Consider the following 115343-nt stretch of genomic DNA (forward strand, 5'->3'; position numbering starts at 1 on the left):
ATGATGCGCTGGGTGTCGGCCTGCACCGTGGTCTTGGAGAACGGCGCCCGCGCCTTGGACTGCACCTCGCCGGCGAGTTGCTCGTCCTTCACCTTCTTGTTGCCCTCGAAGGCGACGCGGTTGATGACCTCGTTCTCCTCGACGCTCACCACCAGGCGACCGCCGCGGTTGGAGATCCGCACATCCGAGAACAGGCCCGTCGCGTACAGCGCCTTCAGGCCCTCGTCGATCTTCGCCGGCGTCAGCGGCGGCGTCCCGAAATACGAACGCACCGTCTCCGCATCTACGCGGCGGTTGCCCTCGACAATGATCGAATTCGCTGATGAGGTCGCCGCATTGCCGGCGCTCAATTGTGCCGATTGGGCATCCCATACGGCAATGATGGACATGAGGACCAGGGCGACGACAGCTTTATTCAAGATCGAAGGGATCACGCTCATCAACCACAATAAGAGCTCGTAAATGCGATAAATTACTATCGATTACCTATGCTCTACATGATCAAATACACACACATAGCCGCACCAACATGGACGACGACCATATTGGACATGCGACAGAAAAGGGTGGGCCGAGCAGTTCGACGGTTGTGCCACGCAGAACACTCGACCCCGATTTTAGTCGCGCTATGTGACGAATGACTCGGCACACCAAACATCTATGTATTTGAAATGTATATGTCGAGTTTCATAGTATTTCTGATTGTTTCTGAGTGTGTGCATCTTGTAATTATTGACGCATCGCAAGCTCTTTCACTTGGGCGAGATTGTCCTGAGCGCCTCGATATGCATCGATGGCGCCGCCTGATTTGCGCCTGATGGAGAAGCCGATGACGCCGCATCCAAACGCCGCCGCCCCCGCGCCGGCCCACCGTACTTCCCGGCCTGTTGCCTCCCGCCTGATCGCCTCCGCCGTGCTCGCCGCCGCCGCCTTCCTCGCCATGCCGGCCTCGGCCGCCCCGATCGCCGCGACGCTGCCCGCCCCCGACGCCCTCGTCACCAAGGTCGCCCAGGGCTGCGGCCCCGGCGCCTGGCGCGGCCCGTGGGGCGGCTGCCGCGACACGCCCTATACCGGCCCGCTGCCCGGCGGCGGCTATGCGGTGCCCCCCGGCGCCCCGGTCTATTACGGCAATGGCTGCCCTCCCGGCTGGTGGCGCGGACCCTGGGGCCACTGCCGCGACACGCCCTACCATGGCCGCCTGCCCGATGGCGGCTGGCAGTGAACCCGGCCTGAGCGGAGACCCATCATGACACGTATCCTTGCCCGCCTTTCCGGCCTCGCCCCGATGGCCGCCCTCGCCGTCACCGCCCTGCTGGCCGGCCCCGTCCTGGCGCAGACCACCCCGGCCGCCGACGCGCCGCCGCCGGTGGTCGACCTCTATACCGAGGCCGATGCCCAGGCGGTGCTCGACGCCCGGCTGATCGCATTGAAGACGGTGATCGGCCTCACCCCCGACCAGGCCAGGCTCTGGGACCCGGTGGAGGCCGCCATCCGCCAGGCGGCGAAGAACGGCGCCGCCCGCGCCGCCGCGCGCGCCACCGCCGAGCCGGCGACCGACTTCCTCGTGGTGCTGGAGCGTCTCGCCGACGCCGAAGCGGCGCGGGCGCAGGACCTCAAGACGGTGATCGCCGCCGCCAAGCCCCTGGTGGCCGCGCTGACGCCGGAGCAGAAGCGCCGCGTGCCGGGCTTCCTCGGCATGTCCGACCGCGCCGGCCAGCCGCAGCCGACACTGGAGCTGTGGATCTTCGAGGACGAGCAGGAGTGAAGCCAAGGGTCGAGCCCCGGCCCGACCCGCGCCCTGCCCCCAGAACCTTCCCTAGAGGCCGGCGGCATCCCCTGCCCCCGGCCTTGCATGATCGGACCTGCAAGCGCCTCTTTGGTCAAGTAAGAGGCTATCGGCCAGACAGGTAAATCGGAATAGTCACTCAAGCGGTCCTATTTCGAGGACCAAGCCGCCTCGCCACACAGAACAACATTGATACGCCCCACGGATCGCCGGAGACCGCAGATTATGGGGGAACAGGCAGAACCTGCGTTCCATACAATGCTTACGCATACGGAAGATCCGACAAGCCCGTGCCGCCGATAGCTTCGGACATACAAGGAAACGCGACCCCAATAACTCGTAACACTACTTCCGGCCAGGTCGCGGTAACCTACACCAGCCTGATGAGAGCGCAACCTCATCGGGTTTGGCTGGGACGCCGTACCCAAGACTCCAGCACCGGCGTCCCAGCTACCGCCTTGCCTGTCATCAGGAGCCACACCTACGCCCGGTGAAGGGTTGCCGCGCAGCATCCCAGAGGCTGCACGCGCCGTGGCCGGTGGCGGCAAAGCCGCGCTCGCTCATCCGCCGCCGCCTCCCTATCAGCCGGGATCTTGTGGCCGCGACCGCAACCAGCTCGCCCCTTCACCTCTCTCCGGCAGCAACGGGAGAGAGCGCTTCGATCGCAACTGTTGGTCCGCCCGACCAAGAATGGCTGTGCCGAGGCCTTCTCTTCCGCACACGATCCAGGGCGCATGAACGGAGGCAGAACTGCGGCCCGAGCCAGCATCGTCGAGCCGCAGCACAGAGACACGCACCTGCCGGGCCGGAGCGGAAGCTGCGCACGCCCACTTTAGATATCATCTAAACTATTGAATTTGCACAATTATTCATAGCCGCGCTACATATGGACCGAATGTCGTTGTCCATAGGGGCGAGCGCGCCGGCGAATGAGCACCATCTCCTTGCACAAGCTGCATCTGGCGGAGGAAGGCCGGCTGCGACGGTTTTTCCAACGCCGGCTGCGCAATCGCGAGGATGCCGCCGACGCGACGCAGGAGACCTTCCTGCGGATGCTGGATGTTCCCCCGACCACCATCATCGAGAATCCGCAGGCCTATCTCTTCCAGGTGGCGAAGTCGGTGGCGCGCACCGCGTCGGCCCGCCGGTCGGCGGAAGCCTCGCTCTTCGTGTCAGAGGACGCCGCCGCGACGGCGGCCGACGACACGCCGGGACAGGAGCGCATCCTCCTCGGCCGGCAGCAGCTGCTGCTGATGGCCAAGGCGATCGAGCAGTTGCCGAACCGCTGCCAGCAAGTGTTCATCCTCAGCCGCCTGCACGGTCTCGCCAATGGCGAGATCGCCGAGCTTCTGGGCATCTCACGCAACATGGTGGAGAAACATATCATCCGTGCCCTGCTGCATTGCCGGAAGGTTCGCGCCGAGATTTTCTCGTGAGCGACGTCAGGTCATAAGCTCCGGTCGACTCTAACTGAGTGAGAGCCGCGCGAGACCGTCGATGACAGGGCAGATCGGAGCGAGTGAAGACGATCACCGGGTGGAAGAGGCGGCCGGCTGGGTGGCGCGCCTGCAATCGCGCGATGCCACCGAGGAGGATCAGCGCGGTTTCCAGGACTGGTTGAAGCGCGACCCGGCCAATCAAGCCGCCTTCGAGGAGTTGCGTCTTCTCTGGGGCGAGCTTCAGGCGGTGCCGGTCCCGTCGGACCGGCTGAAGAAACTCCGCCGGCCGCGCGCGGCAATCATCGGCAACATCGTCGCGCTGGCGCTGATCGCCACGCTGGCGACCATCCTCTACCAGATGGGCGTCGTCGACCGGTTGCGGGCCGATCATTACACCTCCGTGGGAGAGGTAGCTCACTTTACCCTCGACGACGGCACACGCATCGATCTCAACACCGATAGCGCGGTGCGCGTGCTCTATTCGGCGACCGAGCGGCGCATCGAATTGCTGCGCGGCGAAGCTTTCTTCGAGGTGACCCACAATCCGGCGCGCCCGTTCGTCGTCGACGACGGCAGCCTTAGCGCCACTGCGCTAGGCACCCGCTATGGCGTCCGGCGGGACGAGAGCTTCGGTGGCGCCGCGCAGGTTGAGGAAGGCCGGGTCGAGGTCGCATCCGCTCATGCGCGGGTCGTGCTCGGGCCCGGCGAGATGGCGCGCCTTACCCGGGACGGCAAGCTGGATGTGGAAACCGGCGACGTGTCCGGCCGCTCCGCCTGGCGTGACGGCAAGCTGGTTTTCTCCGGCCAGCCGCTGCGCGACGTGCTGGAAATCCTCGAGCGCTACCGTCATGGCCGCATCGTCGTTCTCGATGACGCCGCCGCCAGCCTGAAGGTTTCCGGCATCTTCGACCTCCACGACACCGACGAGGCGCTGCATGTCCTCGAAACCAGCCTGCCGGTCGCGATCACCCACCTCACCGGGATGATCGTGATGGTGCGCTCCCGCTGAGCAAGATTTTTTTTCGCGAGGCGACGTCAGGAGGCATCCCCCGTTTCGACTCTAGCTCATCAGGAGGGCGCCGACGGGTGGCGGCGTTCGTTGTGCAACGGGTCTGGCAGGGGTCGACATGCGGGGGGAATTGGTGAGGGGCGTGCAGCGCACGCTCATGGGTGCGGGATTGGCCGGCGTGTCATGGCTGGCTTGCCTGTCGGCCTTGCAGGCGCAGAGCGCCACACCCGCAACGGCTGCCGCCATGGCGACGGTGTCCGTTCCCGCCGGTCCGCTGGAGGCCGGCCTGCTCAGCCTTGGGCGCCAGGCTAATCTCCGTCTGCTTTATCCGAGCACCCTCACGGTCGGCCGGCGGACAGCGGGGGTAAGCGGCCAGTTGACACCGGAGCAGGCGCTGGCGCGCCTGCTGGAAGGCACCGGGCTGAACTACAGCTTCACCGGTGCGACCACGGTGCGGATCTTCGATCCCTCGGCGCCCGAGGGCAGCGATGCGAGCGGGGCCGCAGCAGCCGGCATCGCCCTCGACACCATCACGGTCGACGGCCAGGGCGAACTTCCCCCGCCCTATGCCGGCGGACAGGTCGCCGTGGCCGGCCAGCTGGGCATACTCGGCAATCGCGACGTCATGGACACCCCGTTCAACGTCGTCACCTACACCTCCAAGACCATCGAGGACCAGCAGTCGCGCAGCGTCGCCGATGTGACGAAGAACGACCCCTCGGTGCGCACCACCTGGGCGGATGGCAGCTATTCCAACCAGTTCTTCATCCGCGGCTTTCCGCTCGCCAATGCCGACATTTCCATCAACGGGCTCTACGGCCTCGTGCCCTACCAGATGGCCGGGACGGCCTGGGTGGAACGGCTGGAAATCCTGAAGGGGCCGGGCTCGATGCTGACCGGCATGCCGCCGCAGGGCAGCATAGGCGGCACCATCAACCTCACCACCAAGCGGGCCAGCGACGACCCGCTGACGCAGTTCACCCTGGGCTACATCTCCGACAGCCAGTTCGGCGGCAAGATCGACGTATCCCGCCGCTTCGGCGACGAGAAGCAGCTCGGCGTGCGCATCAACGGCGCCTACACCAATGGCGACGCACCGGTCGACGGCCAGTCGAACGAACTCGGCGAGGCAGCTCTGGGGCTCGATTATCGCGGCGAGCGCGTGCGGCTCTCGGCCGACCTGATCTACCAGAAGAACTATGCCGACAACCCGGCCCGGCCGGTCTATCTACGGGCGGGCGCAGTCCCGGTGCCTGCGGCGCCGGACGCCTCCGCCAATCTCGGCCAGGACTGGTTCTATGCCGATGGCGAAGACCTGCTCGGCATCGTGCGCGGCGAAGTCGACATCACCGACAACGTCACCGCCTATGCCACGGTCGGCGCCCGGCGCAACGACTTCCTCGGCCTCTACAATTTCATCTACCTGACCAATCCGAAAGGCGACTTCGCCGCCAATGTCTATCTGCAGCCGAACTATGTCGACACGCTCACCGGCGAGGCCGGCGTGCGGACGAAATTCGACACCGGTCCGATCCGCCACGAGCTGAACGTCAGCGCCAGCGGCCTGCACAACGAGATGGGCGTGGTGGCTCCGGTGGTCGCGACCTATTCGTCGAACATCTATGCGCCCAGCTCCGTCGCCGAGCCCAATCTCAGCGGCTACGCGACCAGCGCGCCCAAGACCAGCGCCTCGACCCTGACCAGCTTCGCCGTAGCCGACAGCCTGTATGCGTTCGACGACCGCGTGCAGCTCATCCTCGGCGCCCGCTACCAGAATGTGGAGCAGCAGGGCTGGAGCGCGGCGACCGGGCTGCAAACCGCCGACTATGAGGAGAGCGCCGTCACGCCGGCGGTCGGCATCGTGCTGAAGCCGTGGCAGAACACCTCGCTCTACGCCAACTACATCGAGGGGCTGAGCCAGGGACCGGTGGCGCCGGCCGGCTCGGTCAATGTCGGACAGGCCTTCGCGCCCATCAAGTCGAAGCAGATGGAGGCCGGCGTAAAGGTCGATTTCGGCCAGATCACCACCACGGTGAGCGTCTTCCAGATCGAGCAGCCGAGTGGCGTTCTCGACGCGGCGAGCAACGTCTACGGCATTGACGGCGAGACCCGAAACCGCGGCGTCGAGATCAACGTGTTCGGCGAGATCACGCCGGCACTGCGGCTGCTGGGCGGCGTGGCCTTCATGGACGGCGTGCAGACCAAGACCGCCAACGGCACCTATGACGGCAAGGCCGCCGTCGGCGTGCCCGACGTACAGCTCAATCTCGGGGCGGAATGGGACACCCCCTTCATCGACGGGCTGACGCTGACCGGCCGGGTGATCTACACCTCCTCGCAATATGCCAGCGTCGACAACATCCAGAGTATCCCCGACTGGACCCGCGTCGACCTCGGCGGGCGCTACACCTTCGAGGGCGCCAATGGCAAGCCGGTGACGGTCCGCGCCATGCTGGAGAACGCTTTCGACGAGAGTTACTGGGCGGCGGCCTCGTCCTCCTTCGGTCTCGCTCGCGGCGCGCCGCGCACTTTCCTGCTGTCGACCACCTTCAATTTCTGACGCATGGCCCTCCCGCGGATGCACGCGCGCATGCCCTGGCGGATGGATCGTCGGCGCTTCCTCGCCGGCGCCGCCCTGTCCTGCGTACTCCGGTCACCAGCCCAGTCCGCTGGCGCGCCGCGCATCGCGTCGGCGGATTGGGCCGCGGCCGAATGCCTGCTGGCGCTCGACATCATCCCGGTCGCGGTGGCCGAAACCGCCCTCTACCGCCGCTGGCTTCCCCAACTCGCACTGCCGGCGACCGTGACCGATCTCGGCTCGCGGGCCGAACCCAATCTTGAGCTTCTCGCCGCGCTGGCTCCCGAGCGCATCTTCATCTCCAACTGGCAGATCGGCCTGACGCCGCTGCTCGAACGCATCGCGCCGGTGGAGAAAGTGGCGATCATCGACGGTCGCGGCGACGCGCTGGACAATGCCCGCGAGGCGCTGGTGCGGATCGGCGCGACGACCGGCCGGCAATCCCAGGCACGTGTCTATCTCGACGCCTTCGATGTCGCGCTCGCCGGTTCCGCCGGCCGGCTCGCCTCCGGCATCACACGGCCGGTCTATATCGGCGTGCTGCACGAGAACGGGACTCAGCTCTTCCTCTACGGGCAGGGCAGCTGGGTGCATGCGTTGATGCTGCGCCTCGGGCTTCGCAATGCGTTGAAGCGCCCGACATCCGCCTTCGGAAACGCATTGGTCGATCTGGCCCAGCTGGCCGAGAGCCCGGACGCCATCCTGCTCTATCTCGACCAGGGCGCGCGCACGCGGCGTGCCGAACGGGCACTCGCGGGCAGCACCCTCTGGCGGGAGTTGCCGATGGTGAAACAGCGGCGAACCCGTGCCATTCCACCCTTCTATGCCCTAGGCGGCCTGCCTTCCGTCCTGCGGACCCTCCATGTCATCGATGCCGCCCTCGGGGGCGAGCCAGGCCGCAGGCTCGATGGCTGACACCATCGCCGATCCGACACCACGCGGCTTCCCCATGTTGCCCGCCCTCGTGCTTGGGGGCGCACTGGCGGCAGGCGCACTGAGTTTCCATCACCTCTCCGCTATCCTGCCAGTCCATCTGTGGTGGCAGGCCCTCAGCGATCCCGGTGACAATGTGTCGATGCTGGTCTTCGCCGAGACGGCGGTCCCGCGGCTCGTCGTCTGCGGGCTCGTCGGTGCCCTGCTGGCTCTGGCCGGCACCCTGCTCCAAAGCGCGCTGCACAACCCGATGGCCGACACGACAACGCTCGGCACCGCGTCTGGGGCGTACCTCGCGCTGGCGACCGCAGAGATCTACGCGCCGGTACTGCTCGCCCATGGCCAGCAGTGGGTGGCGCTGGGTGGGGCCGCGATCGCCGGGATGCTGGTGCTCGCCATCGCCCGCGGGGCCGGCTTCGCGCCGGTGACCGTCATCCTCGCAGGTCTCACCCTGAACCTGCTGTGCGGCGCGCTGGGTGCGAGCCTCGCCATCCTGAACCATGAAACCCTCACCGCGCTCTTCGTCTGGCAGAGCGGCTCGCTCGCGCAGAATGGCTGGGGCAACGTCACGACCCTGACGCCCTGGCTCGCGCTGGCGGCGGTGCTCGGCGCCGTCATCCGGCGCCCCTTGGCGAGCCTGCAGTTGGGCGACCCGCATGCGCGCGCCGTCGGCATCCTTCCCTGGCGTGTCCGGCTGGTCGCGGGCGGCGTGGCGATCTCGCTCGGCGCCGTCGCGGTAAGTGCGGTGGGCGTGATCGGCTTCATCGGCCTCGCGGCTCCCCATCTCGCCCGCCTGCTCGGCGCGCGCACGCTCGGCAGGCGGATGATCTGGGCGTCCCTCATCGGCGCCGTGCTGCTCTGGTTGGTGGACGAAGCCGTACAGTCGTCGGGAGCGTTTCGCGGGACCATGCCGACCGGAAGCGCGGCGGCGCTGCTCGGCGCACCGCTGCTGCTCTGGATCATCCTGCGCCGGCGCGAGGCGACGGCCCCCCATCGATCCTTCAACGCGCCGGTCGACTGGCGGACGCACCGGCCGCGTCTCGTCATCATCCTGCTGGTTGCCGGCGTTTCGCTTTGCGGCTTACTCGCCCTCGGATTCGGGAAGGGAATGACGGGATGGGGGTTCATCGGCTGGAGCAGCGCCGGTGAGATCCTGCCCTGGCGCGCGCCGCGTGTGCTGGCGGCGCTGGGAGCCGGCGTGCTGCTGGCCATCGCCGGGGCGCTGATGCAGAGGATGACCGGCAATGTGATGGCAAGTCCAGAAGTGCTCGGCGTCTCCTCCGGTGCCGCGCTCGGCGTCATCGCCCTGCTGTTCATCGTTCCGGGCTTCGATCGCGTCACCCTGGTGCCGGCCGCCTTTCTCGGAGCGGTAGGCAGCCTGGCTCTGGTCGTCGCCTTCAACTGGCGTTCCGGCTTCGCGTCCAACCGCCTGCTGCTGACCGGAATGTCGCTCGCGACGCTGTTCAACAGCGTCGCGGCGCTGGTGCTGACGAGCGGCGATCCCCGCGCGGCGGCGCTGCTCGCCTGGATGTCCGGCTCCACCTATCGGGTGACGGTGGTGGACGCTCAGATCGTGCTTCTGCTCGCGGTCGCCTTGTTCGCGGCAGCCAGCCTGACCGTGCGATGGCTCGATCTGCTGCCGCTCGGTGGTGTGGCGCACGCGCTGGGGCTCGGCGTGACGTCGAGCCGGCTGACGCTGCTCGCCATCGCGGCGGCGGCGGCAGGCACGGCGACGCTGATCGTCGGCCCGTTGAGCTTCGTCGGCCTGATGGCACCGCAAATGGCGCGGCTCGCCGGCCTGCAGCGCCCGCTCGTCCATCTCGCCGGATCGGCGGTCATCGGCGGCGGCCTGCTGGTGATGGCCGACTGGCTCGGGCGCACGCTCCTGTTTCCCTGGCAGATTCCGGCCGGCCTCGTCAGTGCCGTGCTTGGAGCGCCGCTTTTCCTCCTCCTGTTGTGGATGCGTCGATGATGGTCTCGGATCGCCGGCTGATCAGCGAGGTCGTCCGGCTGCTGCGACCGTTCTGGCCGATCGCGGTGGGGGCCACGCTCGCCGGCCTTGCCAGCGGTCTTGCCACGGCATGGTTGCTGGCGACCATCAACGATGCCTTGCACGCGCCGGAAGGGGCGACACCGTCGCTGCTGACCGCCTTCGCCGGCCTGTGCCTGGTGGCGGTGCTCGGGGAGGTCGTCTCCGATCTCGGCAACAGCTTCGTCGGCCAGCAGGTGGTCGCCGGGCTGCGCAAGGACCTGACCGACCGCATCCTGACGGCACCGATCGCGCAGATCGAACGCTTCCGCTCCCATCGACTGGTCGCGACGCTCAATCACGACGTCGAAGTGGTCAGCGGCTTCACCTTCGCCTTCTCCAGCCTTGCGATCGCGCTGGCGATCACGGTGGGCGGCCTTTGCTATCTCGTCGTCCTATCGCCGGCCACGGCCCTGATCGCCGGCGGCGCGCTGGCGAGCGGCATCGCGCTGCATGCCCGGGCGCGCGGGCGGGGCCGGGCCGGTTTCGAAGCCGCGCGCGAACTGCAGGACGAACTCCAGCAGCACTATCGGGCGATCTCCGAGGGGGCGAAGGAACTGCGTATTCATCGCGGACGCCGCCTCCATATGCGCGATGTGCGGCTGGCGGGGACGATCGACCGCATCCGCGATCTGCGCGTCCAGGCCATGCGCATCTACATGTCCGCCAATGCCCTCGGCTCGGGACTGTTCTTCCTGGTCATCGGCCTGCTGCTTACCCTGCAGGCTGGCTTCCCCATGCCGGCCGAGACGCTGTCCGGCTTCGTGCTGGTGCTGCTCTATATAAAGGGCCCCTTGCAGCAACTGGTCGGCGCCTTGCCGGCGATCGGGCAGGCCCAGGTGGCGCTGCACAAGCTCGCGGCCCTCCGGGAGGCCTTCACCGATGCGGAAGGCGGGCTGCTCACGGGCGGCATCCCTCCCGTCCCGGCACCGCGCCGGATCGAACTGCACGGCGTCACCTATGCCTTCCGGCCCTTGGCGGATGAAGTCCCGGCCTTTGCGGTCGGCCCGCTGGATCTGACGATCCGTGCCGGCGACGTGGTTTTCATCGTGGGGGACAATGGCTCGGGCAAGACCACGCTGGTCAAGCTGCTGCTCGGCCTCTACGAGCCGCATGCCGGGACCATCCGGGTCAATGGAGTTGCCGTCACATCAGCGACGCGCGATGCCTATCGGCAGTTCTTCACCCCGGTATTCGTCGATTATTTCCTGTTCGAGGACCTCTCGCCGCGAACCGTACCGCCCGGGGAGGTGGATCGCCATCTCCAGCGATTGGAACTGGCCGACAAAGTGGCCGTCCATGACGGCCGCTTCACCACGACGGACCTGTCCACCGGTCAGCGCAAACGGCTGGCGCTGATCCAGGCCTATCTGGAAGAGCGCCCGGTCGTCGTCTTCGACGAATGGGCCGCCGACCAGGATCCGGCCTTTCGCCGGATCTTCTATGCGGAGATCCTTGCCGAACTGAAGGCCCAGGGAAAAACGCTGATCGTTATCAGCCACGACGACAGATATTTTCAGTACGCCGATCACGTGATCCGCATGGAAAATGGCGGGATTGTCGAGATCATCGATCCTCGACATCTCCCGCAAATGCCGCCCATGGATGACACGGCTGTCCGCCAACGGTGCCTGTAACCGTCTCGCGCCCGCATGAAGATCACAACGTCACCGCCATGCGCAGGCCGATCACACTGGCGTTCTTGATGGCGGACACCGGATTATCGGGATCGGCGGCATGGCCGCCCGGATGGAAGATGTACTGGAAGAAGGGCTGCACCGACAGCCAGGGCATGACCGCCGCCTGATAGGTGACCTCCAGCACCGCCTCATAGTCGGGCACGGGGCCGACCACGCCGGAATAGGCGTCGGTCGCCCTCGCGAGATCCGCAACGCTGCCACTCACATGCGCGTAGGCGAAGCCAACGCCGAGAATGTCGCTGTCCCGACCGGGCAACAGCCCGGTATAGGCGAGGCCGAAATCCACGTACCAGTTGATCTGGTTGCGGTCTGCCTGGGGAGTCACGGTTGCCCGCGCGAAGCCCGAGAGCCCCTGACCGTCCGCACCCGGCTCCGACCAGAGAGACTGATCGACCACAACATAGAAGGCGTAGTTGCCCTCCTCGCTCATCGGCGTTCCCGAAGATAGCGGGCTCGCGAGCGACACGCCGTTGCTGGCCATCGCGAGATCGTCGAAGCTTTCCGAATTGTACCAGGCGCCGATCTTGTAGGTTCCTGCAAGCGCATGGCGGTTCTTGCCCGGCGTGTAGGCATAGGTAAGTTCGGCGATGGCGAACACACCGCTGGCGGAAAAGGTCTTCGCGTCGGGATCGCCCTCGAAGATCGCCGCCTGCATCGTCCAGGCGGTGTCCGGCTTGACGATGATCTGGACGCCGGGGATGGCATTGGGATAGGCGGGCCCACCTCCGGGCATGTCCACCGCGAAACTGCCGGGAAAGCCGAAGGTCGAATTCACGAACACGCCGGCGGTCTCGCTGATGACGAAGTTCTGATCCGCAAGGATGCGTCCGACTTTCACGGCCAGTGCGTCGTCCAGCAGGCTCTGCTGGAACCACAGTTCGCCAAGATAGCCGCCGTCCGACGCCTCGACCGAGGTCACGGTGAGCAGATTGCCGATGTCGTATTGCGACAATCCGTGCCCCTGTATGGCATAGGCCGCGACATGGAAGCTGCCGCCCTTCCAGCCCATGAGCTTTTCGAGGTCGACATCGAGCTCCGGCATGAAAACGCCGTCATAGGCGGCGCCCTGCCGGATGCCCCCTGAAGGATTGCCAAGAAAATCGCTGGTCTGGGTCAGAGTGATCGTCACGCCCCTCTCCTCGAGCGTCTTCCTCGCGCCACCCCAATCGCCGGTGAGCGTTGAACGCGTGAGGATGTCATCCCAGTAGCTCCCTCCCGCCGCATCTGCCGCCAGACCTGCAACCGGGCCACCCAGGGCGAAGGCGATCAGCACCACGGCAGCGCCGGACACACCGATCAGTCCGTCGACAATGCGCGCACCCAGCCCTTGCGACCGAAAGCCTCGCCGAGATCGAAGCACCATGACCTGCCTTCCAATACGGGATGCGTACCGTCTCATAGCATCGCAGGGATCGTCCGCACACGCCGCCTCGCCGATGCGAGAATATAAATCTCATGTTAAAATGAGACATCGGCAATAAAATTGACAACAATCAAGTCTAATATTTCGAACAATGTAATTATTACAATTCATATAACGAACAGATCGTAGGTTATTATTTGATTTTATGTCTTGACCATGCTTCTATGCTGTTGCCTGCCGCAAACAACCCTTGCTGCGCGACCCACCCGCTCTGCAATCATACGATGCATCCTTCGATCCCAGGCGGGATCGAATACTGGGTCATGAGGAACGCAATGGTCAGCGACAAGCTGAAGGCCAAGCTCAACGAGCTGCTCAACGGCGAGATGGAGGCTCATCACATCTACACCCAGGCCGCCGCACGGTCTTCGGCAAACGCGTTCGAGGGAGCGACGAAATTCCTTCTCGGTCATGCCAAGGAAGAACTGAGCCACATGCTCAAATTCTTCGGCTTCCTTGACGACCTCGGCGCTGAAATCAGCCTGCACCGACCCGTTGGCCACCGACTAGGGTGACTGGAAGAGAATGCCAACAAGACGAGCGAGCTGATTTGCGGGCGATGCGAACCCTGGCAGAACTCGCACGCGAGGAACCGGCGGGTTGAGGGATATGAAGAGCGCGCAAGGCCGCAGCCTCTGGCGCGGCATCCTGTTCATGCTGATCGCCTCGGCCTGCGCGGCCTTGCTAGCAATTCTCACCGCCTACACCCGGTTCGTGCCTCCGGCGGTGGTCGCAAGCGCCCATATCGTGCTGCCGGTGCTGATTGTTTCCGTCATCGCCGACCGATCGGTCTGGACGGGGGTCCTGGCAGCCCTCGCTGCGCTTGGCCTTCATCCGCGCCTGCTGTGTGGCAGGAGGGCAAATCCTGCACGTGCTCGCCCTTTTCGAAGGCCAGCTCGCCAAGGTGGTCCTGCTGCACCACATCTCGCCGCTGCTCTTTCCGCTGCTGGCGTGGGTGTTGCTCGGCGAGAGGATGGGCCGGCTGACCATCGTCGGCCTCCTCTTCGGCTTCGCCGGCCTGCTCGTCGTCCTGCAGCCATGGGAGGGGGCCTCGCTGTCCCTAAGCTTCGCCACGATCGCCCCCCTGGCTTCCGGCGTGGCCGCGACGATCTCGAAGCTGCTGCTCTACAAGATCGCCCGCACCTACGATCAGAGCGCACGGACGACCTTTATCCAGACGTTCGGTCTCGCAGCGCTCCTGTCGCTCCCGCTCGCGGCCTACGCGATCCTCAATCCGGGAGAGACGCACCCGGCCCATGCCGCGCCGGATATGAGCGGCGAGCGATTGGTTACCGTCGCGCTCGTCGCCTTCGTCGCCATGGCGGTCGTCGCCATCGTCGACCAGCTCCTCACCGACCGCGCCTACCGGCTACTGCCGAATGCGGAACTGATCGGCCCCTTCATGTACATGGCCGTACTGTTCTCGATGCTGTTCGACTGGGTTTTCCTCGGGGCGTCCCGGGCACGCCGCTCCTCATCGGCGCCGCGCTGGTGGTCGTCGGCGCGACGCTCGCCATCACGTCCGCACGGGAGAGCTGGCAGGGTCGGCGCAACGCAGTGGCGCTCGTCGACTGACGCCCCAGCGGGCGGCATCGGCGGGGCAGATGGCCGCGCACAGGCCCGGATCGAGGCAACCCGAGGACCGATGCAACGGCTCCGCCTAGGTGATGCCCCGCAGCCGCTCGCTCCGCCGTCGGAGCAACTCGGCGGTCAGCAGCAGCGCCACCGCGAACACAATCAGCAGCGTCGCGGCGGCAAGGATGGTCGGGCTGATGTTTTCACGGATGCCGTCGAACATCTGGCGCGGCAGGGTGCGCTGCAACGGGCCGGTGAGAAACAGCGCCACCACCACTTCGTCGAAGGAGGTGACGAACGCGAACAGCGCGCCGGAGATGACGCCCGGCGCGATGACCGGCAGCGTCACGCGGCGAAACACGGTGAGCGGCGGGGCCCCGAGGCTCGCCGCCGCCCGCGCCAGATTGGCGTCGAAGCCCGTCAGCGTGGCGCCGACCGTGATCAGCACGAAGGGCGCACCAAGCGCCGCATGGGCGAGCCCAAGGCCGAGCAACGAGCTCGACAGGCCGAGCGGAGCGTAGAAGAAGTAGCTGCCCAGCGCGACGATGACGATCGGCACGATCATCGGCGAGATCAGCACGCCCATCAGCAACGCCTTGCCACGGAACGCGCTGCGGTGCAGCCCGACCGCCGCCAGCGTGCCGAGCACCACCGCGATCGAGGTGGCGATGACGCCGACGATGAGGCTGTTCAGTATCGCCCGTCCCCAGGCGGGGCTGGTCAACAGCGTCTCGTACCATTGCAGCGACACGCCGGGGATCGGCAGGCTGAGAAAGCTCGCCGAGGAGAAGGAGATCGGCACGATCACCAAAAGCGGCAATACGAGAAAGGCGAGCACCGCGATGCTCACGCTCCAGAGGACGATGCCGCGGATGCGCTCTCCCATGGCGTCACCCGAGCTTCATGCCGTCGGTGCCGACGACACGCGTATAGACGAAGTAGAGCGCGACGGTGATCACCAGCAGCACCGCACCGAGCGCCGCCGCCAGCCCCCAGTTCAGCGTCTGCAAGGTGAGGAAGGCGATCAGCGACGAGACCATCTGATCGTTGGCTCCGCCGATCAGCAGCGGCGTGATGTAGTAGCCGATGGCCAGGATGAAGACGAGCAGGCAGCCGGCGGTGACGCCCGGCAGCGACAGCGGGAAATAGACCCGTCGGAAGGCGGTCAGGAAGGGCGCGCCGAGCGAGGTCGCCGCCCGCATATAGTTGGACGGAATGCCCTTCATCACCGAATAGATCGGCAGCACCATGAAGGGCAGCAGCACATGCGTCATGGCGATGATCACCCCCGGCCGGTTGAACACCAGCTCCAGCGGCTGGTCGATCAACCCGAGCCATTGCAGTGTCTGGTTGATCGGCCCTTCGCGCTGCAGGATCACCAGCCAGCTTGCGGTGCGCACCAGGAGCGAGGTCCAGAACGGCAGCAGGACGAGGATCATCATGAGGTTGGCGGTGGATTCGGGCAGCGTCGCCAACCGGTAGGCCAGCGGATAGGCCAGCACCAGGCAGATCAGCGTGACGATGGCGCTGATCTCCAGCGTACGCAGCAGCGAGGCGACATAGACCGCCCGGTTCGGGTCGGTGGCCTGTATATGGTCGTTATCGTCGCGCCGGTGGTCGAGGGCGGCGAGCAGATAGCCGTCGGTCAGCCGTGTCGAGGCGCGCCCCAGCGCCGCCCAGATGGCGAGCTCTCCCCACTGCGGGTTGAGGCCGACCAGCGTATCGCGCCAGCTGCCGGCCGGTGCTTCGGGCAGCCGGCGGGCTGTGGCCATCAGTAGCGAACGATAGCCGGCATTCTCGAAGTTCAGCCGGGTGGCGAGCTCCGGCAAGGTGCGGTTCTGCGAAGCGGCGCGCAGCTCCCCGGCGAGAGCGGCGAACGCCGCCTCGTCGGGAAGATCGCGGGCGTCGCTTGCGCGCCAGGGCTGCAGCAGCGCGGAGGTCTGAGGCAGGATGTCCGGCATCGGGCCGTTCTGCACGCTCTTCACCAGCATGCCGGCGATGGGCAGCAGGAAGAAGACGAGCGTGAAGAGGATGAGCGGCAGGGTAAGCCCCAGCCCGCGCAACGTGCGCCGACGCTCCGTGCGCCGCAAAGCGGCACGCAGATCCCGGGTTTCGTCCGCCGCCATCGTGGTCATCCCGACTTCGACCCCGCCGATCGGCTCACTGCGCCGCCCAGGCGTTGAACCGCTCGTTCAGCGCTTCGATGTTGTCGACCCAGAAGGTGGTGTCGAAGGCAAAGCCCTGCTCGATCACGCCCGGCGCGGTCGGCAGGTAGGGGAGCACATTCGGCGCGATCTGGCTGGTCGAATCCTTCAGCGTCGGGCCATAAGCGAGCACGTTGGCCACGTCCTGCTGGCGCGCCGAGGTCTGGATGAACTTCAGGAAGCCCTCAGCCTGATCCTTGTTCGGCGAATTGGCAAGGATCGCCCAGCTGTCGACCTGGTAGATGAAGCCGGCCGACCAAGCGAGGGCGAAGTTGGTCTTGTCGGCATTGTTCACGGCGAAGATGCGCCCGTTATAGACGCTGGTCATCACCACTTCGCCGGACTGCAGCAGTTGCACCGGCTGCGAGCCGGCCTCCCACCAGACGATGTCCTTCTTGATGGTGTCCAGCTTCTTGAACGCCCGGTCGACGCCTTCCTTGGTCGCCAGCAGCTTGTAGATGTCGCCCGCCGGCACGCCGTCGGCCAACAGCGCGAATTCCAGCGACTGGCGCGGGCCACGGCGCAGCGAGCGCTTGCCGGGGAACTTCTTGGTATCGAAGAAATCCGCCCAGCTCTTCGGGCCGTTCTCGCCAAGCTTCGCCTTGTCATAGGCGAGCGCGGTCGACCAGACGAAAGTGCCGGTACCGCATTCATTGGTCATGCCGGGAAGATACTGCTCCTGGCCACCGAGCTTCGACCAGTCGAGCTTGGCATAGATGCCTTCCTCGCAGCCGAGCACGAGTTCGTCCGCCTCGACCTGCACCACGTCCCAGGTGGAATCGCCCTGCGCCTTGGTACGCAGCACGCCGATGCCGCCGTTCCAGCTGTCCTGCACCAGCTTGTTGCCGGTGTCCTTCACATAGGGCTGGAACATCGCCTTGTCCTGCGCCGCCTGGGCGGTACCGCCCCAGCCCACCACGGTGAGGTCGCGCGCCATTGCCGCGCCGGCCGCCATGGTGAGGCCGACGCTGAGGCCGGCGGCAAGGATCAGTCGTCCCATCGTCTTGGTCATCGTCGTTCCCTCTCTTGTTCTCGGAAGGGCGAACAGCGCTTCCGTTGGTCGTTCAGCGCTTGGGCGCGTCGAGCGCCAGGCAATCGGCGGCGTTGAAGCCGATCCGCAGTTCCTGGCCGGCGGCGAAACTTCGGCCGCCTTCGGCGTTCGGCACCTTGGCGATGAAGTCGCTGGCATTCATGGTCGACAGCCGGAGCCGGAGATGATCGCCATGATAGATCACCTCCTCCACGCGGGCCGGCATCACATTCGGGTAAGCCGCGTCGCCCTCGACGATCCGCACCCGCTCAGGACGGATGGAGACGAGCTTGCGTGCGCCCACCCCCTGCTCGCCGATCGCCTCGCAGCGCAGTGTGCCGCCGGCGGTCTCGATCTCGCAGATGCCGCCCGACAGGCTTTTCAGCGTGCCGCCTATGGCGTTGTTCTCGCCGATGAAGCTGGCGACGAAGGCGTTCTGCGGACGCTCATAGAGCTCCTTGGGCGTCGAGAGCTGCTGGATGCGCCCCTCGTTGAACACCGCCACCCGGTCGGACATGGTCAGCGCCTCGCCCTGGTCATGGGTGACATAGACGATGGTCACGCCAAGGCGCTCGTGCAGGTGCTTGATCTCGTACTGCATGGCTTCGCGCAGCTGCTTGTCGAGGGCGCCGAGCGGCTCATCCATGAGGATGAGCACCGGCTCGAACACCAGCGCGCGGGCGAGCGCCACGCGCTGCTGCTGTCCGCCCGAGAGCTGGCCCGGCTTGCGGTCGGCGAGATGGGCGAGATGCACCATGCCGAGCGCCGCCCGCGCCCGCCGGTCGGCGTCTGCTGCGGAGACCTGCCGCACGCTGAGCGGAAAGGCGACATTCTCCAGCACCGTCATGTGCGGGAACAGCGCGTAGTTCTGGAAAACCACGCCGATGTCGCGCTTGTGCGGGGGCACCCCGTCGATCGGCCGACCGCCGAGAGTGATGCGGCCGGAGGTCGGGTGCTCGAAGCCGGCCAGCATCATCAGGCAGGTGGTCTTGCCCGAGCCGGAGGGGCCGAGCATGGTGAGGAACTCGCCCTTGGCAATGTTGAGGTCGAGGTCCGAGACGACGAGCGTGCGCCCGTCATAGGTCTTGCGGACCTTCTCGAAGGTAACGAAGGCGTCTTGCGTCGCGGTCATGCACTCCCGCCGATCTTGCGATCTCGTTCACCGGCCACGGTAGCGGAAGTGAGCACCGCTGGGCAGTCCTTTTTGGCCGGCTTCCCCGGATGGAATCGGCAGCCCGGGGCGACGGGGCCGAGCGGGGTTTCCGGCGGCCTCGAAAGCGCGACACAACAGGCCCCCCGCATGGAAGCGCCGAATCTGGGCCCAATGGAGCAACATCGACGTTTGGACGCCGATTGCCAGATCCGGCGCAGCCCATGAACGATACCGGTCGTCCCGGGCGCGGGCGCGGAGAGGATCAGCGCGGCTCTATGCCGGCCGCCTGCACGACGTTGCGACCCGTCTCCAGCTCCTGCTTGATAAAGCTGCCGAACTCCTCCGGCGTGGAGGGCGTCACCTCGAAGCCCGCATTGTCGAAGGCCTCCCGCACCTTTGCCTGAGCCAGATGCTTGTTGAGCGCGGTATTGAGGGTCTTCACGACCTCCGGCGGCAGACCGGCCGGTGCAGACACGCCGAACCAGCCTTCGACCACGAAGTTGGGGTAGCCCAGCTCCTTGAACGTGGGCACATCCGGCAGCAATTTGGCCCGTTCCGCGCTGGTCGCGGCGATCGGGCGGATCTTGCCGAGATGCGGCACCGCCGTATAGGCGGCGGTGACGATCAGATCGACCCGGCCGGAGATGACGTCCGGCAAGGCGAGATTGGTGGCGTTGTACGGCACGTGGGTCAGCTTGATGCCGGCTTCCTTCTGGAAAAGCTCGCCCGCGAGCTGGTGGCTGGTCGAGCCGGTGGCATAGGTCAGCCTGCCGCCCTTCTCCTTGGCGAGGGCGATGAGCTCGTCCAGCGTGTGGACCGGCAATCCGGCGCTGACGGCGATGACATAGGGCTGGCGGGCGACGAGACCGATCGGGGTGAAGTCCTTGGCCGGATCATAGGTCGCCGCCTTGTAGAGCAGCGGATTGACCGAGAAGGTGGCGCCGTTCGCCTGCAGCAGCGTGTAGCCATCCGGCGCGGCCTTCGCCCCCTGCACGGTGCCGATGATGCCGTTGGCACCGGGACGGTTCTCGACGACGAAGGGTTGGCCGAGCGCCTCCGTGAAGCCTTCCGTCACCACCCGCGAGGCGAGCTCTGCCGCGCCGCCGGCGCCGAAGGGGACGATGTACTGCACCGGACGGGAGGGATAGTCGGCCGCGTGCACGGCGCCGATGAGAAAGGCGGAGGCTGCCAGGGTCGCCAGCACCAGATGTCGCGGAAACATGGATTTCTCGTTGTTGCGGGTGGAATCGGGGGGAAAGCTCAGGCGGCTGCGGCCTCGGCACGCAGGCGCTTGCGCGGCGTCATCAGCAGGACGATGAGAACCGACAGGACGAGGAAGAGCAGGCTGAGCCAACTGGTGACGAAGACGCTCGGGTCGCCCTGGGAAATCACCATCGCGCGACGGAAATGCTCTTCGAGCATCGGCCCGAGAATGATGCCGATGATGAACGGCACCGGCTCGCAGCGCAGCCGCGCCAGCAGATAGCCGCCCACGCCGAAGCCGAGCATGAGATACAGGTCGAAGGCCCGCAGGTTGAGGCTGTAGAGTCCGAGCGCCGAGAAGACGAGGATCGCCGGGAACAGCCAGCGATACGGCACGCGGAGGATCTTCACCCACATGCCGATCAATGGCAGGTTGAGGATCAGCAGCATGAGATTGCCGATCCACATGCTGGCGATCAGCCCCCAGAACAGTTCCGGACGCTGGGCGATCATGTTCGGCCCCGGATTGACGCCGTTCATCATCAGCGCCCCGAGCAGCATGGCCATGGTGGCACTGCCGGGAATGCCCATCGTCATGGTGGGGATGAAGCCGGTCTGCGCCGCGGCGTTGTTCGCGGATTCCGCCGCGGCGACGCCTTCGATGGCGCCATGCCCGAAACGAGAGGGATCGCGGGCGATGCGGCGCTCGAAGAAATAGGCGGCGATCGAGCTGATCGTCGGACCGGTGCCCGGCAATACGCCGAACAGCGCGCCGATGCCGGTGCCGCGCAGGATGGGAAGACAGGAGGCCTTGAGGTCGGCGAGGCTTGGCCAGATGCTGCCCGTCGCGGCCACCTCACCCGGGCGGCTCTCCTTCTCGTCGAGCGTCTGCACGATCTCGGCAACGGCGAAGACGCCGATGGCGACCACCACGAAATCGATGCCTTCCATCAAATCGAGCGAGCCGAAGGTGAAGCGGCTCGCCCCTGTCATCGGGTCCATGCCGACAAGGCCGATCAGCACGCCCAGCAGCGCCATGCCGATGCCGTTGAGAACCGATCCCTGCACCAGCGTGGCGGTCGCTATTAGTGCCATGAAGATGAGCGAGGCATAGTCCGCCGGCGAGAAGTTGATCACCCATTGTTGCAGGATCGGCGCGCACAGCACGATGAGCGCCGTGCCGATGCTGCCGGCGACGAAGGAGCCGATGGCCGCGATGGCCAGCGCCACCCCTCCCCGCCCCTGTCGCGCCATCTGGTGGCCGTCGATGCAGGTCACGACCGACGACGGCTCACCGGGAAGATTGACGAGAATGGCGGCGGTCGAGCCGCCATAGGACGCACCATAATAGATGCCGGCTAGCATGATCACGCTGCTTTCCGGCGGCATGCCGAAGGTCAGCGGAATGAGCATGGCGATGGTCAGCAGTGGCCCGACGCCAGGCAATATGCCGATCAGCGTGCCGAGCGAGACGCCGATCAGGCAATAGAACAGGTTGAGCGGCGACGAGGCGACCTGGAAGCCCAGTGCCAGCGAGTGGAGGGCATCCATCACGATACGACCAGCGGGACCTGAAGCCCGAGAAGGAAATGGAAAATCGACAGGCAGATGATCTCCACCACCACGATCAGCAGCAGCGTCTCGCGCAGGGATGGAATACCGGTGGCAAACAGGCTCACCACCACCAGGCCGGCAATGGCCGCAATCAGCCCGGCCGCGGTGACAAGCACCGAGAAGACCAGCACGGCGGCCGCAATCACCAGAAGCGGCCGCCAGGCGATATGACGCAGTCCCTCGCGCTCGCTCGCACGAAAAGCCGACCCGATATTTACGAGGCCGATGAGCACGAGCAGCACGGCGACGAGCGAGGGAAAGTAGCCCGGCCCCATTTGAAGGGCCGATCCCCCCTCATAGCCTTGGGCGGTGACAAGAAAAGCCGTACCGCTCGCCGCGAAGATCGCGCCGACGATCACGGGCCTCGGGTTGCGCAGCGGACCAGCGACGAGCGACATGTGGAACTCAGAACTTCTTGAACTTGCTTATGGAATCGACCAGCGACACGCCATCTCGCACGCTCGCCTGGATCGCGGCCTCGGCTTCCCGCAAGCCCGCCGCGGCCGCCAGGATCGCCTCGGCCCGTTCGGGGGCGACCACGATGACCCCGTCGCGGTCGCCAACGACGAGATCGCCGGGCCGAATACGCACGCCGTTGAGAATGACGGGCACGTCGATGGCGACCGTCGCCAGCCTTCCGATGGAGCGGCGGGGGTTCAGGCCGGTGCCGAAGACGGGAAGGCCGATTTCCTCGGCCTCGTCGATATCGCGCAACGGTCCGTCGGTGACGGCTCCGACAACGCCGAGCAGCGCCGCCCGCAGCCCCATATTGCCGCCCCAGGTGGAGTTGCGATCAGCCCCGCCTGAGGCGAGCACGATCACCGTGCCCGGTCTGGCGGCGTCGATCGCCTTCTGCACACCCAGCGCGAGGCTCGGCTCGATCTCGGCCTGCGTCGCGTTCACCGGCAGGACGATGCGCTGGATCGTATAGGCCCGGCCAATCAACCGGCGGCCGACGATCGGCTTCACGTCGTCGATCAGCGTGTTGGGCAGGCGCAGATTGTCCAGCGCGTCGGAAATGACCGCGACGGAGATGTCGGCAAAGGCTTCGACAAGTGCGTCGGGCCCGGCGGGCGATGCGGGGGCAGCCATGTGGTCGGCCTCTCAATAATAGACGACGCCGGGCTGGCCACCGCCGACGGCGATGGCGTCGCCATTGATGGCCGCACTGCGCGGCGAGGCAAGGAAGGTGATGACATCGGCGACTTCGCTCGCATCGACGATGCGGCCGATGGAGTTCTTGAATTTCGTGCGCTCCAGTTCGGCGACGTCCACGCCTTGCAGGTCGGCCTGCGCCTGCAGGCGCTGGCGCAGGGTCTCGGTGCGCGTGGTCCCGGGATGAACGACCGTGACGTTGACGCCATGCGGCCCCAGTTCATCGGCGAGATTCTTGGTCAGGGCGGACACGCTGACATTGCGGATCGTCCGCACGATGGACTGCGCCTGCCGGGCGCCGAGGCCGCTGATGTTGATGATGCGTCCCCAACCCTGCTTGACGAGATGCGGCGCCACGGCGCGGGCGGTGCGGAGATAGCCGACCACCTTGATGTTCACATCGTCCCAGAACACTTGGTCGGACGTATCCGCCAGCCGCTGATAGCCGCGCCCGACCTGCTGGTTCGATGCGCTGTTGACGAGAATGTCGATCCCGCCCAGCTCCTCCACCGCACGCGCGACCAGCGCCTGTACGGACGCGTCGTCTCCGGTATCGGTCGCGATGGCCACGACCCGGCGTCCGCTGCGCGCCGCGACATCGGCGGCGGCGGCTTTGGCGACGTCCTGGTTGCGGGAGGCTATGACGATATCGACGCCTTCGGCCGCCAGCGCATGTGCGGCGGCGAGCCCCAGCCCCTTGCTGCCACCGGTGATGATGGCGCGCTTGCCGGTCAATTGGAGGTCCATTGGATCATTCCTGCTGTCGATCGGGATTGGGGGGCGCTCACGCGCGGGACGAACGGCCTTCAACCGGGTGGCTGGGGTCGGTGAAACCGTGCGTCGAGGGATGGCCGGCCAGCACCAGCCCATCGATCAGTTGCTCGTCTTCGCGCGAGAACGGGTATTCGAGGGCGCGGGCGTAGCTCTGCCATTGCTCAAGCGTGCGCGGACCGGCGATGGCCGACACGACGACGGGATTGTTGAGCACCCAGGCAAGGGCCAGGTCGGCGGCATTGAACCCCTTGGACTCGGCCTGGAGCTTCACCTGCTGGGCAATGCGCAGGGATTCCGGCCGGAACTCCACCTCGTGGATCCGCTTGTCCTCGCGGCCGGCACGGCTTTCGGCCGGCGGCGGCGCGTCGGCGGCGTATTTGCCCGTGAGGACGCCCCGCGCCAGCGGGCTGTAGGGCACCACGCCTAGCCCGTAATAGCGCGCGGCCGGCAGTTCCTCCTGCTCGGCCGAGCGGTTGACGAGATTGTACAAGGGCTGGCTGGCGATGGGCCGATCGATGCCGTTGGCATCGGCGAGGCGCGCGACTTCCGCAATCCGCCAGCCCCTGAAGTTCGACACGCCATAGTAGCGGATCTTGCCCGCCGAGATCAGGTCGCCCAGCGCGCGTACGGATTCTTCCAGCGGGGAATCAAAGATGGCACGGTGGAAGTAGATGAGGTCGATATAGTCGGTGCCCAACCGCTTGAGACTCGCCTCGACCGCCTGCACAATCCACTTGCGGGAGATTCCTCCCTCATTGGGACCCTCGCCGATCTTGCTGCCGAATTTGGTCGCCACCACCCAGCGGTCGCGATCGCCCGCAATGTGCCGGCCGACGATCTCCTCCGAGCGCCCCTTGCCATAGCTGTTGGCGGTATCGATGAAATTGACGCCGCTGGCGCGGGCGGACGCGATGATCTCGCCCGCCACGGCCTCGTCGGTCGCCGTGCCGAACATCATGGCGCCAAGGCAGAGCGGCGAGACTTTCACGCCACTCCGCCCGAGATAACGATACGTCATAAAGCAAGGCTCCTGGGGATTGCCGCGTGCGTCGCGCCGGCAAGAGGGAAGGTCAGGCCACGGCCTGGTCGGCCGGAACGTCGGCAAAGGTGCGAAGCCCGGCTTGCGCCAGGAGCGGCAGCACGCGGCGGCCGAAATGGTCGAGATCGGGCTCGAAATCGAAGAAGCTCACCTGGATGCCGTCGCACCCCGCCTGTCGCAGCCGCAAGATGCCTTCCGCCACCTGCTCGGGTGAGCCGATGAGCTGGACGTTGCCGCCGACGATGCGTTGCTCCAGCGTGTGCTTAGCCCATGACTTGGTGTCGCCGCGGGCCAGCGAGCGCTGCGCCGCCTCAACGTCGCCATGGGCGAGAATGGCGTCATAGGCGGCGCGCGCCTCACGCTCGGTGTCCTGGCAGATGATGAGCGGGTTGATGATGGGACGCACCCGGCGCCCCTGCGCGGCGGCCTGTGCATGGATCGCCCCGGTCAGCGCCGGCAGGGCCGCCACCGCCGCGTCGATCTCCGCGCCGCCAGGGCTGGTGATGAACATCAGGTCAGCGTGCCGGGCGGCATAGGCGATGCTCGCCGGCGAGGTGCCGGCCGTCACGAGAATGGGACGCCCGTCCACCGGACGCGGCGTGATGTAGGCATCGGCGGCGGACCAGAAGCGGCCGGCGCGGTTCAGATTCTCGTCGCGCAGCCAGAGCGCCTCCAGGAATTCGGTGAACTCGCCCAGCATGTCGTAGCGCAGGTCGTGCTCGATCTCCTGCTTGCCGAAGATGCCCCATTCGGAGGTGCGGTGACCGGTGATGAGATTGGCGCCCCAGCGCCCGCCGGTGATGTGGTCGAGCGTGGCGCCATATTTCGCCAGCTGGACCGGATGCAGGCCATACAGCGTGTGCACGGTCGAGATGAGGGCGATGCGCTGCGTCGCGCTCGCCAGCGCAGCGGTGGTGATGAACGGATCGAGCGAGGTGCCGCGATAGGCGAGGTCGCCGCCGTAACCGTCCTTCTTCAGCCACTGGGCAAGCCCGAACACCAGATCGAAATCCAGCGTTTCCGCTCTCTGCACCAGCTTCCGGATGTAGTCGAAGCGCCACGTCGTGCTCCTCGGAAGGCTCGAAAAGCTCCATCCGCTGCTCTGGACAGGCAGGAACAGGCCGACCAGGAAGCTCCGCCGCGCCAGCCTCTCGCGCGGCGCCAGTTCGTCCGCCGTGCCTGCGGGGCCGGCGGACGCCTGTGATTGCGGATCACGGGACATGAAGCACCTTTGGACGTCATGGGAGGTCGCCGCACACGCGCCGATGCCTCGAATTAATCTATTTTTTCCATAGACTTTTAGAATCTCTGGTGTCAATAGTCCGTCACGCGTCACCAAGCACTTCAATCAGCCTGAGGCACAGATCATGTCAGACGTTCTCGCTCCCGATTCAACTATTGCGCGAAATGCGCGGGTTGTCGGGGAGACTTCGAGTGCCGTCGGGGGAACCAATTCGGGCAAATACGACGCTATTTCCGTACCGGATCTTCACAACCTTCTGACCTCCGAAAATGAAGTCGCTCTTCTGGATGTACGCGAAGAAGGAGTACATTCCACGGAAGGGCACATCTTCCTTTCGGCTTCCGCGCCGCTCAGCCGGCTGGAGGTGCGCATCGGCATTCTGGTGCCGCGCCGCGCGACGCCGGTAGTGGTGTTCGACGCCGGCGACGGCGCTCTCGCGGCCCGCGCGGCGATCCGGCTGCGCGAACTCGGCTACGCCGATGTTCGCCGGCTCGAAGGCGGCCTCGCCGCCTGGGGTCGGGCCGGGCACGAGGTGTTCACCGACATCAGCTCGGTCAGCAAGAGCTTCGGCGAATTCGTCGAACGCGAATACGGCACGCCGCACATCTCCGTCGCCGAGCTGAAGGCGAAGCTCGATGCCGGCGAGGATCTCGTGGTGCTCGACAGCCGGACATTGTCGGAGTTCGAGGAGAAGAGCATTCCCGGCGCCTTCGCCGCGCCGGGCGCCGAGTTGGTGCAGCGCGCCTTCCAGTTCGCCGACCAGCCGGAAAAGCTCATCGTGGTGAACTGCGCCGCGCGCACCCGCAGCATCATCGGCGCGCAGGCGCTGATCAATGCCGGCGTGCCCAATCGCGTCGTCTCGCTCGCCAACGGTACCATGGCCTGGCTGCTGGAGGGCCATCAGCTCGCGCATGGCGAACGGCGCGAACTGCCGACCCCGGGACCGCGCGATCTCGAGCGGGCGCAGCAATCCGTCACCACGCTGACCGAACGCTTCGGCGTGCGGCGCATCGATGGGGAAACCTATCGGCGGTTCGTCGCCGAAGCCGGCGAGCGCAGCCTCTATCGCCTCGATGTCCGGCGGCAGGAGGAATATGAGGCCGGCCATCTTCCCGGCTCGTACTCGACGCCGGGCGGGCAGCTCGTGCAGGGGCTGGACCGCTGGGTCGCGACGCGCAACGCCCGCCTGGTGCTGATCGACGGTCCCGACGCAATCCGCGCCACCATCACCGCCTCCTGGCTGATCCAGATCGGCTGGGGCGAGGTCTATGTCTATGCCGACGGCCTCGACGGCGCGTTGGAGACCGGACCGGAACCCGTATCCGTGCTGGGAACGGTGCCGGACGTCGCGACCATCGACGTCGCCGCGCTGTCGGCGCTGCTGGAGCGCGACGCGGCGACGGTGATCGACCTCGACACCAGCCGAGCCTATCGCTTCGGGCACATCCCCGGCGCCTTTTTCGCCATCCGCGCCCGCTTCGCCGACAGCTTGAAAAAGCTGGGCGGATCCGGACCCGTCGTCATCGCCGGACCGGATCGTGCGCTGGCCGCGCTGGCGGCGGCGGAAGCGGCGGCCATCATCGGCCGCCCCGTCAAGGTGCTGACGGGTGGCACCGCCGCGTGGAAGGCCGCAGGTCTTCCGCTCGAAGCCGGCGCCGCGCGGGCGCTCGACGCCATCAACGAAGACATCCGCCTCAACGCCTATCAGGCCGACACCGAGGATCGGCACGCGCTGTTCCGGGAGCACCTCGCCTGGGAAGTGCAACTCGCCGACCAGGTCGAGCGCGACGACACCACGCCCTTCCGGCGCTTTCCGCTTGCCGGCGCGCGCTTGGCGGCCACGGATGGAGGGGCGCGGTGACGGACGCCCTCGCAACGCTCGCGGAAGGCACCGGCGTCGCCCGGTCGCGGGCCCCTGCCGGCGGCCGCGTTTCGCGTTCGCCGCAGCTTCAGGATCTGAGCCCCGGCGAAGCGAGGAGCACACGCTGGCGGCAGGCCTCGCCCTGGCAACGGCGCGCCACCCGGCTGCTGGTCCCGGTTCTCATTCTCGCGGCCTGGCAGTTCGTGTCGGAAGCCGGCCTCGTCTCGACCTATGTATTGCCGCCGCCGACCGCGATCCTCGCGGCGTTTCATGAGCTGATCGTCACCGGCGAATTGCAGAGCGCCATCGTCACCTCCAGTGCCCGCGCCCTGTCCGGTCTGGTGATCGGCGGCTCGCTCGGGCTCGCCCTCGGCCTGTTCGCCGGCCTGTGGAAGCTTGGCGACGACGTGTTCGACGGGCCGATGCAGATGCTGCGCATGGTGCCGTCCATCGCGCTCATCCCGCTGTTCATCGTGTGGTTCGGCATCAACGAGACGGCGAAGATCGCGCTGATCATCACCGCCACCGCCTTCCCGATCTATCTGAACACCTATGCCGGCGTGCGCGGCATCGACAACAAGCTGATCGAGGCCGGCATCATCTTCGGGCTGGACCACAAGAAGCTGGCCCGGCGCATCATCCTGCCGACCGCGCTGCCTTCGATCCTCGTCGGGCTGCGCTATTCGGCCGGCTCGTCGCTGCTGGCGCTGGTCGCCGCCGAGCAGATCAACGCCCGCTCCGGCATCGGCTACATCCTGACCATCGCCAACCAGAACCAGCGCGTCGACATCATCATCGCCGGCATCATCGTCTACGCCCTGCTCGGGCTGGCGCTGGCCGCGTTCATGACCTTCGTCGAGCGCCTGTTCCTGCCCTGGAGGACCGACATTGTCCTCGGCTAGCCCTGCCCTTCACCCGCTCGACCCGCAGTCGGCGAGCGCCCCCACCGACACGGCCGTCCATCTGCGCGACGTGCGCCGGGTCTTCTCCGGCCGCGAGGTGCTCGGCGGCATCGACCTGTCGATCCCGCCGGGGGAATTCGTCGCGCTGCTCGGCCATTCCGGCACCGGCAAGACCACGATCCTGCGCATCCTCTCGGGCCTCGACCGCGCGGATGCCGGCACGGTGCAGGTGCCCACGGCGCGCTCCGTGGTGTTCCAGGAGCCCCGGCTCGTCCCCGCCAAGCGGGTCTGGCAGAACGTGGTCATCGGCCACGACCAGAACCGCGCGGCACGCGAGACCGCCATCGCCGCCCTGCGCGAGGTCGGACTCGGCCAGCATGTCGATGCCTGGCCCAAGACGCTGTCGGGCGGCGAAGCCCAGCGCGTGGCGCTCGCCCGCGCGCTGGCGGTGGAACCGGACCTGCTCCTTCTGGACGAGCCCTTCGCCTCGCTCGACGCGCTGACCCGCATGCGCATGCATGATCTCGTCGCCCAGCTCTGGGAGCGTCACCACCCGGCGGTGGTGCTGGTCACCCACGACGTGGACGAGGCCATCGCGCTCGCCGACCGCATCATCGTGCTGAATGCCGGACGCATCACGCTCGATGTCCGCGTGAACCTGTCCAAGCCCCGGCTGCGCACCGATGCCCGCTTCGGCACGTTGCGTCAGCGGCTGCTCGACGAATTGGGCGTCATCTCGCAGCCCGCGCGGCACGAGTGACCCGCGGCCCGCAACGGACCGCCCGCCCGGATATTTCCAAGGAACCTTCCCATGACCATCACCCGCCGCAACCTGCTGGCGACAGGCCTCTCCCTTCCTCTCGCCAGCGCGCTCCTCGCCATGCCCGGTGTCGCGGCCGCGCAGGACGCCAAGCCGAAGTCCAAGCTGATCGTCGGCACCCAGGACGCCGGCTTTCCGCACATCGCCGAAGCGTCCGGCGCCTACAGGGACGCTCCTTACGAGGTGGAATGGGCGGTGCTGCCGGGACCGGCAGCGCAGTTCCCCGCGCTCTATTCCAAGTCAGTCGACATCGGCTGGCTCGGCGACACCTCGCTCATCCTCGAGCAGGCCAAGAGCACCACGCCCTGGACACCTGACACCGCCCCGCTGCGCATCGTCGCCGGCTGGCGCAACTTCGATCCGCAATTCCGCCAGCTCGTCACCGTGGTGCGCAACAGCGCCGATGTGAAGTCGCTGGCCGATCTGCGCGGCAAGAAGTGGGCGTTCAACTATGGCGGCATCAACCACCTGCAATATGTGCTGTCGCTGGTGAAGGCCGGCCTTCAGGAGAGCGACATCGAGCCCGTTCAGCTCGGCGACGGCTTCCAGGCGGCGGCCGCCTTCAATGCCGGGCGCACCGACGTCTATTCCGGCGACTTCGTGCGGGTGAAGGACCTGGTCGACAAGGGCGAGGCGCGCATCCTGCTCAATGGCGACGATCTCGGCATCCCCGGCCTGACCGTCTACGCCACCCGCCAGGACGTTCTGCAGGATCCCGAGCGCAAGAAGCAGCTGGCCGATTTCCTCGAGCGCGGCCGCAAGCTCTGGGCCTGGTACGACGCCAATCTTCCCGTCGTAGCCAAGATCTACGTCGACAAGGTCAAGTACACGCCCGAGAAGGCGGAGGCGCAGGCCGGCCGCAACAAGAGCCAGTTCGTGCCGATCGACGCCAAGCTGCTCAAGGAGGAGCAGAACATCGCCGATGTGCTGTTCGAACGCGGCTTCATCAAGAACAAGGTCGACGTGAACGCCGGTTTCTCCGGCGACTACAACGTCTTCACCATCGGCGGCGCGGCGGCGCAGTAGCGCTGCCTTTGCCTGCCCTTTTGCCTCTGGAGTTCCAACATGTCCCTCACGCGTCGTCGCGCGTTTCACCGGCTGGGCCGGTTCGTTCTGGGTGGCGCGCTGGCGCTGGCGGTTGCCGGCACGGCCACCGCGCAGACGCCTCGCCCCCGGCTGGTGGTCGGCACCCAGGATCCCGGCTTTCCCGCGATCGTCGAAGCGTCGGGCACCCTCAAGGATGCGCCCTTCGACCTGGAATGGGCGGTGCTGGTCGGCCCCACCCCCGAACTCGCGGCGCTGCATGCCGGCTCGCTGGATGTCGCCTGGCTGGGTGATACCTCGCTGATCCTCGAACAGGCGCGCAGCCCCAAGGAGTGGACGGCCGAGACCGCGCCGTTCCGCATCGTCGCGGCGTGGCGCAACACCGACCCGGCCTATCGCAAGACGTCCGACGTCACGGCGGTGCGCAACAGCGCCAACATCAACAGCCTTGCCGATCTGCGCGGCAAGAGCTGGGCCTTCAATGTCGGCGGCGTCAACCACCTCGTCTACGCGCTCTCCGTGCTGAAGGCCGGCTTGACCGAAAAGGACGTCGAGCCGGTCATCCTCGGCGACGGCCATCAGGCCGCCGCCGCCTTCAATTCCGGGCAGGTCGACGTCTATTCCGGCGACTATGTCCGGGTGAAGGAATCGCTCGACAAGGGCGAAGCCCATGTCCTGCTCGACAGCGACGAGTTGAACATTCCCGGCCTCACCGTGTTCGCCACCCGTGGCGACGTGCTGGCCAACCCCGCCAAGAGCGCCGCGCTCGGCGATTTCCTCTCGCGCATCCGCGACACCTGGGGCTGGTATCGCCAGAACCTGCCGGTGGTGGAGACTATCTACGCCGAGAAGGTGAAGTTCACGCCCGAGAAGGCCAAGGCGCAGGCCGGCCGCAACCAGGGCGAATTCCAGCCGCTCGACGCCAAACTGCTGGGTCGTCAGCAGGAAATCGCCGACATTCTCTTCGCCAACGGCATCATCAAGAAGAAGATCGACGCCGCCGCGGGCTACACCGACCAGTTCGCCCGGCAGACCGCCCCGCGCGACTGATCCGTCACGCCTCTCGCACAGGGCCCTGCCCGCTTCAGCCAGAAAGTGTCCAAAATGCTCGATAAACCGGTTGCCGCGCAGCGGCGGGGCGAGGCCGCGGAAGAGCCTGCCGTCCACCTTATCCGCAGCGACGACGAGGCGCTGGCGATCGCCGCCGCGCTGGCGACCGATTTCGCGCAGGACGCCGGCAAGCGCGACCGCGAACGCATTCTGCCGTGGGAGGAACTCAAGCGTCTGTCGGCGTCCGGTCTGCTCGGCATCACCGTTCCCAAGGCCCATGGCGGCGCCGGCGCCTCCTATGTCACGCTCGGGCGCGTCGTCGCGCTGATCGCGGCAGCGGATCCCTCGATCGCGCAGATCCCGCAAAGCCACTTCTCGGCCGTCGACAAGCTGCGTGTCCTGGCGGAAGAGGACCTCAGGTCGTTCATTCTTGGCGAGTTCCTGCAGGGTCGCCTGTTCGGCAACGCGACCGCCGAGCCCGGCGGCAAGACAAGCAAGGAGCACAAGACGCGGTTTACCCGCCTCGGCGACCATTTCCGCATCGACGGCACCAAGGTCTATGCCACCGGTGCGCTGTTCGCCCGCTGGGTGTCGCTGACCGGCACCGACGAGGATGGCAACGACTGGAACGCCTATGTGCCGCGCGAGACGCCGGGGCTCGAGGTGGTCGACGATTGGGACGGTTTCGGCCAGCGCATCACCGCCAGCGGCACGGTGAAGCTCGACGGCGTTCTGGTCGATGCCCGTTTCGTCTATCCGCGCAGCGCCCGCGACGAGCGTATCCATACGGCGAGTGCCGTGGCGCAGTTCATTCATGTCGCCATCGATCTCGGCATCGCGAAGGCCGCGCTCGACGACACGATCCGCTTCGTCTCGACGCTCGCTCATCCCGCCCGTGGCAGCGGCATCGCCCGTGCGGCCGACGACCCCATCGCCGTGCGCGACATCGGCGAGGTGACGGTTCAATATCATGCGGCCGAAGCGCTTCAGGACCGTGCCGGCCGCCTGATCGACGAGGCCATCGTCTCCGGCAGCGAAGCGGATGCCGCAAAGTCCCTGGTGGCGGTGGCGGAGGCGAAGATCCTCACCACCGCCGTCGCGCTCACCGCCAGCAGCAAGCTGTTCGAGCTCGCCGGCACCCAGGCGACCCACGCCCGTCACAATCTCGACCGCCACTGGCGCAACGCCCGCACCCACACGCTGCATGACGGCATCCGCTGGAAATACCACGCGGTCGGCAATTTCTACCTGAACGGCCAGCTGGCCGACCCCTGGACGATGGGCCACCCCTATCGCCCCGCGCCGGCGGAGTGAGGCCGCCGTGTCGATCGTCAATCTGCAACCGCGCCGGCCGGACGCGCAGGAGAGCGGCCTTGGTCTCCTGGAAGACCGCATCCGCGAAGAACTGGCCTATATCAACTATCCGCCGAAGAACTGGGTGCCGGAGACCGTCCATCCTGTTCACGGCAAGGTCAGCGACGTCGTCATCGTCGGCGCCGGCATGTGCGGCCTCGCGGCCGCCTTCGCCATGCGCCAGATCGGCCTGCTGAATTTCCGCATGCTCGACGGCAAGGCGCGCGGCACGGAAGGCCCGTGGATCGACTATGCGCGCATGGAGACGCTGCGCTCGGAGAAGACTCTGATCGGCCCCTCGCTGCGCATGGCGAGCCTGACCTTCCGCGCCTGGTACACCGCCCAGCACGGTGTCGCCGGCTGGGAGGCCCTCGGGCGCATCCCGCGCCCTCTATGGATGGACTACCTGACCTGGTACCGCACTGTGCTCGACCTGCCGGTCGAAAACGGCGTGCGGCTGACGCGCATCGAGCCGTTCGAGGGCGTGCTGAAGCTCCATGTGGAAGGCGCGGCGCAGCCCTTCATCCTCACGCGCAAGCTGGTGCTGGCGACCGGCCGCAACGGGCTCGGCGGCGTGCGAACCCCGGATGTGGTGGCGGGGCTGCCGCGGCATCTATGGGCGCATTCGGTGGACCCCGTCGATTTCACCCGGCTGGCCGGAAAGCGCGTCGTCGTGGTCGGCGCCAGCGCCTCGGCCATGGACAATGCCGCCACCGCGCTGGAGAACGGCGCTTCAGAGGCTCGCATCCTAGCCCGCCGCCCGAAGATGCTGGGCATCAACAAGATGCGGGCGGTGGGCGTCGATGGCTTCACCTATGGCTATCCGGCGCTGTCGCCGGAATGGCAGTGGAAGATCAAGCGCTATACCGAATCCTACCGGTCGCCGGCCCCGCGCCCTTCTGTGCTGCGCGTCAGCCGGCATCCGAACGCCTATTTCCACTTCAGCTTCCATATCGAGCGGATCGAGGATCACGGCGACACCGCCGTCGTCGTGGCGAAGGACGGCCGGCGCATCGCCGCCGACCTCGTCATCACGGCGACCGGCTTCGACGTCGACGTCACCCGGCAGGCGGAGATCGCCGACTTTGCCGAGCACATCGCGCTCTGGCGCGACCGGCTGCCGCCGGCGATCGGGGATGAGGACGAGGAGCTCGAGCGCTACCCCTTCCTTGGCCCTTCGTTCGAGTTTCTGGAGAAGACCCCGGGCGCGGCCCCCTTCCTGAAGGACATCCACTGCTTCAATCACGGGGCGACCATGAGCCTGGGCCGCGTGAGCAGCGACATTCCGCAGGTGAGCGACGGCGCGATCTGGCTCGCCCACCAGCTCGCCTCGACGCTCTTCGTCAGCGACGTCGAACGGCACTGGCAGGCCATCCTCGCCTATGAGGACAAGGAACTCTACGGTGACGAATATCGCGACGCCGACGCGGCGGACGACCTCCAAGGATCCATCGGAGCTTCAACGTGAAGTACAATAATGTCGGCTCGAGCGGGCTCAAGGTTTCCGAACTCTGCCTGGGAACCATGACTTTCGGTCGCGAGACGGGAGCCGAGGAGGCGCGCGCCATTCTCGATGCGGCGCTGGCGGCCGGCGTCAATTTCATCGACACCGCCAACACCTACGCCAAGGGCGCCTCCGAAACGCTGATCGGGGACTTGCTGCGCGACCGGCGGCACGAGGTGGTGATCGCGACCAAGTTCGGCAATCCGGTCACCCCGGCCCCGAACAATGGCGGCACGTCCCGCGCGCATATCCTGCGGGCGGTCGAGGACAGCCTGTCGCGCCTGCGCACCGACTATCTCGACATCTACTACGTCCACCACATCGATCCCGATACGCCGCTCGAGGAGACGCTTCGCGCGCTGGACGATCTCGTGAGGCAGGGCAAGGTCCGGTATATCGGCTGCTCGAACTTCGAGGCGTGGCGGCTGCTGGAATCGATCTGGATCAGCGAGACGCGCAACCTCGCGCGCTTCGTCATCTACCAGCCCCAATACAATCTGCTGGTGCGCGACATCGAGGACGAGATCATTCCCGTCGCGGAACGCAAGCAGGTCGGCGTCGTGCCGTGGGGACCGCTGGCCGGCGGGCTGCTCACCGGCAAGTATCGCGGCATCGGCGAAACGCTTGCGGGCACGCGCTCGCAGGATGGGCAGGGCTTCAGCAACCGCATTCCCTTCCTGTCCCCCAACAGCGAGGCGACCCTTGGCACCCTGCTGGACGTGGCGGCGGAGCTCGACCGTTCCCCGGCGAGTGTCGCCATACGCTGGCTGCTGGAGCAGCCCGCCGTGCCGAGCGTGATCCTCGGCGCCCGCACGCTCGAGCAGTTCAGCACCAACCTGGCCGCCAGCGGCTGGCGTCTGCCGGCCGAGGCCCTGGCCCGGCTCGACGAGGTGTCGGCCCCGACTCCCCGCTATCCGAAGGATTCCGAGTTGTCGCGCAAGCACCGGCCCGCATGAGCTACCGCCCAGCATGAGGCCCGCCGCCGGTTCGGCCGGCGGCGACCATCGCATGAGAGCGCGACGATACGCGCGAAAAGCGCTCGCTTTATATCTCTACAAATCTAGTAGATATATATATGAAATCATGCGAAGGATTATGACGCGAACCGGTTGGCCCGCGCCCTGACAGAATGGAGGCCCATGTGAGCAGATTGAAGATCGTCGGCCTGAGCGGAGGGCTCTCCGCGCCGTCGCGCACGCTGTCGCTCGTCGAACTCGTCGTGGAGCGCATCGCGAACGCCGCTTCGGCCGCCGGGCTCTCCAACGAGACCAACGTGATCGACATTGCGGCGCTGGAGGATATCGGCCATCTGCGCGCCCGCCCCGGCAGCCCGGACGTCGAGGCGGCACTGCTCGCGGTGGAAGGGGCGGATTTCCTCATCGCCGGCTCCCCGGTCTACAAGGGATCCTATTCCGGCCTGTTCAAGCACTTCGTCGATTTCCTCGACTATCGCGGCCTCATCGGCCTGCCGGTGGCGCTGCTGGCGACCGGCGGCAGCGACCGGCACGCATTGGCGATCGAGCACCAGTTGCGGCCGCTCTTCGCCTTCTTCCAGGCCCAGCCGCTCGGCACCGGCATCTTCTTCACCGAGCGTGACTTTGCCGATGGCGTCGTCGCGGCGGGGGCGTCGGAACAGCGCCTGGATCAGCTCGTTTCCGAAGCCGTGCACGCTCTCGCGGCACGCGGCCGCCAGCAGATCTCCACGGCAACGGCGGCCTGAGATGGCCCTGGCCGAACCCCATGCCGAGTCCGATGCCGGCGTTGTCGAAACGCGGAAGGCGAGGCCCCTCGCTTTGCCTGTGGCGGCGGTCGAGGCGCGCCTTGCCGGCTGGGTTCTGCCCGTGCTTCTGCTCGCCTTGTGGGAATATCTCTCCCGCATCGGCGTGATCGCGCCGAATGTGCTTCCGGCCCCCTCGGCGATCGCGCAGGCCGGCTGGGTGGCGCTGAAATCCGGTGAGCTTCTGCGGAATATGGGGGTGAGCACGCTGCGCGCCCTCGCCGGCCTTGTCGTGGGCGGCGTCATCGGCCTCGCCTTCGGCATCGCCAACGGCCTGTCCGGCCTGTCGCGCCGCTACACCGACACGACGCTGCAGATGATCCGCAACGTGCCGCACCTGGCGCTGATCCCGCTGGTGATCCTGTGGTTCGGCATCGACGAGGAGGCCAAGCTCTTCCTCGTGGCGCTCGGCGTGTTCTTCCCGATCTACATCAACACGCTGCACGGTGTGCTCACCGTCGATCCGCAACTGGTCGAGATGGGGCGGGCCTACGGGATGTCGCCCCTCACCCTGTTCCGGCGGGTGATCCTGCCCGGCGCGCTGCCGTCGATCTTCGTCGGGCTGCGCTTTGCGCTCGGCATCATGTGGCTGACGCTGATCGTCGCCGAGACCATCGCCGCCGATGCCGGCCTCGGCTACATGGCGATGCAGGCCCGTGAATTCCTGCTGGTCGACGTAGTGGTGCTGGCGATCCTCATCTACGCGCTGCTCGGCAAGCTCGCCGACGTGCTGACGCGCTGGCTCGAACGGCTTTGCCTGCAATGGCATCCCGCTTTCCAGACGCCGCGGGAGTGAGCCCGATGACCATCGCTCCCGCTCCCAGCAGCTTCAAGCTCCCCGATACGCCGCGCGGCCTCGGCCTGCGGCTGGAGCGGGTCGGACGCAGCTTCGGCACCAAGCGGGTCCTGGAGCAGATCGACCTTGCCATCCCCGCCGGGCAGTTCGTTGCCGTCGTCGGCAAGAGCGGATGCGGCAAGTCCACCTTGCTGCGCCTGATCGCCGGACTTGACCGGCCGAGCGCCGGCCGCCTGCTGTTCGACGGACCGCAGGAAGGCGCGGCAACGCGCATCATGTTCCAGGAGCCGCGTCTGCTGCCTTGGGAGCGTGTGCTGGCCAATGTCGAGGTGGGGTTGCCGGCCTCCGTGAAGGGCGAGGAGCGTCACGACCGCGCTCGCGCCATCCTGGCCGAAGTCGGTCTCGCCGACCGCGCCGGGGAATGGCCCGCAGTACTGTCCGGCGGCCAGAAGCAGCGCGTGGCGTTGGCGCGCGCGCTCGCCTCCGGCCCACGACTTCTCGCCTTCGACGAGCCGCTCGGCGCGCTCGACGCCCTCACCCGCATCGAGATGCAAACCCTCCTCGAGCGCCTCTGGCGGGAGCAGGGCTTCACCGCGCTCCTCGTCACCCATGACGTCGCGGAGGCGCTCGCCTTGGCCGACAGGATCGTGCTGATCGACCGGGGCCGGATCGCGCTCGATCTCGATATCGACCTGCCGCGCCCGCGCCGACGCGGCTCGGCCGAGCTCGCCGCCCTCGAAGGGCGTATACTCGACACGCTGTTTTCATCCTGACGTCCGAACGCCAACACCGAGAGACACAGATGACCGCCGCCCTCACCCGCCGCACCGTTCTCGCCGGCACCGCCGGCCTTGCCGCCGTGCTCGCGGCGTCCGGACGACACTCCGCATTCGCCGCCGGGACGGAAGTTCGCGTCGGCTTCCAGAAATACGGCACGTTGGTGCTGCTGAAGGGCCGCGGCATCCTCGAGAAGAAGCTGGAACCGCTCGGCGTCTCGGTGAAATGGGCGGAATTTGCCGCCGGCCCGCAGATGCTCGAGGCGCTGAACGCCGGCGCCATCGACATCGCCCAGACCGGCGAAGCCCCGCCGATCTTCGCGCAGGCCGCCAGCGAGAATCTCGCCTATATCGCCAACGAGCCTCCGGCACCGAAGGGCGAGGCGATCCTCGTGCCGCATGACAGCCCGATCCAGTCGGTGAAGGACCTCAAGGGCAAGACGGTCGGGCTCAACAAGGGCTCGAACGTGCACTTCCTGCTGGTGAAGGCGCTGGAGAAGAACGGCCTCGCCTATTCGGACATCACCGTGAAGTTCCTGCCGCCGGCCGACGCCCGCGCCGCCTTCGAGAAGGGCGCCATCGATGCCTGGGCGATCTGGGACCCGTTCCAGGCGGCGGCCGAGGTCGCGATCAAGGCGCGTACCCTGACCACCGCGGAAGGGATCGTGCCGAATTACCAGTTCTATCTCGGCGCGCGCAAATTTGCCGAGGCCAATCCCAAGGTGATCGGCCAGCTCATCGAAGCGATCCGCGAAACCGATGACTGGATCCAGAAGGATCCCGGAGCGGCCGTCGCCGAGCTCGCACCCTCTACCGGGATACCGGCGCCGGTGCTGGCCGTCGCGGTCGCCCGGCAGAGCTTCGGCGTCGCCCCGCTCACCGACAAGGTGATCGCCGACCAGCAGGCCGTCGCCGACACCTTCTTCGCCCTCGGTCTGCTGCCGAAGAAGATCGTCATCGCCGACGCGGTGCTTCGCAACGGGCTGTAGTACCGGGCGGCCCAGCTCGACATTTCTGCCGCCGCCGAGAGGCCAACGACCAGCGCCGCCTCGGCGGCCACGGTCGACGTGCCGCCGCGCCGCTTCCGAAGCGCCGACATCACCGGCATACGAGACGCGGCAGGCTGGATCCGTGCTGATCCTCGAAGGGCTCCGGTGAGGAGAACCCGCCCCGCTGACCGATGAAGACGGGCGCGCGCTCCGCCGTCGCGGAACGCCGGCCTCGCGATCCGGAAGCAGCCGAGCAGCAGCGAGCGGGCGGGCGGCCTTGCCGCCCCTTCGACCCAGCGGCGCGCGCGACGCATCCTTCCACAGGTCCGACCGGCCGCCGACGCCTCGAAGCGGCGCGCGCGGGAGCGCCGTGTCAGCAGGATGAGAGAGGCGGCACGTCGCCCGCATCGGCTCATCCGCAACAGGAACGCCCGCAACCGGCGCACCGACACCGCGTCATGCACCGGCTGGCGTGCCGGCAGCCTGGCCAAGGCGATTGCGAAGGCCAGCCTGCCGGCACGAAGCCCGTGGTCATGAGGCCGCGACGATCTTCTCCGCGTCCGCCGCCGCCCGCGCCGGAGGTTCGAGGCCGAGGCGCTCCCTCAACGTCGCCTCCTCGTAATGCGAACGGAAGATGCCCTTGCGGCGCAGCAGCGGCACCACATGATCGACGAAGATTTCGAGGCCGTCGGTCACCACGTCCGGCATGAGATTGAAGCCATCGGCCGCACCGGCCAGGAACCAGTGCTCGATATCGTCGGCGAGCTGCTCCGGCGTGCCGACAAAAAGACGATGCCCCGTACTGCCCCCGAGAATGCGCACGAGATCGCGCACGGTCAGCCGGTCCCGGCGCGCAAGCGCGAGCGTGGCCGCCGCAAAGGTCTGCATGCCGTCGGGCGGCGGTGCGAGATCATCCGGCAGCGGCGCGTCGAGCGAGAGCCGGTCCGGATCGACCTGCAACAGCCCGGCGACGCGGGCGACCGCGTAGACCGGATCGATCAGCTCGAGCAGTTCCCGCTGCCGACGCAACGCCTCGGCCTCGGTGGAGGCGAGCGTGGTCCCGAGCCCCGGCAGGAAGACGATGGGATCCCGCCGCCCCAGCGCATGGGCGCGCGCCCGCACGTCGTCGGCGAAGGCGATGGCCTCCTCCGGCGTGTGGGCTACCGAGAAGATGGCGTCGGCATGCAGCGCCGCCAGATGACGGCCGTCCCCTGAGCCGCCGGCCTGCACGATCACCGGCCGTCCCTGCGCCGAGCCCGGCACTGAAAGCGGGCCGCGCACCCGAAAATGCCGGCCGCGATGTTCGATGGGATGCACCCGCGACACGTCGACGAAGCGTCCGCTCGCCTTGTCGCCGATGAAGGCGTCCGGTTCCCAGCTGCCCCACAGGGCCTTCACCACCTCGGTGAATTCGGCGGCGCGTTCGTAGCGGTCGGCATGCGCCGCCGCGCCGTCGAAGCCGAAATTGCGCGAGGCGCCGGAATCCGCCGTCGTCACCACGTTCCAACCCGCGCGCCCGCCGCTCACCAGGTCGAGCGAGGCGAAGCGGCGCGCCAGGTTGTAGGGATCGTTATAGCTGGTCGAGGCGGTGCCGATCAGCCCGATATGCGAGGTCGAGGCCGCGATGGCGGTCAGGATGACCGTCGGCTCCAGCGCGTTGAAGGGCCGGTATTCCGGTCGGTCGGAGAAGCTCGGCGTGTCGGCGAGGAACACCGCGTCGAAGGTGCCGCGCTCGGCGGTGCGGGCGGCGCGGATATAGTGGCCGATGTCGAGGAAGTCCCGCGCATCGGCCGCCGGTGCGCGCCAGGCTCCGCTGTGGAAGCCCGAATTGAGGATGTTGATGTTGAGGTGAAGCGTGCGTGCGCTCATCGCCGTGCTCCCGTTCTCAAAAGAAGCCCAGCGACGGCAGGCGCGTGCCGTTGATCTCATAGCCTCCGACCGCAAGCGCCTTGTAGCTGGCGGGATTGTGCGAGGCGAGCGTGCGCGCGTTGCGCCAGTGGCGGTCCAATCCGCGCTCGCGCAACGCCGCCGAGGCGCCGCCGACATCGAACAGCGCCGTGGTCGAACGCAGTGCCAGTTCGTCCACCACGATCTTGGCCTTGGCGGCGATCAGCGACGCCTCGTGCGCGCGCTCCTCGAGATCGGTGCGTCCCTCCGCGCGCGCGATCGAAACCCGTTCGAGCGCGTCGGCCGCGGCGAGCACCGCGAGTTCGGCCGCGAAGGCGTCGCTGGAGATACGCCCGATGGCCTGCAGCAGGATCGGATCCTCGACGGTCCGCTCGCTCGGTGCGAAATAGAAATTGCGCCCGCGCCCCTTCAGCAGCGTGGCGGCATCGCGCTCGGCCGCCTTCAGGATGCCGACGATGATCGCGGTGACATAGACCTGTGCGAGCGTCGAGGTGAACGGCAGCAGATAGGGCGGATTGCCGCCATCCGGCAGCACCTCGCGCGGCTGAACGGCGACGTTGTCGAACACCGTGGTGCCGCTGCCGGTGACGCGCTGGCCGATGCCGTCCCAATCGTCGATCCGCTCGATGCCGTCACGATCGGTCGGCACCACGATGGAGGCCCCGCCCTCCCCCGGAATGGTGGCCCGCACCAGCACGAAATCGGCGTAGAACGTTCCGGTGCTGTAATATTTGCGGCCGGTCAGCCGATACCCGTCGCCATCGGGCGTGAGCAGCGTGCTGAAGTCCGAGGCGCCGCCGGTCTGCTTGCGATCGAGCTCGGTGCTGGCGAGGCCGAAGATCGCGCCGTCCAGCACGGCGCGGCGCCATTCAGCCCCGCGCTCGTCGGGTCCGGCAACGAGGAACCTCTCCACGAACAGGAAATGATTGCGGAAGATATGCGCCACATTGGCGTCGGCCGTGGCGAGCCGGATCGCCTGCTCGATCACCCCGCGCAACCCGGCGCCGCCGCCACCCTCGTCGCGTGGAAGGCTCAGCGCGCCGAAACGCGCATTCTTCAGCTCCCGCAAGGCCTCGACGGGGTGAAGCCGGCTCCGGTCGCGCTCCACCGCACCTTCGGCGATTCGCTGGAGAATGCCCTCGAACGGATCCGCGCCGTCACCGGTTATGGGAGCGGCAGACTTGATGGAAGCAGGGGAAACGGGACTGGTCATGCGATGCGATCCTCGAAGCGGCGATGTGCAGCGGACATTTTTATAGTCTATATAATTTATATTTTTAATTGACAATCAAGACAAACCGGCTCCCCATACACCGGCCTCAGGCATCAGCCAGGCTGGAGTGTTTTTTCCCATGACGGCGACTTTCGATTTTGACCGCCCGCTGCTGCTGGACGGCGGCACGGGCATTGAACTGCTCAAGCGACGCGTCCCGATTCTTACCGATCTCTGGTCGGCGACCGCGCTTCTGCTGGCGCCCACCACCGTCCAGGCCGTGCATGCCGACTTCATCCGCGCCGGCGCCGATGTCGTGACCACCAACACCTATGGCGTGGTCCGCGACCGGCTGACGGAGGGCGGGCTCGGCGAGCGCTATGCCGAACTGAACCGCCTGGCCGGCGAATTGGCCAATCGCGCCCGCGACGAGGCGGGGCGAGAGGTTGCCATCGCCGGCAGCCTGCCGCCGCTTTCGCGCAGCTATCGTCCCGAGCTAGTGCTGTCCTTCGAGGAGTTGCTGCCGCGCTACCGCGAGCAGGCCGAACTGCTGGCGCCCTATGTCGATGTCTACATCTGCGAAACGATGTCGAGCTCGGCGGAAGCGCTGGCGGCCGCCACCGCCGCCGTGGAGATCGGCAAGCCGGTCTGGGTTGCCTTCTCGCTGCACGAGGATCATTCGGGCCGCCTGTGGAGCGGGGAGACGGTGACCGAAGCGGTGGAGGCGCTGGCGCATCTGCCGATCGCCGCCTTCCTCGCCAATTGCTGCCAGCCGGAAAGCATCGATGCCGCGCTCGGCGAATTCGGTGCGCTCGGCAAGCCGTTCGGCGCCTATGCCAACGCGTTCAAGCCGGGCCTCAACAAGCGCACCGGCTACAAGGACCGCACGCTCGATCCCGGCAACTGGGATGATTACGAGAGCCAGTCGGCACCGCTGCGCGACGATCTTCCGCCGCAGATCTTCGCCGACCATGCCCGCCACTGGCACGCCGGCGGCGCACGCATCTTCGGCGGCTGTTGCGGCGCCAGCCCGGACCACATCGCCAAGCTGCGCTGGGTCGTCGACGAGATCGCTTCCTGACCCCCTTTCATCACGGATTTCCTCTATGTCTGCTTTCGATTTCTTCCGGCCGACGCGCCGCACGGTACTTGCGGGTGCCGCGGCGCTCGGCGGCACCCTCGCGCTCGGCACGCCGGCGGTACGCGCGGCCGGCGACACCAAGACGCTGCGCATCGCGGGCGGCGCCGCCGACGGCCCCAACTCGACCCTCGATCCGGCGCTCACCGTCGGCAGCGGCGCCAACCAGGCCCGCCTCACCCTCGTCTATGAGCGGCTGGTCACGCTCGACGAGAGCTTCTCGCCCAAGCCACAGCTCGCCGAATCCTGGTCCACCAACGACGTCGGCGACGTCTGGACCTTCAAGCTGCGCCCGAACGTGACGTTCCACGACGGCAGCCCCTTCACCGCCAAGGACGTTCTGTTCACCTTCAACCGCATTCTCGATCCGGCGCTGGGCTCGCGCGCGGTCACCGTGCTCGCAGCGATCGATCCGGCGAAGATCCGCGCCGTCGACGATCACACGGTCGAATTCACCCTGCGCCAGCCGGTGGTCGAATTCCCGCTGCAGCTCACCCATCGCATCGCCAGCATCGTCCGGCAGGGCCAGACCACCGAGCAGCTCAAGACGGCCGGCATCGGCACCGGCCCCTTCAAGGTGGAGCGCTTCGTGCCGGGCGAGGATCCCAGCATCTTCCTCCGGCATCCCGGCTACTGGCAGCCGGGCAAGCCGGGCGTCGACCGGGTGGAGGTGCGCACCATTCCCGAGGAGGCCGCCCGCATCGCCGCGCTCAGCTATGGGCAGGTCGACATCGTGCTGGAGCTGCCGCTGGTGGGGCTGCAGCGTCTCGAAAGCGATGCCAACGTCAATGTCGACACCACTCGATCCTCGCGCTGGTTCGGCTTCGCGGCGTTTTCCGACACGCCCCCCTTCGACGATGTGCGCGTGCGTCAGGCGCTGAAGCTTGCCGCCAATCGCGAGCAGTTGCTGCGGGCCGTCACCGGCGGGCGCGGCGTGGTGGCGAACGATCTGCCGGTCGGGCCCTGGCAGAAGTTCGCCCTGCAGACCGAGCAGCGCAAATACGACATCGCGGCGGCGAAGAAGCTGCTGGCCGAGGCCGGTCATCCCAACGGCATCGACGTCGACCTTCACACCTTCCAGGGCACCGGCCTTTCGGAGCTCGCCGCCGCTTACAAGGCGCAGGCGGAACCGGCCGGCATCCGCATCAACATCGTCACCTCGCCCGCCGCCGACTTCTGGACCAATGTGTGGCTCAAGAAGCCCTTCGTCACCACCTCGTGGGACGCCACCACGGTCGATGACGCGCTGACCCTCTCCTTCCTGTCGAATTCGAAGTGGAACGAATCCCACTGGTACAACAAGGCCTATGACGCGCTCATCGCGGAAGCGCGCCTGACGGTGAACGAGGAGAAGCGCGCCGAGATTCTGGCGCGGGCGCAGGCCCTGCTGCGCGACGACAGCGGCACGGTCATCCCGTTCTTCGTCGACACGATCAGCGGCAGCCGCAAGGCGGTGAAGGGCTGGAAGCGCCACCCCAAGCTCGAGTCGCAGGACTTCACGGGAATCACCATTGATGGCTGAGGCCGTGCGGCGCCTTGACGAGATGAACCCGCTCCTGTGGCTGGTCCTGCGGCGGGTTCTCCTGTCGTTCGTCTCGTTCCTCGTGGTGTCGGTGATCATCTTCACCGCCGTCGACATCCTTCCCGGCGACACCGCTCAGCGGGCGCTCGGACGGGAGGCGACGGCGGAGTCGGTGGCGATCCTGCGCAGCGAGATGCGCCTTTCCGATCCGGCCATCGTCCGCTACGGGCGGTGGCTGGGCGACTTCGTGAGCGGCGATCTCGGCACGTCGATGGTGTCGAAGCGGCCGGTGGCCGATTATCTCGTCCCACCGCTGCGGCACACGCTGCTGCTCGGCGCCATCGTGCTCGCCGTCCACATCCCGCTCAGCCTGTTCCTCGGCCTGGTCTGCGCGCTCACGCGCGACACTCCCCTCGATCTCGGACTTTCGGCGCTGGTGCTGGTGGCGATGTCGGTGCCCGATTTCGTGGTCGGCATCTTCCTGATCGTCGTCTTCTCCGTCGAGCTCGGCTGGTTTCCGCCCCTGGCGCTGATCGATCAGGCCACGTCCTGGACCGACATGCTGTACATGCTCACTTTGCCGATCCTCGCCCTCAACGCGGCGATGACCGCCTATGTGGTGCGTCAGACCCGCGATTCGATGATCGAGGTGCTGAACTCCGACTTCGTGCGCGTGGCACGGCTGAGAGGCCTGCCTCCCCTGCAGATCGTGCTCGCCCATGCGCTGCCGAGCGCGCTCGGTCCGGCGATCAACGCCATCGCGCTCAATGCAGCCTGGCTCGTGGGCGGCATCGTGGTGATCGAGGCCGTGTTCAACTATCCCGGCCTCGGGCGACTTCTCGTCGAGGGTGTGCGCTTCCACGACGTCCCGATCATCCAGGCCATCGCGCTGATCCTGTCGGGCACGCATATCGCGCTCAATCTGGCGGCCGACATCGGCACGACCCTGCTCAATCCCAAGCTGCGGACCCGGTCGTCATGAGCGACAGCAAGATCTTCGCCGAGTGGATCGCGGCGGCGTCCGTTCCGCCCGCCCGGCCGCGCCGCAGCGGCACGCGCGCTTTCCTCGCGCGTCTGCCGCGCGCCGCGCGCGTCGCGGCGCTGGTCCTGCTCGTCTATGCCCTCGTCAGTGCGCTGGCCCCGTGGCTGGCGCCCTTCTCGCCGGCCGAGATCTTCGTCGGCGCCCCCTTCGAGCCGCCATCGGCCACCCATTTTCTCGGCACCGACGCGCTCGGCCGCGATGTGTTCAGCCGCGTCCTTTACGGAGGCCGCACGGCGCTGCTGATGGCGGGGGGCGCGGCGCTGCTCACCACCGCCGTCGGCGGTGCGCTCGGCCTCGTGCTCAGCTATTGCGGAGGCCTCGCCGACGAGATCGGCATGCGCTTCCTCGAAGTGCTGGCGAGCATCCCCTCGGTCATCCTCGCGTTGCTGGTGGTGGGCGCGCTCGGGCCCAGCATCGCGGTGGTGGTCGTCACCGTCGGACTGCTCGCCGTGCCGAGCTCGACCCGCGTGGTACGGGCGGCGGCACTGGCCTTCGTGGCGGAGGATTTCGTGCTCGCGGCGCGAGCGCGGGGCGAAGGTCGCCTCGCCATCGCGCTGCGCGAGATCCTGCCCAATGTCGCGGGCACGCTGCTCGTGGAATTCTCCATCCGCACCGGCTGGGCCGTCATCCTCATCGGCGCGCTGGCCTTTCTCGGCTTCGGCGCCCCGCCCCCCACCCCGGACTGGGGCGCGATGATCAATGAGGGGCGCGGCGGCCTCGACGCCTCCATCTGGCCGGTGGTCGCACCGGCGGCCGCCATCGCGGCGCTGGTGCTCACCGTCAATCTGCTGACCGACGGCATCGCCCGCGCCCTCGGGCCGGCACGTTAGGGAGCTCGCCATCGTGACCTCATCCATTCCGTCGCGCCGTGCACCACTGGTGCATGTCGAGCGCCTTACCGTCGAATACCGCCAGGGCGGCACGTGGCGTCCGGTCATCCGGGAATTGGACCTCACCATCGGCCGCGGCGAGGCGGTGGGTCTTGCCGGGGAGTCCGGGTGCGGAAAATCGACGCTGGTGTCGCTGCTGCTCGGCGAGACCCGACCGGGCCGGCGCATCGCGGCCGGCGCGCTGCGCGTCGACGGACATGACCTCTCCACCCTCTCGCCGGCACAGCTGCGCGGCCTGCGCGGCAGGCGGATCGGCTTCGTGCCGCAGAACGGCGGCACCAGCCTCACGCCGACCCGCCGGGTCGCCACCCTGTTGGAGGATGTGCTGCGCGCGCATCGCCCGGAGCTTGCCGCGCCGGCACGGCGAGCGCGCGCGCGCGAGCAGCTCGCCGCCGTCGGCTTTCCCGATCCGGATGGCGCGCTGCAAAGGTTTCCGCACCAGTTCAGCGGCGGCCAGCAACAGCGCATCGCCCTCGCCCTCGCCCTTGTGAGCGAACCGGAGCTCCTGCTGCTGGACGAGCCTACCACCGGGCAGGATGCGCAGATCCGCCGCGCGCTGATCGATCTTCTGGTCGAGATCCGCCGGCAGTCGGAGGTGACGATCGTCTTCGTGTCGCACGACCTGCTCACCCTCTCCGACCTCTGCGACCGCATCGACATCATGTCGGAGGGCCGCATCGTCGAGAGCAATGCGACGGCGGCCGTGCTCGCGCGGCCCGTTCATCCCTATGCGCGCCGGCTGGTGGCGGCGGTGCCGCGACTGGACGCGCCGCCGCCATGGCGAAACGGAGCCGAGCGTGGCGACGGTCTCTTGCCCGGGGTGGCCACGCTGTGAGACCTGCCTTCTATTCCCCCAATGCCGGCGCGCCGGCTCCCCTGCCCCTGCTGACGCTCGAGGGCGTGAGCGCGCGCTACGGCCAGACACGGGGCCTGCTGGGAAGACCCGGCGCCTCGGCGGATGTGCTGCGACAGGTCTCGCTGTCACTGCATCCCGGCGAGACCCTGGCTCTCGTCGGCGAGAGCGGCAGCGGCAAGTCGACGCTCGCGCGCATCGTCGCCGGGCTCCAGCCGGCGAGCGGCGGGCGCATCTGCTACCGCGGCGGCGAGCTGCCGGCCGACGCCCACAAGCGTTCCGCCGACTTGCGCCGAGAGATCCAGATCATCTTCCAGAATCCCGATTCGTCGCTCAACCGCCGGCACCGCATCGGCAGAACGATCGGGCGCCCACTCGAACTGTTCTTCGGCCTGTCCGCACGGGAACGCGAAAAGCGGGTGATCGACCTGCTGCACGCCGTCCGCCTGCCGGAAGACTATGCCTGGCGCTATCCGGAGGAGGTCAGCGGCGGCGAGCGCCAGCGCGTGGCACTGGCCCGTGCCCTCGCCGCCCAGCCCCGGCTGCTGCTGTGCGACGAGATCGTCTCGGCGCTCGACGTGTCGGTTCAGGCCTCCGTGCTGGCGCTTCTCGGCACGATCAAGGCGCAGACCGGGCTCTCGCTATTGTTCATCACCCACGATCTCGCCGTGGCCCGCTGGTTCGCCGACCGCATCGCCGTCCTGTATCGCGGCGAACTGTGCGAGGTGGCCCCGGTCGAGGAGCTCTTCGCGGCGCCCCGTCATCCCTATACGCAGGCGCTGCTCGCCGCCCACCGCCCCTCGACGCGCCCATTTTGACGCGGCAAACGCGCCAGTGACCGGCAATCGAGCCCTCAGTTCCGACGTTCCCGGCTGAGGCGCCGCTCCAGCCACAGGCTGTAGCGCGAGCCGCCATAGCCGAAGATGAAATAGATCGCCGCGACGAACAGATAGGCTTCGTCATAGAATCCGAGCCACGCCGGATCGGCCGCCGAGGCTTTGGCGGCGTTGAGCAGGTCGAAGATGCCGATCACCGCCAGCAGCGAGGTGGCGAGCAGAAAGCCGATGGCCTGGTTGACCAGGCCGGGAATGACGACGCGAAGCGCCTGCGGCAGCACGATCAGCTGCATGATCCGCCAATAGCCGAGGCCGAGCGTCGCCGCCGCTTCCCGCTGCCCATCCGGTACCGCCTGCAGCCCGCCGCGCACCACTTCCGCGAGATAGGCGGCCCAGAACAGCGCGATCATGATCATCGCCCGCAGGATCTTGTCCATCGACTGGCCGGCGGGCAGCGCCAGAGGCAGGATCAACATGGCGACGTACAGGACGGCCACCATGGGAATGCCGCGCATCAGCTCGATATAGCCGATGCTGAGCAGGCGCAGCCCGCCCATGTCGGAGCGTCGCGCCAGTGCCAGCAGCACCGCCAGCGGCAGGGCGCTGGCAAAGCACGCCGCCCAGATGATGAGCGTCACCGGCAGGCCGCCCCACTGGTTGGACGCCACCGGCTCCAACAGGCCGGGCAGGCCGGCCATCAGCACCCAGCACAGCGCGATCACCCCCGGCCAGGCGATCGCAAGCTCGCGCCGCCAGAAGCGCGGCATGGCGGTCGCCGCCAGCAGGCCGAGCATGAGAAGGCAGGCAAGTACCGGCCGCCATTGCAGTTCCGCCGGATAGAACGCCAGCAGGATGAAGCGGAGCTTGGCCGCGATGAAGGCCCAGCAGGCGCCGTCATGGGCGCGGCATTGGGCGGCGGTGCCGCTCCAGGTGGCGTCGATCACCAGCCAGCGCAGCAGCGGCGGCACGATCCAGACGAGCCCCGCCACGGTCGCCAGCGTCACGACCCCGTTGCGCCAGGAGCCGAACAGGCCGAGCCGGAACGCCGTCCACGTACCTGCGGCGGGCAGACGCGGCGGATCGAGATCGAGCGCGGTCATGTCGCCGCCTCTCCGCGCAGCGCGACGCGGCGGTTGTAGAGATTCATCAACGCCGACACGCCGAGATTGATCGCGAGATAGACGAGGATCAGGATGAGCAGCGCCTCGAATGCCTGCCCCGTCGTATTGGCGGTGGTGTTCACGATGCTCACCAGATCCGGATAGCCGATGGCGACGGCAAGGCTCGAATCCTTGATGAGATCGAGATAGTTCGAGGTGGTGAGCGGGGTGATGACCCGCAGCGCCTGCGGCAGCACCACCCGCCACATGATCTGCCCGTCGCGCAGGCCGAGCGCCCGCCCCGCCTCCCACTGGCCGGCGCGCACCGACAGGATGCCGGCGCGCACGACCTCGGAGATGGCGGCGGAGAATTTCACGGTCAGGCCGGCGAGCAGCGCCGCGAATTCGGGGGTCAGGCTGGCGCCACCGCGAATATTGAAGCCGGAGAGCGCCGGCGCGTCGATGGCGAATTGCGCGCCCGACGCCAGCACGATCACCGCGAGGCCGATAAGCATGGCCGCGCCGGACAGGAGGATGGTGCGCCGCATGCCGGGCGCCCGCCGGCGGCCGCGCCACAGATGGACGATCCCCACGGCCAGGACGACGAGGGCGGCAAGCCAGCCCCAGACCGGCATCCCCTCCACCACGAGACGGGGCACGAACACCCCGCGATTGGTCAGGAACACCGTGTCGAACAGCACCAGCGCCTGCCGCGGCCCGGGCAAAGCATGGGCGAGCGCGATCCACAGGAACAGCTGCAGCAGCAGCGGCGTGTTGCGCACGATCTCCACATAGCCGCGCACCAGCCCGGCGAGCAGCAGATTACCGGACAGCCGCGCGACGCCGAGCGCGACGCCCAGCACGGTCGCCAGCACGCAGCCGAGGATCGCCACCTTGAAGGTGTTCAGCAGGCCCGCGAAAATGGCGCGGGCATAGGTGTCGCCGGCGCTGAAGGCGATCGGGCTCTCGCCGATCTCGAAATTGGCCGCGCGGTCGAGGAAGCCGAATCCGGGGCTGATGCCGATGCGGGCCATGCTCGCCAGCGTGTTGGAAGCGAACCCGTAGAACAGCAGCACCACGGCAATGAGGACCGCGACCTGCCCGAGCGGTCGCGGCCCCCACCATGTCGCGAAGTCCCTCAGCGCCCCGGCCTTCGCGAAGGCCGGGGCTGTCTTGACGTCGTCGGTCACCGGACGATCAGCGGAACGGCGGCGAATAGAGCAGGCCGCCCTGCGTCCACAGATTGTTGTAGCCGCGCTCCCAGCCGAGCGGCTTCAGGTGGCGGTCGAAGATCTCGCCGTAGTTCCCCACCGTCTTGATGATGGTGTAGGCCCATTTCGGATCGAGGCCGATGGTCTCCGCCAGCGAGGGATCGACACCGAGGAAGCGCTTGATCGCCGGATCGTCCGACTTCAGGAACTCGTCGACGTTCTTGGAGGTGATGCCCCATTCCTCGGCCTGGATGGTCACGTTGACGGTCCAGTTGACCAGTTCCAGCCAGCGGTCGTCGCCGCCGGCGATGGCGGGGGCGAGCGGCTCCTTGGACAGGCGCTCGGGCAGCAGGATGTAGTCGTCCGGCTTCTTCAGCTGGGTGAGCTTGCCCACGAGGTCGGAGGAATCCTGGGTGATGGCGTCGACGCGCCCGGCCTCCAGCGCCGCGATGAACTCGCTGGTGTCCTCGATGGTGACCGGAGTGAACTTGTGGCCGCTCTTGCGGAAGAAATCGGCGATGTTGAGTTCGCCGGTGGTGCCGCTCTGCACGCCGATGGTGGCGCCGTCGAGTTCGGCGGCGGTCTTCACGCCGGTTTCCTTGCGGGCGAGGATCGCCTGGCCGTCATAGAAGATGGTCGGGCCGAAATGGAAGCCGAGCTTCAGCGCGCGGCTGATGGTCACCGTGACGCCCGACAAAAGCACGTCGAACTCGCCGGATTGCAGGGCCGGCAGGCGCTGCTGCGGCGAGGAGGAGGTGAACTGCACCTTGTCCGGATTGCCGAACACGGTGATCGCCAGCGCGCGGCCATAGTCGATGAAGAAGCCCTGCCACTTGCCATTGCTGTCCGGGGCGAAGAAGCCCGGCGTGGTGCCGACACCGACGCGGATGGTGCCGCGCTCCTTGATCTTGTCGAGCGTCGGACCGGCGAAGGCGGCGCCCGAGGCGAGGCTGGTGGCGGCGATGAGCGTGGTGGCGACGAGCGCGCGCCAGCCGCGTGGAGAGGAATGCACTGCCATTGATCGCCCCTTTGGGGTTGGAGGTCGGCCCGCCGGCACTCGTCCGGAATCGGACGGGCCGGCAGCCATGCGGGTTGCAGGAGAAGCGTTGGGATTGCAGTCAGGCGGCCCGCTCGGTGCGCGTCCGATCCGGGAACGGCAGGTCGTAGTGGTCGCGCAGCGTCGTGCCTTCATAGTCGCGGCGGAACAGCCCGCGCCGCTGCAGGATCGGGATGACGCCGTCGACGAAATCCTCCAGCCCGCCCGGCAGATAGGCCGGCATGAAGTTGAAGCCGTCGGCGGCGCCGGCCTTGAACCATTCCTCGATGCGGTCGGCGAGCTGGTCGGTGCTGCCGACGAAGGTCTGGTGGCCGCGCGCGCCGGCCAACCGGTGCAGCAGCTGGCGGATGGTCAGCTTCTCGCGCTTGGCCAGCTCGATCACCAGCGCGGTGCGGCTGCGATGGGTCTCCACCGTGTCGGCATCCGGGAAGGCATCAAGCGGCACCGGCGCGTCGAGCGGATAGGAGGAGAGATCGACGCCGCTGAACTGCTTGAGCTGCCGCAGGCCGTATTCCGGCACGGTGAGCTCGTTCAGCTCCTGCGCCAGCTTCTTCGCCTCCGCCTCGGTGCCACCGATGATCGGGCTGATGCCGACAACGATCTTCACGTCGTCCGGGTTGCGGCGGTTCTCGGCCACCTGCCGCTTCAGCTCGCGATAGAAGGCCTGCCCATCCTCCAGCGTGCGCTGGGCGGTGAACACGACTTCCGCATGGCGGGCGGCGAAGGCGACGCCGGTCTCCGACGAGCCGGCCTGGATCAGCACCGGCCGTCCCTGCGGCGAGGGCGGCACGTTGAGCGGCCCGCGCACCTTGAAGAACTCGCCCTCATGCACGACCGGCCGGATGCGGCTGGTATCGGCATAGATGCCGGCCTCGCGGTCATCCACGATGGCGTCGGCGTCCCAGCTGTCCCACAGCTTCTTCACCACCGTGACGAAGTCCTCGGCGCGGCGATAGCGGTCGCGATGGGCGAGCACACCGTCGAGCCCGAAATTGCGTGCCGCATTCTCGCTACTGGTGGTGACGATGTTCCAGCCGACCCGCCCACCGCTCAAAAGATCGAGCGAGGCGATCTTGCGGGCGACGTTGAACGGCTCGTTGAAGCTGGTGGAGATGGTGGCGGCGAGGCCGATATTCGTGGTCACCGCGCTCAGCGCGCCGTGCAGCGCCACCGGATCGAGCTGCTCGACCGGGCGCAGCTTCACATTGTCCGACAGCGACGGCGAGTCGCCGAAGAACACCGCGTCGAGCTTGCCGCGCTCGGCGATGCCGGCGACCTTGCGCTGGTAGTCGAGCGAGGTGAGCCGCACCGGCTCGGAGCGCGGATGCCGCCAGGCGCCCTCATGGTTGCCGCCCGTCGAGACATGGACGTTGAAATGCAGCTGGCGGGGACGAGAGCTCATGGGTCACCTGTGAAATGGGCCGGATGCGGCGTGGAACGCTCAGGCGTTGGAGGTCGGCACGCGCCAGCGCGACAGCCGGCGCTCGGCGGTCACCAGCAGCTGGTTCACCGCCAGGCCGATCAGGGCGATGGTGAGGATGCCGGCATACATTTTCGGGATCAGGAAATTGAACTGCGCGTAGTTGATGAGGTAGCCGAGCCCGCGCGTCGCCCCGACCATCTCGGCGGCGATCAGCACCAGGATCGAGCTCTGCGCCGCGAGGCGGAAACCGGTGAACACCGAGGGCACCGCCGAAGGCAGGATGATCTTGGTGAAGATGGACGGCGCCGGGAGCGCCAGCGAGCGCGCCGACTTGATCAGCAGCGGATCGACGCTCTTCACCCCGCTGATGGTGTTGAGCAGGATCGGAAAGAAGCAGGCGAAGGTGACGATGCCGATCTTCGAGGCCTCGCCGATGCCTAGGAACAGGATGAACACCGGCAAAAGCGCCAGCGCCGAAGTGTTGCGGAAGAACTCCAGCGCCGAGGTGAGGAAGTCGCGCACCCGGGCGTACCAGCCGATCACCAGCCCCAGCGGCACCGCCAGCGACACCGCGAGGCCGAAGCCGATCACCGAGCGGATCAGGCTGCCGGCGATGTGGTTCTGCAACTCGCCGCTGCGCAGCATCTGGACGATGACGCCCAGCACCTGGGTGAAGGGCGGGAACCACACGCGGTCGACCAGCCCCAGCCGCGGCAGCGCCTCCCATAGCGCGAAGACGGCGACGAGCGACGCCGACTTCCAGGCGAGGCCGCGCAGCGTGCCGAGCCAGCCGGACAGCCGCGCGGCGGAAATACCGGCCGCCAGCCGTCCCCGATCCTCATCCGTTGCGATGATCGACATCGGCCCCTCCCTCCGAGCGCGCCCTGCGGGACGTCACTCGCCGCCCTTCCAGTAGGGGTTGAACGCGTTGGAATAGACCTTGGTCAGGTCGAGCGCCTTGGCATCGACCTCGCCGCGCGCGTTGAGCCAACCGATCCACATGGCGAAGTCCTGCTTCTTGATCCAGCCGCCCTCGGTCTCGATGCCGAGGCTCTGCCAGTACTTCAGGGGGGCCAGCCCCTCGCCGCGTCCCTTGCTCGCCAGATATTTCGAATAGACCTCGATCACCTCGGCGCGCTTGTCCTCCTTCTCCTTCTGCTGGCTCCAGGCGATGGCGCGGGCGATGGCGGAGACGAGGTGCTTGGTGGTGTTGGGGTTCTTGGCGATGAAGTCGTTGCGCAGCACGCCGGTATTATCGTTGTAGCTGCCGAACAGATCGACGTTGCGGGCCAGCGCCTTGATGCCGCCGCGAGCGATCGCCGCGTCGCGGAAGGTGAAGCCGAGGCTGGCGGCGCTGATCTGGCCGTTGCGCAGCGTCTGCTCGACATTGGGGGTGGGCAGCGGCACGAAGGTAACCTGCTTGATCTCCTCCGGGGAGAGGCCGCCCTTGGCGAGATAGATGGCGCTCACCGCCTCCTGGTTGGCGCCCAGCGTGTTCACGCCGATCTTCTTGCCGATCAGGTCGCGGGCATTGTTGATCTTGCCGTCGTCGAGCGTGTAGAGGCCGGGCGAGGTCAGCTCGTTGGTGCCGCGCCAGCTCACCACCGAGGTCAGCGGCGCGCCGGCGGCGACGATGTTGAGCACCGCGCCGTTGAACGCCGAGGCGATGTCGACCTGGCCGGTGGCCGCCGCCTGCAGATTGGCCGGGCCGCCCTGCACGTCGCCGACCCGCTCCAGCGTGATCGGCGCGAGATAGCCGAGCGCGTCGGCCAGCTCCAGCGGGCTGATGTCGGCACCGGTGGACGACTGATAGCGGATCACCTTGGTTTCAAGCTCATCCGCCGCCCGGGCCGGCACGACGGGCATCCCGACGGAAGCCGCGAGCAGCGCGGCGGCGCTGGTCGCGAGGAAAAGGCGGCGGCTCGGCGTCAGGCGCATCGTTTCTGCTTTCAGTTGGCGGTTGCGGTCTGCGAACGCTCACGCGGAGGCGTCGGATCGGACCAGAAGGTGGGCGCCACCGGCGCGCGGGCGCGGGCGATCTCGCCCCGCATGAGATCCCATATCTCGTGCCGGTAACGGGCGAAGTCGGGATGCGAGCGGATGTCGGCATCGAGATCGGCGCGCGGCAGGTCGACATCGACCATCGCCTTGATACGGCCCGGCCGCGAGGTCATCACCGCCACGCGCTGGCCGAGATAGACAGCCTCGTCGATGGAATGGGTGATGAAGACCACGGTGGTGCGGGTGCGCTGCCAGAGCGACAGCAATTCCTGTTGCAGCAGCTCGCGCGTCTGCGCGTCGAGCGCGCCGAAGGGCTCGTCCATCAGCAGGATGTCCGGCTCGTAGACGAGGCTGCGCGCGATGGCCACGCGCTGCTTCATGCCGCCCGACAATTCGTGCGGGAAACGCTCCTCGAACCCCTTGAGCCCGACCAGCTCCAGCGCCGCCTGCGCCTTGTCGCGCCGCTCGCGGCGGGACAGGCCGCCGGCCGCCTCCAGCGAGAACTCGACATTGGCGAGCGCCGTGCGCCAGGGCAGCAAGGCGTATTGCTGGAAGACGATGCCGCGCGACAGGCTCGGGCCGGAAACCTCCTGCCCGTCGATGCGCAGCGACCCGGCGGTCGGCGTGGCAAGACCAGCGAGGATCTCCAGCAGCGTCGTCTTTCCGCAGCCGCTAGGACCGACGATGGTGAGGAACTCGCCGGCCGGCACATCGATCGCCACGCCGCTCATGGCGACGAACTCCCCTCCTGGGACATCGCGCAGGGGGAAGGCGTGGCGGTCGATGCGCAGCGCGATCTTGGGCGGCACGCTGCCGGGAGTGGGAGAGGCGAAAATCGTTGACATAGAACAATACATTAAATCTATAGATTATAGTGTCAATGCATATTCCCTACATTCCCGGAATCAGACGGTGACCCTATGGCGCGCCACGGCCGAATGAAGTTGAACGCCTTCCTGCATCCGACCGGCCATCACATCGCCGCCTGGCGGCATCCGCGGGCGGTGGCGGATGCCGGCGTGAACTTCGATCACTATGTCGAACTGGCACGGACCGCCGAGCGGGCGAAGTTCGACGCGATCTTCCTTGCCGATTCAGCGGCGGTGCGGGACCAGAACATCGAATCCGCCAGCCGGGTGGCCCGTTACGTCGTGCATTTCGAGCCGATCACGCTGTTGTCGGCCATCGCGGCGGCGACGCGACACATCGGCCTCATCGCCACCGCGACCACCACCTATAACGAGCCCTTCCACATCGCCCGGAAGTTCGCCTCGCTCGACCACATCAGCAAGGGCCGCGCGGGCTGGAACCTCGTCACGTCGTCCGGCGAGGTCGAGGCGTTCAATTTCGGCCGCGAGGCTCATCCCGCCCATGCCGACCGCTACGACCGCGCGCGCGAGTTCGCGCAGGTGGTGACCGGCCTGTGGGACAGCTGGGAGGACGACGCCTTCGTCCGCGACAAGGAAAGCGGCCTGTATTTCGAGCCGTCGAAGCAACACGTGCTCAACCACAAGGGCCCGCATTTCGCGGTGCGCGGCCCGCTGAACGTCGCGCGGGCGCCGCAGGGGCGCCCGGTGCTGGTGCAGGCCGGCTCCTCCGAAGCCGGCAAGGAACTGGCGGCTGAAACCGCCGAGGTCATCTTCACCGCCGCGCAGACGCTCGCGGAGGCGCAGGCCTTCTATGCCGACGTGAAGGGACGCCTCCCCCGCTACGGCCGCCATGCCGACCATCTCAAGATCCTCCCCGGCGTCTCGCCGATCGTCGGGCGCACCACCGAGGAGGCGGAGGAGAAGTTCGCGCAATTGCAGGAGCTCATCCACCCCGCCGTCGGCCTGTCGCTGCTGTCGCAGATGCTCGGCGGCGCCGATCTCACCGGATACCCGCTCGACGGCCCGCTGCCCGACCTGCCCGAGACCAACGCGGCGAAAAGCCGGCAGAAGCTGCTGGTCGACCTCGCCCGCCGCGAAGGCTTCAGCATCCGCCAGCTCTACCAGTGGATCGCCGGCGCGCGCGGCCACTGGGCGATCCGCGGCACCGCGAAGGACATCGCCGATCAGCTGGAAGCCTGGTTCGAGGGTCACGCCGCCGACGGCTTCAACGTCATGCCGCCCTATCTGCCCGGCGGGCTCGACGATTTCGTCGATCTCGTCGTGCCCGAACTGCGGCGGCGCGGGCTCTTCCGTGAGGAGTATGAGGGGCGCACGCTGCGGGAGAATCTCGGCCTGCCCTACCCGCATCACCCGGCCGCAGCCCGCGCCGTCCGCGAGAATACCGACCGCCGAAACGTCCCGAACCCAACGAGCACCCCCGTCGCATGAGCCAGCCAACCGAATTCCTCTGGTACATCCCCAATCAGGACAAGCCCGGCCATCGCGGCGATTCGACCGGCGCGGGCCATAACAGCCTGGAGACGCTGACCGGCCACGCCCGCGCGCTGGAAGAGCATGGCTGGACCGGCGCGCTGATCGGCACCGGCTGGGGGCGGCCGGACACCTTCACGCTCGCCACCGCGCTGGCCGCCCGCACGACGACCTTCGAGCCGCTGATCGCCATCCGGCCCGGCTATTGGCGGCCGGCGCATTTCGCCAGCGCCGCCGCAACGCTGGACCAGCTCACCGGCGGCCGCGTGCGGGTGAACATCGTGTCGGGCAAGGACAACCTCGCCGCCTATGGCGACAGCGAGGGCGACCAGGACCATCGCTACGCCCGCACCCGCGAGTTCATGCGCCTCGTCCGCCGCTTGTGGACCGAGGAGAACGTCACCTTCGCCGGCGGGCATTTCCGCGTCACGGAATCGACCATCGTGCCGCGCATCGAGCCGCGTGGCGCGCGCCGCCATCCCCGGCTCTATTTCGGCGGCGCCTCGGCGGCGGCCGAGCGGGTGGCCGCAGCCGAGGCCGATGTCCAGCTGTTCTGGGGCGAGCCGCGCGAGCAGCTCGCCGAGCGCATCGCCCGGCTGAAGGCGCTGAGCCAAGACCTCGACCGCGACCTGCCGCCGCTGGAATTCGGCCTGCGCATCACCACGCTGGTGCGCGACACCACCGCCGAGGCCTGGGCCGATGCCGAGGCCAAGGTCGCCGAGATGGCCCGGACCCAGGGCGTCGGCTGGCACGACCACCGGCGGGCGGTGGCGGTCGGCCAGCAGCGCCTGCTCGATCTCGCCGAGCGCGGCGACGTGCTCGACGACAATCTCTACACCGCGCCGGGCCGGTTCGGCGGCGGCGGCGCCGGCACCACCTGGCTGGTCGGCTCGGCGGCCGATGTCGCCGGCTCGCTGGCGAAATACCGCGATCTCGGCATCACCCAGTTCGTGCTGTCGGACACGCCTTATCTTTCGGAGATCCGGCGGCAGGGCGAGCAGTTGCTCCCCTTGCTGCGCGGATAAGCGCCGGCACCCCCGCCGGTGGCCCCTCGCCGCGAGAGGATCCTTCTTCTCGCGGCGAGGGGTGCGGGGCTCGCGCAGATGGTTCATCCAAATCGGGCGCGATAATAGAATATAATTTCTATAAACTAAATTGACTTACAGATGCGGCCGGCAATGATGGAGGCTCGGAGGACCACGGAATGACCCGACGCCGTCAGCTGCATCTCAACATCAACATCCTGCATGCCGGCTTCTACGCCTCGGCATGGCGGTCGCCGGAGGCGGACCCGCACGCCACCTTCGACATCGGCCATTACGTGCGCAGCGCTGAGATTGCCGAGCGCGGCACGTTCGACGCCGTGTTCCTCGCCGACCGCCCGGCGCTGGAGGACCGGCCGGATCTGCGGCCGTTCCTGTCGCTGGAGCCAACCGTGGTGCTCACCGCCATCGCCGCGGCCACCGAGCATATCGGCCTCATCGCCACCGCCTCGACCAGCTACAACGAGCCCTACAACATCGCCCGGCGCTTCGCGACGCTGGACCTCGTCAGCGGCGGGCGCGCCGGCTGGAACGTCGTCACCACCGCCGATCCGAACGCCTCGGCCAATTTCGGCCAGTCGCTGCCCGAGCACGGCGCGCGCTATGCCCGCGCCAAGGAGTTCACCGAGGTGGTGAGCGAATTGTGGGACAGCTGGGAGGACGACGCCTTCGTCGGCGACAAGGCCAATGCCCGCTTCATCGATCCCGCCAAGGTGCACCGCATCCACCACAAGGGCGCGTTCTTCGAGGTCGCCGGCCCGCTCAACCTGCCGCGCTCGCCGCAGGGGCGGCCGATCCTGGTGCAGGCCGGCGGCTCCGGCGACGGGCGCGACCTCGCCGCCCGGCACGCCGACGTGGTGTTCAGCGTCGGCGAGGATGTCGAGCGCGCCCGCGCCTATGCCGACGACCTGCGCGCCCGCGCCGTCGCCTATGGCCGCGACCCGCGCTCCATCGTGGTGCTGCCCGGCCTCGCCACCGTCATCGGCTCCACCGAGGCGGAGGCGAAGCGCCGGCAGGAGGAACTCGGCGCGCTCATCCCGCTGGAATACGCCATCGCCCGGCTCGGCGTGACCTTCGGCCAGGACCTCAGCCATCTCGAACTCGACGCCCCGGTGCCGGATCTGCCGATCCCGGTCAATGGCAGCACCACCTTCGCCCAGGCGACGCTCAATTTCGCCCGCCAGGGCAACCTCACCTTCCGCCAGCTCCTCTACAAGCTCGGCGGCGGCATCGGCCACCGCGTGCTGGTCGGCACGCCGGAGGCCATCGCTGATGACATCGAGGCGTGGTTCACCGCCGGCGCCGCCGACGGCTTCAATCTGATGCCGGACGTGCTGCCGACCGGGCTGGAGGTCTTCGTCGACCATGTGGTGCCGATCCTGCGCAAGCGCGGCCTGTTCCGCAGCCACTACGCGGAAAAGACCCTGCGCGAGCGCTTCGGCCTTCCCCGCCCGGCGAACCGCTACGCCGCCCCGGCCGACCAGCGGGCGAGCGCGTGAGCCGCGGAGGCCCCATGGAACGCCGCGATCCGGAAGGCGCTCCCCATGGCCTCCTCACCCTGAGAGCAGGCCGCTTTCCTACCCTCTCTCCGTCGGGGAGAGGTGGCCCGCACAGCGGGTCGGCGAGGGGCTCTCGCGATTGGGAAGTGCGGCCCCCTCCCCCCTTTCTTCTCGTTGGGGAGAGGGTGTCTCCCGCTCCTTCGGCCGCAGGACCCGGCGCCTGGTGAAAGCCACGCCTTAGAACGCCCTCATCCCGAGGTGCGAGCGCAGCAAACCTCGAAGGAGGCTCGGCACAGCGCACTCGGACGACCATCCCTCGGAACCCGGGCGCCTCAGCACCCGCCCCGTTCCTCACTTCTCCCCGTCCGAACCCGGCTGTTGCGGGGTTCGGTTCCGGCAAGACCGAAACCGGCAACAGCCGGGTTCGGCGGAGAGGCCCCCCGCGCAGCGGGCCGGTGAGAGGCGGCGATTTCGGGAAGCGCGGAGCCCCTCACCTACCCCTCTCCCCGCCGGGGGGAGGCAGCACCGACCAGCCTTCCGGGGCGCCCAAAACAGGACACCGCATGCACCAGTTCCTGCGCCTTTCCCGCGTGCTCGTCCGGGCGCTGATCCACGCGGTGCCGACGGTGATCGGCATCGTCATCCTCGATTTCTTCCTGCTGCGCCTCGCGCCGGGCGACGCCGCCGACGTCATGGCCGGCGAATCCGGCGCCGCCACCGAGGAGACCATGGCGGCGCTGCGCTCCCGCTTCGGGCTGGATCTGCCGGCGCTCGACCAGCTTCTCGCCTATCTGTCGAACCTCGCGCATTTCAGCCTCGGCTACTCGCCGCGCTACAACATGCCGGTCTCCGATCTCATCCTGCAGCGGCTGCCGAGCAGCCTCGGGCTGATGGGCATTTCGCTGGTGCTGGCGCTGGTGATCGGCATCGCGCTCGGCGTCGTCATGGCGACCCAGGCCGGGCGCTGGCCGGATCGGCTGCTCTCGGTGCTGGCGCTGCTGTTCTATTCGGTGCCGAGCTTCTGGATCGGGCTGATGCTCATCGTGCTGTTCTCGGTCAAGCTCGGCTGGCTGCCGAGCGGCGGCGCCGGCAGCATCGGCACCGATGCCACCGGGCTTGCCGCTCTCCTCGATCAGGCGCGCTACATGCTGCTGCCGGCACTGTCGCTGTCGCTGTTCTATGTGGCGATCTATGCCCGGCTCGCCCGCGCGGCGATGCTGGAGGTGCGCTCGCAGGATTTCATCCGCACCGCCCGCGCCAAGGGCCTGTCCCCCGCCGCCGTCACCCTGCGCCACGCGCTGCGCAACGCGCTACTGCCGGTCACCACCATTGCCGGGGTGCATCTCGGCGGGCTGATGGGCGGCGCCGTGGTGGTGGAGACGGTGTATTCCTGGCCCGGCCTCGGACGCCTCGCCTATGAGGCGGTGATGAGCCGCGACTTCACCGTGCTGCTCGGCGTCTTGCTGCTGTCCTCGGTGCTGGTCATCCTCGCCAATGTCGTGGTGGACCTCCTGCAGGCCTGGCTCGACCCGCGCATCGAGGCCGCGTCATGAGCCGCCCGCACCTCACGCTGGTCAGCGATGGGCTGACTCTGCCGCCCGAGGCCGACGCTCCCGCCTCCCCGGCACCGGCCCCCGCCGCACCGGCGAAGCCCGCCCCGGCGCCGCTCTCGGCGTGGAGCAATGTGCACGCCGCCGACACGATCCGGGCGACCAGCGCGCAGGCGCAGCTCGCTCCACCGGATTCGCGCCGCGCGCTCAAGGCGTTCCTGAAGAATCCCACCGCGGTCACCGGGCTGGTCTTCCTCGCCCTGGTGGTCGCCGCCGCGCTGGCCGCTCCGGTGCTCTATCCCGACGACCCGCTCGCCATGGTGGCGCGGCCGCTGATCTGGCCGGGACAGGACCCGGACTTCCCGCTCGGCACGGATTCGCTCGGCCGCGACGTCGCCGCCGGCCTGTTCCACGGCGCTCGGGTCTCGCTGATGGTCGGGCTGGCCGCCACCGCCATCGGGCTGGCCGCCGGCACGCTGGTCGGCGCGCTGGCCGGCTATTTCGGCGGCCGGCTCGACGCGGCGCTGGTGCGGCTGATCGAGATCTTCCAGTCGATCCCGAGCTTCATCCTGCTCATCGTGCTGGTCGCCATCGCCCAGCCCACCATCGCGACCATCACGGTGGCCATCGGCCTCGTCACCTGGCCGACCATCGCCCGGCTCGCGCGGGCGGAGTTCCGTGCCATCCGCGCCAAGGAGTTCGTCGCCGCCGCCAAGAGCCTCGGCTATGGCCACACCCGCATCATCCTGCGCGAGATCCTGCCCAACGCGCTGCCGCCGCTCATCGTCACCGCCTCGGTGATGGTGGCGAGCGCCATCCTCAACGAGAGCGCGCTCTCCTTCATGGGCATGGGCGATCCCAACGTGGTCAGCTGGGGCTCGATGATCGGCGCCGGGCGCGAGCTGCTGCGCACCGCCTGGTTCCTCACCGCCTTGCCCGGCCTCGTCATCGTGTTCACCGTGCTGGCGCTGAACCTGATCGGCGACGGGCTGAACGACGCGCTCAATCCGCGCATTTCGGCGGAGCGCTGACCCATGGCCGCCGTGCTCGACGTCCGCCACCTCTCCATCGCCTTTCCGCGCGCCACGCCGGTGCCCGACCTCTCCTTCACCATCGAGGAGGGTGAGACGCTGGCGCTGGTCGGCGAATCCGGCTCCGGCAAGTCGCTCACCGCCCTCGCTTTGATGCGCCTGCTGCCGCGCAATGCCCGGCTCGGCGAGGCGAGCCGCATCCTGTTTTCCGGCCGCAACATCGCCCAGCTGCCCGAGCCGGAGATGCGCCGCCTGCGCGGGCGCGACATGGCGATGATCTTCCAGGAGCCGATGACCTCGCTCAATCCGGTGATGACGGTCGGCCGGCAGGTCGCCGAGGTGCTGGAGCTGCATGAGGGCCTCTCCCGCCGCGCGGCGCGCAAGCGGGCGACCGAGCTCCTCGATCTCGTGCGCATCCCCGAGGCGCATCGCCGGCTCGACGCCTATCCGCACCAGTTCTCCGGCGGCCAGCGCCAGCGGGTGATGATCGCGGTGGCCATCGCCGCGCATCCACGCCTCTTGATCGCCGACGAGCCGACCACCGCGCTCGACGTCACCATCCAGGCGCAGATCCTCGAACTGCTCGACCAGCTGCGCCGCGATTTGTCCATGGCGCTGCTGCTGATCACCCACGACCTCGGCGTCGTCGCGCAATGGGCGGACCGGGTGATCGCCCTCTATGCCGGCCACAAGGTGGAGGAGGCGCGCCCGCAGCTGCTGTTCGGCACCCCCGCGCATCCCTACACGCAGGGCCTGCTCGCCGCCTCGCCACGCCTGCGCGCCGACTACCACTACAGCGACGGCCCGCTGATCGAGATTCCCGGCAGCATCGTCTCGGCTGTCGGCGAAAAGGGGTGCCCGTTCGCGCCGCGCTGCCCGGTCGCGCGGGCCACGTGCCGCACCGCAATGCCCCCGCTCCTGCCGCAGGGCGACGGCCATTTCGTCGCCTGCCCCGTCACCACGCTGCGGGAGGCACCGCATGGCCATTCTGTCGGTCTCTGACCTCTCGACCCACTACACGCAAGGCGGCGCCACGCTGCGCGCCGTCGACGGCGTGTCGTTCGACATCGCCAAAGGCGAGACGGTCGGCCTCGTCGGTGAATCCGGCTGCGGGAAGTCGACACTCGGCAAGTCGATCATCCGGCTGGTCGAGCCCACCGCTGGCAGCATCCGCTTCGACGGCACCGAACTTGCCACCCTCGGCAACGGCGCACTGCGCCCGCTGCGCCGGCGGCTGCAAATGGTGTTCCAGGATCCCTTCGGCTCGCTCAACCCACGCCACACGGTGGAGGAGATCCTGTCGGGCCCGCTCGCCGTGCACGGCATCGGCACAAGGCGCGAGCGGCGCGAGAAGGTGCGCGACATCGTCCACCGCGTCGGCCTGCCCCCCGACGCGCTCGGGCGCTACCCGCACGAATTCTCCGGCGGCCAGCGCCAGCGGCTCGGCATCGCCCGCGCTCTGGTGCTCGAGCCGGAGCTGATCATCTGCGACGAGCCGGTCTCGGCGCTCGATCTCTCCATCCAGGCGCAGATCCTCAATCTGCTGGTCGGGATGAAGCGCGAGCTCGGCCTGTCCTATCTGTTCATCTCGCACGACCTCTCGGTGATCAGGTATTTCGCCGACCGCGTGCTGGTGATGTATCTCGGCCGCATCGTCGAGAGCGGCGACCACCGCCGCCTCTATGAGCGCCCGCTGCACCCCTATACCCGCCTGCTGCTCGCCGCCGTGCCGGACGCCGCGCGCGGGCGTGAGACGGCGGGCGTGTCCGGCGAGCTGCCGAGCGCCAGCAACCTGCCGTCCGGCTGCCGCTTCCATCCGCGCTGCCCGCTCGCCACCGACCTGTGCCGCCGCGAGGATCCCGCCTTGCGCGAGCTGGCGCCGGGGCGCAGCGTCGCCTGCCACCATGCCGAGATCTGAGGCGCGGCCCGCCCGGCCGCGCCGTCCCGCCCGCCCCTTCTGAGGAGATCCCCATGCCCGATTACCGCTATCTCGGCCGCTCCGGCCTCAAGGTTCCCCCGCTCAGCCTCGGCACCATGATGTTCGGCGGCCCCACCGACGAACCGACCGCGCAGCGCATCATCCACAAGGCGTTCGACCAGGGCTTCAACTTCCTCGACACCGCCGACGTCTATACAGGCGGCCGTTCGGAGGAGATCGTCGGCGCGGCGGTGAAGGCCAATCGCGACCGCTTCACCATCGCCACCAAGTTCACCAATCCGGTGGGCGGCGCCGACGGGGTGAACCAGAGCGGCTCGTCGCGCAAATGGATCTTCGAGGCGGTCGATAACAGCCTGAAGCGCCTCGGCACCGACTATATCGACCTCCTCTACTTCCATAAGGCCGTGGTCGACGAGCCGCTCGGCGAGGCGGTGCGGGCGGTGGCGGACCTGATCCGCGCCGGCAAGCTGCGCTATTTCGGCGTGTCGAACTTCCGTGGCTGGCGCATCGGCGAGGTGGCGCATCTCGCCGACCAGTTCAACATCGACCGCCCGGTCGCCAGCCAGCCGCTCTACAATCTGGTCAGCCGCACCGCCGAGGTCGAGCAATTGCCGGCGGCGCAGTTCTACGGTCTCGGCGTGGTGCCTTACAGCCCGCTGGCGCGCGGCATCCTCACCGCCAAATACGACCCGAACCAGCCGCCGGCCGCCGACAGCCGCGCCGGCCGCAACGATCCCCGCATCCGCGAGACCGAGTGGCGGCCGGAATCGCTCGCCATCGCGCAGGAGATCAAGCGCCACCTCGCCTCGCGCGGCATCGCCCCGGTGGATTTCGCCATTGGCTGGGTGCTGAACAACAAGCTGGTCACCTCCGCCATCGCCGGCCCGCGCACCGAGGAGCAGTGGGACGGCTATGTGAAGGCGCTCGACTACACCTTCACGCCTGAGGACGAGGCGCTGGTCGAGCGGCTGGTCTCTCCCGGCCACGCCTCGACGCCCGGCTATAACGATCCCGCCTATCCAATCGAGGGCCGCGTGCCGCTTATCGGCGAGGCGACGAAACTCGAGCGGCTCCCCCGCCCGCCAGTGCCGCTCAAGGCCGGCGCGGCGTAAGGGGGCAGGCTCCGCCGGAACCCCCTCCCGAACCTCCTCCCCTCGACGCCGGCGCGCCGGGGGGAGGTTGTGATCGAGGCAGACACATGCCGGCGGCTACAGTCTCGTGACGCCGATGGAGATAACGACCAGATGATGCCGGGAGTTCAAGCGGCCAACAGCTGCACCCGCAAGGCCTTACGCCGTTGTGCGGGCGTACATTTCAACGTTTTCTCCGAATAGAATCTGTGAAAATCCATCAGATGCCGATCGATTTGACCATCCATTCGATCATAAATTTCGGGGCATCTTGAACATTGAAAAGAAGTTTGCCAGCCTCGAATTGTATTATCGATAGCGACAAGAGTTTTTGCATACCCAAGATCGCTACTGTTCAACTGCCTATCGGAAACGGCCTTCATAATCGCGCGCTGGCCGCTCGCGATCAGGGCGCGGACCTGCTTTATCAGCTTGTCACGAGCCGCGTCGGCGGGCGGATAGCTGCCTGGCAGCAACTTATAGCCCAGAAAGACCGGCCCCCCGCCTATGGGGCCGATGAAGGCTTTGTTCGGCGACGTCTCCGGATCGTAAATATCCATTCCCAGACCCGACAGGAGAGTCTTCGCCGAATTCATGGCCCCCTTTACCGCCGCAATCGACTTTCCAATAATGATGAAGTCATCGATGTAACGGATGCAGGTGATGCCCCGGCCGTTCATCTGGCGATCGAACTCTGCGAGGACAATGTTGCCGGCGAGCGCGGATAGCGGGCAGCCCTGCGCGACACCGTCGTCGCCCGTCGGAAACAGCTTCCGGTCTTCCTCACTCAACTTGTCCGCATTCGACAATTCGACGGTCAGGGCATCCTGGACGAGTTGGACGAATTCCGGCTCGACAGAGGCGCGTTCCAGGAATCCGATAACATCGGGCCGTGAGATCTTCGTAAAAAATCCGGAGATATCGGACCCGGCGACGAACCGATCACCCTCCTTAACCCGTTCATCGAACAGCCGTATCGCGTGATCGACCCCTCGACCACGAATGCCGCCGATCGATGTCGGCGTCTGCAGGACACGCTGGACGGCGGAAATCTCCTTGGCGTCCTGAAGGACATCGAGGATCGCCCGTTGAACGATGCGGTCCTCCAAGGGCGCCACGACGATCGGCCGCTTTCCGGGCTTGCCGCCGCCCTTCGGGGGTGTAGCGCCATACGCCTTGTCAAAGCGGTAGCCCCTGTGGAGTCGCTTCTGAAGCCTACGAAGGTTGGCCGGCAAATTCTCCCCGAATCTGCGCGTCTTCAGCTTCGTCGCCTCTTGTTGAGAGGTCTTCGCATTTCGCTCGATTTCACGCCATGCGGCCATCAGAACCTGCGTGGAACGAACCCGTTTGCACAATGTCATTTGTTGGAGCCTAGCTGTGGGGCCTGCCGACAAAGTTATCCCCCGGCTACGGGCGTCCTTCGCGCGAAGCCCCGCCTACGAAAGACGCCGAGGCATCGACCTGCACCGCGAAGCTCATCGCCCCGCGATGGTCCCCGCCTCTCCGACCTGCACCCGTGACGGGCCAAGCGAGAAGCAGGATCAAGTCAGCCCCTGTTTTTACCCGATATCGAATGAGAACAAAAGAGAAACATTTATGTCTCGGCGACGACCTCTTGAGGATGTGGATAGCCGTGACAATCGCCATTCATCGGCAACCGCCACAGCCGGTTTCCTTCGTTCGGTGCCGTGCCCGCCGACCGTCGGCGAACGGGCATCTCTTTTAGTATATTAATTCAGTAGATTTTTCTCATTCCCGCCGCCGCCGCTGCGCTAGGCTGGGGGTCCCTTTCCCGGAACCCTGTCATGCTGTCGTTTGCCACCTTCCTGCGTCCGCTCGCCGCCGCCCTGCTGCTCACCGCCGCCATTGCTCCCGGTCACGCCGAGGAGCCGAAGCGCGGCGGCACGCTCACCATGATCGCGGTGCCCGAGCCCACCACCATCGTCGGCATCGACAACAGCTTCGGCGCCACCCAGCGCATCGGACCGAAGGTCACCGAGGGGCTGCTGACCTATGATTTCGAGCTGAAGCCGCATCCCCAGCTCGCCACCTCCTGGGAGGTGGCCGAGAACGGCCTCGAATACACCTTCCATCTGCGCGACGGCGTGAAGTGGCATGACGGCAAGCCCTTCACCTCGGACGACGTCGCCTTCTCGATCCTGACGCTGAAGCGCACCCATCCACGCGGGCGCGGCACCTTCGCCAATGTCGCCGAGGTGAGGACGCCCGACCCGCTCACCGCGGTGCTGGTGCTCTCCAAGCCGGCGCCCTATCTGCTCACCGCGCTCTCCGCCGGCGAGGCGCCGATCGTGCCCAAGCACATCTATGACGGCACCGACGTCTCCTCGAACCCCAACGGCAGCCGGCCCATCGGCACCGGTCCGTTCGTGTTCAAGGAATGGGTGCGCGGCAGCCATGTGGTGCTGGAGCGCAACCCCGACTACTGGGACAAGCCCAAGCCCTGGCTCGACCGCATCGTGGTGAAGTTCATCCCCGACGCCTCGGCCCGCGCGGCGGCGCTGGAGACCGGCGAGGTGCTGCTCGCCGGCGACAACCCGATCCCGCTCGCCGACCGCGAGCGCTTCCAGGCGCTGCCCAATCTCGGCATCGAGACCAGGGGCTATGAATATGCCGGCAATCAGGGCCAGCTGTTCTTCAACCTCGACACCCCGGTGCTGCAGGACCTCAAGGTCCGCCAGGCCATCGCTCACGCCATCGACCTGAAGGCCAATCTCGCGGTGGCGTGGTACGGCTACGGCGCGGTGTCGCCGACCCCGATCGCCCCGGTGCTGAAGGCGTTCCACGACCCGAGCATCAAGCCGCACGCCTTCGACGTCGCGCTGGCTTCGAAGCTGCTCGACGAAGCCGGCCAGACGCGCGGGCCGGATGGCAAGCGCTTCGCCCTGCGCCTGCTCTACAACCCCTACAACGACGGCAACCGCCGCTCGGCGGAATATATCCGCAGCGCGCTGGCCAAGGTCGGCATCAACGCGGTGATCGAGAACTACGAATTCGCCGCCTACGTCCGTAAAGTCTATACCGACCGCGCCTTCGACATCGAGGTCGAGCAGCTCGGCAACACCTTCGACCCCACCATCGGCGCCCAGCGTGGCTACTGGTCGAAGAACTTCAAGATCGGCCTCGGCTTCTCCAATGCCAGCCACTACGACAACCCCGAGGTCGACCGCCTCCTGGAGGCCGCGGCGGTGGAGATCGATCCCGCCAAGCGCCGCGAGCTGTTCTTCGCCTTCCAGCGTCAGGTGGATGCCGATCTGCCGGCGGTGAACCTCGTCTCCTTCCAGAGCTTCACCGTGTTCAACAAGGCGGTGAAGAACCACACGCTGACCGCCGACGGCCTCGCCGCCAATTTCGCCGATGTCTGGCTCGACCGCTGACGCCCGGGTGACAAGGGAGATCGTACGATGAATGTGGTGCCGTCGGCCTCATCCTACACCCCACTGCACTCATCGCCGGCTGACTTCCCCGACAGCCCGCTGTCGCAGGCGCTGAAGCAGCCGGCCCTGCTCGGCCTGTTCCTGCCGATCCATCACGGCGGGTGGAGCAACTCCACCCTGCCGCGTGGCACCGACTGGTCCTTCGACTACAACGCCAAGCTGACCCTGGCGGCGGAAGCCCTTGGATTCGATCTGGTTTTCGGCGTCGCCCAGTGGATGCCCAAGGGCGGCCAGGGCCCGACGCGCACCGAGGCGGGGCTGGATTCCTTCATCGCCACCGCCGCGCTCGCCTCGATCACCAGCCGGATCCTGCTGATCTCGACGCTGCACGTGCTCTATGGCCCGTGGCACCCGGTCCATCTCGCCCGTTTCGGCGCCACGCTCGACCATATTTCCAAGGGGCGCTGGGGCATCAACGTCGTCACCGGACATCGCGCCCACGAGCATGAGCTGTTCGGCTGGAGCCGTATCGAGCATGACCGGCGCTACGAGCTCGCCGACGAATTCGTTAGCACGCTCAAGCGTTTGTGGACGGATGACGAGCCGTTCTCCTATGAGGGCCAGTCGTCTTGGCGCTTCAAGGACGCCTATATCAGCCCGCGCCCGCTCTATGGCCGTCCGGTGCTGGTGAACGCCACCGGTTCGGCTGCCGGCATCGACTTCGCCGCCCGCCACTCGGACCTCGTCTTCGTCGCCAGTCCCGGCGGTGGCGACATCGACAGCGCGCTCGCCTCGCTGCCCGCCCACACCGCGCGGCTCAAGCAGGCGGCGCGGGCGCAGGGCCGCGAGATCCGCACCATCCTGAACCCGTTGATCGTCGCCCGGGAAACCGAAGCGGAAGCAGAGGCTTACGCGCAGGCAATCGTCGATCACGCCGATCTCGTCTCCATCGCCGGCCGCTCACGGCTCGACAGCGACGCCCATGCCTGGCGCGGGCACTCCAGCGCGAACCTGCGCTATGGCGTCGGCGGCGCCATTGGCGGCAATGTGCAGCTCATCGGCTCGCCCGAGCAGATCGCCGACCAGCTGGTGCGCCTCCACAAGGCCGGCGTCGACGGTTTCCAGCTGGCCTTCTACGATTTCGAGCCGGATCTCGCCTTCTTCGGCGCGCGCATCCTGCCTTTGCTGAAGCAGGCAGGACTCCGGCTGTGACCGCTGCGACCGCCTGAAAACGAGACGTACCAATGTCTTCGCCGGGATTGCCGCTCCCGCATCCCGAAGCGAAGGCCACCGGCGGCGGGAATGGGGCTCCCGCCGCCGGTTCGCTCACTGGTCGATCCAGACGTCGGCGAGATTGTCGTTGAGACCGCCGGCGCCCACCGTGTGGTCCTTGACCTTCCGGTTGTAGATCGTCACCTGCGACAGGCTGAGCAGGGTGATGTCCGGCACCTCTTCCACCACCAGGCGCTGGAAGGCGCGGAAATCGGCGACGCGCTTCTCCTCGTCGGCCTCCACCGCCGCCGCCTCCAGTGCCGCGTCGGCCTCGGGGTTGCTCCAGCCGGAGCCGTTGGAGAACGGCACGCCCTTCTTGAAGTTCTTCGACCAATAGAGCCGCTGCACCCCGATGGTCGGATCGAAGGTGTTGCCCATCGAATTATTGGTGAAGTCGAAGTCGCGATCGGTATAGACGCGCTTGATATAGGTGGCGAAGTCCTGCGAGCGGATCGTCACCTCGATGCCGACCCGGCGCAGCGCCTGGGCGAGATAGTCGGCGGTGCGCTTGTAGCCGTCGCCATAGGGCAGGAAATCATGGACGAGCCGGAAGCGCACGCCGTCCGGGCCGCGCGGGAAACCGGCCTCGTCGAGCAGCTGCTCGGCGCGCTTGGGGTCGTAGGCGTAGATTTTCGCGTCGGGATCGGTGTAGCGGGCCAGCACCGGGCTGATCGGGGTCGGCGAGATGATGCCATAGCCGTACCAGACGGTATTCAGGATCACCTTGCGGTCGATGGCATGCGCGATGGCGCGGCGCACCCTTATGTCCTTCAGATACGGATTGGACAGGTTGAACTCGATGCGCGTCACCGAGGCGCTGTATTCGTAGCCGCGCGTCTCGATGCCGATCTGCGGCACCGCCTTCAGCCGCTCGATCTCGCTGAGCGGCACCGGGCTTTCGCCGCCGACATCCACCGCGCCGGTCTCGAACGCCACCGCCCGCGCCGCGGGATCGGGGATGAACTTGACGACCAGCCGGTCGATATAGGGCTTCGGCGCATCCCAGTAGTTCGGGTTGCGCTCATAGACGACATGGCTGCCGCGCACCCATTCCTTGAAGATGTAGGGGCCGGTGCCAATGGGGGCCCGGCTCGCCGGATTGGCGGCGGGATCGCCGTCGCCATAGATGTGCTTCGGCACGATCGGCGTCTCGGAGGCCGCGAACGCGGTGAGCAGGAACGGCGCCGGCTTCGACAGCACGATGGTCGCGGTGAGCGGATCCGGCGTCTCGATGTCGACGACGCTGGAGAAGGTCGCCCGGCCGCGCGGATGATACTGCTTCAGGAGGCGGATCGAATTGGCGACGTCGGCCGAGGTGAAGTCGACGCCGTCGTGCCACTTCACCCCCGGCCGCAGCTTGAACGTATAGCGCAGCCCGTCCGGCGAGACCTCCCAGGAGGTGGCAAGCTGCGGCTGCGGCTTCAGGTCGAAACCGTAGCTCAGCAGTCCCTCGGTGACCTTGGGCGACACCTTGCCGGTCGGGCCGGCGGTATTGGCGATGCCGACCAGCGTCGGCGGCTCGGGTTCCACGAGCATGTTGAGCGTGCCGCCGCGCTTCGGCGTCCCGTCGGCGAGCGCCGGCGAAACTCCGAGCAGCACGGCGAACGCGCCGCAGAGGATGCGGATCATGGGGGTCCTCGCTCAGGTGACAGGGAAAGGGTCGATCGAGCGGGATGCGTCCGGCATCCGCCCGGCCGCAGGAGAGGCGGCTATTCCGCCGCCGCCTTGGCGCCCCGCCAGACCGCCGAGGCATAGAGGCTCTCGTCGAACTCGGCGGCGATGGTGCCGGTGATGCGCCGCTCATGGGCGTCGAGATCGGCGAGGAACAGGTCGCGGCTGATGCGCGCCACTACGCTCGGTATGTCGCGCCGGAAGCTCGGCACGTCGCCGATCGGCAGGCCGAAGCTCACGAAGCCGCCGGGGTTGTAGACGTGGATGTCCCGGAGATAGGGCGCCGCCCCCGGCTCCTTCTCCAGATATTCATGCCCGGACCCGAGATAGGGATGCGCGCCGAGCCCCTCATGCCGCTCGTCGGCCGGCGGCGTGTAGTGGTCGCGCCAGCGCAGGATATGGCCGGCGACATCGGCCAGTTCCGGCCGCGCCGCCGGGTCGACGAAGTAGCCGGTGCCGGCGATGGCGAAGTCGAAGCTGAACCGCTCGCCGGCGGCGGTGGCGACAATGCGCCCCTCCTCCTCGCGCGCGCTCGTCCACGGCGCGGCGAGGTGCAGGTGGAAATTGTCGAAGCGGACGACGCGCCGCACCGCATCGGGCGGCGGCGTCGAGCCGGCGCGCAGGAAGCGCAGCGCCTGCAGCCAGCGCACCCGGTCCGGCAAAGCGGGATAGTTGTCATAGGCGCCGGGATAGCCGCGCAGCCGGTTGATCGGCACCGAGGCGACCCCGTCCCGCCGGGCGAACAGGTGCACCTCGGCGGCCCCGGCCTCCAGCGCGGTTGCCGCCGCGTCGAAGGCGGATGCCGCCGCGCCGAGCACCGCCACCGACTTGCCTTTGAGAGTGGCGAAGTCGATGGCGTCGGCGGTGTGGGCATAGAGCGCGCGCGGCAGATTGTCGGCGAGCACCGGCGGCACGAACGGCCCGCCATTTCCCGCCACACCATTGGCGAGCAGCACCTTGCGCGCCGTCTCCACGAAGGAGCGCCCCTCCGCCTCGAGATGCAGGCGGAACACCCCATCCGCCGGCTCGATGCGCGTGAGCCGCACGCCATAGCGCACGGGAATGCCGAGGAAGTCCTTGTACCAGATCAGGTAGTCCGCCCAGTCGCGGCGCGGGATGGAGGCGAGCGCGGCATAGGCTTCGCGCCCATGCCGCGCCTCGTACCAGGACTGGAACGACAGCCCGGCGATGCCGAGCTCGGGGCCCGGCAGGGCCTTCGGCGTGCGCAGCCGCTCCATCCGCGCCCGGGTGAGCCAGACGCCGGTCGAGCGTTCGTCCGGCGCCGCCTCGATCACGCTCACCCCGCCAATGCCCGCGCGCCGCAGCGCGAAGGCGAAGGTGGTGCCGGTCTGCCCACCGCCGACGATCGCCACATTGTGGTCGACGCCGGCGCGCGGCGGCACCCAGTTCTCGGGATCGGGGCCGATGAGGCGCAAGGCTTCGCGGGCGACGGCTTCGACCGAGGCGGCGTCGTAAGAGGCGGGACTGGTCATGGGCAATGCGTTCCTCGTCGGTTTCGCGGGGCTCAGCTCAGCACGTCGACGACGATGCGGTCGGAGAGCTTGGCCGGATCGGTGCGCGGCTTGAGGATGCCCACCGTCTTGAGGTCGTCGGCATAGATGGCGACTTCCTTCTGCAGGTCCGGGCCGCCGCCGAAATGGTGCTGGTGGGTGTGGCTGCGGATGATCTCGGCGAGGATCGGCTTGGCGATCGGCGAATAGGCGGTGAAGATCTGCGCCGCCTCGTCGGGATTGTTGTGCACCCAGTCGGCGGCTTCCAGCAGCGCGCGGGTGAGCGCGGCGGCGGCCGGCTTGTTCTCGGTGAGGAACTCGTTGCGCACCGCGACGCCGCAGCAGCTGAGGTCCTTGTAGATGCCGTGCGCGAGGCCGCCGAGCTCGTTCAGGCTGCCATTGCTGTTCTTCAGCACCAGATAGATGCCGGGATCGGCATCGGCGGCGGCGAAGATCTCGCCCTTGCGCACGGCTTCGCCGAGCAGGTCGACCGGATAGACGCGCCACTCGACATCCTTGTTGGGGTCGAGGCCGGCCTTGTAGAGCTGCACCGAGGTGAAGTTCTTGGCGGCGCTGGCAAGGTCGACCACGCCGATGGTCTTGCCCTTCAGCTGCGTGTAGTCGGTGATCCCCGCTGAGGTGGGGGTGAGCACGCGGATGCAGCCGCCATGCAGCGCGCCGGTGAACTTGATGTTGATGCCCTGCTCCAGCGGCTTCAGGAAGCGCAGGATGAAGTTCACCGTGGCGTCGATCTTGCCGGAGGCCACCGCTTCCAGGCTCTGGTCGAAGGCCGAGCCGAACTTCACCACCTCGACGTCGAGGCCGTGCTTCACGAAGAAGCCCTTCTCCACCGCGGTGGGCACCGAGATGAGGCAGATGCCGGTGCCGCTCCAGCCTAGCTTCACCTTCAGCGGCGCGGCGGCCTGTGCCAGCGCGGGAACATCGAGGAGGCTGGCGGCGAAGGGCGCGCCGGCCGCGAGCGCGCCGGCCGCTCCCAGGAGATGACGGCGCGAGATGAGGGACGAGGTATCGGACATGGAAGGACCTTTCGAAGCGAGCGGGAAATGGCGGCGAGCGGGAAATGGCGTGGGGAAAACGGCTACCAGTCGGCGTCGAGGCCGAGCAGGCCGAGCACCTGGCGGCGCAGTTCGGCGAGCCGCGGGTCGCCGCGATGGCGGGGATAAGGCAGGTCGACCGGGATATCGGCCTTCACACGCGCCGGCCGGTCGCTGAAGACGATGACGCGGTTGGCAAGGAACAGCGCCTCCTCGACGTCGTGAGTGACGAGGATGGCGGTGAAGCCCTCGCGCCGCCATAGCGACACCAGTTCGGCCTGCATGGTGATGCGGGTCAGCGAGTCCAGCTTGCCGAGCGGCTCGTCGAGGATCAGCACGTCGGGGTCGTTCACCAGCGCGCGGGCCAGCGCCACGCGCTGCGCCATGCCGCCGGACAGCTGGTGCGGATAGGCCTTGGCGAACTTCGTCAGGCCGACCAAGGCGAGCGCCTCGTCGATGCGCTGCTGCGATTGCTTCAGCGTGCCCTGCGCTTCCGGTCCGACCGCGACATTGCGCCGGACGGTCCGCCAGGGAAACAGCGTCGGGTCCTGGAACACCACCACCCGCGAGGGGTGCGGACCGGTGATCGGCTGCCCGGCCTCGCTGAGCGTGCCGCGCGTCGGCGGCTCCAGCCCGGCGATGAGGCGCAGGAGCGTCGACTTCCCGCAGCCGGAGGGGCCGAGCAGGGCGACGAACTCGCCGGGCGCGACGTGGAGGCTCACATCGTCGAGCACCTCCAGCACCGTGCCGTCGAGTTCGAAGCCGTGGCTGACATCCTCGATGTCGAGCGACGCGCCGGCGACGCGAGGCGCCTCCGGCGTCTGGATGGTGGCGGTCACCATGTCACGAGATCCTTCTGCCAGGAGAGGAAGCGGTCGCGGGCGGCGAACAGCAGCGACACCGCGCCCGAGCAGAGCAGCGCCAGCACCAGCAGCGCCGCGTAGAGGTTTGCGTAGTCGCCCCAGCCCTGCGCCGCCTGCATGTAGAAGCCGAGCCCGGCCTTCACGCCGAGCAGCTCCGCCACCACCAGCACCGAGAACGAGGTGCCGAGCGCCATGAACAGGCCGACGAACACATGCGGCAGCGCGGCGGGGATCGCGACCTTCAGCACCAGGAAGCGCGAGCGCGCGCCCAGCGTGCGGGCGACGTCGTAATAGGCCGGGTTGACGCTCAATATGCCGGACCAGGTCAGCACGGTGACCGGGAAGCCAGTGGCCAGCGCGATCAGGAAGATGCCGGCGCTCCAGCTCGACGGGAAGGCGAAGAAGGCGATGGGCAGCCAGGCGCCGGCCGGCAGCGGGCCGATGAAGCGCAGCACCGGATGCACCCAATAGGCGGCGCGCTGCGACCAGCCGATGGAGACGCCGGTGAGAAAGCCCGCCACCGCGCCGATGGAATAGCCCCAGAGCTGCAGCTTCACCGAGGCGAGGATGCTCTCCCCCAGCCGCGGGAAGTCGTCGAGATACACTTCGAGCAGCGCCTGCGGCGGTGGGAAGAACGGCAGCGGCAGCCAGCCGAGCTTGGCGGAGGCGAGCTGCCACAGCGTGAAGAACAGGCCGAGCACGATCAGCCAGAGCGCCGCGCGGTCGAGCCAGCGCGAGGCCGCCCCGAGCCAGCGGCTGCCGATCGCGAGCACGATGAAGGTGGCGGCCACCAGCCCGGCGGCGGCGGCGAAGGTCGGGGTGCGCGGCCAGTCGCCGACATCCTCCCAGCCGAGCGCCGCCGCCACCACCGCCAGCCAGGCGATGCCGGCGACGAGCCCGACGACATCCACCAGCGGCCGGGGGACCGCCGGTACCACGTCGGCGAGCGTGAGGTGAGGTGCGCTGGCCTGCCCCTGGGAAGGCGAGGGAATGTCGCTCATGGTCACTCCGCCGCCACTTGCCGCGCGAAGCGGTTCTCCGGCCGCCGGAGGCCGAGATGATCGCGCAGGGTCGTGCCTTCGTACTCGATGCGGAACAGGCCGCGCCGGCGCAGCTCCGGCACCACCAGCTCGATGAAATCGTCGAGGCTGCCGGGCAGTAGCGGCGGCATGACGTTGAAGCCGTCGGCGCCGTAATTGACGAAGCGCTCCTCCAGTTGGTCGGCGATGTCGGCCGGCGTGCCGACCAGCTGCCAGTGGCCGCGCGCCCCGGCGATGCGCAGATAGAGCTCGCGGATCGTCAGCTTTTCCCGCAGCGCCAGATCGACCACCAGCGTCTGCCGGCTCTTGCCGCCATTGGTCGCCGGCAGGTCGGGTATCGGGCCGTCCACCGGATAGCCGGTGAGATCGGCGCCGAGATGGTCGGAGAGCAGGCCGAGCCCCACCTCGGGCGTGATCAGCTCCTGCAACGCGTCGAATTTCGCCCGCGCGTCCGCCCGCGTCCGCCCGATCACCGGCGAGACGCCGGGCAGGATCTTCAAATCGTCGCGCGAGCGGCCGTAGCGGGCGAGCCGCGCCTTCACGTCGGCATAGAATTCGACCGCCTCGGCCAGCGTCTGCTGCGCGGTGAAGATCACCTCGGCGGTACGCGCCGCCAGCTCCTTGCCCGGCTCGGACGAGCCCGCCTGCACCACCACCGGGTGGCCCTGCGGCGTGCGGGGTATGTTGAGCGGCCCGAGCACCTGGAAATGCGGTCCCTTGTGGTCGAGCACGTGCAGCTTGGCGGGATCGAAATAGCGCCCGGCCTCGCGGTCCCGCGGGAAGGCGTCGTCGTCCCAGCTGTCCCACAGCCCCAGCACCACGTCGGCAAACTCGGCCGCCCGGCGGTAGCGGTCGGCATGTTGCAGCTGGGTGCCGTGATTGAAGTTGAACGCCGCGTCCTGGTCGTTGGTGGTGACGAGGTTCCAGCCGGCCCGGCCGCCGGAGATATGGTCGAGCGAGGCGAACTGCCGCGCGAGGTTGTAGGGCTCGTTGAAGCTCGACGAGGCGGTGGCGACGAGGCCGATCCGGTCGGTCGCCAAGGCGAGTGCCGAGAGCAGCGTGATCGGCTCGAAGGCCCGCACCCCGTTATGCGCCTTGGCGCTGGCGGCGGCGAGGTTGCGCAGCCGCACGCTCGGGCCGTCGGCGAAGAACACCGCGTCGAACTTGGCCGCCTCCGCCTTGCGCGCGAAGTCGATCAGTCCCTGCAGCCCGTCCGGCGCCGCCTCGGGGTGCCGCCACGCCGCCACATGGTGCCCGCCCTCATGGTAGAAGGCGCCCAGCCGCAATTGCCCTTCCCGCTTTGCCATTCGCAGAATCTCCCAAATGCCGGACATCGATCGGCTCAGGGCAAAGCGTAGTGATCCCTCCTAGAAAATCCTCACTTTATCGGCGACGCGGGAAGTACGAATATCCTTCGTAGTGCCCCCTTCCAGTATAGATTTTTCATTTATCTGGAACGATTGACACCAGCGGACCTCGACCTCCTAACTTTCGGCCACGACAACCTTCATCGTGGCGCAAGCGTGCCTGTCGATGGCCCGAGCCGACAATAAACCGGCTCACGTCCCGACGCCCACCCGCCCGGAAATATGAGGTGCAGAGGTGACCGACGCCGTCCTCGGCCCGACAGTCCGCGACCATGCCGCCGCCGGCGGGATCGCGCTTGTCCGTGGCTTCCTGTCTTCCCGTCCCGCCTTTCTCGGCCTTGCCGGCGCGGCGGGGCTGTGGCTGGTCGCGGCCGCCGTGACCGGCCTGTGGCCGGATCGGGCGCCCCACCGGCTCACCGCCGACTTCGCGGCGGCGCAGGCGCTGTTCGCCGTGCTGCTTCTCGCCTCGGCGGCGCTGGGACCGCGTCTCGGCCGCCTCGCTGGCTGGCTGCGCCGCAACGTGCCGTGGCTCGCCGTGCTGCCGGTGCTGCTCACCCTCTGGCAGATCGCCTCGGCGAAGACCGGCTGGTGGCCGCAGCCCTATTTCCCGCCGCCGCAGGACCTCGCCGACGTCTACGCCACCGACTATGCGCGGCTGTGGAGCAGCGTGCGCCACTCGTTGGTGCTGCTCACCCTCGGCACCGGCCTCGGCGCGCTGGCCGGGTTCCTCACCGGCGTGGCCACGGGGTGGTCGCGCGGCGTCGGCTACTGGGTGCATCCGGTGCTGCGCTTCATCGGCCCGGTTCCCGCCACGGCGTTGATCCCGCTGGTACTGTTCACCTTTCCCGGCACCTTCAGCGCCGGCATCTTCCTGATCGCGCTGGCGACCTGGTTCCCGGTCACGGTGCTCACCTGGTCCGGTGTCGCCAGCGTCGATTCCGCCTATTACGACGTCGCCCGCACGCTCGGCGCCGACCGCCGCTTCCTGCTGCTGAGGGTGGCGGTGCCGGCCTCGCTGCCGCATGTCTTTGTCGGCCTGTTCATGGGGCTCGGCAACGGCATATCGGTGCTGGTGGTCGCCGAGATGCTCGGGGTGAAGGACGGCCTCGGCTACTACCTGTCCTGGGCGCAGGGCTGGGGCGCCTATGGCCATCTCTATGCCGGGCTGCTGCTGATGGCGCTGCTGTTCTCCGCCGTCACCACGCTGTTGTTCCGCACCCGCGACCGGCTGCTCGCCTGGCAGAAGGGCACCGTCAAATGGTGATCAGCGAACTCGCCCTGACCCGTACCGCGCTGCCGGAAATCCAGCCGCGCCGGCTCCCGCCCCTCCGCCAGCTCGGAGCGCTCGCCACCGTCGCGCTGCTGCTCCTGGGCTCCATCGGCACCGCCGACGCCCATGCCCATCTCAAGAGCGCCTCGCCGCCGGTGGACGGCGTGGTCGCGACCTCGCCCGGCGAGGTCACCGCCACCTTCACCGAGAAGCTGGAGGCGAAGCTCTCCAGCCTGGTGGTGACGGACAACGGCGGCCGCGCGGTGAGCACCGGCGAGGTACGTCTCCCGGCCGGCAGCGACGGCAAGACGCTCGCGGTAACGGTTCCGGCGCTGCCGGCCGGCACCTATACGGTGCAATGGACCGCCGCCTCGGTCGACACTCACAAGACGACCGGCAGCTTCAGCTTCGCGGTCAAGCCGTGAAGGTGGCGCGTGCCTGATCTCGCCAGCGCGGCGCTGCTGCCCTTCGCGCGCGGCCTTGAGCTTGCCGCGGCGCTCAGCCTGTTCGGCACGCTGGCGAGCGCGCTCCTCGTCCTGCCGCCCGGCGCGGCGGGGCCGGCCCTGCGCCGCCGGCTGACACGGCTGCTGCGCGCGAGCCTCGCCATCGGCCTCGCCGGCGCGCTACTGTGGCTGCCGGTGCAGGCGGCAGCGCTGACCGGCGCCACCGGCCTCGCCGATCTCGCGGCGCAGAGCTGGCTGGTGGCGAGCGGCACCCATTTCGCCACCAGCCTCGCGGCGCGCGGCGCGCTTTTGGCCGCCGCCGTGCTGGTGGCGGGCCGGCTCGCCTCGCGCCGCCGGATCGCCGCCGCCACGCTCCTCGCCGGCATCGGCCTCGCGCTGCAGGCGCAACTCGGCCATGCCGCCGCCGCCGAGGGACCGCGGCTGCCCCTCGCCGTCGGCCTGCATGTCGTCGCGGCGGGCGCATGGATCGGCGGGCTGCTGCCGCTGGCACTGGCGCTGTACGCCCTGCCCGCCCCTGTCGCCATCCGCGCCTTGCACCGCTTTTCCCGGGTCGGCAGCGGCGCGGTGCTGGTGCTGATCGCCACCGCCGTGCTGCAATCCGACGAACTGATCGGCGATCTCGGCGGCTGGTTCGGCACGCCCTATGGCGAGCTGGCGCGCATCAAGATCGCCGGCCTCGTGCTGCTGCTGGCGATCGCGGCGATCAACCGCTTCCTGCTGACGCCGCGCCTCGCCTCTCCCGGCGGCCGGCGAGCGCTCGCCATCAGCATCGGCATCGAGACGCTCGTTGGCCTCGCGGTGGTCACCGTGGCGGTCAGCCTCGCCACCTCGCCGCCGGCCGCGCATGAGGTGCCGGTCTGGCCCTTCGCCGAACGGCCGGACCTGTCGCATCTCGACGATCCCTATATCGGCCGGCAGGTGTGGCGGATCGCGGCGATCGCCGCCGTCCTGCTGCTCGGCGCGGCCTCGCTGCTCTGGCGGCGGACCCGTCTCGTCGGCCCCGCGCTGGCGGTCGTGGCGCTGTACCTGCTGCCGCTGCCCAATTGGCGCCTGCTCGCCAAGCCGGCCACCCCGACCAGCTACCAGCGCTCGGAGACCGGCTTCACCGTCTCCTCCGTCGCCCGTGGCCTCGATCTCGTGAAGCTCCATTGCACCGAGGACTGCTTCCGCCCGAAGGACGACCCGTCGGACCTCACGCCCTACGGCCTCTGGCAACGGCCGGATGGCGACCTGTTCTGGTGGCTGACCGACGTCTTCGACCGCATCGGCCACAGCCCGTTCACCCATGGCACCATCGCGCAGCTGGAGCCACGCCAGCGCTGGCAGCTGATCGACTATTTCCGCGCCCGTGCCGCCGGCACGGCTGTCGTCGAGGCCGGCGCCTGGCCCTTCCCGGTCCTCGCCCCGGACATGCCGGTAAGCTGCGGCGCGCACGCCCTCGACCTCGACACGCTGCGCGGTCGGCCGATCCGCCTCGCCTTCCGCGCCGATGGCGCCCTTGGGCAACTGCCGCCGATTCCCGCCGGGCTCGACTACCTCACCATCGTCGTCGGCCGCCGGGCCATCGCGACAGCGGTGGCATCGGAACCCTCCACATCGCAGCCATCGACTTCGGACCTCTGCCGCACCGCCCTGCCCGACGCCTGGGACGCCTATGCGATCAGCGGTGGCCTCGATGCCGACCGGCTCGACGGCGTCGACCTACTCGTCGACGCCAATGGCTGGCTGCGCCTGCGCCGGCTCGCCGACGGCTCCATCGCACCTCCCGCGGGCCCCCGGGCGCCGGGCCTTTCAACCTGGAGCGAAGCCGTCGCCACCGTCGCGCAGCAGCCTTTTGCCGCCTCGGAACTCGGGAGTCACCGGCATTGACGCGTAGAAACCGCACCACCTCGGACATCCGAAATCGGCTGCAAATGCAACTGTACATATTTTCTATAGAGTTTATGTTATTTTGATATCCGCATCGTCCCTTCCCGGCAGAGACGGTCTCGCACATTGACGAGGCGCGACGTCTCCTCCCACCGCTCCGACGCCAGCGCGTGCGTCATGGCAACGACCGAGGCTTCCATGAACCAGACAGTTTCCGCCGTCTCCGGCAATCCGGCTTCCATCCGCCCGGGCTCCCCCGAGCTGGAGCGACTGCTGGACCTGATCGCCGCCGACGCCTCCCGGCGCGACCAGGAGCGGATCCATCCCTATGACGTGGTCGAGCTTCTGGGCCGCGCGCGCCTCGGTGCGCTGCGCCTGCCGGTCGAGGAAGGCGGCGGCGGCGGCTCGCTGCGCGACGTCATCGGACTCGCCCTGCGGCTCGCCGAGGCCGACACCAATGTCGCCCACATCTACCGTAACCACTTCACCTTCGTGGAACGCTTCCTGATCGGCGACGTCAGCGGGCCGCGCAAGGTGTGGCGCGACGCGGTGCTGAACGGCGCGGTGTTCGGCCTCGCCAGCACCGAGCTCGACCGCAAGCAGACCGGCGGCGCCTCCGACTTCAACACCACGCTGACCGAGGACGGCGACGGCTACCGGCTCAACGGCACCAAATATTACAGCACCGGCACGCTCTATGCCGATTGGCTGCTGGTGCGCGCGACCGCCGCCGGCAGCCGCCCGGTCTCCATCGTGATCCCGACCGCCCGCGAGGGCATCGAGCGGGTCGACGATTGGGACGGCATCGGCCAGCGCGTCACCGGCACCGGCACCACCAATTTCGACAATGTCCGCATCGAGGCTGACGAGGTCATCTTCGACAAGGAGAATCCGAGCTTCCTGCTGCCCTACACCTCGACCATCGCGCAGATCTTCGTCACCGCGGTCAATGCCGGCGTCATCCGTGCCGTCCTGCGCGACGCCAAGGCGCTCCTGAAGAGCCGCAACCGCACCTTCTACTTCGCCGCCGCCGACAAGACCGTCGACGACCCGCTGCTGCTGCAGACCATCGGGCGCATCGCCAGCGACGCCTTCGCCGCCGAACTGGTGGTGCTCGCCGCCGCCGACGCGCTCGACAAGGTGGCCGAGGCGCGGCTCGGCGGCCAGGGCCTGGACGAGCTCGCCCACGACGCCGCTATCACCGCCGCCAAGGCCAAGGTGATCGTCGACGAGCTTTCGCTCCGATCGGCCACCGCACTGTTCGATGTCGGCGGCGCCTCGGCGGCGACCCAGCGCAAGAATCTCGACCGCCACTGGCGCAACGCCCGCACCCTCTCCTCGCACAATCCGGCGAGCTACAAGGCGCAGGCGATCGGCAGCTATGAGATCAACGGCACCCGGCTGCCCACCCTCGGCTTCTTCTGACAGCCGGCTCGAGATTTCCCGAACCCTCCCGGCACGGCGCTGCCCCTTGGACAGCGCCGTGCGCGTGTGCGGCACAAGCCCGACCGAAAAACTACAGGAATTTCAACATGCTGGACTATCGCCCGCTCGGGCGAACCGATCTCCGCGTCTCCTCGATCGCGCTCGGCTCCATGACCTGGGGCCAGCAGAACACCGAAGCCGAGGGCCATGCACAGCTCGACCTCGCCGTCGATTTCGGCATCAACTTCATCGACACCGCCGAGAACTACTCCATCCCGCCGCGCGCGGAGACGCAGGGCTCGACCGAGCGCATCATCGGCTCCTGGCTGAAGTCGCGTGGCCAGCGGGACAAGATCGTCCTGGCGACCAAGGTCTCCGGCCCGTCCGACCGCACCTATCTGCGCCGCGATGGTTCGCTGCCGCGCCTCGATGCGCGGAACATCAACGAGGCGATCGACAATTCGCTGGCCCGGCTGCAGACCGATTATGTCGACCTCTACCAGTTGCATTGGCCGAACCGGCCGCTGGCACTGTTCGGCGGCGGCAGCCACTCACCGGCACGCGGCGGCGACGGTGCGGAAGTGTCGATCGAGGAAACGCTCGACGCGCTCGACGCGCTGGTGAAGGCCGGCAAGGTCCGCCATATCGGACTGTCCAACGAGACCGCCTGGGGCCTGTCGCGCTTCCTGCACCTCGCCGAGGCCACCGGCCGGCCGCGCGTCGCCAGCGTGCAGAACGCCTACAACCTGCTGAACCGCACCTACGAGGTCGGCCTCGCCGAGTTCCATGCCCGCGAGCAGGTCGGGCTGCTCGCCTATTCGCCGCTGGCCCAGGGCTTCCTCACCGGCAAATACCAGCATGGCGCCCGCCCGCCGGGCGCCCGCACCACGCTGTTCGAGCGCGGGCAACGCTACCAGAAGCCGGGAACCGAAGCCGCCATCGACGCCTATCTCGCCATCGCCCGCGATTTCGGCCTCGATCCGGCGCAGCTCGCCATCGCCTATGTCACCAGCCGAGATTTCGTGACGTCGAACATCATCGGCGCCACCAGCCTTGAGCAGTTGCGCACCGATCTCGGCTCGCTGTCGATTCCGATCACGACGGAGATCGAAAGCCGCATCGACGCCGTGCATCAATTGCATGGCAGTCCCGCACCATGAGAGCCCCCGTTCCAGGCCCATCATGGGCCTGGAGTGCTCCCGACATCCGCATGACGGGAAGAGTTCAGAAACGCACTCGGCGGCAGGCTGAACTCGAAATCAAGCAAATGCGCTCCCGGCAGCTAGGGACGCGTTAAGCTGAAGCGCGGCTGCCGAGCAACCGCGCTTCGTTAAACGCCGATCCGCCTGGTTCCTGCGGTATGCCCGACGGCTTCTGGCTAGTGGCCACCACCGCCGCTCTTGTGCACCGGGCGGCGCATCAGCGGAGCCGCCAGGATCAGCAGGCAGAAGAGGGCCGTCAGCACCAGGAACACGTCGGAGAACGCCATCACCTCCGCCTGGATGCGTACCTGACCAGCCATCTTCTTCAACGCCGCGACATCGGCATCCGAGCCGAGCGCGCCGAGCGCCTTGGTCATGGAATCCAGCCGCTCGACCGCCGCCGCGTTGGCCCATTGCACATTCTCGTGCAGGCGGGCGAGATGTAGGTCCCAACGGTCGTTCAGCACGGTGTTGATGAGCGCAAGACCGACCGCGCCGCCGAGATTGCGCATCAGGTTGAAAAGGCCGGACGCGTTCTTCAGCTGCGCCGGAGGCAACGTGCCAAGCGAGATGTTGTTGATGGGGATCATCGCCATCATCAGCCCGACGCCGCGCAGGATCTGCGGCACCAGCAGTTCCCAGAAATCCCAATCCTTGGTGAGGCCGGTCACCTGCCAGGTTCCCACGGCGAAGGCGGTGAAGCCGAAGCCGATCATCAGGCGCGGATCGATCTTCGCCACCAGCCGGCCGGCCAGCGGGGCGGTGAGGAACATGGCGAGGCCGGAGACGAACATCGTCTCGCCGATCATCAATGCCGAATAGCCGCGTACCCGCGCCAGATAGAGCGGGTAGAGATAGGTCAGGCCATAGAGGCCGATGCCGAGGACGAAGCTGAAGGCCGAGCCGACCGAGAAATTGCGGTTGGCGAACGCCTTGAGGTCCACCACCGGCTCCCTTGCCATCAGCACGCGGGCGAAGAAGGCGACGGACGACACCGCGCCGACGATGGCGAAAATGAAGATCGCCTCGTCCTGGAACCAGTCATTGGTCGGCCCCTCCTCCAGTACGAATTCGAGGCTGCCGAGGAAGCCTGCCATGAACAGCAGGCCCCACCAGTCGAAACGCTCCAGCAGGGCGAAATCGGGCTCGTCGAAGTCGACCAGCGCCGCCGTGGCGAAGACCACGAACAGGCCGGGCACGATATTGATGAGGAACAGCCAGTGCCAGGAGAACAGGTCGGTGAGATAGCCGCCGATCGTCGGGCCGATGGTCGGCGCAAGGGTCGCGACGAGACCGATCATCGGCGTGACGATGGGCTGCTTCTCGCGCGGGAAGATCGAATAGGCCGCGGCGAAGACGGTCGGGATCATGCCGCCGCCGAGAAAGCCCTGCAGCGCCCGATAGACGATCATCTGCTCGATGCTCGTCGCGGTGGCGCACATGAAGCTCATCACGGTGAAGCCGGCGGCCGAGGCGACGAACAGCCAGCGCGTCGACAACGCGCGTGACAGGAAACCCGACAGCGGGATCATCACCACTTCGGCGATGAGGTAGCTGGTCTGCACCCAGGAGATCTCGTCGGCGCTGGCGGCGAGGCCGGCCTGGATCTCGGACAGCGAGGCGGAGACGATCTGGATGTCCAGGATCGCCATGAACATGCCGAACACCATGCACAGGAAGGCGAACATCCGCCTTCCTTCCGAGGAGGCGGGTCGCTCGCGTGCAGCACCGAGGCTCAGAGTGTCCGCCATCGCGGCCTCCTGAAAGAGATGGCCCGCCGGCTCAGCCGTCGGTGCGGGTGTGGACGGTGGCGATCACCGACATGCCCGGACGCAGCTCCGCCTTGGCGCGCGCGGCGGCGTCGAGCTCGACGCGCACCGGCACGCGCTGGACGATCTTGGTGAAGTTGCCGGTCGCGTTCTCCGGCGGCAGCAGGCTGAACACCGAACCCGAGGCCGGCGCGACGCTCACCACCCGGCCGTGGAACGCCTCATCCGGATAAGCGTCGACGGCGATGTCGACCTGCTGGCCGGGATGCAGGCGGCCGAGCTGCGTCTCCTTGAAGTTGGCGTCGACATAAACCTCGCTGATCGGCACCAGCGCGGCGAGCCGCGTACCGGCCTGCACCAGCTGGCCCACCTGCACGGCACGGTTGCCGACGATGCCGTCGAAAGGCGCGCGCACCACGGTGAAATCGAGATCGCGCTGCGCCTGGTCGCGCGCGGTGCGGTATTCATCGAGCGTACGCGTCGCCTCGGTGCGCTGGGCATCGAGCACGGCGATATTGGCCTGCGCCGAGGTGACCGCCGCCTTGGCGGCATCGACGGCTGCCTGAGCCTTGTCACGATCGGCGCGGGCATTGTCGAGCGTCGCCCGGCTGGAATATTGCGACTTCACCAGTTCAGACTGGCGGTCGAATTCGAGCTGAGTGCGGTTGAGCTCGGCCTCATCGGCGACGAGCTGGGCCTTGGCCTGATCGACACTCGCCTTTGCCGCGTCGATCTGCTGGCCGTAGCGGTCGATGGTGGCCTGCTGGGTGGCGATCTTGTTCTCCGCCGCCTGGACGGCCAGCCGATAGTCGCCATCGTCAATGCGCGCGATCACGTCGCCGGCCTTGACCGGCTGGTTGGTGTCCACATCGACACGGGTGATGTGGCCGCTCACCTTGGCGGCGAGGACCGAGGTGTCGGCGCCGACATAGGCGTCATCGGTCGAGACCAGGAAGCGGCCGACCCGCCACCAGTCGAGCCCGTAATAGCCTCCGCCGGCGACCGCGGCCACCAGCACCGCCCCGAGCACGAATCGCTTGCGCGAACGCTTCGGCCGCGCGGGCGCCGCATCGGCCACGCCGCCCGCGACAGGGGCTTCCGCCGCCGGCTTGCGCGAGGTGAGAGGCACCGGCTCGGCGCCGCCCGGGCGCTCCGCCTCGGCGACCTGCACCGACTTACGTTCGATTTGAGCCATATTCGCCTCCGGGTCGCGACCGCGCAGGCCGCAACTAAACCGTTTAGTTCAGTCGACGCTTTACATATCAAACTAAACCGTTTAGTCAACAGGCTTGACACGGAAGCCTGCGACGTCCTCTGTCAGCAAGGCCGGAGGCAAGCATGAACGAGATCGTCACGGAGAAGCCTGCCGGGCGCACCGCCCCGCGCTCGGATCAGGAATCGTCGAAGCGCCGCGAGATCATCGACGGCGCCCGACAGGTCTTTTTCGAGAAGGGCTATGACGGGGCGACCATGGACGAGGTCGCCAAGGCGGCCGGTGTCTCCAAGGCGACGATCTACGTCTATTTCGGCGGGAAGGAAGACCTGTTCGAGGCGCTGGTCCTCAACGACAGGGCCCGCTCGGCCGAGCACCTGTTCGTGGTCGACCCCTCGGTCGACGACGTCGCCGGGCTGCTGCGCCGCATCGGCATTTCCTTCATGACCATGATGGTGCACCCCGACCATATCCGGTTGATCCGCATGGTAATCGGCGCCGCCGAGAAGCTGCCGCATATCGGCCAGATCTTCTTCCAGGCAGGCCCCTGCCATGGCGGGCGGCGGCTCGCCGACATTCTGCGCCAGCAGGCCGATCTCGGCCGGCTGGAGCTCGACGACGAGGTCGCGGCGGCGCACATGTTCCTCAACATGTGCCAGGGCAAACAGGTGAAGGCGCTGCTGTTCGGCGAACTGACGCCGCCGGTGCCCGCCCAGATCGAGGCCATGGTGGATCTTGCCGTCCGGGTGTTTCTTGCCGCCTACGGGACGAAGCCGGCTTCCCGCTAGGCCGGGGAGCATTGAGCCCCTACCCAGGCCGACCTGCCATTGTTAGACAGCGGAACCGAGCCGACGACGTGCGGCGCGCCTTCGCCTGCTTTCATGTCGCGAAACTGTTGCACCGCTTCGGCGCGAAGCGCATAAGCGCGGCAAAATAGTTTGGAGAAATTCCATGCCCGCCTATCGCTCCCGTACGACCACCCATGGCCGCAACATGGCCGGTGCGCGCGGCCTCTGGCGCGCCACCGGCATGAAGGACGATGATTTCGGCAAGCCGATCATCGCGGTGGTCAACTCGTTCACCCAGTTCGTACCGGGCCATGTGCACCTGAAGGACCTCGGCCAGCTGGTTGCGCGCGAGATCGAGGCGGCGGGCGGCGTCGCCAAGGAATTCAACACCATAGCGGTCGATGACGGCATCGCGATGGGCCATGACGGCATGCTCTATTCGCTGCCCTCGCGCGAACTCATCGCCGACAGCGTGGAGTACATGGTCAACGCGCACTGCGCCGACGCCATGGTCTGCATCTCCAACTGCGACAAGATCACGCCGGGCATGCTGATGGCGTCGCTGCGCCTCAACATCCCCACCGTCTTCGTCTCCGGCGGCCCGATGGAGGCCGGCAAGGTGGTACTCGGCGGCAAGACCAAGGCGCTCGACCTCGTCGACGCCATGGTGGCCGCCGCCGACGACCGCATCGCCGACGAGGACGTGAAGGCCATCGAGCGCTCGGCCTGCCCGACCTGCGGCTCCTGCTCGGGCATGTTCACCGCCAATTCGATGAACTGCCTCACCGAGGCGCTCGGCCTCTCGCTGCCCGGCAACGGTTCGACGCTGGCGACCCATGCCGACCGCAAGCGGCTGTTCGTCGAGGCCGGCCATCTCGTGGTCGACCTCGCGCGCCGCTATTACGAGGAAGAGGATGCCGGCGTGCTGCCGCGTTCCATCGCTTCGTTCGCCGCCTTCGAGAACGCCATGACGCTGGACATCGCCATGGGCGGCTCCACCAACACGGTGCTACACCTGCTCGCCGCCGCCCATGAGGGCGAGGTGCCGTTCACCATGGCCGACATCGACCGCCTCTCGCGCCGGGTGCCGGTGCTGTGCAAGGTCGCCCCGGCGGTCGGCGACGTGCACATGGAAGACGTGCACCATGCCGGCGGCATCATGGGCATTCTCGGCGAGCTCGATCGCGCGGGGCTTCTCGATACCTCGGTCGGCTCGGTCCACGCCCCCAGCCTCAAGGCGGCGCTCGACCATTGGGACGTCAAGCGCAGCTCCAGCGAGGCGGTGCACGACTTCTACCGCGCGGGACCGGGCGGCGTTCCCACCCAGGTCGCCTTCAGCCAGTCCGTGCGCTACGACGACGTCGACACCGACCGCGAGACGGGCGTGATCCGCAATGTCGAGCACGCCTTCTCCAAGGATGGCGGCCTCGCGGTGCTCTACGGCAACCTCGCCGAGGACGGCTGCATCGTGAAGACGGCGGGCGTCGACGAGTCGATCCTGAAGTTCACCGGCACCGCCACCGTGTTCGAGAGCCAGGATGACGCGGTCTCCGCGATCCTTGGCAACCGGGTGAAGCCGGGGCAGATCGTGCTGATCCGCTATGAGGGACCGCGCGGCGGCCCGGGCATGCAGGAGATGCTCTACCCCACCAGCTACCTGAAGTCGAAGGGGCTCGGAAAGCAGTGCGCCCTCGTCACCGACGGGCGGTTCTCGGGCGGCTCCTCGGGCCTGTCCATCGGCCATGTCTCGCCGGAAGCGGCCGAGGGCGGCACGATCGGCCTGGTGCGCGAGGGCGACACCATCGAGATCGACATCCCCAACCGCCGCATCCACCTCGCGGTCGACGATGCCGAGCTCGCCGCCCGCCGCGAGGCGCAGGAGGCGAGCGGCTGGAAGCCGGCCGCGCCGCGCAAGCGCAACGTGACCACCGCGCTCAAGGCCTATGCCGCGCTCGCCACCAGCGCCGCCAAGGGCGCGGTCCGGCAGGTGCCGTAACAACGATCGGGCGGGGGTATCCCCCGCCCGTCTCTTCTCGATTCGATTGAGAAGCGTTCGCGCCGCACCTACGGCAGATACATACCGCCATTCACATGGATGGTCTGGCCGGTGAGGAAGTCGCCGGTCGGCAGCGCGAGCGTCCGCACGATCTCCGCGACATTGCGCGGCACGCCTTCATGGCCGACCGGCAGATAGCCGCCGCCGGGAAAGGCACCGCCGGAACCCGACGTCTTCGAGCGCGCACCGCCGATCCGGCCGGGTACCACGATGTTGGCGGTAATTCCCTGCTCGCCGAACTCGATTGCCAGCGCCTTGGTGAAGCCGACCAGCGCGGCCTTGGCGGTAGCGACATGCACGCGGTGCGACACGCCGGCATGCGCGCTCACCCCGCCGATGGTGACGATGCGGCCGAAGCCGTGGCGCACCATCGCCGGCACGGCGGCACGGGTCACGAGGAAGGCGCCCTCGACGATGACCGAATAGACCGCGCGGAACGTCGTAAGATCCAGCTCGGCGAAGGGCCGCTCGCCGCGCACCGCGGCGTTGTTCACGAGGATGTCGAGCCGCCCGGTCTCCTTGAGAATGGCGTCGACCAGGCCCTGCGCCTCGGCCTCGACGGTGATGTCGGCGAGCAGCGCCGTCGCCTGCCCGCCTTCAGCGCGGATCTCGGCGGCGACCGCCTCGATCTCGTCGCGCGAAGATTTGGCATGCACGACGACATGCGCGCCCTCGCGTGCCAGCAGCAGGGCGCTCTCGCGGCCGATGCGCCGGGCCGAGCCGGTGACGAGGGCGACCCGGCCGGACAGCGGGCGATTATCGGCAGAACTCATGATGTGATTCCTGAAACTGGCCTCAAAGGCGGAACTGGATGGTGCCGTCGCGCCGCACCTGCTCGACGAGATCGAGCTCCCACTGGAGATATTCCCGCATCGCGTCCTCGCGCTTGTCGCGGCGCTCGAAAGCCTTGAGCAGCACGTCCACCGGGGGCGAGGCGAGGCGTTCCGGCTGCGTCTCAAGCGGCAGCCCGGCCGCTTGCCAGGCCTGCGTACCGCCGGCGAGGAGCTTCACCGGCGCTCCGGTCGCCTGCGCGAACTCGGCGGCGGCCAGCCGGGCGATGACGCCATCGGGAGAGGCCAGCACATAGAACGGGGCGGAAGGCAGCCGGGCGGCGTCCTCCGCGAGACGGCTGCGAATGGCGAACCACGCGCCGGGAATATGGCCGGCGCGATAATGCCGCGTCGAGCCGAGGTCGACGACCACGGCCTCGGCCCGTTCCAGCAGGAGGGCGAGTTCCGCGGGCACGATCTCCTCCGCCGCGATCTCGGCCAGACCGATCACCGCCTCCGGCGCGTTGCCGACTTCCGGCACGCCGAAGGGCGCGGCCTCGTCGAGCACGAAGACCTGGTCGAAGCCCATGCGGGCGAGCCATGCCGCCGCCGTGCGGGCGCGCACGCCGTCATCGTCGGCGAGCACGATGCGGGCGCGGCGCACGGCGATGAAGGTGTCGGTCGCCTGCACCAGCTGGCCGCCGGTCGCCGACAGGAAGCCGGGCCGATGGCCGGCGCGGTACTCGGCCGGATCGCGCACGTCGAAGCGGTACAGCGTCGTCTCCGCCTGCTCGGCCTCGAAGGTCGCGAGCGTGGCGGCGTCGATGGTCGGCACCCCGTAGCGCCCGGCGAGGCGTGTCGCGGCTTCCCGCGCCCAGTCATGCGCCGGCACCGAGGGCAGCGGCGCCACGGTCGAGGCGCCGCGCTCGACGTCGAGCCCGGCGAGATGCCAGCCCTGCGTGCCGTTCTTCAGCGACACGACCTTGTTCGGCAATCCGGCATCGATGAGCACCTGCGCGCCGATGATCGAGCGGGTGCGGCCGCCGCAATTGACCACCACCAGCGTGTCGTCGCTCGGCACGCTCTCGCGGACCCGCAGCACGAGTTCGCCGCCCGGGCAGTCGATGGCGCCGGGAATGGTGATCCAGCTATATTCATCGAAGGGCCGGCTATCGAGCAGCACGATGTCCTCGCCGGCCTTGCGGCGGGCCTCGAAGTCGTGCGGATCGATATGCGGCGTGGCGTAGCCGATCTCGACGAACTCGCCGAAGGCCTTGCTCGGCACATAGACGCCGGCGAACAGCTCGAAGCCGGCCGCCGCCCAGCCCGGCACGCCGCCGGCAAGGATGGCGACATCGCCATAGCCGGCACGCGCCAGCACGCGCGCGGCGCGCTCGGCCAGCGTCTCGTCGTCGTCGACCAGCACGATCGGCGTGGCGCGGCGCGGCACCAGCGGCGGCACGATCCGCTCCAGCCGGGAAAGCGGCGCGTTAGACGCCGCGAGGATGTGCCGTTCGCCGAAGATGCCCTCCTCGCGCACGTCGAGCAGGGCGATCTCCTCCGCCCCCTTCAGCCGGGCATGCAGGGTAGTGGCGTCGAGGCGCGGGAAGGCAATTGTCATGTCTGGGTACCCTAAGGAAGACCGGCCCCACGCGGCGGCCGGAACCGTGTCACTGGCGGTTGAACGCCGCGTCGAACTGCTCGAGGAACTTCTGCGAGGCGTCGCCGCCAATGTCCTGATCCGCCACGATGACCTTGATGTCGGCGAGCTTGGGCAGGCCGGCCGGCGTCTTGGAATCCGGATGGGTCGGGATGTAGGAACCGGCCTCGGCGACGATCTCCTGGCCCTCGGCGCTGGTGAGCACCTCGATCAGCAGCTTGGCGGCGGCGGGGTTCGGGCCGCCCTTGAAGATCGCGAGATAGTTCTCGTTGGTGACGACGCCCTCGTCGAGGATATAGGCCTCGATGCTCTGGCCGCGCTCCTTGGCGGTGATGACGTTCTGCGAGGAGATCAGCGGCGACAGGTCGCGCTCGCCGGCCACCAGCAGGCGCACGGATTCGGCATTGCCGCGGGTGAACAGGAAGTCCTGCGCCGCGAAGCCCTTGATGGTGTCCCAGGTGATGATGTTGTGGGCGAGCAGCGTCTGGAACCAGGTGAGCTGCGAGGCGGCCGAGCGCGGATCGGAGAACACGATCTTGCCCTTCCACTTCGGGTCGAGGAAGTCGGAGATTTTCTTCGGCAGCACCGACGGATCGGGGAAGACCTTCGGGTTGTAGGCTGCGGACAGCAGCGTCGAGGCGGTGGCCAGGTAGTTGCCGTCGGCGTCGCGGTAATTGCCGCCGATCTTGTCGAAGTCGCGCACCTTGTAGGGAGTGAGGTAGCCGCGCTTCTTCCAGTCGTCGAGGATGAAGCGCTGCGAGATGAACACCACGTCCGGGTTGGTGCGGCCGGCCGCCTTCTCCGCCTCGATGGTCGGGATGAGGTCGAGCGTCTGCTTCTGGACGATGTTGAGCTTCACATCCGGGAAGGTCTTGCGCCAGAACTCCAGCACCGCCGTGCTCGTCTCCTGCCGGTAGGAAGTGTAGAAGACCACCTGGCCCTCCTTCTTCGCCGCCTCATAGAGGCCTGCGAAGCGCTCCGGCAGCGTGTCGGCGCGGGCGGGCGAGAAGGGCGCGGCAAGGCCGGCGGCGAGGGCGAGGGCGGCGACGCCCTTGATGAGGCTGCGCTTGTCGATGGGCATGTACGTGTCTCCGAAACGGTGATGTCTGTCAGGCGGCGGCCGGCGAGGCGGCGGGATGACCCGCGCCCTCGATCGCCTTGTTGTGCTTGTGGTGGCGCCCGGGGCGCTTCAGGCCGAGATGCTCGCGCAGGGTGCGGCCCTCATAGTCGGTGCGGAACAGGCCACGCCGGCGCAATTCCGGGATGACCAGCTCGATGAAATCGGTCAGCCCGCCGGGGAGGTAGGGCGGCATGACGTTGAAGCCGTCGGCGCCCTCGTTGAGGAAGCGCTCCTCCATGACGTCGGCGATCTGCTCGGGCGTGCCCACCACCTGCCAATGGCCGCGCGCGCCGGCGACCCTGAGGCCCAGCTGAAGGATCGACAGGCCCTCGCGCTCGGCGAGCTCCAGCAGCAGCGTCTGTCGGCTGCGGGCCGCGTTGGTGAGCGGGATGTCCTTGGGCAGCGGCCCGTCGAGCGGCAGATGCCGCAGCGGGATGCCGAGCCGGTGCTCGAGGATCGACAGGGCAACATCCGGATGGATGAGGCTCTGCAACTCGTCGAACTTCGCCTTCGCCTCCACCTCGGTGCGGCCCACCACCGGGAAGATGCCTGGCAGGATCTTCACGTCGTCCGGCGAGCGGCCATGCGCCACGGCCCGCGCCTTCACGTCGCGGTAGAAGGCCTGCGCGTCCTTCAGCGTCTGCTGCGCGGTGAACACCACCTCGGCCGAGGCGCCGGCAAGCTCCTTGCCGGCCTCCGACGAGCCGGCCTGCACCAGTACCGGCCAGCCCTGCGGCGCACGCGGAATGTTGAGTGGACCACGCACGGCGAAGAACTCACCGCGATGGTCGAGGCTGTAGACCTTCTCCGGATCGAAGAACACGCCGCTCTCTTTATCGCGGGTGAAGGCGTCGTCCTCCCACGAGTCCCACAGCCCTTCGGCGACGGCGAGGAATTCCGTCGCGCGGCGGTAGCGCTCGTCATGCGGGGGATGCGTGTCGCGGCCGAAATTATAGGCCTCACCCTCATTGCCGGAGGTGACGAGGTTCCAGCCGGCGCGCCCGCCGCTGATGTGGTCGATGGAGGCGAATTTGCGCGCCAGCACATAGGGTTCGTTGTAGGTGGTGGAGGCGGTGGCGACGAGACCGATGCGCTCGGTCACCGCCGCCAGCGCCCCGAGCAGGGTCAGCGGCTCGAACTGCGCGACATAATGGGTGGAGAAGCGGGCGAGCGCCCCCCAGTCCTCGCCGCGCGCGCCGGCGCTGTCGGCGAGGAACAGGAGGTCGAACTTCGCGGCCTCGGCCTGCTGCGCGATCTGCGCATAGTGTTTGAAGTTGATGCCGGCATCGGCCTGCGCCTGCGGGTGGCGCCAGGCAGCGGCGTGGTGGCCGGTGGGATAGAGGAAGGCGCCGAGCGCCATCTGCTTGCGGGTCGTCATAGGCTTATCCTTGGGAAGCGTCTGGCTAGGCGACGGTCAACTCGGGCGACGAGGCCCAGGGGCGTTCGCTCGCAGCCTCGCGGCCGGCGATCTGGCCGGTGACGAAACACTCGGCGAGGTTGCCGGCGCCGAGATAGAGAAAGCCCCAGATCGAGCCGATCTCACCGGCTTCGTAGAGGCGCGGGATCGGCGCGCCATGGGCGTTCACCACGCGCTGGCGGGCATCGTGTGCCGGGCCGCCCTGCGTGTTGCTGACCACTGGCCAGAGCTCGCCGACATAGAAGGGCGCCGTCTTCACCGGGAAGAGCGAACCGTCGGGGCGGCTGTGGTCGCCATCGTGGCCGGCCTCCACCGAGGCATTCCAGCGATCGAGGCTCGAAGCCACCACGGCGGGATCGGCGCCGATGAGCGCGGCGAGTTCCTCGACGCTGTCGGCGCGCTTGAGGATGCCGTTGCCGACTTCCTTCAGATTGTCGCCGCTCCACTCATAGGGCTCGACCGTGCGGTCGTTCAGCACGGTCTGGCCGAGCGGGTAGAGCTTGCGCCCCTCCTCGTCGACGACGAGGAAAGCCGGGATGCGCGGGAAGCGCTGCGTTTGGGCGTCGTACTGGTCGAGCGGGCGGTGGCCGGTGTCCTGCAGATAGGGCTGGTACTCGTTCATGAAGCGCCGGCCCTCGCGGTCGAGCACGATCCACGACAGGCGTACATCCGGCTCCTGCAGCTGCGGCGTCCAGTCCGGCACCTTCTTCACCCGCAGGCCGTAGGGGTAGGCCGGGTCCGGATGGCGGAAGCCGTAGGACCCGTGGAAGTGCCACATGTGCCAGAGGTCGGCGCCGGCTGCCTGTGCCATGCGCAGTCCGTCGCCGGTATTGCCGCGCGTGGCGACCGGCAGCACCGGGCGGATCTGCCAGTATTTGCGCTGGATGTCGGGCGCGGCCTCGAAGCCGCCGGAGGCGAGGATGACGCCGCGCCGGGCGGCAATGCGCGTCACCTTGCCGTCCGAGCGGATCTCGGCGCCGAGCACGCCGCCATCCGGCCCGAGGATCAGCTTTTCCGCCGCCGTATTCAGCCGCACCTCGATGCCGCGGGCGCGGACATTGTCATGCACCAGCTTGAACACGTTCGGCCCGCGCAGGCGGCCGCGCACATGCGGGTATTCGGTACGCGCATCGAAGCCGGGGATCGACAGCACCTCGACGGTACCGAAGGCGTCGTAGCCGGGGAACGGATAGTTGGCGATGCGCCGGTGTACCTCGATCTGCGCGCCGTTCACCTTGGCAAGGTCGCGAAAATAGGGCTCCAGCTCGGCCATGCCGGCGGCGACGGTGTCGAGCACGTCTGCCGGCACATCCGGACCAGCCGCCTGGCGTAGATAGGTGCGCGCGCCTTCCGGCTCGACGACGGTGCGGATGCCGCCGCCGGCGCAGATCGAGATGCCGCCCGGATCGAGCTGCTTCTCGATCAGCAGCACGCGGGCGCCGGCGTCGTGCGCGGCAATGGCGGAGGCGCCGCCGGCAAAGCCGAAGCCGACGACGAGGACGTCGACCGTTTCGTCGAAACGTTCGGAGAGGGGGGCATGCAGGGTCATGGCGGTGGCTTCGCTTAGCTGACGGCAGCGGTCTTCTTGCGGGTGAACAGGCGGATGAGGCCGAGCATGGACAGGCTGACCGCGACGATGATCACAGCGAGCGCGGCGGCGAGCTCTACGGCGCCGTCCTCGATGAATTGCAGCACCACGGTCGGCATCACCTGGGTGTCCGACTGGGCGAGGATCGCCGACATGGAGAGCTCGCGCAGGCTGAGCGAGAACACCAGCACCCAGGCGATGCCGACAGCGCCGCGTACCAGCGGGAAGGTCACGTCCTTGATCGAACGCAGCCAGCCGGCGCCGGAGATGCGGGCCGCCTCCTCGAGATCGGTGGAGAGCTGCTGGATGCCGTTGCGCACCAGCACGAAGGCGATGGGCAGCAGCTTGCCGGCATAGGCGATGAGGATCAGCGTCAGCGTGCCGTAGAACAGGTCGACATAGCCCATCAGGATTCCCACCGCGTAGGCGATGGACGGGAAGCCATAGGCGATCATCACCAGGAAGCTGATCAGCTCGCGGCCGAAGAAGCGGAAGCGCTCCACCACCCAGCCGAGCACCAGGCCGAGCGTGGCGCAGACGGTGGCGGTGGCGAGCGCCAGCAGCATCGAATGGATGATCGAGGCGCGGGCGACGAAGTCCTCGTCGAAGATCAGCCCGTAATGCTTGGTGACGAGGTTGCCGATGCTGATCGGCGCGCCGAAGGAGGACAGCAGCGACAGCAGCACCAGCGCGCCGACCGGCAGGATGGCGGTGCCGAAGGCGACGACGAGGCAGAAACCGCCGGCCAGCCAGCGCCAACGGCCGAGCCGGGTGATCTGCTCCGGCGTCGCCTTGCCGGTGAGAGTACGGAAATTCTCGGTGCGGATGGCGTATTTCTGGATCAGCAGGCTGATGGCAGTGACGATCAGGATCGGCATCGCCACGGCCGCGGCATAGTTGAACTGCGGCGGAAACTTCAACAGGTCGTAGATCTTGGTGGTGATGACCGAGAAATTCGCCATGGTGCCGATGGCCGCCGGCGCGCCGAAGGAGGACAGCGCGTCGAGCATCACCAGGATCACCGCCGACAGGATGGCCGGGCGCACCAGCGGCAGCGTCACCGTCAGCGTGGTGCGCAGCCGGCCGGCGCCGAGCACGCGCGCGGCCTGCTCATGGCTGGCGTCGATGTTGTTCAAGGCCGCGCTGACGGCGAAGAACACCAGCGGATAGACGCCGACGATCTCGATGAAGACGAGGCCGCCGAAGCTCATGATGTTGAGCGGCGCGGCGCTGAAACCGAGGTATTCGACGGCGAACCTGTTGAGATATCCCGAGTTTGGCGCCGCGAGGAAGATCCAGGAGATCACCGAGATGAAGGTCGGGATCACGAAGGAGATGCCGGCCGAGAGGGTTATCAGCGCCTTGCCGGGCGCATCGGTGCGGGTGACGATCCAGGCGAGCGGCACGCCGAGTGCGCAGGCGCCGACTGTGACGAACAGCACCAACCAGCCGGAATTAAGCGTCGCCTGCCACATGCCACGACGGGCGAAGGCCTTTTGGAAGGTGTCGAAGGTCAGGTTGCCATGGGCATCGATGAAACTGTAGCCGGCGAGCAGCGCCAGCGGATAAGCGATCAACGCCAACAGGATAGCGATGGAGCCGCCGATGATCAGGAAGCGGACCGGCTGAAGCGACGACAGCCGGCGCAGCAGCGGGGTGGTCGCGCGGGTGCCCTCGGCGAGATGATGGGAGGCAGTGATCTCGCTCATGCCACCACCCATGCGCTGCCCGGCCGCGCCCAGAGCCGCGTGCGCCCGTCGACGAAGCTGCCACGGCGGCGCGACTGCACGCGCAGCGGCGTGGTGCCGGCCTGCAGCTTCAGCTCGTAATGGCTGCCGAGGAAGGATTCCGACAGGAAGGAAACGTCGATTCCGGTTTCCTGATCAGGCACTTGCGGCTGTTCGAGCCGGAAATCCTCCGGCCGCAGCAGCACGGTGGCCCGGCTGCCGGGCGCCGCGTCGGCGAGCCAGCGGGCGGGGGCGCGGCTCCACAGCCGGTCGCCGGCGTCGAGGGCGATGCGGACCTTGCCGGCGGCCCGGTCGACGGCGTCGACCTCGCCCTCCAACAGGTTGGCGATGCCGACGAAGCTGCCGACGAAGCGGCTCGCCGGGGTGCGGTAGACCTCTTCCGGCGTGCCCACCTGCTCGATGCGGCCCTTGTTCATCACCACGATGCGATCCGCGAGAACCAGCGCCTCGTCCTGGTCATGGGTGACGTAAAGCGTTGTCAGGCCGATGCTTTTCTGGAGGGCGCGCAGCTCGAAGCGCATCTCCTCGCGCAGCGAGGCGTCGAGATTGGACAGCGGCTCGTCGAGCAGCAGCAGCGACGGCTTGGTCGCCAGCGCGCGGGCGAGCGCGACGCGCTGCTGCTGGCCGCCGGACAGCTCCGCCGGGTAGCGCTTCGCCAGCGCGGACAGCTGCACGAGGTCGAGAACCTCGGCGACGCCGGCCTCGATCTCCGTCTTCTTTTTACCAGCAACTTCAAGGCCATAGCCGACATTCTCGGCGACGGTCCTGTGTGGCCACACGGCATAGGACTGGAAGACCATGCCGAGCTGGCGCTTCTCCGGCGGCAGGGCGAAGGCCGAGGTGGAAGCGACCACGCCGTCGAGATGGATCTCGCCGCCATCCGGCTGCAGGAAACCGGCGACCATGCGCAGGGTCGTGGTCTTGCCGCAACCGCTAGGCCCTAGAAGAACCACGCTTTCTCCCGGCGCGACCGAGAGATCGATGCCGTTGACGGCGGCGGTGTCGCCGAGCCGCTTGCGCAGATTGCGCAGCTCCAGCCGGGGCCGGTCGGCGACCTGCGGCGGCGGGGTGAAGCGGGGGGTGGGGGACGGCAGGCTCACGTCAGGCTCCGGTCGGTCAGTGCAGTGAGGTGTAGGATTGGGACGAAACCCGTCCGATCAGGCCGATCGGGCGTAGCGGCTGGCCGGGCGAACCAGCCCGTAATGGTCGCGCAGCGTCCGGCCGGCATAATCGGTGCGGAACAGGCCGCGCTTGCGCAGGATCGGCACCACCTCGTCGACGAAATCGGCGAGCCCGGCCGGCACGGTGGCGGGCATGATGTTGAAGCCATCGGCTGCGCCCTGCTCGACCCACAGCTGGATGTGGTCGGCGATGGCGGCCGGGGTGCCGGCCAGAACCTTGTGGCCGCGCCCGCCGGCGAGCCGGCGCAGCAGCCCACGCAGGGTCGGGCGCTCGCGGTCGACGATGTCGAGGATCACCTGCGAGCGGCTCTGCGCCCCCTGCACCGTCGCCGGGCGGGGGAAGGCCTCAGCCGGGATCGGCTCGTCGAGCGGGAAGCCGGTGAAGTCGAATCCGTCGAAGCGCTGCGAGAGATGCTTCAGGCCGACCGCCGGAATGGTGAGGTCGTTGAGCTCCTCCTCGCGGGCCCGCGCCTCCGCCTCGGTGGAGCCGAGGATAGGGGAGAGGCCGGGCAGGATCTTGATGCCGCCCGGGTCACGGCCGAAACCGACGGCGCGGCGCTTGACGTCGGCATAGAAGGCCTGGGCGTCGGAGAGATGCTGCTGGGCGGTGAAGATCGCCTCGGCATAGCGGGCGGCGAAGCCGCGCCCCTCGTCGGAGGAACCGGCCTGCACCAGCACCGGATGCCCCTGCGGCGGGCGCGGCAGATCGAGCGGGCCGCGCACCCGGAACTCCTCGCCCTCGTGATCGATGGCGTGGATGCGGCCGACATCGGCATAGAGGCCGGACGAGCGGTCATGCAGCCGGGCGTCGTCCTCCCAGCTGTCCCACAGCTTGCGGACCACCTCGACATATTCGGTGGCGCGGCGGTAGCGGTCGGAATGCGAGTTGCGCTGGGAAAGGCCGAAATTGCCCGCCGCCTCCGCCGACCAGGAGGTGACGATGTTCCAGCCGGCCCGCCCGCCGCTGATGTGGTCCAGCGAGGCGAACTGGCGGGCGAGGTTGTAGGGCTCGGAATAGGTGGTGGAGGCGGTGGCGATGAGCCCGATCCGCTCGGTGGCGCCAGCCAGCGCGGAGAGCAGGGTCAGCGGCTCCAGTTTGCCCTGCGCGACATGCTTCACGCTGCGGCCGAGGGCGAGTTGGTCGGCGAGGAACAGCGAGTCAAACGTGCCACGCTCGGCGATGGCGGCGGTCTCGCGATAATAGCCGATATCGGTCAGGCGCTCGGGCTGGGTGTCCGGATGCAGCCAGGATGCCTCGTGATGCCCGGTGGTGGGCACGAAGACGTTGAGATGGATGCGGGAATTGCTGGTCATCGTGCACGTTCGAGACACCTTCGCAGCGGCCCAGCGCCTTCCCAAACGGATGGCGGCCAAGGCGTCGAAGGGGCTCCCAGGTTTCGGGTGGCAAGGGTGGCGGGGTCGCCCCCGCGTTGTCGGAGCCAACATAAGCCGCAAAGAATTTTTGTCTATGGAAAATATATATTATCCGCGACGGCTTCCGTCAGAATGGCAAAATGACCCTCGGCGACGGAAGATTTGTCTATAGTGACGGCCTCCGCGCGATGGGTTTTCTCGGGCGTATCGACAGCGGCCCACGGCGCCTCCGCCTGGCGCGCCCCTAGGGAGTCGAAGCCCCTTCCCTGTCGCGATCGCGTCATCAGCCCCGCACAGCGGCAGCCGCCCTTCACCGCGCCCGAGGCACTGCATGCCCAGGCCACGGTTGACGGTCGTGCTGCCGAGGGCGGCGGAGCTCTCGCCCGCCCTCGGAGCGGGCATCCGGCCGTCTCGCCCGGCCTTCCCTCCACGCCGCAAGCGATCATGACGGCCGCCCGGCTTCACGTGGGAGGATTTGGGGTTTCGTAAGCGGAGGGCGCGCGGCGTTTCAACGTCTCGGTACCGGAGGACAGGTCGCGGCGGGTGCGACTGGAGCGCTGGGGGAAGGACGACCGTGATCCCGCCACCGGCGGATCGCTGCCGGGCGGACACAGGCGAATGACCGCCGAGTGATGAGTCGGCCGCCCCCTCGCCTTACCCGGCCCATGCTCGCCGCCGAACGGGACGCGGCAAGCCCGTGAGGCGCGAGCCGCGCAGCCTGCGCCCTCGAATCTTGTCCTCGCGGTCGGATATGACGCCGGTGCCATCCGGGCCGGAGCGGCCCACCATGAGGCCGCCACCGTCCCGCCAGACATCGTCCGCACGCGGATCTTCGCCTTCAGCGACCGGCCGTACCGCCGGAGGAACCGATCGAGCGCCGCTTCCGTTCATACGCCGCAGATGCATGGCCTCGCCGCCCGGCGGGACCACCTCCCGGCAACGCGCTCACCGCACGCCGCCTCCATGCCGCGTCAGGGCGCGGCCTGGATCGCCGTCACCGCCAGGAAGCGGTCGATCATGGCGTTCACCTGCACCGGCACTTCCAGCTGGCAGAAATGGCCGGACCCCACCGTGCGGCCGAGCATGAGATGCGGCACCAGCGCGACTAGGCCGGAGATATCAGTCCGCGCCACCGGCTCGTCGGCGGCGATGTAGAGCGCCGGCTTCGTCAGCCGCCGGCCGCCCTCCTCCGGGTCGAAATCCCGCAGCCCGGCATAGGCGGCGCGCATCACATGCGGCGGGGTGGCGCCCATGCGCTCCAGGATCGAGGCGCGCCGCGCCGGATCGTCCGTGGGAATGAGCAGCGCCGTCTCGACGATTCCGCGCATAGCGCCAACCGGGTCGGACCCGTCGAGCGCGGCGAGCACGCCATCGAAGGCGGCCCGGCGTGCCGGCGTCGAGGTGACGGAGGCGTCGATCATGACGCAGGCCGCGACGCGCTGCGGGTAGCGGACGGCAAGGTCGTAGGCGACGATGCCGCCCATGGAATGGCCGATGACGACGCAGGGCGCGACCTGCATGCGGTCGCACAGCTCGGCGAGGTCGTCGGCGAAATCGGCAATGGCGTAGCCGCTCTCCGGCTTGTCGCTGGCGCCGTGACCACGCAGGTCAACGCTCAGGACCCGGTGCCCCAGGCCGGCGAAATGCGCGAGCTGCGGCGCCAGGAAGGTGTGATCGCAGCACCAGCCATGCACCAGCAGGATGGGAGGATCGCCGCCCTCGGCCTCCCGATAGGCCAGCGCGCCTCTGTCCATCTCGATCCGCCACATGCCGCACGCCCCCCCTGCCCGCCGTCCGCCCGGCCGTTCCGCCCCGATGACGGGCCGCGACGGCGTGTCCCGACGACACATCCCCATGGTCCCGCCCGACGCGCTCGCCCGGCGGTCTCGCCGACAGGCACGGAGCATGCCGGACCGGCGCCGCGACGGGCAACCGGCCCGGCCGATCCCCGCGGGCCAAGGGCCGCGCCGCCCCGGCCCACGCGGCTCAGGCCCGCGCCGCCCGGCCTCGCCGACGGCGCGGGCAGTCCAGCTACTGCCCCTTGGCCTTGGCGAGGAAGGAGCCGTCGAAGGTCTTGGAAAGGTCGATGGACGCCGGGTCGATCGAGGGATCGGTGGTGGTGATCAGGCTCAGCGCGCTCTTCATGCTGGCCTCGTCGATGTTGCCGTCGGTCGAATAGGACTGCCGCGACGCCTCCACCGCCTTCATGTAGAGGTTCTTGTCGCCCAGCCAGTATTCTTCCGGCACGTTGGCGGCGATCTGTTCCGGCGTCGCCTTCTCCAGCCACTTCAGCGTCTTGTAGAAGACGTTGGTGAGCGCCTGAACGGTGTTCGGGTTCTCCTTGATGAAGCTCTCCTTGAAGTAGAGCACGGCGGCGGGATTCTGGCCGCCGAACACCTTCTCGGTGCCCTCGGTGGTGCGGGTGTCGACCAGCACGTTGATCAGGCCGAGATCCTCGAGCTTGGAGATCACCGGATCGAGATGCGAGATGGCGTCGATCTCGCCCTTCTGCATCGCCGCCACCGCCGAGGCGCCGCCGCCGACGCCGATGAACGAGGCGTCGTCCTGCTTCAGCCCGGCCTTGGTCAACAGGTACTGCACCATGATGTGGGTGGAGGAGCCCGGCGCGGTGACGCCGATGTTCTTGCCCTTGAGGTCGGCGACGGTCTTGATCTTGTCGGCCTCGGCCTTGCGCACGGCGATGACGATGCCGGGATAGCGGCCGAGATCGATGACGGCACGGATGTCCTGCTTCTTCGTCTGCATGCGGATGGTGTGCTCATAGGCGCCGGTGACGGCGTCCACCGAGCCGCCGATCAGCGCCTGCAGCGACTTGGCGCCGCCGCCGAAATCGTTGATCTCGACATTCAGCCCCGCATCCTTGAAGTAGCCGAGCTTCTCCGCCAGCGTCAGCGGCAGATAATAGAGCAGCGGCTTGCCGCCGACGCCGAGGGTGAGGTTGGGCTTCTCGATCTCGGCCGCCTGCGCCGCGCCGAGCGCGGGAAACAGCAGGCTCGCGGCCACGAGCAGGGTACCAATCCGCAGGGTACGCATCTTCATTGGGGTTTCCTCCTTTTGTCGTTGAATGGCGTTCGGGCGATGACGGTCAGGCGATGATTATCAGGCCTGTTCGCCCGCCGGCTGCGGCCGCCAGACCAGCAGCCGGTTCTCGATCCGGGTGACGCCCCAGTCGATGATCAGCACGAAGGCGGCGAGGATGAACATGCCGGCGAACACGCCGGTGACGTCGAACACGCCCTCGGCCTGATGGATGAGATAGCCGAGGCCGGCGGAGGCGCCGAGATATTCGCCCACCACCGCGCCGACCAGCGCGAAGCCGACCGAGGTGTGCAGCGAGGAGAACATCCAGGACAGCGCCGAGGGCCAGTAGACGTTGCGGAACAGCTGGTGCTCGCTCATCCCCATCATGCGGGCATTGGCCAGCACCACCGGGCTCACCTCCTTCACGCCCTGATAGACGTTGAAGAACACGATGAAGAACACCAGCGAGACGCCGAGCGCCACCTTCGACCAGATGCCGAGGCCGAGCCACAGCATGAAGATCGGCGCCAGCACCACGCGCGGCAGCGCGTTGACCATCTTCACATAGGGATCGAACACCGCCGCCAGGATCGGCTTGCGCGCGAACCAGAAGCCGATGGCGACGCCGCCCGCCGAGCCGATGACGAAGGCCAGCACCGTCTCGGTCAGCGTGATCCACAGATGCTTCCAGATGGTGCCGGAGACGAACAGCTGCACCACCCGCTTCATCACGTCGAGCGGGGTCGAGAAGAAGAACTCCGGCAGCAGATAGGTGCCGCCGACGGGAACCGTGGCACCGAACTGCCAGAAGCCGATGGCCACCACGGCGACCAGTATTTGCAGCAGCAGCAGCTTGCCGGGATGGATCTTCACGGCGTGTCCTCCCCATAGGTCTTCACGACTTCCGCCTTCAGCTGGTTCCAGATCTGGCGGTACAGCTCATGGAAGCGCGGGTCGAGGCGGATGTCGGCGGTGTCGCGCGGGCGGGCGAGGTCGATCGGGAAATCGCCGATGATCCGCGCCTCCGGCCCGGCCGACATGATGACGACGCGGTCGGACAGCGCGATGGCCTCCTCGAGGTCGTGGGTGACGAACAGCACCGCCTTGCGGTCCTGCGCCCACAGGTTCAGGAGCAGCGTGCCCATGATCTGCCGCGTCTGGGCGTCGAGCGGGCCGAACGGCTCGTCCATCAACAGGATCTTCGGGCCGCGCACCAGCACCTGGGCGAGGCCGACGCGCTTCCTCTGCCCGCCCGACAGCTGGTGCGGGTAGCGGTCGCCGAAGCGGGCGAGGCCGACCTTCTTCAGCCAGTCCTGCGCCTGCGCCAGCGCGTCGGCGCGACGGGTGCCGCCGATCTCCAGCGCGATGGCGACATTGTCGAGCGCGGTCTTCCAGGGCATCAGCGCGTCCTGCTGGAAGAGATAGCCGGCCTGGGCGTTGAGGCCGGCGAGCGGCGCGCCGAAGATCGACACCCGGCCGCCGGCCGGGCGCAGCAGCCCGGCGGTGGCGTTGAGCAAGGTGGACTTGCCACAGCCGGTGGGCCCGACGATCGAGACGAACTCGCCCTCGCGCACATGCAGCGAGGTCGGCGCCACCGCCTTGAACAGCGGACGGCCAGGTATGGCGAAACTGATGGCGATGTCGTCCAGCGCCACCGCCGGCGGGGCGTCGACGCCGGGCGCGCCCCCTGCGGGCGGCCGCAGCATGGCGGTCTGCATGTTCTGTCCCTCCATGCTTTCCTGTCCTCCCATGGCTGGGCTGTCTCCTCTCAGACGGCGGCGCGGCGCAGGCCGACCGGCGCGGCATGCAGGTCGCCGCTGCGGCCGGCCTTGGCCACCTGGCCGGGAATGTCGTGGCCGATGAGCGCGGGCAGACCACGTGCCAGATCAAGCAGGCGGGCGAGGTCGACGCCGGTCGGCACGCCCATTTCCTCCAGCATGTGGACGAGGTCCTCGGTCACGACGTTGCCGGTGGCGCCGGGCGCGAAGGGACAGCCGCCGAGGCCGCCCAGCGAGGCGTCGAAGCGCTCCGCCCCCGCCTCCAGCGCGGCGAGCGCATTGGCGAGGCCCATGCCGCGCGTATTGTGGAAATGCAGCGTCAGCGGCACGTCGCCGAACCGGGCGCGGAACGCCGCGACGAGGCGGGCCACCTGGCGCGGATTGGCCATGCCGGTGGTATCGGCCAGCGTCACCGAATGGAGGCCGAGCGCGAGATAGCTCTCGGCCAGCGCCAGCACCTTCTCCTCCGGCTGCGCGCCCTCGAAGGGACAGCCGAAGGCGGTGGCGATGGAGCCGTTCAGCCGCGCCGGGCTGCCGGCGGCAACGCCCACAATGGCGCGGAAGCCGTCCAGCGACTGCTCCGGCGTCATGCGCATATTGGCGAGGTTGTGGGTCTCGCTCGCCGACATGACGAGGTTGAGCTCGTCCATCCCGGCGTCCAGCGCCGCCTCGGCGCCGCGCAGATTGGGCACCAGCGCCACATAGGTCACCGCCGGGTTGCGACGGATGCCGCGCGCGACGTCGACGGCATCGGCGAGGTTGGGCACCGCCTTGGGCGAGACGAAGGACGTCACCTCGATCTTGGCGACGCCGGTGTCGGACAGCGCGTCGATCAGCGCGATCTTGTCCGCGGTGGGCAGGAAGCGCGGCTCGATCTGCAGGCCGTCGCGCGTCACCACTTCCTGGATGTAGACGCGCGCGGGAAACTCCGCCCGGCTCATGAGGCGTCTCCCGCCGCCGCCTCGTCGCGCCGCACCTCGTCGCGCGCCACCACGCCGCCGGCGACCAGCGCCTCGATCTCGTCAGCGGAATAGCCGAGCGACGCCAGCACCGGCGCGGTGTGCTCGCCGAGCTTCGGCCCGAGCCACGCCACGCCCCCTGGCGTTTCCGAAAGCTTCGGCACCACGCCGGGCATCTTCACCTGCGTGCCGTCCGGCAGCGTCGAGGGCAGGATCATGTCGCGCGACAGGAACTGCGGATCGGCTACGATGTCTTCAACCGAATAAATGCGCCCGTTCGGCACCTCGGCGGCATCGAGCGCGGCGGTGACCTCGTCGAGCGAATGGCGGGAGGTCCATTCGGCGATGACGCCGTCGATTTCCTCGACATGCTTCACCCGGCCGTCATTGGAGGCGAGGCGCGGGTCGCTGGCGAGGTCGGCGCGGCCGATCGCCGTCATCAGCCGGTTGAAGATGCCGTCGCCATTGCCGGCGACGATGACATAGCTGCCCTCGGCGGTGGGATAGGAATTGGAGGGCGCGATGCCCGGCAGCGAGCCGCCCGAGCGGGCGCGCACGAAGTCGAACAGGTCGTATTCGGGGACCAGGCTCTCCATCATGTTGAACACGCTCTCATAGAGCGAGACGTCGACCACCTGCCCGGCGCCGCGGCCGGACTTGATGGCGAGCAGCGCCATCAGCGCGCCCATCACCGCATGCAGGGCGGCGAGCGAGTCGCCGATGGAGATGCCGGTGCGCGCCGGCGGCCGGTCCGGCTCGCCGGTGGTGAAGCGCATGCCGCCCATCGCCTCGCCCACAGCGCCGAAGCCGGGGCGCTCGCGATAGGGGCCGTCCTGGCCGAAGCCGGAAATGCGCACCATGACGAGGTTGGGGTTGATCGCCTTGAGCGCCTCCCAGCCGAGACCCCAGCGCTCCAGCGTGCCCGGCCGGAAATTCTCGATCAGCACGTCGGCGTCGCGCACGAGGCGGCGCACCACCTCCTGGCCCTCCGGCAGGCGCATATTGACGGCGACCGACTTCTTGTTGCGCGACTGAAGGTACCACCAGAGCGAGGTGCCCTCGTGCAGCTTGCGCCATTTGCGCAAGGGGTCGCCCTCGCCGGGCGCCTCGACCTTGATCACCTCGGCACCGAACTCCGCCATCAGCCGCGCGGCGAACGGCGCGGCGATGAGATTGCCGAGCTCGACGACGCGGATTCCGGCCAGCGGGCCCTCTGCGGGGCGTTCCATGGGCGACATTCCTTCCCGAACGTTTTGCGTCTCTATGGGTCGAAAGTCGCGTGCCGTCCAATAGTCTTTGGTTGCGGAGGCACCCGGGTGCGCCGTGGCGGCCGATACGCGTCCGGGGCCCCGCGCGACGGCAAGCGCGCGGAGCCCCGGTGGCCGAAGAGGCGAAAGGCCGTGCCGAAGGTTCAGGGCGTGTAGGTGCGCTCCAGCGTCCAGCTACCTGCCGGCTGGGCGTGCAGCTGCCAGAAATGCTCGGCGACATTGGCGACATGCGGCGAGCCGGCGGAGACGAAGCCGGCGATCGTGACGGTGGCGACGTGGATGCCCTTGCCCTTCATCTCCTCGAACAGCCCCTGCGCCAAGGCGCGGATGCCGGCCTTGCCGACGCTGAGCGTCAGATAGTCGGGATGCGGCGCCAGGGCGAAGCCGCCGCCGGTCAGCAGCAGGGTGCCGCGGCCGCGCGCGGCCATCGCCGGTGCCACCGCCTTCGCCGCCGCCAGCGCGCCGCCGATGGTGACCGCGAGGTCGGTATTGAAGGTCTCCGCCGGCTGGTCGGCGAGCGAGGCCTGCCGCATCGCGGCGGCGTTGTAGTGGAGGACGTCGATCGGGCCGAGGTCGCGCTCGACCCCGGCGACCAACGCCGCGACGGCGGCGGGATCCGCCACGTCGACGGGCCGCACCTCGACCTTGTGGCCCTTGGCGGTGAGTTCGGCGGCCAGCGCCGTCACCCTGCCGGTGTCGCGGGCGCTGAGGACGAGGTGGAAGCCCTCGCGGGCGAAGCGTTCGGCGGTGGCGAGGCCGATGCCGGGGCCGCTGCCGATGCTGAGGAAGACTGCCATGATGCATGCTCCTGGACGGTTGAATGCATCCGAGATAATCCTCGCATCGTCTTGTGTAATCTGGCCCAGGATCATTACACTCGTGCACCAGATGCAGGAATTTCTCGATCAGGGCGGCTTCGACGATCTGCTCGCCTTCGTCGCCGTCGCCGACACCGGCAGTTTCGTGCTGGCGGCGCAGCGCCTCGGGCGCGACGCCTCCACCGTCTCCCGCCGGGTCGGCAAGCTGGAGCGGCGCCTCGGCGTCCGCCTGCTGTCGCGCACGACGCGGCGGGTGGCGCTGACCGAGATCGGCGCCGCCTACCACCATCGCCTCCAGGCGGTGCTCGACGAGCTGAACAGCGCCGGCCGCGACGCCAGCGAGCGGGCCGCGACCCCGCAGGGGCTGGTGCGTGTCTCCCTGCCCATGAGCTTCGGCCGCCTGTGGATCGCGCCGCTGATCCCCGGCTTCCTGGCGCGCCATCCGCAGATCCGCGTCGATCTGCGCACCACCGACCGCTATGTCGACCTGATCGAGGAAGGCTTCGACGTGGCGATCCGAGTCGGCACCCTGCCGGACAGCTCGCTGACCGCCCGCCGCATCGCCACCTATCGCAGCCGGCTGGTCGCCGCGCCGGCCTACCTTGCCCGCCGCGCCGCACCGCAGCGGCCGGAGGAGCTGGCGGAGCACGACTGTCTCGGCTTCACCGCGCTCGCCTCCTGGCCGGACTGGCCGCTGGCCCGGGACGGCGAGCGGGTGACGGTGCGCCCGTCCGGCCCGCTAGTCTCCGACAGTTCCGAGATATTGCTGCTCGCCGCTCTCGAGGGCGTTGGCATCGGCCTGTTCCCGGACTGGCTCGCCGGCCCGCCTATCGGCGAGGGGCGGCTGGTGGAGGTCCTGCCGGGCTGGGTGGGCACCATCGAAGCCGGCGTGCACGCGGTGATGCCGCCCGGCCGGCTGGTGCCGGCCAAGGTGCGATTATTCGTCGACGACATCGCCGAGGCGCTGAAGGCCGGCTGGCGCTGGTGAGCGGCTGCCAGCCGGAGAGCGCACACGCGGACGTGCGCCGCGACATCGGCCAGTAAGGTTGACCTAACGGCACGGGCGGGCCAAGCATGGGCGATGCCGGTCGATCCCCTGCCGCCCCCGCCCTCCCCCTCCCGTCCGACAGCTGCCAGCGGTGCGGAACGGCGGATCGGCGTGGAGGTCGAGTTCATCGGCCTCGGCGCGCGCCACGCCGCCGAGGTGCTACAACGCCACCTGGCCGGCCAAATGGTCGAGGAGGACCCGCAGGCCTTCCACCTCGTCGGCAGCCGGCTCGGCGACCTGCGCGTCGAGCTCGACATCCGCCACGTCCACCCCTATCGCGGCGCGGTCAGCCCGCTGGCCGGCCTGCCCGCCTCGCTCGCCATCGCCCTCGGGCACGCGCTGGCGCCGCTGGTGCCGCGCGAGCTGATCATCGCCCCCCTCGACCGGGCCCGCCTACCGGAGGTGGACGCGGCCGTGGCGGCGCTGCGGGAAGCCGGCGCGCGGGGCGACGGTGCCACGCTGGTCGACGGGCTGGGCCTGCATTTCAACGTCGCGCATCCCGATGACGACCCGGCGGGGATCGTCGCCACGCTCAAGGCCTTCCTGATGCTGGAGGCGGAACTGCGCCGGGCTACCGAGGCGGGGCCGCTCGCCCGCTTTTATGCGCCCCCGCCCTTTCCCGCCGATTATGTGCGCCGGGTGCTCGCCGCCGACTACTGGCCGGATCCCGACGGCTTCGCCCGCGACTATCTCGCCGCCAATCCGACGCGCAAGCGCTCGCTCGACCTGCTGCCGCTGCTGCTGCACCGCGCCGGCGACCAGCCACTGCCGCGCTTCGCCGGCAAGGTGCGGCCGCGCCCGGCGTTCCACTACCGGCTGCCGCTCGCCCGCGTCGGCCAGCCCGGCTGGAGCATCCTCGACGACTGGGAGCGCTGGCTCGCCGTCGAGCGGCTGGCCGGCGAGATCGCCCGGCAGCGGCCACCGGCGGCGGATCGTGCGGGATAGCGATCGGGTGTAACCTCGCCGGCGGCGGACTCACGGCCTTCGTCGACAGAAAGCGAGACGGGTATGGACAGGCGGGACATTCTGCGCGGCTCGGCCGCCATCGCCGCGACATGGATCGGCGCGGGGTTGCCGGCGGCGCCCGCCCGCGCCCAGACCTCGTCCGCCCAGACCTCGTCGGCGCAGAGCGCCTCCGCGGAGGAGGCCCGCGCGATCGCCAAGGAGGCCTATGTCTACGGCTTCCCGCTCGTCGACAATTACCGCGTCCAGTATTCCTACTTCGTCGACCAGGGCGGCCCCGAGTTCAAGACCGGCTGGAACCGCATCTTCAACAATGCACGGGTCTACACGCCCGACGACAAGGCGATCCAGTCGCCGAATTCCGACACGCCCTATTCCTATGTCGGCGCCGATCTGCGCGCCGAGCCGCTGGTGCTGAGCGTCCCGGCCGTCGAGGCGAACCGCTACTATTCGCTCCAGTTCATCGACCAGTACACGTTCAACTTCGCCTATGTCGGCAGCCGGGCGACCGGCAACGAGGCGGGTCGCTTCCTGCTGGCCGGGCCGGGCTGGAAGGGCGACAAGCCGGCCGGGATCACCGCCGTGATCCGCTGCGAGACCGAATTCGCCTTCATTCTCTACCGCACCCAGCTGTTCGGCCCGGGCGACATCGAGAACGTCAAGAAGATCCAGGCCGGCTACACGGTCGAGCCGCTATCGGCCTTTCTCGGTACCCCCGCCCCGGCGCCTGCGGCGGCGGTCGCGTTTCCAAAGCCCTTGTCCCCGGCCGAGCAGAAGACGTCGCCGGCGTTTTTCAGCGAGCTCAACTTCATCCTCCAGTTCTGCCCGCCCCCACCCGTCGAGACCGAGCTGAGGGCACGCTTCGCCCGGATCGGCGTCGGGGCGGGGCTGCGTTTCGATCCTTCGCCCGAGATCAGGCAGGCGATCGAGGCCGGCATGGCCGACGCCTGGGCCGACTTCGCCACCTACAAGACCACCCAGATGGAGACCGGAAAGAAGACCAGCGCCGACAGCTTCGGCACCCGCGAGCATGTGAATGGCGATTATCTGGCGCGCATGGTCGGCGCGGTGCTCGGCATCTACGGCAATTCGAAGCAGGAGGCGCTGTATCCGGCCTATTTCGTCGATGCCGGCGGACAGCCGCTCGATGGCAGGCAGACCTACCGGCTGCGCTTCGCCCCGGACGGCCTGCCGCCGGTACACGCCTTCTGGTCGCTGACGCTCTACAAGCTTCCCGAAAGCCTGCTATTCGCCAACCGGCTCCACCGCTACCTGATCAACTCGCCGATGCTGCCCGATCTCAAACGCGACCCGGATGGCGGGATCACGCTCTACGTCCAGAATGCGTCCCCCGGGCCGGACAAGGAGAACAACTGGCTGCCGGCGCCGGAGGGATCGTTCCTCCTCGCTTTGCGCCTCTACTGGCCGATGGCCGCCGCCCTCGACGGCCAATGGAAGGCGCCGCCGCTGGAACGAGCGAGCTGAAGAACAGCGGCGCGCGACAGGCGCCAGCCATGTCCGAAAAGCGGCGCACCGCCTGAGGCCGACGATGTGGAGTGCCTCGCGGGAGGCTGCGGTGGATCGGTCGGCCGTGGCGCCTCAGCGGGGCGCCAGCAGCAGGTGCCCCGCCGGGGTGAGCGACAGATGCCGCCGCTGCGAACGCTCCTGGCGCGGATCGGCGACGACGAGGCCGAAGCGGTCCTCCAGCTCGCTCGCCGCGCGCAGCACCAGCGCATGGGCGATGCCGAACAGCTTGGCGAAGGCGCGGGTGTCACGGGCGACGCCGTGCTCCAGCGCCACCAGCACGCCGGCATCGAGCGGCGAGAGCTCCGGCTGTTCCTCGACCAGCGCGCTCACCTCGTCCATGAACAGGTCGGGCAACGCCTCGTCCGCGGAGGGGGCGCGCTCCTCGGCGCGCTGCGCGCTCATGCCGCCCTCGCGCGGAAGGTCACCACCACCGACTTCGACTGCGGCGTGTCGCTGCCCTCGCCGGCCTTGGTGAACGGCACGACCGGGTTGAGCTCAGGATAGTAGCCGGCGACGCAGCCGCGCGGGATGTCGTAGGCGACGAGGCGGAAATCCTCGGCGATGCGCGAGCGGCCATCCTCGTCGGAGCCGATGACGTCGATGCGCGAATTGGGCTCCACGCCCATCGCGGCGATGTCGTCGGGATGGGCGAACACCACCCGGCGCTCGCCATAGACGCCGCGATAGCGGTCGTCGAGGCCGTAGACCGTGGTGTTGTACTGGTCGTGGCTGCGGAAGGTCTGCAGCACGAAGGTGTCCTTGCGCCCGCGCACCTGCTGGTGCTCCACCTCGCGCGGCAGCGGCGCGGCGGAGAACTGCGCCCGGCCGGACTCGGTGTTCCACTCGCGCTCGGCGGCGGCGTTGCGCAGATGGAAGCCGCGCGGCTTGCGCACGCGGACATTGTAGTCCTCGAAGCCGGGGATCACGCGGGAGATGTGGTCGCGGATCAGGTCGTAATCATCAGCCATCGCCGCCCAGCGGACCTTGTCCGAGCCGATGGTGGCGGCGGCGATGCCGGCGATGATCTGGATCTCCGAGCGCAGGGTCGGCGCCGCCGGGCGGTTGATGCCGCCCGAGCCATGCACCATGCTCATCGAATCCTCGACGGTCACGATCTGCGGCCGCTTCTTGGAGTTGCGGTCGATCTCGGTGCGCCCGAGGCAGGGCAGCAGATAGGCGACCTTGCCCGGCGCCAGATGGCTGTGGTTCGGCTTGGTGGCGATCTGCACGGTGAGCCGGCAGCTCATCAGCGCCTGCCGCACGATGTCGGTATCCGGCGTCGCCCGCACGAAATTGCCGCCGAGGCCGATGAAGGCCTTGGAACGCCCCTCCACCATCGCCTCGATGGCGTGCAGCACGTTGTGGCCGTGCTCGCGCGGCAGGGCGAGGTCGAACTCCTTCTCCAGCGCGGCGATGAACCACTCCGGCGAGTTCTCGTTGATGCCCACCGTGCGGTCGCCCTGCACGTTGGAATGGCCGCGCACCGGGCACAGGCCGGCGCCCTCGCGGCCGATATGGCCGCGCAGCAGCAGCAGATTGGCGATCTCGCGCACCGTCGCCACCGAGTGGCGGTGCTGGGTGACGCCCATCGCCCAGGTGGCGATGACGCGCTCGGCGCCGAGATAGACGTCGGCGAGGGTCTCGATCTCGTCGCGGGCGAGGCCGGACTGGTCCTCGATGACGTCCCAGGACGTCGCCTCGACCTCGGCGCGCCAGTCGTCGATGCCGGTGGTGTGGTGGGCGATGAATTCGAGGTCGAGCAGGCTCTGATGGCCGCCGGCGCGCCGCTCGGCGTCACGGGCGAACACCACCTTGGCGACGCCGCGGATCGCCGCCATGTCGCCGCCGAGCTTGGGCTGGAAATAGTGGCTGGCGATCGAGGTCGCGCCGCCGCGCAACATCTCGATCTTGTCCTGCGGGTCGGCGAAGCGCTCCAGCCCGCGCTCGCGCACCGGGTTGAGCACCGCGACGCGGGCGCCGCGCATAGCGGCCCGGCGCAGGTCGCCGAGCATGCGCGGATGGTTGGTACCGGGGTTCTGGCCGATGACGATGATGGCGTCGGCGTGCTCGAAATCCTCGAGCAGCACCGTGCCCTTGCCGACGCCGACCGACTGCATCAGGCCGACGCCACTGGCCTCGTGGCACATGTTGGAGCAGTCCGGGAAATTGTTGGTCCCGAACATCCGCACGAAGAGCTGGTAGAGGAACGCCGCCTCGTTCGAGGCGCGGCCGGAGGTGTAGAACTCCGCCTCGCTGGGCGCGGCGAGCGCGTTCAATTCGGCGGCGATGCCGGCGAAGGCCTCCTCCCAGGACACCGCGCGGTAGCGATCGGTGGCGTGGTCATAGACCATCGGCTCGGTGAGGCGGCCCTGGTTCTCCAGATTGAACTCGGACCAGTTCTGCAGCTCGCTCACCGTGTGCGCGGCGAAGAAGGCCGGCGTGGCGCGACGCTCGGTCGACTCCCAGGCGACCGCCTTCACCCCGTTCTCGCAGAATTCGAAGGACGAGCCGTGCTCGGGATCGCCCCAGGCGCAGCCCGGGCAATCGAATCCGTCCGGCTGATTGGCCTTGAGCAGGGTCTTGGCGCCGGTCAGCAAGGAGCCGCTGGCCAGCAGGTGCTTGCCGCAGCTGCGAAGGGCGCCCCAACCGCCGGCCGCGTGAGACTTCTTCAGCGATGGTGACGTATGGTCAATAGACATTTTCAATCATTATACAAAATGCCAGAAACGGCGCCACGACTGGATCCCGAGATCCGTTGGCTAAGAGATAGGTGAAAAGACGATATTTTTCAACGGTTGAATCTGAAAGTGCTCCAGATTCGACGTGAAACAATTCCAGACAGGCGTCGCGGGCACTCTGTCGCACCTGCGGCGAGGCGCCGCAGGAAATTGATTGATTTTTTCAATCGACCAATCCGCAAATCGACAGCTGGCATGCCAGAGAACAGCGTCGGCATTGCTGCACCGCACCAACGCTGCGGCATCCCTTCCGTGAAGGCTCGCGGAAGACGGCACGCAGGGCGCAAGCGACGTCGCGGCTGCCACCGCAGGTGGCGGGGCTCTTGCGCCGGGCCGCCGCGTGCTCTAGCAAGCGCCCCCTTTCACGTTCCGCATCTTGCCCCGTCCCGCATCTTGCAAAGGAGGTGTCCATGACCGCCTGCGGCCTCGATTTCGGCACCTCGAACACCACGCTCGGCTTCGTCGGTCCCGCCGGCCCACGGCTGGCGCCGCTGGAGGGCGATGCGGACACGCTGCCCAGCGCGATCTTCTTTCCCCGCACCGGCGCCACTCTGGTCGGCCGCGCCGCCATGGCGGCCTATGTCGAAGGCCAGCAGGGCCGGCTGATGC

96 protein-coding genes and 1 pseudogene (1 of these 97 running past the window's edge) are annotated in these 115343 nt (G+C 68.0%); 49 read left to right on the top strand and 48 right to left on the bottom strand.

Features of this window, described 5'->3' with window-relative positions; genetic code table 11:
• Positions 1-389, bottom strand: a 389-nt coding sequence (locus LGR54_RS08355; protein ID WP_304512000.1) for a POTRA domain-containing protein, incomplete at its 3' end; no start/stop codon positions are given.
• A 551-nt stretch (positions 390-940) separates the two neighbouring features.
• Between LGR54_RS08355 and LGR54_RS08360 the strand changes: the two genes are divergently transcribed.
• The 8 genes from LGR54_RS08360 to LGR54_RS08395 all read left to right on the top strand — a co-directional run bounded on the left by LGR54_RS08360 (position 941) and on the right by LGR54_RS08395 (position 11411).
• Positions 941-1222 (top strand): GCG_CRPN prefix-to-repeats domain-containing protein, encoded by a 282-nt coding sequence (locus tag LGR54_RS08360; protein WP_370638183.1) that lies wholly within the window; start codon positions 941-943, stop codon positions 1220-1222.
• A gap of 24 nt (positions 1223-1246) precedes the next feature.
• On the top strand, positions 1247-1765 hold the full coding sequence (locus LGR54_RS08365) for a Spy/CpxP family protein refolding chaperone (protein ID WP_230361515.1): 519 nt from the start codon (positions 1247-1249) through the stop codon (positions 1763-1765).
• Between the two features lie 950 nt (positions 1766-2715).
• On the top strand, positions 2716-3222 hold the full coding sequence (locus tag LGR54_RS08370; protein WP_230361516.1) for an RNA polymerase sigma factor: 507 nt from the start codon (positions 2716-2718) through the stop codon (positions 3220-3222).
• Positions 3223-3283: 61 nt separating this feature from the next.
• Positions 3284-4234, top strand: a complete 951-nt coding sequence (locus tag LGR54_RS08375) for a FecR family protein (protein ID WP_230361517.1) — start codon at positions 3284-3286, stop codon at positions 4232-4234.
• 142 nt (positions 4235-4376) lie between these two features.
• Positions 4377-6794, top strand: coding sequence for a TonB-dependent receptor (locus tag LGR54_RS08380; RefSeq protein WP_230361518.1), 2418 nt, complete (start codon positions 4377-4379; stop codon positions 6792-6794).
• Positions 6795-6824: 30 nt separating this feature from the next.
• On the top strand, positions 6825-7727 hold the full coding sequence (locus tag LGR54_RS08385) for an ABC transporter substrate-binding protein (protein ID WP_230361519.1): 903 nt from the start codon (positions 6825-6827) through the stop codon (positions 7725-7727).
• Complete coding sequence (gene fhuB / locus LGR54_RS08390) at positions 7720-9717, top strand: Fe(3+)-hydroxamate ABC transporter permease FhuB (protein ID WP_230361520.1); 1998 nt, start codon at positions 7720-7722, stop codon at positions 9715-9717. The genes LGR54_RS08385 and fhuB overlap by 8 nt, the downstream gene beginning before the upstream one ends.
• On the top strand, positions 9714-11411 hold the full coding sequence (locus LGR54_RS08395; RefSeq protein WP_230361521.1) for a cyclic peptide export ABC transporter: 1698 nt from the start codon (positions 9714-9716) through the stop codon (positions 11409-11411). The genes fhuB and LGR54_RS08395 overlap by 4 nt, the downstream gene beginning before the upstream one ends.
• Before the next feature lie 22 nt (positions 11412-11433).
• Here LGR54_RS08395 and LGR54_RS08400 read toward each other — a convergent pair whose 3' ends face one another.
• A complete protein-coding gene (locus LGR54_RS08400) occupies positions 11434-12750 on the bottom strand; it encodes a carbohydrate porin (protein WP_230361522.1) in 1317 nt (438 codons plus the stop codon).
• 422 nt (positions 12751-13172) lie between these two features.
• Here LGR54_RS08400 and LGR54_RS08405 point away from each other — a divergent pair, with 422 nt between their 5' ends.
• Together LGR54_RS08405 and LGR54_RS26005 are read left to right on the top strand one after the other, a co-directional pair.
• The gene (locus LGR54_RS08405) at positions 13173-13412 is read left to right on the top strand and encodes a ferritin-like domain-containing protein (RefSeq protein ID WP_230361523.1); all 240 of its coding nucleotides are present in this window, start codon (positions 13173-13175) and stop codon (positions 13410-13412) included.
• Positions 13413-13660: 248 nt separating this feature from the next.
• Positions 13661-13918, top strand: a pseudogene (locus tag LGR54_RS26005) (EamA family transporter); the annotation flags it as partial.
• A 639-nt stretch (positions 13919-14557) separates the two neighbouring features.
• On the opposite strand, the gene LGR54_RS08410 reads toward LGR54_RS26005, so the two are convergent.
• The 11 genes from LGR54_RS08410 to LGR54_RS08460 form a co-directional block, all read right to left on the bottom strand.
• Positions 14558-15358: an ABC transporter permease gene (locus LGR54_RS08410; RefSeq protein WP_230361524.1), complete on the bottom strand. Its 801-nt coding sequence runs from the start codon at positions 15356-15358 to the stop codon at positions 14558-14560.
• Between the two features lie 4 nt (positions 15359-15362).
• On the bottom strand, positions 15363-16607 hold the full coding sequence (locus tag LGR54_RS08415) for an ABC transporter permease (RefSeq protein WP_230361525.1): 1245 nt from the start codon (positions 16605-16607) through the stop codon (positions 15363-15365).
• 25 nt (positions 16608-16632) lie between these two features.
• Positions 16633-17688: an ABC transporter substrate-binding protein gene (locus tag LGR54_RS08420; RefSeq protein ID WP_230361526.1), complete on the bottom strand. Its 1056-nt coding sequence runs from the start codon at positions 17686-17688 to the stop codon at positions 16633-16635.
• A 52-nt stretch (positions 17689-17740) separates the two neighbouring features.
• Positions 17741-18838, bottom strand: coding sequence for an ABC transporter ATP-binding protein (locus LGR54_RS08425; RefSeq protein ID WP_230361527.1), 1098 nt, complete (start codon positions 18836-18838; stop codon positions 17741-17743).
• 283 nt (positions 18839-19121) lie between these two features.
• On the bottom strand, positions 19122-20081 hold the full coding sequence (locus LGR54_RS08430; protein ID WP_230361528.1) for a tripartite tricarboxylate transporter substrate binding protein: 960 nt from the start codon (positions 20079-20081) through the stop codon (positions 19122-19124).
• 38 nt (positions 20082-20119) lie between these two features.
• Positions 20120-21613, bottom strand: coding sequence for a tripartite tricarboxylate transporter permease (locus tag LGR54_RS08435; protein WP_230361529.1), 1494 nt, complete (start codon positions 21611-21613; stop codon positions 20120-20122).
• Positions 21613-22074, bottom strand: coding sequence for a tripartite tricarboxylate transporter TctB family protein (locus tag LGR54_RS08440; RefSeq protein ID WP_230361530.1), 462 nt, complete (start codon positions 22072-22074; stop codon positions 21613-21615). Before LGR54_RS08440 ends, LGR54_RS08435 begins: the two co-directional genes overlap by 1 nt.
• 7 nt (positions 22075-22081) lie before the next feature.
• Positions 22082-22768 (bottom strand): RraA family protein, encoded by a 687-nt coding sequence (locus LGR54_RS08445; protein ID WP_230361531.1) that lies wholly within the window; start codon positions 22766-22768, stop codon positions 22082-22084.
• 12 nt (positions 22769-22780) lie between these two features.
• The gene (locus tag LGR54_RS08450) at positions 22781-23566 is read right to left on the bottom strand and encodes an SDR family NAD(P)-dependent oxidoreductase (protein WP_230361532.1); all 786 of its coding nucleotides are present in this window, start codon (positions 23564-23566) and stop codon (positions 22781-22783) included.
• A gap of 49 nt (positions 23567-23615) precedes the next feature.
• Complete coding sequence (locus LGR54_RS08455; RefSeq protein WP_230361533.1) at positions 23616-24623, bottom strand: aldo/keto reductase; 1008 nt, start codon at positions 24621-24623, stop codon at positions 23616-23618.
• Positions 24624-24675: 52 nt separating this feature from the next.
• Positions 24676-25866 (bottom strand): LLM class flavin-dependent oxidoreductase, encoded by a 1191-nt coding sequence (locus LGR54_RS08460; protein ID WP_230361534.1) that lies wholly within the window; start codon positions 25864-25866, stop codon positions 24676-24678.
• A 145-nt stretch (positions 25867-26011) separates the two neighbouring features.
• Between LGR54_RS08460 and LGR54_RS08465 the strand changes: the two genes are divergently transcribed.
• The 12 genes from LGR54_RS08465 (at position 26012) to LGR54_RS08520 (ending at position 38759) form a co-directional block, all read left to right on the top strand.
• A complete protein-coding gene (locus LGR54_RS08465; protein WP_230361535.1) occupies positions 26012-27748 on the top strand; it encodes a rhodanese-like domain-containing protein in 1737 nt (578 codons plus the stop codon).
• The gene (locus LGR54_RS08470; protein WP_230361536.1) at positions 27745-28650 is read left to right on the top strand and encodes an ABC transporter permease; all 906 of its coding nucleotides are present in this window, start codon (positions 27745-27747) and stop codon (positions 28648-28650) included. Before LGR54_RS08465 ends, LGR54_RS08470 begins: the two co-directional genes overlap by 4 nt.
• Positions 28637-29410 (top strand): ABC transporter ATP-binding protein, encoded by a 774-nt coding sequence (locus LGR54_RS08475; protein WP_230361537.1) that lies wholly within the window; start codon positions 28637-28639, stop codon positions 29408-29410. The genes LGR54_RS08470 and LGR54_RS08475 overlap by 14 nt, the downstream gene beginning before the upstream one ends.
• 51 nt (positions 29411-29461) lie before the next feature.
• Complete coding sequence (locus LGR54_RS08480) at positions 29462-30496, top strand: ABC transporter substrate-binding protein (RefSeq protein WP_230361538.1); 1035 nt, start codon at positions 29462-29464, stop codon at positions 30494-30496.
• A gap of 39 nt (positions 30497-30535) precedes the next feature.
• Positions 30536-31564, top strand: coding sequence for an ABC transporter substrate-binding protein (locus tag LGR54_RS08485; protein ID WP_230361539.1), 1029 nt, complete (start codon positions 30536-30538; stop codon positions 31562-31564).
• A gap of 54 nt (positions 31565-31618) precedes the next feature.
• Entirely contained in the window at positions 31619-32878 is a 1260-nt protein-coding gene (locus LGR54_RS08490; protein WP_230361540.1) for an SfnB family sulfur acquisition oxidoreductase, read from the top strand.
• Positions 32879-32885: 7 nt separating this feature from the next.
• Positions 32886-34385: an NAD(P)-binding domain-containing protein gene (locus LGR54_RS08495; RefSeq protein WP_370638167.1), complete on the top strand. Its 1500-nt coding sequence runs from the start codon at positions 32886-32888 to the stop codon at positions 34383-34385.
• Positions 34382-35377 carry an aldo/keto reductase gene (locus LGR54_RS08500; RefSeq protein ID WP_230361541.1) on the top strand — a complete coding sequence of 332 codons (996 nt, stop codon included), beginning with the start codon at positions 34382-34384 and terminating at the stop codon, positions 35375-35377. The genes LGR54_RS08495 and LGR54_RS08500 overlap by 4 nt, the downstream gene beginning before the upstream one ends.
• 185 nt (positions 35378-35562) lie before the next feature.
• A complete protein-coding gene (locus LGR54_RS08505) occupies positions 35563-36141 on the top strand; it encodes an NAD(P)H-dependent oxidoreductase (RefSeq protein ID WP_230361542.1) in 579 nt (192 codons plus the stop codon).
• A gap of 1 nt (position 36142) precedes the next feature.
• Positions 36143-36994, top strand: a complete 852-nt coding sequence (locus tag LGR54_RS08510; RefSeq protein WP_230361543.1) for an ABC transporter permease subunit — start codon at positions 36143-36145, stop codon at positions 36992-36994.
• A gap of 5 nt (positions 36995-36999) precedes the next feature.
• A complete protein-coding gene (locus tag LGR54_RS08515; protein WP_230361544.1) occupies positions 37000-37767 on the top strand; it encodes an ATP-binding cassette domain-containing protein in 768 nt (255 codons plus the stop codon).
• Positions 37768-37796: 29 nt separating this feature from the next.
• On the top strand, positions 37797-38759 hold the full coding sequence (locus LGR54_RS08520) for a sulfonate ABC transporter substrate-binding protein (RefSeq protein ID WP_230361545.1): 963 nt from the start codon (positions 37797-37799) through the stop codon (positions 38757-38759).
• Positions 38760-39290: 531 nt separating this feature from the next.
• Here the strand turns inward: LGR54_RS08520 and LGR54_RS08525 are convergent.
• Positions 39291-40628 (bottom strand): LLM class flavin-dependent oxidoreductase, encoded by a 1338-nt coding sequence (locus LGR54_RS08525; RefSeq protein ID WP_230361546.1) that lies wholly within the window; start codon positions 40626-40628, stop codon positions 39291-39293.
• A 16-nt stretch (positions 40629-40644) separates the two neighbouring features.
• Positions 40645-41880 (bottom strand): acyl-CoA dehydrogenase family protein, encoded by a 1236-nt coding sequence (locus tag LGR54_RS08530; RefSeq protein ID WP_230361547.1) that lies wholly within the window; start codon positions 41878-41880, stop codon positions 40645-40647.
• A gap of 139 nt (positions 41881-42019) precedes the next feature.
• On the opposite strand from LGR54_RS08530, the gene LGR54_RS08535 reads away from it, so the two are divergent.
• Genes LGR54_RS08535 through LGR54_RS08560 form a run of 6 tightly spaced genes read left to right on the top strand, consistent with a single transcriptional unit; the run spans position 42020 to position 48143 of the window.
• Positions 42020-42961, top strand: a complete 942-nt coding sequence (locus tag LGR54_RS08535; RefSeq protein ID WP_230361548.1) for a homocysteine S-methyltransferase family protein — start codon at positions 42020-42022, stop codon at positions 42959-42961.
• 25 nt (positions 42962-42986) lie between these two features.
• A complete protein-coding gene (locus LGR54_RS08540) occupies positions 42987-44540 on the top strand; it encodes an ABC transporter substrate-binding protein (RefSeq protein ID WP_230361549.1) in 1554 nt (517 codons plus the stop codon).
• Positions 44533-45522 (top strand): ABC transporter permease, encoded by a 990-nt coding sequence (locus LGR54_RS08545; protein ID WP_230361550.1) that lies wholly within the window; start codon positions 44533-44535, stop codon positions 45520-45522. The genes LGR54_RS08540 and LGR54_RS08545 overlap by 8 nt, the downstream gene beginning before the upstream one ends.
• Complete coding sequence (locus LGR54_RS08550; RefSeq protein WP_230361551.1) at positions 45519-46412, top strand: ABC transporter permease; 894 nt, start codon at positions 45519-45521, stop codon at positions 46410-46412. Before LGR54_RS08545 ends, LGR54_RS08550 begins: the two co-directional genes overlap by 4 nt.
• Before the next feature lie 13 nt (positions 46413-46425).
• Positions 46426-47307, top strand: a complete 882-nt coding sequence (locus LGR54_RS08555; protein WP_230361552.1) for an ABC transporter ATP-binding protein — start codon at positions 46426-46428, stop codon at positions 47305-47307.
• Positions 47304-48143 carry an ATP-binding cassette domain-containing protein gene (locus LGR54_RS08560; protein WP_230361553.1) on the top strand — a complete coding sequence of 280 codons (840 nt, stop codon included), beginning with the start codon at positions 47304-47306 and terminating at the stop codon, positions 48141-48143. The genes LGR54_RS08555 and LGR54_RS08560 overlap by 4 nt, the downstream gene beginning before the upstream one ends.
• Before the next feature lie 35 nt (positions 48144-48178).
• Here LGR54_RS08560 and LGR54_RS08565 read toward each other — a convergent pair whose 3' ends face one another.
• The 7 genes from LGR54_RS08565 to LGR54_RS08595 form a co-directional block, all read right to left on the bottom strand.
• Complete coding sequence (locus LGR54_RS08565; RefSeq protein ID WP_230361554.1) at positions 48179-49261, bottom strand: amino acid ABC transporter permease; 1083 nt, start codon at positions 49259-49261, stop codon at positions 48179-48181.
• On the bottom strand, positions 49258-50451 hold the full coding sequence (locus LGR54_RS08570; protein ID WP_230361555.1) for an ABC transporter permease subunit: 1194 nt from the start codon (positions 50449-50451) through the stop codon (positions 49258-49260). The genes LGR54_RS08565 and LGR54_RS08570 overlap by 4 nt, the downstream gene beginning before the upstream one ends.
• A gap of 7 nt (positions 50452-50458) precedes the next feature.
• Positions 50459-51490 carry an amino acid ABC transporter substrate-binding protein gene (locus LGR54_RS08575; protein ID WP_230361556.1) on the bottom strand — a complete coding sequence of 344 codons (1032 nt, stop codon included), beginning with the start codon at positions 51488-51490 and terminating at the stop codon, positions 50459-50461.
• Between the two features lie 100 nt (positions 51491-51590).
• Positions 51591-52931, bottom strand: a complete 1341-nt coding sequence (locus tag LGR54_RS08580) for an LLM class flavin-dependent oxidoreductase (protein WP_230361557.1) — start codon at positions 52929-52931, stop codon at positions 51591-51593.
• 39 nt (positions 52932-52970) lie between these two features.
• On the bottom strand, positions 52971-53813 hold the full coding sequence (locus LGR54_RS08585; protein WP_230361558.1) for an ABC transporter permease: 843 nt from the start codon (positions 53811-53813) through the stop codon (positions 52971-52973).
• Positions 53814-53846: 33 nt separating this feature from the next.
• Positions 53847-54890 (bottom strand): ABC transporter substrate-binding protein, encoded by a 1044-nt coding sequence (locus tag LGR54_RS08590; protein WP_230361559.1) that lies wholly within the window; start codon positions 54888-54890, stop codon positions 53847-53849.
• Between the two features lie 11 nt (positions 54891-54901).
• On the bottom strand, positions 54902-55798 hold the full coding sequence (locus LGR54_RS08595; RefSeq protein WP_230361560.1) for an ABC transporter ATP-binding protein: 897 nt from the start codon (positions 55796-55798) through the stop codon (positions 54902-54904).
• Positions 55799-55891: 93 nt separating this feature from the next.
• Here LGR54_RS08595 and LGR54_RS08600 point away from each other — a divergent pair, with 93 nt between their 5' ends.
• The 8 genes from LGR54_RS08600 (at position 55892) to LGR54_RS08635 (ending at position 65487) form a co-directional block, all read left to right on the top strand.
• Entirely contained in the window at positions 55892-57271 is a 1380-nt protein-coding gene (locus LGR54_RS08600) for an LLM class flavin-dependent oxidoreductase (RefSeq protein ID WP_370638168.1), read from the top strand.
• Entirely contained in the window at positions 57268-58338 is a 1071-nt protein-coding gene (locus LGR54_RS08605; protein WP_230361562.1) for an LLM class flavin-dependent oxidoreductase, read from the top strand. Before LGR54_RS08600 ends, LGR54_RS08605 begins: the two co-directional genes overlap by 4 nt.
• Positions 58339-58517: 179 nt before the next feature.
• Positions 58518-59855, top strand: a complete 1338-nt coding sequence (locus LGR54_RS08610) for an LLM class flavin-dependent oxidoreductase (RefSeq protein ID WP_230361563.1) — start codon at positions 58518-58520, stop codon at positions 59853-59855.
• A gap of 563 nt (positions 59856-60418) precedes the next feature.
• Positions 60419-61408, top strand: a complete 990-nt coding sequence (locus LGR54_RS08615; protein ID WP_230361564.1) for an ABC transporter permease — start codon at positions 60419-60421, stop codon at positions 61406-61408.
• On the top strand, positions 61405-62436 hold the full coding sequence (locus tag LGR54_RS08620; RefSeq protein ID WP_230361565.1) for an ABC transporter permease: 1032 nt from the start codon (positions 61405-61407) through the stop codon (positions 62434-62436). Before LGR54_RS08615 ends, LGR54_RS08620 begins: the two co-directional genes overlap by 4 nt.
• A gap of 3 nt (positions 62437-62439) precedes the next feature.
• Positions 62440-63438, top strand: coding sequence for an ABC transporter ATP-binding protein (locus tag LGR54_RS08625; protein WP_230361566.1), 999 nt, complete (start codon positions 62440-62442; stop codon positions 63436-63438).
• A complete protein-coding gene (locus tag LGR54_RS08630) occupies positions 63416-64354 on the top strand; it encodes an ABC transporter ATP-binding protein (RefSeq protein WP_230361567.1) in 939 nt (312 codons plus the stop codon). Before LGR54_RS08625 ends, LGR54_RS08630 begins: the two co-directional genes overlap by 23 nt.
• Positions 64355-64407: 53 nt before the next feature.
• Positions 64408-65487: an aldo/keto reductase gene (locus LGR54_RS08635; RefSeq protein ID WP_230361568.1), complete on the top strand. Its 1080-nt coding sequence runs from the start codon at positions 64408-64410 to the stop codon at positions 65485-65487.
• 146 nt (positions 65488-65633) lie between these two features.
• On the opposite strand, the gene LGR54_RS08640 is transcribed toward LGR54_RS08635, so the two are convergent.
• Positions 65634-66827 carry a reverse transcriptase domain-containing protein gene (locus tag LGR54_RS08640; protein WP_230361569.1) on the bottom strand — a complete coding sequence of 398 codons (1194 nt, stop codon included), beginning with the start codon at positions 66825-66827 and terminating at the stop codon, positions 65634-65636.
• A gap of 483 nt (positions 66828-67310) precedes the next feature.
• Here LGR54_RS08640 and LGR54_RS08645 point away from each other — a divergent pair, with 483 nt between their 5' ends.
• Positions 67311-68900: an ABC transporter substrate-binding protein gene (locus LGR54_RS08645; protein ID WP_230361570.1), complete on the top strand. Its 1590-nt coding sequence runs from the start codon at positions 67311-67313 to the stop codon at positions 68898-68900.
• Positions 68901-68927: 27 nt separating this feature from the next.
• Positions 68928-70112, top strand: coding sequence for an LLM class flavin-dependent oxidoreductase (locus LGR54_RS08650; RefSeq protein ID WP_230361571.1), 1185 nt, complete (start codon positions 68928-68930; stop codon positions 70110-70112).
• A gap of 114 nt (positions 70113-70226) precedes the next feature.
• Here the strand turns inward: LGR54_RS08650 and LGR54_RS08655 are convergent, their stop codons facing one another.
• The 6 genes from LGR54_RS08655 to LGR54_RS08680 form a co-directional block, all read right to left on the bottom strand.
• Positions 70227-71801, bottom strand: coding sequence for an ABC transporter substrate-binding protein (locus LGR54_RS08655; RefSeq protein WP_230361572.1), 1575 nt, complete (start codon positions 71799-71801; stop codon positions 70227-70229).
• 80 nt (positions 71802-71881) lie between these two features.
• On the bottom strand, positions 71882-73336 hold the full coding sequence (locus LGR54_RS08660) for an NAD(P)-binding domain-containing protein (RefSeq protein WP_230361573.1): 1455 nt from the start codon (positions 73334-73336) through the stop codon (positions 71882-71884).
• Between the two features lie 32 nt (positions 73337-73368).
• Positions 73369-74391, bottom strand: a complete 1023-nt coding sequence (locus LGR54_RS08665) for an ABC transporter substrate-binding protein (protein ID WP_230361574.1) — start codon at positions 74389-74391, stop codon at positions 73369-73371.
• Between the two features lie 62 nt (positions 74392-74453).
• Positions 74454-75251: an ABC transporter ATP-binding protein gene (locus LGR54_RS08670; RefSeq protein ID WP_230361575.1), complete on the bottom strand. Its 798-nt coding sequence runs from the start codon at positions 75249-75251 to the stop codon at positions 74454-74456.
• A complete protein-coding gene (locus LGR54_RS08675) occupies positions 75245-76273 on the bottom strand; it encodes an ABC transporter permease (protein WP_230361576.1) in 1029 nt (342 codons plus the stop codon). The genes LGR54_RS08670 and LGR54_RS08675 overlap by 7 nt, the downstream gene beginning before the upstream one ends.
• A 2-nt stretch (positions 76274-76275) precedes the next feature.
• On the bottom strand, positions 76276-77619 hold the full coding sequence (locus LGR54_RS08680; protein WP_230361577.1) for an LLM class flavin-dependent oxidoreductase: 1344 nt from the start codon (positions 77617-77619) through the stop codon (positions 76276-76278).
• Between the two features lie 295 nt (positions 77620-77914).
• On the opposite strand from LGR54_RS08680, the gene LGR54_RS08685 reads away from it, so the two are divergent.
• From LGR54_RS08685 to LGR54_RS08705, 5 genes are all read left to right on the top strand, one after another.
• On the top strand, positions 77915-78943 hold the full coding sequence (locus LGR54_RS08685) for an ABC transporter permease subunit (protein ID WP_230361578.1): 1029 nt from the start codon (positions 77915-77917) through the stop codon (positions 78941-78943).
• Positions 78937-79374 carry a copper resistance protein CopC gene (locus LGR54_RS08690; RefSeq protein ID WP_230361579.1) on the top strand — a complete coding sequence of 146 codons (438 nt, stop codon included), beginning with the start codon at positions 78937-78939 and terminating at the stop codon, positions 79372-79374. The genes LGR54_RS08685 and LGR54_RS08690 overlap by 7 nt, the downstream gene beginning before the upstream one ends.
• Before the next feature lie 9 nt (positions 79375-79383).
• Positions 79384-81282, top strand: coding sequence for a CopD family protein (locus LGR54_RS08695; RefSeq protein WP_230361580.1), 1899 nt, complete (start codon positions 79384-79386; stop codon positions 81280-81282).
• A gap of 198 nt (positions 81283-81480) precedes the next feature.
• Complete coding sequence (locus LGR54_RS08700; protein WP_230361581.1) at positions 81481-82707, top strand: acyl-CoA dehydrogenase family protein; 1227 nt, start codon at positions 81481-81483, stop codon at positions 82705-82707.
• Between the two features lie 110 nt (positions 82708-82817).
• Entirely contained in the window at positions 82818-83867 is a 1050-nt protein-coding gene (locus LGR54_RS08705) for an aldo/keto reductase (RefSeq protein WP_230362069.1), read from the top strand.
• Between the two features lie 218 nt (positions 83868-84085).
• Here the strand turns inward: LGR54_RS08705 and LGR54_RS08710 are convergent, their stop codons facing one another.
• Together LGR54_RS08710 and LGR54_RS08715 are read right to left on the bottom strand one after the other, a co-directional pair.
• Positions 84086-85660: a DHA2 family efflux MFS transporter permease subunit gene (locus tag LGR54_RS08710; RefSeq protein ID WP_230361582.1), complete on the bottom strand. Its 1575-nt coding sequence runs from the start codon at positions 85658-85660 to the stop codon at positions 84086-84088.
• Positions 85661-85691: 31 nt separating this feature from the next.
• The gene (locus tag LGR54_RS08715; RefSeq protein WP_230361583.1) at positions 85692-86873 is read right to left on the bottom strand and encodes an HlyD family secretion protein; all 1182 of its coding nucleotides are present in this window, start codon (positions 86871-86873) and stop codon (positions 85692-85694) included.
• A 143-nt stretch (positions 86874-87016) separates the two neighbouring features.
• On the opposite strand from LGR54_RS08715, the gene LGR54_RS08720 reads away from it, so the two are divergent.
• Together LGR54_RS08720 and ilvD are read left to right on the top strand one after the other, a co-directional pair.
• Positions 87017-87679, top strand: coding sequence for a TetR/AcrR family transcriptional regulator (locus LGR54_RS08720; RefSeq protein WP_230361584.1), 663 nt, complete (start codon positions 87017-87019; stop codon positions 87677-87679).
• A 163-nt stretch (positions 87680-87842) separates the two neighbouring features.
• The gene (ilvD, locus tag LGR54_RS08725) at positions 87843-89675 is read left to right on the top strand and encodes a dihydroxy-acid dehydratase (protein WP_230361585.1); all 1833 of its coding nucleotides are present in this window, start codon (positions 87843-87845) and stop codon (positions 89673-89675) included.
• A 68-nt stretch (positions 89676-89743) separates the two neighbouring features.
• Here the strand turns inward: ilvD and LGR54_RS08730 are convergent, their stop codons facing one another.
• The 15 genes from LGR54_RS08730 to LGR54_RS08800 all read right to left on the bottom strand — a co-directional run bounded on the left by LGR54_RS08730 (position 89744) and on the right by LGR54_RS08800 (position 108437).
• Positions 89744-90508 carry an SDR family NAD(P)-dependent oxidoreductase gene (locus LGR54_RS08730; RefSeq protein ID WP_230361586.1) on the bottom strand — a complete coding sequence of 255 codons (765 nt, stop codon included), beginning with the start codon at positions 90506-90508 and terminating at the stop codon, positions 89744-89746.
• A gap of 22 nt (positions 90509-90530) precedes the next feature.
• Complete coding sequence (locus LGR54_RS08735; protein WP_230361587.1) at positions 90531-92126, bottom strand: rhodanese-like domain-containing protein; 1596 nt, start codon at positions 92124-92126, stop codon at positions 90531-90533.
• Positions 92127-92175: 49 nt separating this feature from the next.
• Positions 92176-93246 (bottom strand): ABC transporter substrate-binding protein, encoded by a 1071-nt coding sequence (locus LGR54_RS08740; RefSeq protein WP_230361588.1) that lies wholly within the window; start codon positions 93244-93246, stop codon positions 92176-92178.
• Between the two features lie 28 nt (positions 93247-93274).
• On the bottom strand, positions 93275-94663 hold the full coding sequence (locus tag LGR54_RS08745; RefSeq protein ID WP_230361589.1) for an LLM class flavin-dependent oxidoreductase: 1389 nt from the start codon (positions 94661-94663) through the stop codon (positions 93275-93277).
• Between the two features lie 25 nt (positions 94664-94688).
• Positions 94689-96251 (bottom strand): FAD-dependent oxidoreductase, encoded by a 1563-nt coding sequence (locus LGR54_RS08750; protein WP_230361590.1) that lies wholly within the window; start codon positions 96249-96251, stop codon positions 94689-94691.
• 14 nt (positions 96252-96265) lie between these two features.
• Complete coding sequence (locus tag LGR54_RS08755; RefSeq protein WP_230361591.1) at positions 96266-97999, bottom strand: iron ABC transporter permease; 1734 nt, start codon at positions 97997-97999, stop codon at positions 96266-96268.
• Positions 97996-99138: an ABC transporter ATP-binding protein gene (locus LGR54_RS08760; RefSeq protein WP_230361592.1), complete on the bottom strand. Its 1143-nt coding sequence runs from the start codon at positions 99136-99138 to the stop codon at positions 97996-97998. The genes LGR54_RS08755 and LGR54_RS08760 overlap by 4 nt, the downstream gene beginning before the upstream one ends.
• 57 nt (positions 99139-99195) lie before the next feature.
• On the bottom strand, positions 99196-100533 hold the full coding sequence (locus LGR54_RS08765; RefSeq protein WP_230361593.1) for an LLM class flavin-dependent oxidoreductase: 1338 nt from the start codon (positions 100531-100533) through the stop codon (positions 99196-99198).
• A gap of 1031 nt (positions 100534-101564) precedes the next feature.
• Positions 101565-102347, bottom strand: coding sequence for an alpha/beta fold hydrolase (locus LGR54_RS08770; RefSeq protein WP_230361594.1), 783 nt, complete (start codon positions 102345-102347; stop codon positions 101565-101567).
• A gap of 277 nt (positions 102348-102624) precedes the next feature.
• Positions 102625-103647 carry an ABC transporter substrate-binding protein gene (locus LGR54_RS08775; protein WP_370638184.1) on the bottom strand — a complete coding sequence of 341 codons (1023 nt, stop codon included), beginning with the start codon at positions 103645-103647 and terminating at the stop codon, positions 102625-102627.
• Positions 103648-103713: 66 nt separating this feature from the next.
• The gene (locus tag LGR54_RS08780; RefSeq protein WP_370638169.1) at positions 103714-104508 is read right to left on the bottom strand and encodes an ABC transporter permease; all 795 of its coding nucleotides are present in this window, start codon (positions 104506-104508) and stop codon (positions 103714-103716) included.
• The gene (locus tag LGR54_RS08785; RefSeq protein WP_370638185.1) at positions 104505-105353 is read right to left on the bottom strand and encodes an ABC transporter ATP-binding protein; all 849 of its coding nucleotides are present in this window, start codon (positions 105351-105353) and stop codon (positions 104505-104507) included. Before LGR54_RS08785 ends, LGR54_RS08780 begins: the two co-directional genes overlap by 4 nt.
• Positions 105354-105403: 50 nt before the next feature.
• The gene (locus tag LGR54_RS08790) at positions 105404-106354 is read right to left on the bottom strand and encodes a hydroxymethylglutaryl-CoA lyase (protein ID WP_230361596.1); all 951 of its coding nucleotides are present in this window, start codon (positions 106352-106354) and stop codon (positions 105404-105406) included.
• Positions 106351-107601 carry a CaiB/BaiF CoA-transferase family protein gene (locus LGR54_RS08795; RefSeq protein WP_230361597.1) on the bottom strand — a complete coding sequence of 417 codons (1251 nt, stop codon included), beginning with the start codon at positions 107599-107601 and terminating at the stop codon, positions 106351-106353. The genes LGR54_RS08790 and LGR54_RS08795 overlap by 4 nt, the downstream gene beginning before the upstream one ends.
• A 182-nt stretch (positions 107602-107783) precedes the next feature.
• Positions 107784-108437, bottom strand: coding sequence for an SDR family NAD(P)-dependent oxidoreductase (locus LGR54_RS08800; RefSeq protein WP_230361598.1), 654 nt, complete (start codon positions 108435-108437; stop codon positions 107784-107786).
• 91 nt (positions 108438-108528) lie between these two features.
• On the opposite strand from LGR54_RS08800, the gene LGR54_RS08805 reads away from it, so the two are divergent.
• The 3 genes from LGR54_RS08805 (at position 108529) to LGR54_RS08815 (ending at position 111954) form a co-directional block, all read left to right on the top strand.
• Positions 108529-109446 carry a LysR family transcriptional regulator gene (locus LGR54_RS08805; protein WP_230362072.1) on the top strand — a complete coding sequence of 306 codons (918 nt, stop codon included), beginning with the start codon at positions 108529-108531 and terminating at the stop codon, positions 109444-109446.
• A gap of 93 nt (positions 109447-109539) precedes the next feature.
• A complete protein-coding gene (locus tag LGR54_RS08810) occupies positions 109540-110451 on the top strand; it encodes an amidoligase family protein (protein WP_230361599.1) in 912 nt (303 codons plus the stop codon).
• 63 nt (positions 110452-110514) lie between these two features.
• On the top strand, positions 110515-111954 hold the full coding sequence (locus LGR54_RS08815; protein WP_230361600.1) for a DUF1254 domain-containing protein: 1440 nt from the start codon (positions 110515-110517) through the stop codon (positions 111952-111954).
• 114 nt (positions 111955-112068) lie between these two features.
• Here the strand turns inward: LGR54_RS08815 and LGR54_RS08820 are convergent, their stop codons facing one another.
• Together LGR54_RS08820 and LGR54_RS08825 are read right to left on the bottom strand one after the other, a co-directional pair.
• The gene (locus LGR54_RS08820) at positions 112069-112398 is read right to left on the bottom strand and encodes a hypothetical protein (protein ID WP_230361601.1); all 330 of its coding nucleotides are present in this window, start codon (positions 112396-112398) and stop codon (positions 112069-112071) included.
• A complete protein-coding gene (locus LGR54_RS08825; RefSeq protein WP_230361602.1) occupies positions 112395-114695 on the bottom strand; it encodes an FdhF/YdeP family oxidoreductase in 2301 nt (766 codons plus the stop codon). The genes LGR54_RS08820 and LGR54_RS08825 overlap by 4 nt, the downstream gene beginning before the upstream one ends.
• Positions 114696-115144: 449 nt before the next feature.
• On the opposite strand from LGR54_RS08825, the gene LGR54_RS08830 reads away from it, so the two are divergent.
• Positions 115145-115343, top strand: partial view of an Hsp70 family protein gene (locus LGR54_RS08830; protein ID WP_230361603.1) — the start only. Its footprint extends 1049 nt past the window's final position; the window shows 199 of its 1248 coding nt (coding positions 1-199); the start codon lies at positions 115145-115147; the stop codon falls past the right edge of the window.

This window comes from Ancylobacter sp. Lp-2, from assembly GCF_020523795.1.
Classification (GTDB): domain Bacteria; phylum Pseudomonadota; class Alphaproteobacteria; order Rhizobiales; family Xanthobacteraceae; genus Ancylobacter.

Excerpts from the sequence above, each read along its gene's own strand:
- LGR54_RS08790 (WP_230361596.1), bottom strand. The coding sequence starts at position 106,354 with ATGAGCCGGGCGGAGTTTCCCGCGCGCGTCTACATCCAGGAAGTGGTG.
- LGR54_RS08420 (WP_230361526.1), bottom strand. The coding sequence starts at position 17,688 with ATGACCAAGACGATGGGACGACTGATCCTTGCCGCCGGCCTCAGCGTC.
- LGR54_RS08645 (WP_230361570.1), top strand. The coding sequence starts at position 67,311 with ATGCTGTCGTTTGCCACCTTCCTGCGTCCGCTCGCCGCCGCCCTGCTG.
- LGR54_RS08425 (WP_230361527.1), bottom strand. The coding sequence starts at position 18,838 with ATGACCGCGACGCAAGACGCCTTCGTTACCTTCGAGAAGGTCCGCAAG.
- LGR54_RS08520 (WP_230361545.1), top strand. The coding sequence starts at position 37,797 with ATGACCGCCGCCCTCACCCGCCGCACCGTTCTCGCCGGCACCGCCGGC.
- LGR54_RS08605 (WP_230361562.1), top strand. The coding sequence starts at position 57,268 with ATGAGCCAGCCAACCGAATTCCTCTGGTACATCCCCAATCAGGACAAG.
- LGR54_RS08625 (WP_230361566.1), top strand. The coding sequence starts at position 62,440 with ATGGCCGCCGTGCTCGACGTCCGCCACCTCTCCATCGCCTTTCCGCGC.
- LGR54_RS08525 (WP_230361546.1), bottom strand. The coding sequence starts at position 40,628 with ATGAGCGCACGCACGCTTCACCTCAACATCAACATCCTCAATTCGGGC.
- LGR54_RS08795 (WP_230361597.1), bottom strand. The coding sequence starts at position 107,601 with ATGGAACGCCCCGCAGAGGGCCCGCTGGCCGGAATCCGCGTCGTCGAG.
- LGR54_RS08510 (WP_230361543.1), top strand. The coding sequence starts at position 36,143 with ATGGCCCTGGCCGAACCCCATGCCGAGTCCGATGCCGGCGTTGTCGAA.
- LGR54_RS08430 (WP_230361528.1), bottom strand. The coding sequence starts at position 20,081 with ATGTTTCCGCGACATCTGGTGCTGGCGACCCTGGCAGCCTCCGCCTTT.
- LGR54_RS08590 (WP_230361559.1), bottom strand. The coding sequence starts at position 54,890 with ATGCGCCTGACGCCGAGCCGCCGCCTTTTCCTCGCGACCAGCGCCGCC.
- LGR54_RS08435 (WP_230361529.1), bottom strand. The coding sequence starts at position 21,613 with ATGGATGCCCTCCACTCGCTGGCACTGGGCTTCCAGGTCGCCTCGTCG.
- LGR54_RS08595 (WP_230361560.1), bottom strand. The coding sequence starts at position 55,798 with ATGTCAACGATTTTCGCCTCTCCCACTCCCGGCAGCGTGCCGCCCAAG.
- LGR54_RS08650 (WP_230361571.1), top strand. The coding sequence starts at position 68,928 with ATGAATGTGGTGCCGTCGGCCTCATCCTACACCCCACTGCACTCATCG.
- LGR54_RS08805 (WP_230362072.1), top strand. The coding sequence starts at position 108,529 with ATGCAGGAATTTCTCGATCAGGGCGGCTTCGACGATCTGCTCGCCTTC.
- LGR54_RS08680 (WP_230361577.1), bottom strand. The coding sequence starts at position 77,619 with ATGGCAAAGCGGGAAGGGCAATTGCGGCTGGGCGCCTTCTACCATGAG.
- LGR54_RS08610 (WP_230361563.1), top strand. The coding sequence starts at position 58,518 with ATGACCCGACGCCGTCAGCTGCATCTCAACATCAACATCCTGCATGCC.
- LGR54_RS08365 (WP_230361515.1), top strand. The coding sequence starts at position 1,247 with ATGACACGTATCCTTGCCCGCCTTTCCGGCCTCGCCCCGATGGCCGCC.
- LGR54_RS08480 (WP_230361538.1), top strand. The coding sequence starts at position 29,462 with ATGACCATCACCCGCCGCAACCTGCTGGCGACAGGCCTCTCCCTTCCT.
- LGR54_RS08485 (WP_230361539.1), top strand. The coding sequence starts at position 30,536 with ATGTCCCTCACGCGTCGTCGCGCGTTTCACCGGCTGGGCCGGTTCGTT.
- LGR54_RS08370 (WP_230361516.1), top strand. The coding sequence starts at position 2,716 with ATGAGCACCATCTCCTTGCACAAGCTGCATCTGGCGGAGGAAGGCCGG.
- LGR54_RS08415 (WP_230361525.1), bottom strand. The coding sequence starts at position 16,607 with ATGACCACGATGGCGGCGGACGAAACCCGGGATCTGCGTGCCGCTTTG.
- LGR54_RS08360 (WP_370638183.1), top strand. The coding sequence starts at position 941 with ATGCCGGCCTCGGCCGCCCCGATCGCCGCGACGCTGCCCGCCCCCGAC.
- LGR54_RS08715 (WP_230361583.1), bottom strand. The coding sequence starts at position 86,873 with ATGGCTCAAATCGAACGTAAGTCGGTGCAGGTCGCCGAGGCGGAGCGC.
- LGR54_RS08545 (WP_230361550.1), top strand. The coding sequence starts at position 44,533 with ATGGCTGAGGCCGTGCGGCGCCTTGACGAGATGAACCCGCTCCTGTGG.
- LGR54_RS08745 (WP_230361589.1), bottom strand. The coding sequence starts at position 94,663 with ATGACGACCCGCAAGCAGATGGCGCTCGGCGCCTTCCTCTATCCCACC.
- LGR54_RS08465 (WP_230361535.1), top strand. The coding sequence starts at position 26,012 with ATGTCAGACGTTCTCGCTCCCGATTCAACTATTGCGCGAAATGCGCGG.
- LGR54_RS08730 (WP_230361586.1), bottom strand. The coding sequence starts at position 90,508 with ATGAGTTCTGCCGATAATCGCCCGCTGTCCGGCCGGGTCGCCCTCGTC.
- LGR54_RS08445 (WP_230361531.1), bottom strand. The coding sequence starts at position 22,768 with ATGGCTGCCCCCGCATCGCCCGCCGGGCCCGACGCACTTGTCGAAGCC.
- LGR54_RS08620 (WP_230361565.1), top strand. The coding sequence starts at position 61,405 with ATGAGCCGCCCGCACCTCACGCTGGTCAGCGATGGGCTGACTCTGCCG.
- ilvD (WP_230361585.1), top strand. The coding sequence starts at position 87,843 with ATGCCCGCCTATCGCTCCCGTACGACCACCCATGGCCGCAACATGGCC.
- LGR54_RS08815 (WP_230361600.1), top strand. The coding sequence starts at position 110,515 with ATGGACAGGCGGGACATTCTGCGCGGCTCGGCCGCCATCGCCGCGACA.
- LGR54_RS08820 (WP_230361601.1), bottom strand. The coding sequence starts at position 112,398 with ATGAGCGCGCAGCGCGCCGAGGAGCGCGCCCCCTCCGCGGACGAGGCG.
- LGR54_RS08635 (WP_230361568.1), top strand. The coding sequence starts at position 64,408 with ATGCCCGATTACCGCTATCTCGGCCGCTCCGGCCTCAAGGTTCCCCCG.
- LGR54_RS08825 (WP_230361602.1), bottom strand. The coding sequence starts at position 114,695 with ATGTCTATTGACCATACGTCACCATCGCTGAAGAAGTCTCACGCGGCC.
- LGR54_RS08615 (WP_230361564.1), top strand. The coding sequence starts at position 60,419 with ATGCACCAGTTCCTGCGCCTTTCCCGCGTGCTCGTCCGGGCGCTGATC.
- LGR54_RS08455 (WP_230361533.1), bottom strand. The coding sequence starts at position 24,623 with ATGACGTATCGTTATCTCGGGCGGAGTGGCGTGAAAGTCTCGCCGCTC.
- LGR54_RS08740 (WP_230361588.1), bottom strand. The coding sequence starts at position 93,246 with ATGCCCATCGACAAGCGCAGCCTCATCAAGGGCGTCGCCGCCCTCGCC.
- LGR54_RS08670 (WP_230361575.1), bottom strand. The coding sequence starts at position 75,251 with ATGGTGACCGCCACCATCCAGACGCCGGAGGCGCCTCGCGTCGCCGGC.
- LGR54_RS08490 (WP_230361540.1), top strand. The coding sequence starts at position 31,619 with ATGCTCGATAAACCGGTTGCCGCGCAGCGGCGGGGCGAGGCCGCGGAA.
- LGR54_RS08535 (WP_230361548.1), top strand. The coding sequence starts at position 42,020 with ATGACGGCGACTTTCGATTTTGACCGCCCGCTGCTGCTGGACGGCGGC.
- LGR54_RS08665 (WP_230361574.1), bottom strand. The coding sequence starts at position 74,391 with ATGTCCGATACCTCGTCCCTCATCTCGCGCCGTCATCTCCTGGGAGCG.
- LGR54_RS08800 (WP_230361598.1), bottom strand. The coding sequence starts at position 108,437 with ATGGCAGTCTTCCTCAGCATCGGCAGCGGCCCCGGCATCGGCCTCGCC.
- LGR54_RS08385 (WP_230361519.1), top strand. The coding sequence starts at position 6,825 with ATGCCCTGGCGGATGGATCGTCGGCGCTTCCTCGCCGGCGCCGCCCTG.
- LGR54_RS08540 (WP_230361549.1), top strand. The coding sequence starts at position 42,987 with ATGTCTGCTTTCGATTTCTTCCGGCCGACGCGCCGCACGGTACTTGCG.
- LGR54_RS08575 (WP_230361556.1), bottom strand. The coding sequence starts at position 51,490 with ATGGCAGTGCATTCCTCTCCACGCGGCTGGCGCGCGCTCGTCGCCACC.
- LGR54_RS08770 (WP_230361594.1), bottom strand. The coding sequence starts at position 102,347 with ATGGACAGAGGCGCGCTGGCCTATCGGGAGGCCGAGGGCGGCGATCCT.
- LGR54_RS08810 (WP_230361599.1), top strand. The coding sequence starts at position 109,540 with ATGCCGGTCGATCCCCTGCCGCCCCCGCCCTCCCCCTCCCGTCCGACA.
- LGR54_RS08405 (WP_230361523.1), top strand. The coding sequence starts at position 13,173 with ATGGTCAGCGACAAGCTGAAGGCCAAGCTCAACGAGCTGCTCAACGGC.
- LGR54_RS08585 (WP_230361558.1), bottom strand. The coding sequence starts at position 53,813 with ATGTCGATCATCGCAACGGATGAGGATCGGGGACGGCTGGCGGCCGGT.
- LGR54_RS08700 (WP_230361581.1), top strand. The coding sequence starts at position 81,481 with ATGAACCAGACAGTTTCCGCCGTCTCCGGCAATCCGGCTTCCATCCGC.
- LGR54_RS08655 (WP_230361572.1), bottom strand. The coding sequence starts at position 71,801 with ATGATCCGCATCCTCTGCGGCGCGTTCGCCGTGCTGCTCGGAGTTTCG.
- LGR54_RS08690 (WP_230361579.1), top strand. The coding sequence starts at position 78,937 with ATGGTGATCAGCGAACTCGCCCTGACCCGTACCGCGCTGCCGGAAATC.
- LGR54_RS08710 (WP_230361582.1), bottom strand. The coding sequence starts at position 85,660 with ATGGCGGACACTCTGAGCCTCGGTGCTGCACGCGAGCGACCCGCCTCC.
- LGR54_RS08375 (WP_230361517.1), top strand. The coding sequence starts at position 3,284 with ATGACAGGGCAGATCGGAGCGAGTGAAGACGATCACCGGGTGGAAGAG.
- LGR54_RS08750 (WP_230361590.1), bottom strand. The coding sequence starts at position 96,251 with ATGACCCTGCATGCCCCCCTCTCCGAACGTTTCGACGAAACGGTCGAC.
- LGR54_RS08660 (WP_230361573.1), bottom strand. The coding sequence starts at position 73,336 with ATGACCAGTCCCGCCTCTTACGACGCCGCCTCGGTCGAAGCCGTCGCC.
- LGR54_RS08410 (WP_230361524.1), bottom strand. The coding sequence starts at position 15,358 with ATGGGAGAGCGCATCCGCGGCATCGTCCTCTGGAGCGTGAGCATCGCG.
- LGR54_RS08530 (WP_230361547.1), bottom strand. The coding sequence starts at position 41,880 with ATGACCAGTCCCGTTTCCCCTGCTTCCATCAAGTCTGCCGCTCCCATA.
- LGR54_RS08675 (WP_230361576.1), bottom strand. The coding sequence starts at position 76,273 with ATGAGCGACATTCCCTCGCCTTCCCAGGGGCAGGCCAGCGCACCTCAC.
- LGR54_RS08460 (WP_230361534.1), bottom strand. The coding sequence starts at position 25,866 with ATGTCCCGTGATCCGCAATCACAGGCGTCCGCCGGCCCCGCAGGCACG.
- LGR54_RS08785 (WP_370638185.1), bottom strand. The coding sequence starts at position 105,353 with ATGCAGACCGCCATGCTGCGGCCGCCCGCAGGGGGCGCGCCCGGCGTC.
- LGR54_RS08580 (WP_230361557.1), bottom strand. The coding sequence starts at position 52,931 with ATGAGCTCTCGTCCCCGCCAGCTGCATTTCAACGTCCATGTCTCGACG.
- LGR54_RS08775 (WP_370638184.1), bottom strand. The coding sequence starts at position 103,647 with ATGCGTACCCTGCGGATTGGTACCCTGCTCGTGGCCGCGAGCCTGCTG.
- LGR54_RS08735 (WP_230361587.1), bottom strand. The coding sequence starts at position 92,126 with ATGACAATTGCCTTCCCGCGCCTCGACGCCACTACCCTGCATGCCCGG.
- LGR54_RS08720 (WP_230361584.1), top strand. The coding sequence starts at position 87,017 with ATGAACGAGATCGTCACGGAGAAGCCTGCCGGGCGCACCGCCCCGCGC.
- LGR54_RS08755 (WP_230361591.1), bottom strand. The coding sequence starts at position 97,999 with ATGAGCGAGATCACTGCCTCCCATCATCTCGCCGAGGGCACCCGCGCG.
- LGR54_RS08765 (WP_230361593.1), bottom strand. The coding sequence starts at position 100,533 with ATGACCAGCAATTCCCGCATCCATCTCAACGTCTTCGTGCCCACCACC.
- LGR54_RS08565 (WP_230361554.1), bottom strand. The coding sequence starts at position 49,261 with ATGACCGCGCTCGATCTCGATCCGCCGCGTCTGCCCGCCGCAGGTACG.
- LGR54_RS08515 (WP_230361544.1), top strand. The coding sequence starts at position 37,000 with ATGACCATCGCTCCCGCTCCCAGCAGCTTCAAGCTCCCCGATACGCCG.
- LGR54_RS08440 (WP_230361530.1), bottom strand. The coding sequence starts at position 22,074 with ATGTCGCTCGTCGCTGGTCCGCTGCGCAACCCGAGGCCCGTGATCGTC.
- fhuB (WP_230361520.1), top strand. The coding sequence starts at position 7,720 with ATGGCTGACACCATCGCCGATCCGACACCACGCGGCTTCCCCATGTTG.
- LGR54_RS08630 (WP_230361567.1), top strand. The coding sequence starts at position 63,416 with ATGGCCATTCTGTCGGTCTCTGACCTCTCGACCCACTACACGCAAGGC.
- LGR54_RS08600 (WP_370638168.1), top strand. The coding sequence starts at position 55,892 with ATGAAGTTGAACGCCTTCCTGCATCCGACCGGCCATCACATCGCCGCC.
- LGR54_RS08395 (WP_230361521.1), top strand. The coding sequence starts at position 9,714 with ATGATGGTCTCGGATCGCCGGCTGATCAGCGAGGTCGTCCGGCTGCTG.
- LGR54_RS08640 (WP_230361569.1), bottom strand. The coding sequence starts at position 66,827 with ATGGCCGCATGGCGTGAAATCGAGCGAAATGCGAAGACCTCTCAACAA.
- LGR54_RS08550 (WP_230361551.1), top strand. The coding sequence starts at position 45,519 with ATGAGCGACAGCAAGATCTTCGCCGAGTGGATCGCGGCGGCGTCCGTT.